This is a genomic window from Pseudomonas sp. GOM6 (assembly GCF_029537485.1).
GTDB lineage: Bacteria > Pseudomonadota > Gammaproteobacteria > Pseudomonadales > Pseudomonadaceae > Aquipseudomonas.
In genome coordinates this window covers 1-113864 of record NZ_JARPUS010000010.1, presented here as the reverse complement: position 1 = coordinate 113864, position 113864 = coordinate 1, and the positions used below count along the sequence as shown (strand labels likewise).

103 protein-coding genes and 1 pseudogene (1 of these 104 running past the window's edge) are annotated in these 113864 nt (G+C 63.1%); 53 read left to right on the top strand and 51 right to left on the bottom strand.

What is annotated here, in order from left to right; all coding sequences use genetic code 11:
• A protein-coding gene (locus P7A97_RS13430; RefSeq protein WP_277690458.1) for a TatD family hydrolase crosses the window boundary here: on the top strand, nucleotides 1-769 show its 3' portion. The gene continues 41 nt to the left of window position 1, outside the view; only the last 769 of its 810 coding nucleotides appear in the window; the start codon falls outside the window, past its left edge; its stop codon occupies nucleotides 767-769.
• Here P7A97_RS13430 and P7A97_RS13425 read toward each other — a convergent pair.
• The 5 genes from P7A97_RS13425 to P7A97_RS13405 all read right to left on the bottom strand — a co-directional run bounded on the left by P7A97_RS13425 (nucleotide 766) and on the right by P7A97_RS13405 (nucleotide 6286).
• The gene (locus P7A97_RS13425) at nucleotides 766-1563 is read right to left on the bottom strand and encodes a thioesterase family protein (RefSeq protein ID WP_277690457.1); all 798 of its coding nucleotides are present in this window, start codon (nucleotides 1561-1563) and stop codon (nucleotides 766-768) included. The two genes, P7A97_RS13430 and P7A97_RS13425, sit on opposite strands and share 4 nt — an antisense overlap.
• Before the next feature lie 100 nt (nucleotides 1564-1663).
• Nucleotides 1664-2431, bottom strand: coding sequence for a CHAD domain-containing protein (locus P7A97_RS13420; protein ID WP_277690456.1), 768 nt, complete (start codon nucleotides 2429-2431; stop codon nucleotides 1664-1666).
• A complete protein-coding gene (locus tag P7A97_RS13415) occupies nucleotides 2428-4422 on the bottom strand; it encodes a DUF3488 and transglutaminase-like domain-containing protein (protein WP_277690455.1) in 1995 nt (664 codons plus the stop codon). Before P7A97_RS13415 ends, P7A97_RS13420 begins: the two co-directional genes overlap by 4 nt.
• On the bottom strand, nucleotides 4419-5369 hold the full coding sequence (locus tag P7A97_RS13410; RefSeq protein ID WP_277690454.1) for a DUF58 domain-containing protein: 951 nt from the start codon (nucleotides 5367-5369) through the stop codon (nucleotides 4419-4421). Before P7A97_RS13410 ends, P7A97_RS13415 begins: the two co-directional genes overlap by 4 nt.
• Nucleotides 5369-6286, bottom strand: a complete 918-nt coding sequence (locus P7A97_RS13405; RefSeq protein WP_277690453.1) for an AAA family ATPase — start codon at nucleotides 6284-6286, stop codon at nucleotides 5369-5371. The genes P7A97_RS13410 and P7A97_RS13405 overlap by 1 nt, the downstream gene beginning before the upstream one ends.
• A gap of 163 nt (nucleotides 6287-6449) precedes the next feature.
• Here P7A97_RS13405 and P7A97_RS13400 point away from each other — a divergent pair, with 163 nt between their 5' ends.
• Nucleotides 6450-9131, top strand: coding sequence for a cation-transporting P-type ATPase (locus P7A97_RS13400; RefSeq protein WP_277690452.1), 2682 nt, complete (start codon nucleotides 6450-6452; stop codon nucleotides 9129-9131).
• Here the strand turns inward: P7A97_RS13400 and P7A97_RS13395 are convergent.
• Entirely contained in the window at nucleotides 9121-9726 is a 606-nt protein-coding gene (locus tag P7A97_RS13395; protein WP_277690451.1) for a flavin reductase family protein, read from the bottom strand. The genes P7A97_RS13400 and P7A97_RS13395 overlap by 11 nt on opposite strands.
• Before the next feature lie 5 nt (nucleotides 9727-9731).
• Complete coding sequence (locus tag P7A97_RS13390; protein WP_277690450.1) at nucleotides 9732-10010, bottom strand: hypothetical protein; 279 nt, start codon at nucleotides 10008-10010, stop codon at nucleotides 9732-9734.
• Nucleotides 10011-10146: 136 nt separating this feature from the next.
• Here P7A97_RS13390 and P7A97_RS13385 point away from each other — a divergent pair, with 136 nt between their 5' ends.
• A complete protein-coding gene (locus P7A97_RS13385; protein ID WP_277690449.1) occupies nucleotides 10147-11154 on the top strand; it encodes a patatin-like phospholipase family protein in 1008 nt (335 codons plus the stop codon).
• Between the two features lie 99 nt (nucleotides 11155-11253).
• On the opposite strand, the gene P7A97_RS13380 is transcribed toward P7A97_RS13385, so the two are convergent.
• The 16 genes from P7A97_RS13380 to sdhC all read right to left on the bottom strand — a co-directional run bounded on the left by P7A97_RS13380 (nucleotide 11254) and on the right by sdhC (nucleotide 30342).
• Complete coding sequence (locus P7A97_RS13380; RefSeq protein ID WP_277690448.1) at nucleotides 11254-12786, bottom strand: YdgA family protein; 1533 nt, start codon at nucleotides 12784-12786, stop codon at nucleotides 11254-11256.
• Between the two features lie 174 nt (nucleotides 12787-12960).
• Nucleotides 12961-14013 carry an AI-2E family transporter gene (locus tag P7A97_RS13375; protein WP_277690447.1) on the bottom strand — a complete coding sequence of 351 codons (1053 nt, stop codon included), beginning with the start codon at nucleotides 14011-14013 and terminating at the stop codon, nucleotides 12961-12963.
• Between the two features lie 51 nt (nucleotides 14014-14064).
• Nucleotides 14065-14868, bottom strand: a complete 804-nt coding sequence (locus P7A97_RS13370; RefSeq protein WP_277690446.1) for a DUF4892 domain-containing protein — start codon at nucleotides 14866-14868, stop codon at nucleotides 14065-14067.
• A gap of 8 nt (nucleotides 14869-14876) precedes the next feature.
• A complete protein-coding gene (locus P7A97_RS13365; protein ID WP_277690445.1) occupies nucleotides 14877-15530 on the bottom strand; it encodes a glutathione S-transferase N-terminal domain-containing protein in 654 nt (217 codons plus the stop codon).
• Nucleotides 15531-15580: 50 nt separating this feature from the next.
• Nucleotides 15581-16444 (bottom strand): alpha/beta fold hydrolase, encoded by an 864-nt coding sequence (locus P7A97_RS13360; protein ID WP_277690444.1) that lies wholly within the window; start codon nucleotides 16442-16444, stop codon nucleotides 15581-15583.
• The gene (locus tag P7A97_RS13355; RefSeq protein WP_277690443.1) at nucleotides 16441-17247 is read right to left on the bottom strand and encodes an alpha/beta hydrolase; all 807 of its coding nucleotides are present in this window, start codon (nucleotides 17245-17247) and stop codon (nucleotides 16441-16443) included. Before P7A97_RS13355 ends, P7A97_RS13360 begins: the two co-directional genes overlap by 4 nt.
• A 125-nt stretch (nucleotides 17248-17372) precedes the next feature.
• Nucleotides 17373-18686, bottom strand: a complete 1314-nt coding sequence (brnQ, locus tag P7A97_RS13350) for a branched-chain amino acid transport system II carrier protein (protein WP_277690442.1) — start codon at nucleotides 18684-18686, stop codon at nucleotides 17373-17375.
• Nucleotides 18687-18963: 277 nt separating this feature from the next.
• Complete coding sequence (sucD, locus tag P7A97_RS13345) at nucleotides 18964-19851, bottom strand: succinate--CoA ligase subunit alpha (protein ID WP_277690441.1); 888 nt, start codon at nucleotides 19849-19851, stop codon at nucleotides 18964-18966.
• On the bottom strand, nucleotides 19851-21017 hold the full coding sequence (gene sucC / locus P7A97_RS13340; protein ID WP_277690440.1) for an ADP-forming succinate--CoA ligase subunit beta: 1167 nt from the start codon (nucleotides 21015-21017) through the stop codon (nucleotides 19851-19853). The genes sucD and sucC overlap by 1 nt, the downstream gene beginning before the upstream one ends.
• A 188-nt stretch (nucleotides 21018-21205) precedes the next feature.
• Nucleotides 21206-22642, bottom strand: a complete 1437-nt coding sequence (gene lpdA / locus P7A97_RS13335; protein WP_277690439.1) for a dihydrolipoyl dehydrogenase — start codon at nucleotides 22640-22642, stop codon at nucleotides 21206-21208.
• A 66-nt stretch (nucleotides 22643-22708) separates the two neighbouring features.
• The gene (gene odhB, locus P7A97_RS13330) at nucleotides 22709-23935 is read right to left on the bottom strand and encodes a 2-oxoglutarate dehydrogenase complex dihydrolipoyllysine-residue succinyltransferase (protein WP_277690438.1); all 1227 of its coding nucleotides are present in this window, start codon (nucleotides 23933-23935) and stop codon (nucleotides 22709-22711) included.
• Between the two features lie 71 nt (nucleotides 23936-24006).
• Nucleotides 24007-26838: a 2-oxoglutarate dehydrogenase E1 component gene (locus tag P7A97_RS13325; RefSeq protein ID WP_277690437.1), complete on the bottom strand. Its 2832-nt coding sequence runs from the start codon at nucleotides 26836-26838 to the stop codon at nucleotides 24007-24009.
• Between the two features lie 248 nt (nucleotides 26839-27086).
• The gene (locus P7A97_RS13320; protein ID WP_277690436.1) at nucleotides 27087-27806 is read right to left on the bottom strand and encodes a succinate dehydrogenase iron-sulfur subunit; all 720 of its coding nucleotides are present in this window, start codon (nucleotides 27804-27806) and stop codon (nucleotides 27087-27089) included.
• A gap of 11 nt (nucleotides 27807-27817) precedes the next feature.
• A complete protein-coding gene (gene sdhA, locus P7A97_RS13315; RefSeq protein WP_277690435.1) occupies nucleotides 27818-29590 on the bottom strand; it encodes a succinate dehydrogenase flavoprotein subunit in 1773 nt (590 codons plus the stop codon).
• Nucleotides 29591-29593: 3 nt separating this feature from the next.
• Nucleotides 29594-29962 carry a succinate dehydrogenase, hydrophobic membrane anchor protein gene (sdhD, locus tag P7A97_RS13310; protein ID WP_277690434.1) on the bottom strand — a complete coding sequence of 123 codons (369 nt, stop codon included), beginning with the start codon at nucleotides 29960-29962 and terminating at the stop codon, nucleotides 29594-29596.
• Nucleotides 29956-30342, bottom strand: coding sequence for a succinate dehydrogenase, cytochrome b556 subunit (gene sdhC, locus P7A97_RS13305; protein ID WP_277690433.1), 387 nt, complete (start codon nucleotides 30340-30342; stop codon nucleotides 29956-29958). The genes sdhD and sdhC overlap by 7 nt, the downstream gene beginning before the upstream one ends.
• A 350-nt stretch (nucleotides 30343-30692) precedes the next feature.
• Here sdhC and gltA point away from each other — a divergent pair, with 350 nt between their 5' ends.
• Nucleotides 30693-31979: a citrate synthase gene (gene gltA, locus P7A97_RS13300; RefSeq protein ID WP_277690432.1), complete on the top strand. Its 1287-nt coding sequence runs from the start codon at nucleotides 30693-30695 to the stop codon at nucleotides 31977-31979.
• A 56-nt stretch (nucleotides 31980-32035) separates the two neighbouring features.
• On the opposite strand, the gene P7A97_RS13295 is transcribed toward gltA, so the two are convergent.
• From P7A97_RS13295 to P7A97_RS13285, 3 genes are all read right to left on the bottom strand, one after another.
• A complete protein-coding gene (locus P7A97_RS13295; protein ID WP_277690431.1) occupies nucleotides 32036-32644 on the bottom strand; it encodes an START domain-containing protein in 609 nt (202 codons plus the stop codon).
• A gap of 42 nt (nucleotides 32645-32686) precedes the next feature.
• Nucleotides 32687-32938: a YkgJ family cysteine cluster protein gene (locus tag P7A97_RS13290; protein ID WP_277690430.1), complete on the bottom strand. Its 252-nt coding sequence runs from the start codon at nucleotides 32936-32938 to the stop codon at nucleotides 32687-32689.
• A 97-nt stretch (nucleotides 32939-33035) separates the two neighbouring features.
• On the bottom strand, nucleotides 33036-33917 hold the full coding sequence (locus P7A97_RS13285) for an NAD(P)-dependent oxidoreductase (RefSeq protein ID WP_277690429.1): 882 nt from the start codon (nucleotides 33915-33917) through the stop codon (nucleotides 33036-33038).
• Between the two features lie 141 nt (nucleotides 33918-34058).
• On the opposite strand from P7A97_RS13285, the gene P7A97_RS13280 reads away from it, so the two are divergent.
• The 3 genes from P7A97_RS13280 (at nucleotide 34059) to rhtA (ending at nucleotide 35902) form a co-directional block, all read left to right on the top strand.
• Complete coding sequence (locus tag P7A97_RS13280) at nucleotides 34059-34601, top strand: exonuclease domain-containing protein (protein ID WP_277690428.1); 543 nt, start codon at nucleotides 34059-34061, stop codon at nucleotides 34599-34601.
• Nucleotides 34602-34671: 70 nt separating this feature from the next.
• Nucleotides 34672-34953, top strand: a complete 282-nt coding sequence (locus P7A97_RS13275; protein ID WP_277690427.1) for a pyrimidine/purine nucleoside phosphorylase — start codon at nucleotides 34672-34674, stop codon at nucleotides 34951-34953.
• Nucleotides 34954-35026: 73 nt separating this feature from the next.
• The gene (rhtA, locus tag P7A97_RS13270) at nucleotides 35027-35902 is read left to right on the top strand and encodes a threonine/homoserine exporter RhtA (RefSeq protein ID WP_277690426.1); all 876 of its coding nucleotides are present in this window, start codon (nucleotides 35027-35029) and stop codon (nucleotides 35900-35902) included.
• On the opposite strand, the gene P7A97_RS13265 is transcribed toward rhtA, so the two are convergent.
• The 4 genes from P7A97_RS13265 to P7A97_RS13250 are packed head-to-tail and all read right to left on the bottom strand — an operon-like array spanning nucleotide 35903 to nucleotide 40402.
• Nucleotides 35903-37006 (bottom strand): saccharopine dehydrogenase NADP-binding domain-containing protein, encoded by a 1104-nt coding sequence (locus P7A97_RS13265; RefSeq protein WP_277690425.1) that lies wholly within the window; start codon nucleotides 37004-37006, stop codon nucleotides 35903-35905.
• Nucleotides 37007-37015: 9 nt separating this feature from the next.
• On the bottom strand, nucleotides 37016-38791 hold the full coding sequence (locus P7A97_RS13260) for an ABC transporter transmembrane domain-containing protein (RefSeq protein WP_277690424.1): 1776 nt from the start codon (nucleotides 38789-38791) through the stop codon (nucleotides 37016-37018).
• Nucleotides 38788-39234: a thiol-disulfide oxidoreductase DCC family protein gene (locus P7A97_RS13255; protein WP_277690423.1), complete on the bottom strand. Its 447-nt coding sequence runs from the start codon at nucleotides 39232-39234 to the stop codon at nucleotides 38788-38790. The genes P7A97_RS13260 and P7A97_RS13255 overlap by 4 nt, the downstream gene beginning before the upstream one ends.
• Nucleotides 39235-39283: 49 nt before the next feature.
• On the bottom strand, nucleotides 39284-40402 hold the full coding sequence (locus P7A97_RS13250) for an ATP-NAD kinase family protein (protein WP_277690422.1): 1119 nt from the start codon (nucleotides 40400-40402) through the stop codon (nucleotides 39284-39286).
• Between the two features lie 115 nt (nucleotides 40403-40517).
• Here P7A97_RS13250 and P7A97_RS13245 point away from each other — a divergent pair, with 115 nt between their 5' ends.
• A complete protein-coding gene (locus tag P7A97_RS13245) occupies nucleotides 40518-40691 on the top strand; it encodes a PA1571 family protein (protein ID WP_277690421.1) in 174 nt (57 codons plus the stop codon).
• Nucleotides 40692-40706: 15 nt separating this feature from the next.
• On the opposite strand, the gene pdxB is transcribed toward P7A97_RS13245, so the two are convergent.
• Complete coding sequence (gene pdxB, locus P7A97_RS13240; protein WP_277690420.1) at nucleotides 40707-41837, bottom strand: 4-phosphoerythronate dehydrogenase PdxB; 1131 nt, start codon at nucleotides 41835-41837, stop codon at nucleotides 40707-40709.
• 127 nt (nucleotides 41838-41964) lie between these two features.
• On the opposite strand from pdxB, the gene P7A97_RS13235 reads away from it, so the two are divergent.
• Entirely contained in the window at nucleotides 41965-43371 is a 1407-nt protein-coding gene (locus P7A97_RS13235; RefSeq protein ID WP_277690419.1) for an MATE family efflux transporter, read from the top strand.
• Here the strand turns inward: P7A97_RS13235 and P7A97_RS13230 are convergent.
• The 3 genes from P7A97_RS13230 to rlmM are packed head-to-tail and all read right to left on the bottom strand — an operon-like array spanning nucleotide 43329 to nucleotide 45116.
• Nucleotides 43329-43781, bottom strand: a complete 453-nt coding sequence (locus tag P7A97_RS13230; protein ID WP_277690418.1) for a gamma-glutamylcyclotransferase family protein — start codon at nucleotides 43779-43781, stop codon at nucleotides 43329-43331. The genes P7A97_RS13235 and P7A97_RS13230 overlap by 43 nt on opposite strands.
• Nucleotides 43781-44020, bottom strand: a complete 240-nt coding sequence (tusA, locus tag P7A97_RS13225) for a sulfurtransferase TusA (protein WP_277690417.1) — start codon at nucleotides 44018-44020, stop codon at nucleotides 43781-43783. The genes P7A97_RS13230 and tusA overlap by 1 nt, the downstream gene beginning before the upstream one ends.
• A 46-nt stretch (nucleotides 44021-44066) precedes the next feature.
• Nucleotides 44067-45116 (bottom strand): 23S rRNA (cytidine(2498)-2'-O)-methyltransferase RlmM, encoded by a 1050-nt coding sequence (gene rlmM, locus P7A97_RS13220; protein WP_277690416.1) that lies wholly within the window; start codon nucleotides 45114-45116, stop codon nucleotides 44067-44069.
• A 135-nt stretch (nucleotides 45117-45251) separates the two neighbouring features.
• On the opposite strand from rlmM, the gene acnA reads away from it, so the two are divergent.
• Nucleotides 45252-47993, top strand: a complete 2742-nt coding sequence (gene acnA / locus P7A97_RS13215; RefSeq protein ID WP_277690415.1) for an aconitate hydratase AcnA — start codon at nucleotides 45252-45254, stop codon at nucleotides 47991-47993.
• 141 nt (nucleotides 47994-48134) lie between these two features.
• Here acnA and pyrF read toward each other — a convergent pair whose 3' ends face one another.
• The gene (pyrF, locus tag P7A97_RS13210) at nucleotides 48135-48830 is read right to left on the bottom strand and encodes an orotidine-5'-phosphate decarboxylase (RefSeq protein ID WP_277690414.1); all 696 of its coding nucleotides are present in this window, start codon (nucleotides 48828-48830) and stop codon (nucleotides 48135-48137) included.
• 59 nt (nucleotides 48831-48889) lie between these two features.
• The gene (locus P7A97_RS13205; protein WP_277690413.1) at nucleotides 48890-49600 is read right to left on the bottom strand and encodes a hypothetical protein; all 711 of its coding nucleotides are present in this window, start codon (nucleotides 49598-49600) and stop codon (nucleotides 48890-48892) included.
• Nucleotides 49601-49701: 101 nt separating this feature from the next.
• Here P7A97_RS13205 and P7A97_RS13200 point away from each other — a divergent pair, with 101 nt between their 5' ends.
• From P7A97_RS13200 to cobA, 10 genes and pseudogenes are all read left to right on the top strand, one after another.
• Nucleotides 49702-50139, top strand: a complete 438-nt coding sequence (locus tag P7A97_RS13200) for a thioesterase family protein (protein WP_277690412.1) — start codon at nucleotides 49702-49704, stop codon at nucleotides 50137-50139.
• A 399-nt stretch (nucleotides 50140-50538) separates the two neighbouring features.
• Nucleotides 50539-51750, top strand: a complete 1212-nt coding sequence (locus tag P7A97_RS13195) for a nitrate/nitrite transporter (protein ID WP_277690411.1) — start codon at nucleotides 50539-50541, stop codon at nucleotides 51748-51750.
• A 188-nt stretch (nucleotides 51751-51938) separates the two neighbouring features.
• Nucleotides 51939-53606 carry a bifunctional protein-serine/threonine kinase/phosphatase gene (locus P7A97_RS13190; RefSeq protein ID WP_277690410.1) on the top strand — a complete coding sequence of 556 codons (1668 nt, stop codon included), beginning with the start codon at nucleotides 51939-51941 and terminating at the stop codon, nucleotides 53604-53606.
• A gap of 63 nt (nucleotides 53607-53669) precedes the next feature.
• A complete protein-coding gene (locus P7A97_RS13185) occupies nucleotides 53670-54800 on the top strand; it encodes an MlaE family lipid ABC transporter permease subunit (RefSeq protein ID WP_277690409.1) in 1131 nt (376 codons plus the stop codon).
• Nucleotides 54794-55579 carry an ATP-binding cassette domain-containing protein gene (locus P7A97_RS13180; protein WP_277690515.1) on the top strand — a complete coding sequence of 262 codons (786 nt, stop codon included), beginning with the start codon at nucleotides 54794-54796 and terminating at the stop codon, nucleotides 55577-55579. The genes P7A97_RS13185 and P7A97_RS13180 overlap by 7 nt, the downstream gene beginning before the upstream one ends.
• Nucleotides 55579-56517 (top strand): MlaD family protein, encoded by a 939-nt coding sequence (locus P7A97_RS13175; RefSeq protein ID WP_277690408.1) that lies wholly within the window; start codon nucleotides 55579-55581, stop codon nucleotides 56515-56517. The genes P7A97_RS13180 and P7A97_RS13175 overlap by 1 nt, the downstream gene beginning before the upstream one ends.
• Nucleotides 56514-57122 carry an ABC-type transport auxiliary lipoprotein family protein gene (locus tag P7A97_RS13170; RefSeq protein ID WP_277690407.1) on the top strand — a complete coding sequence of 203 codons (609 nt, stop codon included), beginning with the start codon at nucleotides 56514-56516 and terminating at the stop codon, nucleotides 57120-57122. Before P7A97_RS13175 ends, P7A97_RS13170 begins: the two co-directional genes overlap by 4 nt.
• 275 nt (nucleotides 57123-57397) lie before the next feature.
• Nucleotides 57398-58597 (top strand): annotated as a pseudogene (locus P7A97_RS13165) (FAD-dependent oxidoreductase); the annotation flags it as partial.
• A 25-nt stretch (nucleotides 58598-58622) separates the two neighbouring features.
• On the top strand, nucleotides 58623-61358 hold the full coding sequence (locus P7A97_RS13160) for a nitrate reductase (protein WP_277690406.1): 2736 nt from the start codon (nucleotides 58623-58625) through the stop codon (nucleotides 61356-61358).
• 10 nt (nucleotides 61359-61368) lie between these two features.
• The gene (gene cobA / locus P7A97_RS13155) at nucleotides 61369-62106 is read left to right on the top strand and encodes a uroporphyrinogen-III C-methyltransferase (protein ID WP_277690405.1); all 738 of its coding nucleotides are present in this window, start codon (nucleotides 61369-61371) and stop codon (nucleotides 62104-62106) included.
• A gap of 784 nt (nucleotides 62107-62890) precedes the next feature.
• Here cobA and P7A97_RS13150 read toward each other — a convergent pair.
• From P7A97_RS13150 to P7A97_RS13135, 4 genes are all read right to left on the bottom strand, one after another.
• Nucleotides 62891-64555 (bottom strand): AMP-binding protein, encoded by a 1665-nt coding sequence (locus P7A97_RS13150; RefSeq protein WP_277690404.1) that lies wholly within the window; start codon nucleotides 64553-64555, stop codon nucleotides 62891-62893.
• A gap of 117 nt (nucleotides 64556-64672) precedes the next feature.
• Nucleotides 64673-65125, bottom strand: coding sequence for a phosphohistidine phosphatase SixA (gene sixA, locus P7A97_RS13145; protein ID WP_277690403.1), 453 nt, complete (start codon nucleotides 65123-65125; stop codon nucleotides 64673-64675).
• Complete coding sequence (locus P7A97_RS13140) at nucleotides 65122-65469, bottom strand: DUF4389 domain-containing protein (protein ID WP_277690402.1); 348 nt, start codon at nucleotides 65467-65469, stop codon at nucleotides 65122-65124. Before P7A97_RS13140 ends, sixA begins: the two co-directional genes overlap by 4 nt.
• Nucleotides 65470-65483: 14 nt before the next feature.
• The gene (locus P7A97_RS13135) at nucleotides 65484-66506 is read right to left on the bottom strand and encodes an NAD(P)H-dependent glycerol-3-phosphate dehydrogenase (RefSeq protein ID WP_277690401.1); all 1023 of its coding nucleotides are present in this window, start codon (nucleotides 66504-66506) and stop codon (nucleotides 65484-65486) included.
• A gap of 223 nt (nucleotides 66507-66729) precedes the next feature.
• Between P7A97_RS13135 and P7A97_RS13130 the strand changes: the two genes are divergently transcribed.
• The 3 genes from P7A97_RS13130 (at nucleotide 66730) to fabB (ending at nucleotide 70556) form a co-directional block, all read left to right on the top strand.
• Nucleotides 66730-68664 carry an ATP-binding protein gene (locus tag P7A97_RS13130; RefSeq protein WP_277690400.1) on the top strand — a complete coding sequence of 645 codons (1935 nt, stop codon included), beginning with the start codon at nucleotides 66730-66732 and terminating at the stop codon, nucleotides 68662-68664.
• A gap of 147 nt (nucleotides 68665-68811) precedes the next feature.
• Complete coding sequence (gene fabA, locus P7A97_RS13125; protein WP_277690399.1) at nucleotides 68812-69327, top strand: 3-hydroxyacyl-[acyl-carrier-protein] dehydratase FabA; 516 nt, start codon at nucleotides 68812-68814, stop codon at nucleotides 69325-69327.
• A gap of 11 nt (nucleotides 69328-69338) precedes the next feature.
• On the top strand, nucleotides 69339-70556 hold the full coding sequence (fabB, locus tag P7A97_RS13120) for a beta-ketoacyl-ACP synthase I (protein WP_277690398.1): 1218 nt from the start codon (nucleotides 69339-69341) through the stop codon (nucleotides 70554-70556).
• 176 nt (nucleotides 70557-70732) lie between these two features.
• Here fabB and P7A97_RS13115 read toward each other — a convergent pair whose 3' ends face one another.
• Together P7A97_RS13115 and P7A97_RS13110 are read right to left on the bottom strand one after the other, a co-directional pair.
• Nucleotides 70733-71194: a DUF3859 domain-containing protein gene (locus P7A97_RS13115; protein WP_277690397.1), complete on the bottom strand. Its 462-nt coding sequence runs from the start codon at nucleotides 71192-71194 to the stop codon at nucleotides 70733-70735.
• 62 nt (nucleotides 71195-71256) lie between these two features.
• Nucleotides 71257-72279 carry an amidohydrolase family protein gene (locus P7A97_RS13110; RefSeq protein WP_277690396.1) on the bottom strand — a complete coding sequence of 341 codons (1023 nt, stop codon included), beginning with the start codon at nucleotides 72277-72279 and terminating at the stop codon, nucleotides 71257-71259.
• 87 nt (nucleotides 72280-72366) lie between these two features.
• Between P7A97_RS13110 and P7A97_RS13105 the strand changes: the two genes are divergently transcribed.
• The 3 genes from P7A97_RS13105 to P7A97_RS13095 all read left to right on the top strand — a co-directional run bounded on the left by P7A97_RS13105 (nucleotide 72367) and on the right by P7A97_RS13095 (nucleotide 74598).
• A complete protein-coding gene (locus tag P7A97_RS13105) occupies nucleotides 72367-73257 on the top strand; it encodes a transporter substrate-binding domain-containing protein (RefSeq protein ID WP_277690395.1) in 891 nt (296 codons plus the stop codon).
• A gap of 85 nt (nucleotides 73258-73342) precedes the next feature.
• Nucleotides 73343-73741 (top strand): OsmC family protein, encoded by a 399-nt coding sequence (locus tag P7A97_RS13100; protein ID WP_277690394.1) that lies wholly within the window; start codon nucleotides 73343-73345, stop codon nucleotides 73739-73741.
• On the top strand, nucleotides 73738-74598 hold the full coding sequence (locus tag P7A97_RS13095; protein ID WP_277690393.1) for a pirin family protein: 861 nt from the start codon (nucleotides 73738-73740) through the stop codon (nucleotides 74596-74598). Before P7A97_RS13100 ends, P7A97_RS13095 begins: the two co-directional genes overlap by 4 nt.
• Here the strand turns inward: P7A97_RS13095 and cysG are convergent.
• From cysG to ftsK, 6 genes are all read right to left on the bottom strand, one after another.
• A complete protein-coding gene (gene cysG, locus P7A97_RS13090; protein WP_277690392.1) occupies nucleotides 74595-75980 on the bottom strand; it encodes a siroheme synthase CysG in 1386 nt (461 codons plus the stop codon). The two genes, P7A97_RS13095 and cysG, sit on opposite strands and share 4 nt — an antisense overlap.
• Nucleotides 75981-76050: 70 nt before the next feature.
• Nucleotides 76051-77331, bottom strand: a complete 1281-nt coding sequence (serS, locus tag P7A97_RS13085; protein WP_277690391.1) for a serine--tRNA ligase — start codon at nucleotides 77329-77331, stop codon at nucleotides 76051-76053.
• An 88-nt stretch (nucleotides 77332-77419) separates the two neighbouring features.
• A complete protein-coding gene (gene crcB / locus P7A97_RS13080; protein WP_277690390.1) occupies nucleotides 77420-77794 on the bottom strand; it encodes a fluoride efflux transporter CrcB in 375 nt (124 codons plus the stop codon).
• Complete coding sequence (locus P7A97_RS13075) at nucleotides 77791-79113, bottom strand: replication-associated recombination protein A (protein ID WP_277690389.1); 1323 nt, start codon at nucleotides 79111-79113, stop codon at nucleotides 77791-77793. Before P7A97_RS13075 ends, crcB begins: the two co-directional genes overlap by 4 nt.
• Nucleotides 79114-79122: 9 nt before the next feature.
• Complete coding sequence (gene lolA, locus P7A97_RS13070; RefSeq protein ID WP_277690388.1) at nucleotides 79123-79749, bottom strand: outer membrane lipoprotein chaperone LolA; 627 nt, start codon at nucleotides 79747-79749, stop codon at nucleotides 79123-79125.
• A 15-nt stretch (nucleotides 79750-79764) separates the two neighbouring features.
• On the bottom strand, nucleotides 79765-82170 hold the full coding sequence (gene ftsK / locus P7A97_RS13065; protein WP_277690387.1) for a DNA translocase FtsK: 2406 nt from the start codon (nucleotides 82168-82170) through the stop codon (nucleotides 79765-79767).
• A gap of 209 nt (nucleotides 82171-82379) precedes the next feature.
• Here ftsK and trxB point away from each other — a divergent pair, with 209 nt between their 5' ends.
• The 4 genes from trxB (at nucleotide 82380) to infA (ending at nucleotide 85206) form a co-directional block, all read left to right on the top strand.
• Entirely contained in the window at nucleotides 82380-83327 is a 948-nt protein-coding gene (trxB, locus tag P7A97_RS13060; protein WP_277690386.1) for a thioredoxin-disulfide reductase, read from the top strand.
• 38 nt (nucleotides 83328-83365) lie between these two features.
• Nucleotides 83366-84046 (top strand): leucyl/phenylalanyl-tRNA--protein transferase, encoded by a 681-nt coding sequence (gene aat, locus P7A97_RS13055; RefSeq protein WP_277690385.1) that lies wholly within the window; start codon nucleotides 83366-83368, stop codon nucleotides 84044-84046.
• A gap of 67 nt (nucleotides 84047-84113) precedes the next feature.
• The gene (locus P7A97_RS13050; RefSeq protein ID WP_277690384.1) at nucleotides 84114-84821 is read left to right on the top strand and encodes an arginyltransferase; all 708 of its coding nucleotides are present in this window, start codon (nucleotides 84114-84116) and stop codon (nucleotides 84819-84821) included.
• 166 nt (nucleotides 84822-84987) lie between these two features.
• Entirely contained in the window at nucleotides 84988-85206 is a 219-nt protein-coding gene (infA, locus tag P7A97_RS13045; RefSeq protein ID WP_002553999.1) for a translation initiation factor IF-1, read from the top strand.
• A gap of 70 nt (nucleotides 85207-85276) precedes the next feature.
• Here the strand turns inward: infA and clpA are convergent, their stop codons facing one another.
• Both clpA and clpS read right to left on the bottom strand, forming a co-directional pair.
• Nucleotides 85277-87547 carry an ATP-dependent Clp protease ATP-binding subunit ClpA gene (gene clpA / locus P7A97_RS13040; protein ID WP_277690383.1) on the bottom strand — a complete coding sequence of 757 codons (2271 nt, stop codon included), beginning with the start codon at nucleotides 87545-87547 and terminating at the stop codon, nucleotides 85277-85279.
• 30 nt (nucleotides 87548-87577) lie between these two features.
• Entirely contained in the window at nucleotides 87578-87940 is a 363-nt protein-coding gene (gene clpS / locus P7A97_RS13035) for an ATP-dependent Clp protease adapter ClpS (protein WP_277690382.1), read from the bottom strand.
• 230 nt (nucleotides 87941-88170) lie between these two features.
• Here clpS and cspD point away from each other — a divergent pair, with 230 nt between their 5' ends.
• Nucleotides 88171-88434 carry a cold shock domain-containing protein CspD gene (gene cspD / locus P7A97_RS13030; RefSeq protein ID WP_277690381.1) on the top strand — a complete coding sequence of 88 codons (264 nt, stop codon included), beginning with the start codon at nucleotides 88171-88173 and terminating at the stop codon, nucleotides 88432-88434.
• A gap of 60 nt (nucleotides 88435-88494) precedes the next feature.
• Here the strand turns inward: cspD and icd are convergent, their stop codons facing one another.
• A complete protein-coding gene (gene icd, locus P7A97_RS13025; protein ID WP_277690380.1) occupies nucleotides 88495-89751 on the bottom strand; it encodes an NADP-dependent isocitrate dehydrogenase in 1257 nt (418 codons plus the stop codon).
• 344 nt (nucleotides 89752-90095) lie between these two features.
• On the opposite strand from icd, the gene P7A97_RS13020 reads away from it, so the two are divergent.
• The 22 genes from P7A97_RS13020 to nuoL all read left to right on the top strand — a co-directional run.
• Nucleotides 90096-92321, top strand: a complete 2226-nt coding sequence (locus tag P7A97_RS13020) for an NADP-dependent isocitrate dehydrogenase (protein ID WP_277690379.1) — start codon at nucleotides 90096-90098, stop codon at nucleotides 92319-92321.
• A gap of 83 nt (nucleotides 92322-92404) precedes the next feature.
• Nucleotides 92405-92851, top strand: a complete 447-nt coding sequence (locus P7A97_RS13015; RefSeq protein ID WP_277690378.1) for an NUDIX hydrolase — start codon at nucleotides 92405-92407, stop codon at nucleotides 92849-92851.
• Between the two features lie 80 nt (nucleotides 92852-92931).
• Nucleotides 92932-94050 carry a tRNA 2-thiouridine(34) synthase MnmA gene (mnmA, locus tag P7A97_RS13010; RefSeq protein WP_277690377.1) on the top strand — a complete coding sequence of 373 codons (1119 nt, stop codon included), beginning with the start codon at nucleotides 92932-92934 and terminating at the stop codon, nucleotides 94048-94050.
• Nucleotides 94047-94667: a high frequency lysogenization protein HflD gene (hflD, locus tag P7A97_RS13005; RefSeq protein WP_277690376.1), complete on the top strand. Its 621-nt coding sequence runs from the start codon at nucleotides 94047-94049 to the stop codon at nucleotides 94665-94667. Before mnmA ends, hflD begins: the two co-directional genes overlap by 4 nt.
• Nucleotide 94668: 1 nt before the next feature.
• Entirely contained in the window at nucleotides 94669-95535 is an 867-nt protein-coding gene (locus P7A97_RS13000) for a DMT family transporter (protein WP_277690375.1), read from the top strand.
• Between the two features lie 76 nt (nucleotides 95536-95611).
• On the top strand, nucleotides 95612-96982 hold the full coding sequence (gene purB, locus P7A97_RS12995) for an adenylosuccinate lyase (RefSeq protein ID WP_277690374.1): 1371 nt from the start codon (nucleotides 95612-95614) through the stop codon (nucleotides 96980-96982).
• Between the two features lie 78 nt (nucleotides 96983-97060).
• Nucleotides 97061-98227, top strand: a complete 1167-nt coding sequence (locus tag P7A97_RS12990; RefSeq protein ID WP_277690373.1) for a cupin domain-containing protein — start codon at nucleotides 97061-97063, stop codon at nucleotides 98225-98227.
• Nucleotides 98214-98645 carry a GNAT family N-acetyltransferase gene (locus P7A97_RS12985; RefSeq protein WP_277690372.1) on the top strand — a complete coding sequence of 144 codons (432 nt, stop codon included), beginning with the start codon at nucleotides 98214-98216 and terminating at the stop codon, nucleotides 98643-98645. Before P7A97_RS12990 ends, P7A97_RS12985 begins: the two co-directional genes overlap by 14 nt.
• A 9-nt stretch (nucleotides 98646-98654) precedes the next feature.
• On the top strand, nucleotides 98655-99287 hold the full coding sequence (locus tag P7A97_RS12980; protein ID WP_277690371.1) for a histone acetyltransferase HPA2: 633 nt from the start codon (nucleotides 98655-98657) through the stop codon (nucleotides 99285-99287).
• Nucleotides 99284-100093 (top strand): secretin N-terminal domain-containing protein, encoded by an 810-nt coding sequence (locus P7A97_RS12975; RefSeq protein ID WP_277690370.1) that lies wholly within the window; start codon nucleotides 99284-99286, stop codon nucleotides 100091-100093. Before P7A97_RS12980 ends, P7A97_RS12975 begins: the two co-directional genes overlap by 4 nt.
• A gap of 463 nt (nucleotides 100094-100556) precedes the next feature.
• Nucleotides 100557-102152 (top strand): isocitrate lyase, encoded by a 1596-nt coding sequence (locus P7A97_RS12970; RefSeq protein ID WP_277690369.1) that lies wholly within the window; start codon nucleotides 100557-100559, stop codon nucleotides 102150-102152.
• 435 nt (nucleotides 102153-102587) lie between these two features.
• On the top strand, nucleotides 102588-103001 hold the full coding sequence (locus P7A97_RS12965) for an NADH-quinone oxidoreductase subunit A (protein WP_021700254.1): 414 nt from the start codon (nucleotides 102588-102590) through the stop codon (nucleotides 102999-103001).
• Between the two features lie 10 nt (nucleotides 103002-103011).
• On the top strand, nucleotides 103012-103689 hold the full coding sequence (locus P7A97_RS12960) for an NADH-quinone oxidoreductase subunit B (protein ID WP_277690368.1): 678 nt from the start codon (nucleotides 103012-103014) through the stop codon (nucleotides 103687-103689).
• A 56-nt stretch (nucleotides 103690-103745) separates the two neighbouring features.
• Nucleotides 103746-105527 carry an NADH-quinone oxidoreductase subunit C/D gene (nuoC, locus tag P7A97_RS12955; protein ID WP_277690367.1) on the top strand — a complete coding sequence of 594 codons (1782 nt, stop codon included), beginning with the start codon at nucleotides 103746-103748 and terminating at the stop codon, nucleotides 105525-105527.
• 4 nt (nucleotides 105528-105531) lie between these two features.
• On the top strand, nucleotides 105532-106047 hold the full coding sequence (nuoE, locus tag P7A97_RS12950; RefSeq protein WP_277690366.1) for an NADH-quinone oxidoreductase subunit NuoE: 516 nt from the start codon (nucleotides 105532-105534) through the stop codon (nucleotides 106045-106047).
• Nucleotides 106044-107393, top strand: a complete 1350-nt coding sequence (gene nuoF, locus P7A97_RS12945; protein ID WP_277690365.1) for an NADH-quinone oxidoreductase subunit NuoF — start codon at nucleotides 106044-106046, stop codon at nucleotides 107391-107393. The genes nuoE and nuoF overlap by 4 nt, the downstream gene beginning before the upstream one ends.
• Before the next feature lie 89 nt (nucleotides 107394-107482).
• On the top strand, nucleotides 107483-110221 hold the full coding sequence (nuoG, locus tag P7A97_RS12940) for an NADH-quinone oxidoreductase subunit NuoG (protein ID WP_277690364.1): 2739 nt from the start codon (nucleotides 107483-107485) through the stop codon (nucleotides 110219-110221).
• Nucleotides 110218-111210 carry an NADH-quinone oxidoreductase subunit NuoH gene (gene nuoH, locus P7A97_RS12935; protein ID WP_277690363.1) on the top strand — a complete coding sequence of 331 codons (993 nt, stop codon included), beginning with the start codon at nucleotides 110218-110220 and terminating at the stop codon, nucleotides 111208-111210. Before nuoG ends, nuoH begins: the two co-directional genes overlap by 4 nt.
• A gap of 12 nt (nucleotides 111211-111222) precedes the next feature.
• Nucleotides 111223-111771 carry an NADH-quinone oxidoreductase subunit NuoI gene (gene nuoI, locus P7A97_RS12930; protein ID WP_277690362.1) on the top strand — a complete coding sequence of 183 codons (549 nt, stop codon included), beginning with the start codon at nucleotides 111223-111225 and terminating at the stop codon, nucleotides 111769-111771.
• 10 nt (nucleotides 111772-111781) lie between these two features.
• Entirely contained in the window at nucleotides 111782-112291 is a 510-nt protein-coding gene (nuoJ, locus tag P7A97_RS12925; protein WP_277690361.1) for an NADH-quinone oxidoreductase subunit J, read from the top strand.
• Nucleotides 112288-112596, top strand: coding sequence for an NADH-quinone oxidoreductase subunit NuoK (gene nuoK, locus P7A97_RS12920; RefSeq protein ID WP_076429156.1), 309 nt, complete (start codon nucleotides 112288-112290; stop codon nucleotides 112594-112596). The genes nuoJ and nuoK overlap by 4 nt, the downstream gene beginning before the upstream one ends.
• Nucleotides 112593-113864: NADH-quinone oxidoreductase subunit L (gene nuoL, locus P7A97_RS12915; RefSeq protein WP_277690360.1), on the top strand; the 1272-nt coding region annotated here is incomplete at its 3' end. The genes nuoK and nuoL, both read left to right, overlap by 4 nt.

The following is a 113864-nucleotide window of genomic DNA, read 5'->3' as shown; positions in this document are numbered from 1 at the left end:
CCTGGCTCGGGAGCGTGATGCGGTGCTCGCCCGCGCTTACGAGGCCGGCGTCTGCCAACTGGTGCTGACTGGAACCAGCCTGGAGGAAAGCGAGCAGGCGCTGCATTTCTGCCAGGAACTGGATGAAACCGGCAGCCGATTGTTCAGTACCGCCGGGGTTCATCCGCACGACGCTAGCCAGTGGAATACAGAGAGTGCCCGGCAGCTGCGCGACCTGCTCAGTGAAGCGCCAGTACGTGCCGTGGGTGAATGCGGGCTGGATTTCAATCGCGACTTCTCGCCGCGACCGCAGCAGGAAAAGGCCCTGGAGGAACAGCTGGCTCTGGCTGTGGAGCTTCAGTTACCGGTGTTCCTGCATGAGCGTGATGCCAGTGAGCGCCTGGTGGCCATCCTCCGCCAGTTCCGCGACCAGTTGCCGGCCGCCGTGGTGCACTGTTTCACCGCCGGCAAGGACAGCCTGTATGCCTATCTCGATCTCGACCTGCATATCGGCATTACTGGCTGGATCTGCGATGAGCGCCGCGGCACCCACCTGCATCCGCTGATGCGCGACATCCCCGCGGGGCGCCTGATGCTGGAGAGCGACGCGCCCTACCTGCTCCCCCGCAGCCTGCGACCCAAACCGAAAAGCGGGCATAACGAGCCGGCCTTTCTCGGTGAGGTATTGCGCGAGGTCGCACTGCACCGCGGCGAAAGCCAGGAGAGCCTGGCCGCGCACAGTACGGCTACGGCCCGGGCCTTCTTCGACCTGCCACAGATCGAGACTTAATCGAACACCGTGGTGGTCTGCCGGCTCAGCGCCAGCAACTGGCCATCTTTGGTCCACAGCCGCGCCGCGATGTGGCCATAACCATCGAGGGCGTGCTCGATCTCGGCCTGGTACAGGCACCAGTCGTGGGTGGTGAGGCTGGGTAACGGATGGACGAACTCGATGGTCCAGGTCAGCGAGCTGCCCGGTGCATGGGACTTCAGGTGGGACAACACCGCCGGCGGCCAGGCATCCACCAGTGCCAACAGATGTGCTTCGCTGACCCGGTCATGGCTCACGTCACTGCGCAGGCGCACCCAGCCGCCCATATGGCGCGATGGCGTGTTGCTGAACGGCATGCCGCCCTGCCCCCAGCGCATGGCCAGAAAGCGTGTGAACTCTGGGGTGACACCAGCCAGATAAGGCAACTCCTGGCACTCTTCCACGGCCTTCATCGCCGGCGCCGGTTCGGCCTCGACCTGGACCGCGGAACGACGAGACGCACCGAAACTGCCCTGGGCGATGGCCACCACCTCGCCGTTTTGTACCGCACGACCGAGCATCTGGCTGACGGATTTGCCTTCGCGCAGCACTTCAACCTCGAAGGCTACCGCCTCCCCCATCAGCATGGGGCCGACAAAGGTGATGGACAACGAGCGTACCGGGCGACCGGCCGGCACCTTGAGCCGCATGGCTTCATACAGCATCGCCGCCACCAGGCCGCCGAAGGTCGCTCGCCCCTGCCCCCACAAGGGCGGGACGACGACATGCTGAGGGCGGGTATGTACGGCGTGGATCAGTTCAGCGAAGGTCATGCGCAATCTCCTTTCAGGCAGCTGCAAGCTTAGTGAAAAGCAGTCGCACACGGGAGGGACTATGCGGCCAAATCAGCGCCGGAAATGCTCTGTAATGAGCTCAGGACGCGGAAAGTTTCAGGGCCAATTCGGCCAGGCACTCATCCGCCTGTCGTTCCGCAGCGAGCAATTCGACCTGCCAGTGTTGGACGCACGGCAATAGATCCGCCTCACTCTGAACGCGAAGCAGCCATTGCAGATGGTCGTGCCAGTCACCCAGCGCACCCTGAGCCTGGCGCAAGGCCCGCAGGGTCGATGCGCTCAGCTCGCTGTAGGCCGGCCAAGCCTCGGCACAGTAGCGCAGGCGCTTGATCAGCAGGCGCAGGCGATGCCGGTCATGGCTCGGATCACGCAAGGCGGCAGTCAATTTGCGTACCTGCCTGGCCAGATTGCGGCGTACCTGCTTGGCACCGGCTTGCCATTGGCCATCACGGTGGGCATCGCGGCAATCCTGAGGCCAGTCGTCGAGACGGATCTGCAGGCGCTGCAGCGGCACACCGGCGAGCAGTTGCGCATAGCCGTCGTCACGTTCAGCCAGACGCCGCTGCGCCGCCTCGCTCTGGCCCAGGCGGCGCAGCTCGGCCGCCAGGACTTCCAGATCACGCAGTGGGCCGCTGGCCTTGCCCAACGCGCCTGCGCTCTGCTCCAGCGCGGCACAGAGCGGCTCCTGGCGCAATGGACGCAACAAGCTACGCAAGCGGCGGACGGCGATGCGCAGCTCATGCAGGGCCTCGTCATCCGTACGCGCCTGCATGCGGGCACAACAGGCGTACAGACGCATCTGCAACTCGATGATGCGCCTGTTGAGTCGAATGTCGAATGCATTCATGCCTTTCTCCCTCCTGATGACCGCCAGGGTAATTCACTGCGCAGGCGTTTCAGGCTGGCCGCAAGCCTCTCTGGCTCGGCCTGTGCGCCGGCATAGCGCTGTGCCTCGAAGGCCCTGGCAAATTCATCCAGTGCCTGCGCCTGGCGTGGCAACAGCGTCGCCGCCCGCGCGCTAAAGTCACGCACGCCTTCGCCCTTGCCGCGATGCAGGCCATAACGGGCCAGCAGCGACTCGAAACGGCGTAGCTGTCGCTGCAACGGGTCGCGCTCCCGCCGCCAGGGCTTGAACAGCCACAAGGCTACCAGCCCCAGTGCCGCCGCTCCGCAGCCCAGGAGTACCAGTGCCAGGCGTTGCCAGTCCAGCGTGCCGAACCAGCGTTTCAGCAACCCCAGCTGCTGCTCGCTGCGATAACCGAGCACCCAGCGCTGCCAGTTGTAGTTGACGCTATCCCAGGTCAGACGCAACTCGTTGAGCCACTCCAGATGGCGGTAGCGCAGCGGTGAAAAGGGAGAGTCATCGAGAAAGCCATCCTCTTCGGCCAGGGCTTCTTCCAACCCCATCTCGATACGCTCCGGCGCCACCTGGAACGTCGGGTCGACGCTGACCCAGCCGCGCCCTGCCAGCCAGTACTCGACCCAGGCGTGGGCATCGTACTGGCGCACCGCCAGGTAATTGGCTGACGAGTTGAACTCGCCACCCTGGTAGCCCGCCACAACCCGCGCCGGAATGCCCGCGGCGCGCAGCACGAAGGTCATGGCGCCGGCATAGTGGGCGCAAAAGCCGCGCCGGGTGCGGAAGAGAAACTCATCGATACTGTCGAGTCCCACGGGCGGTGGCCTGAGGGTGTAGACGTAGGGTTGCTGGTTGAAGTGCTGCAGCAGCGCCCGTACCAGCGCCTCGTCGTCGCCATGCTCACGGCGCAGCTGTGCGGCCCATTGCCGCGCGCGCGGATCGCCGTCCTTGGGCAACTGCAGGCTGCTGCGCATGACGCCCCTGGGCAGCTGTTCCTCGCGCACGGCCGCCGGCCAGGACTGCACTTCGTACATCAGGCTCTGCAGCACCGGACGCGACTGTTGCAGACGAAAGTCGCTCATCTGCCGGGTATTGGCCAGGTTGGTCTGCCCCACATCGAGGGCGAACAGCCAGGGCTTGCCACTGGGCTGCATGATGATGCTGTAGGACAACGCCTCACCCTGCTTGCGCCACTGCGGCGCGGCCGATTGCTGCGCGCCCCAGCCTTGCGACCAGCGCCGACCATCGAAGTGATCCAGGGTCAGGGCACGCCAATACAGCTCGCTGCGCGGCGGTGGCGCACCCTCGAAGCTGGCGCGGAAGGCCAATTCCGGCGAGCGACTGAGCTCGGCCACATCGGCCGGCGCCATGCTGTCCGACAGGCCTGTGATGCCCCGCTGCGGTGTCGGCAGGCTCCATAGCGGGCCCAGGCGCGGAAAGAACAGGAACAGCACCAGCATCAGCGGTACTGCCTGCAGCATCAGGGTGCCAGCCAGCCTCAGCGTCGCCAGCGGACGCGTGGCCAGGCTGCTCTGCTGCAGTCCGATCAGTGCCGCCAGCAGCGCGGTAATCGGCAGCAGGCTATACAGCGCCGCCAACAGGCCGTCATCGAACAGATAGCCGACCACCACGACGAAGAAGCCGAGGAAGATCAGCACCAGCGCATCGCGGCGGTTACGCAGTTCCACCAGTTTGAGGATGAAGGCCGCGACCAGCAGCACCGCCCCGGCATCCAGACCGATCAGGCTGCCACGGGACAGGAACACCCCTGCGGCCGTGGCCAGCATCAAGCCCGCGCGTGCCAGACCGTTGGGGAAACCGGCGCGCATGCGAAACACCTGCACGCGCCAGCCGGCACAGAACAGCCAAAGTACGGCAAGCCAGGGCGGCAGGTGCAACAGCAACGGCAAAATCACCAGCACCTGGGCCACCAGCAGCCAGGTCAGGGCTATGCGAGGAATACCCGGCGCAACGCTCATGGCCGTTCTCCATAGAGTGCCAGGGCTCGCAGGCAGGCCTCGCGATGGGTGTCGCCATAGTCCGGCGAACGCTCGAAACCGGGCAGGCGCAGGCCATAAGCCTGCTGGCGGGCATCCAGTTGCAGCACCCAGTGACACAGCAGCGACAGGCGCGCCTCGATGTCGCCGCCCAGCGCCTGGAAATCCAGCCACAGATCGCGCCCGCTCAATGCGGCGAAATCCTTGACCAGCAGGCCCTGGCCGCGAGAAAAGGCCTTCCAGTGCAAACGCCGGCGCGAGTCGCCCGGCTGATAGCTGCGCAAACCCTGGTAGTCATCAGCGCCCTGCCCGCTGGCGCGAAGTCCCTCTTCCTCGTCATCGTCGCCGCCTCCCGCAGCCAGGGGCAGATCACCCTCCAGCGGGCGCGGGTAGACCAGTACGGCCTGATCCAGGTCGACCCAGCTCCAGGCCACCAGAATGCCCAGCGGAAAGCGGCTCTCCACCCGCATGCGCTGCGGGCGAAGCCAGCCACGACGCAGGGTCGGCAGGCCGAGCTCGCATTCGCTCTCGCCACCTGCCGGGACATCCTGAACCTGTAGAGGCTGCTCCGGCCAGCCCAGGGCGATGGCCTGGTGCGGGTGCCCGGCACTCTCCAGGCGCACCCGAAAACGCGCCGGCTCGCCGAGAAATACCGCACCGCTGGCGCCGGCCTTGAGGATCAGGCCGCTGAAGTTGCGATAGGTGTGCAGGATGGCGATCACGAAAATCGCCGCCAGCAGAAAGGTCAGGCCGTAGGCCAGGCTGTTTTCGTAGTTGATCCCGGCCAGCAGCATCAGTACCAGCAGCACGGTAAAGGCCGCCCCGACCCGATCCGGCATGATGAAGATGCGCCGCTGGTTCAGCTGAACCTGCGACGCTGCCGGAATGCGTCGGGCGATCCAGTTGCGCCAACGAGCCTTGAGCGTCATCAGACTGCCGCCACCTCGCGCAGCAGCCATTGCACCAGCGTGCCGCCGCCATGCCCGGCCGGGTCGGCCCGCTCGCGCAGACGGTGCCCCACCACCGCCGGCAACACGGCCTGCACATCCTCGGGAATCACATAGTCGCGATGGGCCAGGAAGGCCCAGGCCCGCGCGGCTGCCAACAACGCCAGGCTGGCGCGTGGTGACAGGCCCCAGGCGAACTGCGGCTCGCTGCGCGTCGCCTCGACCAGGCGCAAGACGTAATCCACCAGCGCATCACTGGCGCGCACCTGGGGGATCAGCGCCTGGATGGCGGCCAGTTCGGCATGATTGAGCAACGGCTCCAGGCGCGGCAGCAGATCTCGCCTCGCCTCGCCCAGCAGCAGCGACTTTTCCGCCGCCCGCGCCGGGTAGCCCAACGACAAACGCATGAGGAAGCGATCCAGCTGCGACTCCGGCAACGAAAAGGTGCCGCCGGAGCTGACCGGGTTCTGCGTGGCGATGACGAAGAAGGGTTCCGGCAGCGGCCGCGTGGCCCCCTCGATGGTCACCTGGCCCTCCTCCATGGCTTCCAGCAGCGCGCTCTGGCTCTTCGGTGTGGCGCGGTTGATTTCGTCCGCCAACACCAGTTCGGCGAAGATCGGCCCAGGATGGAAGACGAATTGCCCACTGTCCTTATCGAACACCGAAGTGCCGAGAATGTCGCCCGGGAGCAGGTCCGAGGTGAACTGGATGCGCTGGTAGGAAAGCCCCAGCACTCGCGCCAAGGCCTGGCTCAGGGTGGTTTTGCCCATGCCGGGCAGGTCCTCGATCAGCAGATGACCACGCGCCAGCAGACAGGTCAGCGCCAGGCGCACCTGATGATCCTTGCCCAGCACTACCTGGTTGATCGCATCCAGACAGGCATCCATCTTCGGCCGCATCACAGCTCTCCAGCGGGTAAAAGTCCGATCCTACTGATAGCCGGAGCATCGGCAAAGCCATCGCAATCTTTGCTGACGAATCTGTCGCAGAGCTGACGGGAGTCAAGATGGCTTCTCGTCCAGGCCTTACTGTTGATACCGAGACTTCAGCTGGGAGGCCACCATGAACGCTCCACCGCGCACTCACTGGCACGCCTTGCCCGCCGCCGAAAGCCTGGAGCGCCTGTCCAGTCATCCTGCCGGCCTGGACAGCGGCGAAGCGGCCAGACGCCTGGCAGAGCATGGCCAGAACCGCCTGCCGCAACGCCCCGGCAAAGGTCCGCTGCTGCGTTTTGCGCTGCAGTTCCACAACCTGCTGATCTATGTGCTGCTCATCGCGGGCGTGGCGACCATGCTGCTGGGCGAGTGGGTCGACAGCAGCGTGATCTTCGCCGTGGTGTTGATCAACGCCGCAGTAGGCTTCGTTCAGGAAGGCAAGGCCGAACAGGCCATGCACGCAATCCAGAACATGCTCACGCTGAAGGCGCGGGTACGCCGCGACGGCCAGGTGCTGCACATCCCCGCTGAGGAACTGGTACCGGGCGACCTGGTTCTGCTCGAGGCCGGCGATCGGGTTCCTGCGGACCTGCGGCTTCTCGAAGCCCGCGACCTGCGCATCGAGGAGGCGGCACTGACCGGCGAATCGGTTCCGGCAGACAAATTCACCGCCGCCGTCCACATCGAAGCCAGCCTGGGCGACCGCGGTAGCATGGCCTACTCCGGCACTCTGGTCAGCGCCGGCAGCGGCACGGGCCTGGTGGTGGCCACCGGAGCGCATACCGAACTTGGTCGCATCAATCACCTGCTGGGCCATGTAGAAAGCCTACAGACACCTCTGCTCGCCGACATGGCGCGTTTTGCCCGACAACTGACGCTGATCATCCTGGCCCTGGCAGCCGTAACGTTCATATTCGGCACCCTGGTACGCGACTATTCCAGTGAAGACATGCTGTTGGCCGCCGTTGGCCTGGCCGTGGCGGCGATTCCGGAAGGCCTGCCGGCGGTGCTGACCATCATCCTCGCCCTCGGCGTGCGCCGCATGGCCGGCCGCAGCGCGATCATCCGCCGCCTGCCAGCAGTGGAAAGCCTCGGCGCGGTCACCACCATCTGCTCGGACAAGACCGGCACCCTGACCCGTAACGAAATGACCATACAGCAGGTATTCACCGGCGAGCATCGTTATCAGGTCGACGGCATCGGCTATGCCCCACTGGGCAGCGTGTACTGCGATGACGGCCAACTCTGCGCACTGGACAGCGCCGATGATCTGCGTGAATTGACCCGCGCCGGTCTGCTGGCCAACAGCGCCAGCCTGCATCTGTGCGACGAACAGTGGTGCATCACCGGTGACCCGACCGAAGCGGCACTGCTGACGCTGGCCGGCAAGCTGGCGCTGAACCCGGAGCGAGAGGCCGCCAATCTACCCCGCGTCGATAGCATTCCGTTCAGTTCCGAACGGCGTTGCCTGGCCAGCCTGCACCACGATCATGGGGGGCACGGCCTGATCTACATGATCGGTGCGCCCGAGCGTCTGCTGGAGGTGTGCAATCGCCAGTGGCAGGGCGGTAGCGCCAAACCGCTCGATCCAGGCCTGTGGCAACGACACTTGGATGAAGGTGCCAGCCAGGGTTTGCGCATGATCGGCCTGGCCATGCGCCCGCTGGGGCGGCCACAAAGCCAGCTGGAATATGCCGACCTGGACGGCGACTTCATCCTGCTCGGCCTGGTGGGCATGATTGACCCTCCGCGCGAGGAAGCCATCCGCGCCATTGCCGAGTGCCACCGCGCCGGTATCGGGGTAAAGATGATCACCGGTGACCATGCCGCCACCGCCGCTGCCATTGCACGGCGTCTGGGGCTGGGCGGCGCCGCGCCGCTGACGGGCGCCGAGATTGACCAGCTCGACGATGCGGCGCTGGAGGCACGGCTGGCCGACACCCATGTGTTTGCCCGCACTGACCCAGGCCACAAGTTGCGTCTGGTCGAACGGCTGCAGGCCAGCGGCCAACGCGTTGCCATGACCGGCGATGGCGTCAACGATGCTCCCGCGCTGAAACGTGCCGATATCGGCATCGCCATGGGCATCAAGGGCACCGAAGCAGCTCAGGAGGCTTCGCAGATGGTGCTGGCTGACGACAACTTCGCCACCATCGCTCATGCGGTGGAGGAAGGCCGTACTGTCTACGACAACCTGAAGAAGTCGATCCTGTTCATCCTGCCCACCAACGGCGGCCAGGCACTGGTGCTGCTGATGGCCATCGGGCTGGGCTTGACGCTGCCAATCACGCCGTTGCAGATCCTCTGGGTGAACATGGTCACCGCGGTGACACTCGCCCTCGCCCTGGCCTTCGAGCCTGCGGAAAACCAGCTGATGCAACGCCCACCGCGCGATCCCAGAGCGCCGCTGCTGTCCGCCAGGCTGCTGTGGAAAATCAGCTACGTATCGCTGCTGCTGACCATCGCCAGCCTCAGCCTGTTTCTCCTGGCGCAACGCTGGGGCTGGTCTGTGGAAATGTCCCGCACCCTGGCCGTCAATGCGCTGGTCGCCGGTGAAGTCGGCTTTCTCTTCACCACCCGCCGCCTGCACGGCCCAGCGCGCTTCGACCACGCCAGCAATCCGATGGTGTGGGCCATGGTGAGCTGCATACTCCTGCTGCAGGCAGCCTTTACCTATTGGCCGCCACTGCAAAAGCTGTTCGGCACCGTACCGCTGGCGTTTTCGGCCTGGGGCCTATGCCTGGGTGTGGCGCTGCTCGTCTGCGGGCTGACTGAGTTGGAAAAGCGCCTGAGTGGATTCAGGGCCTGAGCAGCGCAAACGTCTCGGTGGTGCGACAGTAGTGGCTGCCACCGAGACGCCCGACCAGGTCGAGACGCTGTGGATCGAGACGGCCCTGCTCATTCAGCACCGCATCGTCGATATGCGCCAGCAGCACCTCGGCGAAGATCAGATGGCAATTGGGCTGTTGTGCCGGATAGGGCTGTATCTGCGCCACTCGGCACTCGAAAACCACCGGGGCACCGCTGACGCGCAAGGCGCTCACCCGCTCGGCCGGCACCCCGGCAATGGCGCAGTGCTCGAACTCGCTGACGCCGTGGGCCAGCACTGCCGCCGACGCATTCATCGCCTCTGCCTGAGCGTGACTGACCAACTGAATGACCAGTTCGCCACTGTCCTGGGCATTGCGCAGGGTGTCTTTCAGACTGCCATCATCACGGCTGCCGACGTTCACCATCAGCGTCGGCGGCTCATCGCTGATCACCTGAAAAAAACTGAAAGGTGCAAGGTTGTCCCGGCCTGAGGCTGAGCGCGTCGATACCCAGGCGATCGGTCGCGGAGTAACACTGGAGGCCAGCCAGCGGTAAGCCTCCAAGGGCGACAAGGTGGTGAAATCCAGTTGCATGGTATTTAGCGCCCGGCGCGGGATTCGCGAATGTAAAAACGCGCTTTCTCCGCGTTTTCGGTGCAGCTCTGATAACCCTCGAACTGCTGCGAGGTCTTGGCCGTCGTCAGCAAAGCCAGCGCCTTGGAGTAACTCACGGTGCCGGCGAAACCTTCGGCCTTGGCGATGTCCAGTTCGCGCCAGGCCGCATCCAGTTGATTGGCACAGCTGTCGCGGTAAGCCGTTTTCCCGGCACAACCGGCCAGGGCAAAAGCCGAAAACATCAGAGCGGCGATTCTTGTCATGGTGTTCTCCAGAGATGGGGTGGCGACTTTGATTGGCGATCCGCAGCAAAGTGCCCTGCGCGCCGCAGTCTAACAGCCAAGGTTGGCGCAGTGGCTCTAGGCGGGTATGTTCGAGAGGTTTTTCCGGGGGATTTATATGAGCAAGCGAGTAGCACTGGTATTGGGCTCCGGCGGAGCGCGCGGGTATGCGCACATCGGCGTGATCGAGGAACTGGAAGCCCGCGGCTATGAGATCGGCTGCATTGCTGGTTGCTCCATGGGCGCCGTGGTTGGCGGCATCTACGCCGCCGGCAAGCTGGGCGAGTACCGCGAGTGGACGGAAAGCCTGGACTACCTGGACGTGCTGCGCCTGCTCGACGTCAGCTTCCGCCTGGGTGCCATTCGCGGCGAGAAGGTGTTCGGCAAGATCCACGAGATCGTCGGCGAGATCGATATCGAAAGCCTGGCGATTCCCTATACAGCGGTCGCCACCGACCTGACCAACCAGCAGGAAATCTGGTTCCAGGAAGGCTGTCTGCACAAGGCCATGCGCGCCTCCGCGGCCATCCCCAGCCTGTTTACTCCGGTAACCCAGGGCTCGCGCATGCTGGTCGATGGCGGCCTGCTCAACCCGCTGCCCATCGTGCCGGTGGTATCCAGCCACTGCGACTTGATCGTCGCGGTCAACCTCAACGCCCTCAACCAGAAGCACTACCAGCTGCCGGTGATCGAACGGCCGGCGGCGATCAAGGGCAAGATCGACCATCTGATGGGCTCGCTCAGCGCCCGCCTACCCTTCCTGCGCCGCGAAACCGATGAGGAGGAAGAAGGTGAAGCCATGCTGGCACTGGAAAATCCCTGGGTCGAAACCAGCCAGCCAAAGCCTGCCCCCAAGGAGGAAAGCGCGCCCAAATCCGCCAGCGACTCGCAGGTGGTGGGTGCGGTCGGTCCGGCTTCGCTGCTGGAACTGGTCAACCAAAGCTTCGAGGTCATGCAGACGTCTCTGGCTCAGTACAAGATCGCCGGCTACCCGCCGGATATCCTGATCAACGTACCCAAGCGGGTATGCCGCTTCTTCGAGTTCCACAAGGCGCCGGAGTTGATCCAGCTCGGTCGACAGATTGCTGCCGACACGCTGGACAAGTACGAGCAGGAGCATGGTTAAGCGCGGCTTCTGCCCACCTCTCACGCTTCAACCTGAAACAAAAAGGCCCGCGACTCTGACGAGAGGCGGGCCTTGTTCAGCCGTGGGCGAGCGAATCGGTTACCGCTCGATCACATCCAGTTCCGACTGCTCTTCATGCATGTCACCAGCGCCAAGTCCACCCAGGCCTGAGCCTGTGGTGAATGCCATCGCGACAAACTCCTCGACCGTCATCGACTTGCCGTTGAAATCCACCTTGTCATCGGCGTAGTGCAGTGTCGAAACGATGCTGTCGCCCTCCAGCCTGGCCAACTCGGTGGCCTGTGCCATGCCGCCGGCCATGTCACCCATCATCGAGGCCTGTTGGGCGATCGCCTGCAGGTCGGTCTCGCCGGCGATAGCCGCCTGCAGCCCCACCATGTCACCGATCATCGCCTTGGACACAGCCACCTTGGCATCCAGTTGGGTAATCAACTGCTTGGCCAGCTCCGCTGGCGGCAACTCGAAGGATTCCGGTTTATTCAGTTCCAGCGACAGGCTCAGGCTGCTTTCGCCGCTGGCAGTCTTGAACGCCAACCGCTCCAGGGCGATGCCCGGGTTGCCGGCCAGCAGCTTGTCGACATCGACCATCAGCTGTGCCTGCTGCGCTTCAGACAGCGATGGGACGGTACTGTCGCCGCTGGTTTCCAGGTGTTGCCCGCCGCCCTGCATCAGCTCGCCATACAGGCCGACCAGTGACTGCAGTGCCGCACCATCAAGGCTCTTCAGGCTCCATTGCATCTGCGCAGCCCCGAGGTCGTGGCCCTGGTAGCTGATCATGCCGACGTCATAGCTGTAACGCGCGGCCAGTTTGCCATCGGTTTCGCTGGTTTCATCGCGCTGCACCAGGTCGCGCAACACCACCGTAGCGCCCTCGTCGGCCAGCACTTCGATACGCTGTAAACGCACTTCGTTGCGGCCCAGGTAGAAGTCGCTGGCGCCCTTCTCGGTCTGACTGTCCAGGCTCAGCCCCTTGAGCTCGACGGTCAGCGGCTGGTCGGTGGACGCCAGCCTGGAGTTGATACGCAGGTTGCCCATCGCGCCAGACGCCTTGATTGCCTTGGCATCGGCGGTGCTGTCGAAGTCGACGTCGAGGCCGCTGAAACTCACCGAGGTACGCTCATCGAGCGCCGCCTCAAGCGGGCTGACCTGCAGAGTGCCTGTCACCGTGCGGTCATAGCCCAGACTCACCTGACCGCTGAGCGGCGACTTGCCAGCGCTGGCGGCGAACCACTTGGCGATGGCTTCGTTCTGTTCCAGCCCGTAGTTGCTGGTAGCCATGACTGGCAACAGTTTGGCCTGCTTGAGGCGGGACAGCGGGAATGGGCCGTGCTCGATATGGTCGGTGACGATCAGTTCGACCGGCTCACCCTCCACCGTGAAAACCATGCGATAGCGTGCTTCGCTGCTGAAGAACTGACGGTCAAGGGACAACAATTCGAGCGAAGCGCTGAGACCAAGGACCGGAAGGCTGCTGGCCATTTCGGCGTTGGCCTGTTTGATCGATGCGTCGAGCACGCCGGGTAGCTGTTGGCCGGTATACCAGGCGCCTGCGGTGCCGATGGCCGCAATGGCCAGCACGGCCCCTGCAGCGATACCTGCAATCTTTTTCATCAGATGCTCCATGTTTGTGTTGGTCTTTCTTCCCTGAACCGTAAGGCACCTCTGCGGGCACCGTGGCGGTCAAGATATAGCCGCGCCTGCACTGTCGCTTGGGCGGCGCAGCAGGCTAGCACTCGCAGACCAAGGCTCCAAGGCTGGTCTGGCGTGTATGCCAACCTGCTCCCGTTATGCCTGGGCTGGCGGTTCCTGCTCGTTCTTCACCCAGTCGTCGAGCAGGTTGAAGGCCACCGCGAGCAAGGTCGGTCCGAGGAACAGGCCCATGAAACCGAAGGCGAGGATGCCGCCGAACACCCCGAGCAGCACCACCACCAGCGGCAGGTTGCCGCCACGGCTGATCAGGTACGGCTTGAGCACGTTGTCCACGCCGCTGACCACGAAGGCGCCCCAGATGCCGAGGAAGATCGCCATACCGTACTCGCCCTGGCTCACCAGCCAGGCCGTGGCTGGCGCCCAGATCAGCGGCGGCCCCATAGGGATTAGGCTCAGAACGAACGTCAGCAGGCCTAGCACCAGGGCACCGGGTATGCCGGCGATATAGAAGCCGATCAATGCCAGCAGGGCCTGGGCCACGGCGGTACCGATCACCCCGTTGACCACCCGTTGCACAGTGCCGGCTACCAGTTCCAGGTAGTGCTCGGCGCGGCCACCGATCAGGCGTTGCAGCATGCTCTGGGCAAATGCCGCCAGACGCGGGCCATCCCGGTAGAAGAAGAACACCAGCACAAGGCTCAGCGCCAGTTCCAACATGCCACCGCCAATCTGGGCACTGCGCGCCAGTACCCAGTTGCCTACCTCGCCGAGGTAAGGACGAACAGTCGCGAACAGTTCCGACCCTTCACGATCCACGCGCTGCCACAACTCCACCAGGTTCTGCCCCACCAGCGGCAGACTGCCGAGCCACGAGGGCGGGTCAGGCAGACCGTCGACCTGGAAGTTCTTGAACATCTCGTTGGCGTCGCGAATATGATCGGCCAGATTGAACCCCAGCCAGACCAACGGCACCGCCACCAGGACCATCCAGCCCGCGGTCAGGATGCCGGCGGCGGCAGCGGCGCGGCCATCCAGCGCCCGGCTGAGCAGGCGCATCAGCGGCCAGCTGGCGAACGCCAGCACGGCGGCCCAGAACAGCGCGGAAAAGAAGGGCGCCAGCACCCAGGCGCATGCGCCCAGTAGAGCCAGCAGGAGAATCTGCACCAACAGGCGGTCGTTGTTCAGCATGGTTTCCACTTCCGGATACCGGGCGCTGATCGCCCGGCCCGCCATCATGCGTCAGCGCAGCATTCGTAACAACAGGCCAGAGCCCTCTGTCTCGCCGGTTTCCAGTCGGCTGGCGCGTACCCCTCGCTGCTCCAGCGTCGCACGCCAGGCCTCGGCACTGGCGCCGTTGAGGCTGACCCGCAGCGTGCGGTCGAGCAGCAGCGTGTTGGCCAGCAGCTCCGCCCAGGTGTCATCCGGCTCGCCCAGTTTGGGTAGCGCCAGTTGCCCACTCTGGCGCAGCTTTTTGCGCAGCGTGGCGGCAGCGGGAAGAATGTCCGCCAGGGGGGCGGCAGCATCCAGCTGTTCGGCATGCAGGTAGGAGCGGCGGTTACCGCGGGTGATGCCGTACAAGGCCAGCAAGCTGTTGTCCTGGGGTTCAGCCAGACGCAGCAGCAGGTAGCTCTGCCGCTCCTCGGGACCGTAGAGCTTGGCGTTGCCGAAGATGGCATTGGCCAGCAGGCTGCTGGAGCCGCAGTCACGGCCCTCACACCAGTACAGCAACTGCGCGCCAGCCTGGTCCAGGTGCTCACGGGCCTGTTCCAGCACCTCGTCTGGGGAGTGTTCGTCAGGCAGGCGGTAGGTCAAGGCGCGCACGCGGCCTTCGACCAGCACTTCGCGCGACATGCGTATCTGGCCACTGATGCGGCGCACCCCATCGAGTGGATAGCGACGTTCCTCGACGGCGGCATCGCGGTAGTCGACGATCTCGGCACGGGGAAAGCGCGGCAGGATGTCCAGGTCCTGGCTGCCGGCAACGTCGGCGGCCAGGACGGGAGTGCAGCAGAGGGTCAGGCAGAGCAAGAGATGACGGGGCATGCGCAACCTCAGCGTGTCAGCATGCTTTGGGCGGTTTTTACCAGGCTGCTTTCGTCGTCGGGACGACGCGGCACCTGCAGCCCGCGTTGCACTGCCGGGCGCTCGCCGATTGTACTCAGCCAGCGCTGCAGATGCTCCAGGCCCTCGACCGAGACGCCCGCCCAGTCGTGTACTCGCACCCAGGGGAACGTGGCGATATCGGCGATGCTGTAGTCACCGGCCAGGTATTCGGCCTCGCTCAAACGGCGGTCGAGCACTTCATAGAGGCGGCGGGTTTCGTGCTGGTAACGGTCGATGGCACCCTGCAGCTTTTCCGGGAAATAGCGGAAGAACACGTTGGCCTGGCCCTGCATCGGCCCTACTCCACCCATCTGAAACATCAGCCACTGCAGCACCAGAGAGCGGCCCTGAGCATCGCTGGGCATCAGTCGACCAGTCTTCTCAGCCAGGTAGATGAGGATGGCGCCGGACTCGAACACGGCGAAACCGTCATCGACAATGGCCGGGATACGCCCATTGGGGTTGATGCGGAGGAACTCCGGGGTTTTCTGCTCTTTCTTGTCGAACGACAAGGCGTGCACCTGATAAGGCAGCCCTAGCTCCTCGAGCGCGATAGAAACCTTGTGGCCGTTGGGGGTGGCAGCTGTATAAAGCTCAATCATGCAATTCTCCCGTTGCGTTCCTGCAAGCCTCGGCAGTTGCCGAGGCTGCGTCAAGGCCGCAGGAAGAAAGGATTGAAACAGTCTGCGACCTGCTGGGCTCCGACCTCGTCATTCAGATGTAGATGATGGCCGCCCGGCAGCACATGTACCTCGAACCCCGTACCCTCGATCAGGGACTTGAGCCGCGGCTCGACGCTCATCTGCCCGCCCTCGGCGAGAATCAGACTGACCGGGCACTGCACCGCCTGCACGAAGTGCTCGACATGGGCGAAGGTCAGGCGCATGACCGAAGGCAGGGTCAGGCGGATATCCGTACGCCAGGTATAGCCACCGGGTACCGGTTCCAGACCGCGCTGGGCCAGCAGTTCGGCAGCCTCGCGACTGACCGCGACCACGCCCTTCATGCGCGCCTGTACGGCTTTTTCCAGATCCGGATAAACCGGTTTCTGCTTGTTACGCACGGCCAGGCGTGCGCGCAGCGCATCGCCAAGGCGCTTGGGCGCGCTATCGGCCTCGGCGGTATAGGGCACCAGACCATCGATCAGCGCCAGGCGCTCGATGCGTTCCGGCACGGCTGCAGCCAATAGAGTCGAAATGATCCCGCCCAGAGAATGCCCGAGCAGGGAGAAGCGCTCCCAGCCCAGTTGCTCGGCCACCAGCAGCACATCCTCCAGGTATTCCCACATGCTGTAGCTGGAGTTGCTGGCGTAATGGCCGGAATGGCCATGGCCGGGGAAATCCAGGGCAACGATGCGCAGCCCTCGGAGCTTCGGCGCCAGGCGTGCATAGGTCATGGCGTTGTCCAGCCAGCCATGCAGAGCGATCACCGGAAGACCGTCCTCGGGACCGAACAAATGAGCCGCCAGCTCGACATGCGGCAGGCTGAAACGGGTTTCCTCGACGCTGAAACTCATGCAGAACGCTCCCTATCCTGATCCTGCCAGCGGCTGAACAGCTCACGCAGCAGCCGCGCCGTGTCCTGCGGCCGCTCCAGCGGAAACATATGCCCGCCGGGCAGGCTGTGGTATTCGCCACGGGGCACTCGTGCCACCTGGCGGGCATGGTGCGGCATCACCACACGGCTATGCCGACCGCGCACGACGGCCAACGGCACCGGCAGCTGCTGCGGGCGCCCCGGTACGGTGTGGGGCACGCTGCGGTAAATACTGATCTCGGTGGCCGGATCGAAACGCAAGCGCAGGCCCTGCCCTTCCGCGCGCAGGCCATGGCGTATGTAGGCATCCAGGCACTCGGGGTCGAAGCGACGGAACAGGGTCTTGGCGGCGAAATAATCGCGGGCCTCCGCGAAGTCGCTGAAGGCTTCACGTCGGCCGACCGTACGCCCGGCAGGTGTGATCCGGTCAATGAAGCCAAAGCGCTTGGCGGCACGAATCACCAGCCGGTCGACCCCCGTCAGCAAGGGCGAGTCGAGCATCACTACACCGCGGTACAGCTCCGGATGGCGCAACGCCGCATGGTAGTGCAGTACGCCGCCGAGAGAATGACCAACGCCCCACACTGGCTGGTCAGCCTGCTGCAGATGCAGGATCAGCTCGTCGACCAGATTGTCCCAGTTGTCGTTGACCGGAAAACGCGGATCATGCCCGTGCTGCGCCAGGTGCTGGACATTGAAGTCCGGCGCCAGGGCGGCGAAGAGTTTGGCGTAGGTCGCCGACGGGAAACCGTTGGCGTGAGCGAAGAAGACAGATTGCGACATGGCGGCAAGCTACGAATGAGTTGCCGAGGATTGTCCGGCACACCCAGGCAGGCGGCAATCGCCAGAAAGTGCCAGATATGCCAAACAAGCGGTTGGGCGCGCCAAAAGGCGCGCCCTAGAGGGATTTAACAGGCTTGCGCGTGCGGCTCGCCACGCAAACGGTCGAACACCGCAGCGCAGAACAGGGTCAGCGCCACCGGCAACAGCCAGCCCAGCCCCTGCGCAGCCAGCGGCAAGTGGCTGAAGAAGCCTGGAACCATGCCGTTCAGGCCAGCGGCATTGAGACCGTCGACCAGACCAAACAACAGTGCAACCAGCATAACCGGCACAAACACCCGCGACTGCGAACGCCACAGACCATTGAGCAGGCTGAGACCGACCAGCACGATAGCCAGAGGATAGAGGCCGACCAGTACCGGGATGGAGAAGCTGATCAGCTGGGTCAGCCCCTGATTGGCCACCACCAGGCTGAACAGGCCACAGATCAACACCACGCTGCGGTAGGACAGTGGCACGAGCTTGCTGAAGTACTCACCACACGCGGTCAACAAGCCCACAGCGGTAGTCAGACAGGCCAGGGTAATCACGACCGCCAGCAACAGGCTGCCATACAAACCAAACGTGTGCTGCACATAGGTGGTCAGGACTTGAACACCATTCTGCGCATCGCCGGCAATGCCCTGGCTGGTCGCGCCGAGGTAGAACAGTGCCAGGTAGACCAGCGACAGGCCGACTGCCGCGATGACACCGGCAATCACCGAGTAACGGGTGACCAGGCCCTGATCGTCCACGCCGCGATCACGAATGGCCGTGGCGATAACGATACCGAACACCAGCGCGCCCAGGGTATCCATGGTCAGGTAACCTTCGAGGAAACCCTTGATGAACGGCATGGCCTGGTAGGCCTCGCTGCTCTGGCCGATCTCGCCAGCCGGCACGGTCAGTGCAGCGCCGCCGAGGACCAGCAGCGACGCCAGTAGCACGGGGGTGATGAACTTGCCGATGCTGTCCACCAGCTTGCCGGGGTTAAGGGCCAGGAACAGCACTGCGGCGAAGTAAGCCAGGGTGTAGATCAAAAGTGGCGTGCCGTCATTGCCAGTAAAGGGCGCGATGCCCATTTCGAAAGACACGACGGCCGTACGCGGAGTGGCGAACAGCGGGCCAATGGCCAGGTACACGGCAACAGCCAGCAGCGTACCGGCCTTGCGTCCCAGGGGAGCGGTCAGCTCGTCCATGCCCCCGCCGACGCGCGCCAACGCGACCACGGTCAGCAGCGGCAAACCGACGCCGGTGATCAGAAAGCCGAACGCGGCGGACCAGACATGTTCACCCGCCGCCATACCGGCGCTGGGTGGGAAGATGATGTTGCCTGCCCCGAGGAACAGGGCGAAGGTCATGAAGCCCAAGGCCAGAAGGTCGAGGCTTTTCAAACGAGTCATAGCAGGAAGTACCACAGGCAGAAATTCATGGAATACGGCAGGGTTTCCGCTGGATTGGGAAACGTCACCATCCCGGTTGGAGGATGGCCACTGGCTTTCCCTGCCCTACCCTTGTGGGGCCTGGCGGGAAAATAGTTGCAATACTAACGATTCGGGCGACAAACCGCGGCAGATGCCGGTCGGGCTGTCGATGGCACGCAACAAAGTGTCGCCAGAGCGCAAGTTGCGGCCATGAAAAAGGCCGCCCGCAGGCGGCCTCTTCCCAGTCACGAAAGCCTTAGGCCTTCTTGACTTCCCAGCCAGTCAGCTCGGCCAGGGCCTTGCCGATGTCAGCCAGGGAACGCACGGTTTTCACACCCGCGTCCTGCAGAGCAGCGAACTTCTCGTCCGCAGTACCCTTGCCACCGGAGATGATGGCGCCAGCGTGGCCCATGCGCTTGCCGGGCGGCGCGGTCACACCAGCGATGTAGGACACCACCGGCTTGGTGACGTTGGCCTTGATGTAGGCTGCCGCCTCTTCTTCAGCGGAACCGCCGATCTCACCGATCATCACGATCGCTTCGGTCTTCGGGTCTTCCTGGAACAGCTTCAGGATGTCGATGAAGTTGGAGCCCGGGATCGGGTCACCGCCGATGCCCACACAGGTGGACTGGCCGAAGCCGGCGTCGGTGGTCTGCTTCACGGCTTCATAGGTCAGGGTGCCGGAACGCGACACGATGCCTACCTTGCCCGGCAGGTGGATGTGACCTGGCATGATGCCGATCTTGCACTCGCCGGGAGTGATCACGCCCGGGCAGTTCGGGCCGATCAGGCGTACGCCCAGCTCGTCACACTTGACCTTGGCGTCCAGCATGTCGAGGGTCGGGATGCCTTCGGTGATGCACACGATCAGCTTGATGCCGCCGTTGGCCGCTTCCAGGATCGAGTCCTTGCAGAACGGAGCCGGAACGTAGATCACCGAGGCTTCAGCGCCGGTGGCTTCTACAGCTTCCTTGACGGTGTTGAACACCGGCAGGCCCAGGTGGGTGGTGCCGCCCTTACCGGGGGTCACGCCGCCAACCATCTTGGTGCCGTAGGCGATGGCTTGTTCGCTGTGGAAAGTACCCTGCGAGCCGGTGAAGCCTTGGCAGATGACTTTGGTGTCTTTATTGATCAGGACGCTCATTACTTGCCCTCCGCGGCTTTAACGACCTGCTGGGCAGCGTCGGTGAGGCTGGTAGCCGCGATGATGTTCAGACCGCTGTCGGCCAGGACCTTGGCGCCCAGCTCGGCATTGTTACCTTCCAGACGCACGACAACTGGCACTTTCACGCCGACTTCCTTCACCGCGCCAATGATGCCTTCGGCAATCATGTCGCAACGAACGATACCGCCGAAGATGTTCACCAGAACGGCAGCTACGTTGCTGTCGGACAGGATGATCTTGAAGGCTTCGGTCACGCGCTCTTTGGTCGCGCCACCACCTACGTCGAGGAAGTTGGCCGGCTTGCCGCCGTGCAGGTTGACGATGTCCATGGTGCCCATGGCCAGGCCAGCACCGTTGACCATGCAACCGATGTTGCCTTCCAGCGCAACGTAGTTCAGTTCCCACTTCTGCGCATGAGCTTCACGAGCGTCGTCCTGGGACGGGTCGTGCATGGCGCGCAGCTTGGGCTGACGGTACATGGCGTTGGAGTCGATGTTGATCTTGGCGTCCAGGCAGTGCAGGTTGCCGTCCTTCTTGATCACCAGCGGGTTCACCTCCAGCAGCGCCAGGTCGTAGTCCTGGAACAGCTTGGCCAGGCCAACAAAGATGTTGGTGAACTGCTTGATCTGGTCGCCTTGCAGGCCCAGCTGGAAAGCCAGCTCGCGGCCCTGGTACGGCTGAGCGCCGACCAACGGGTCGATGGTGGCCTTGAGAATCTTCTCAGGGGTGTCGTGAGCGACTTTCTCGATGTCCACGCCACCTTCGGTGGAAGCCATGAACACGATACGGCGGCTGGAACGGTCGACAACGGCGCCGAGGTACAGCTCCTTGTCGATATCGGTGCAGGATTCAACCAGAATCTTGCTGACCGGCTGGCCATTGGCGTCGGTCTGGTAGGTCACCAGGTTCTTGCCCAGCCAGTTGGCGGCGAACGCCTTGGCGTCTTCCTTGTTCTTGACCAGCTTGACGCCGCCCGCTTTACCGCGGCCACCGGCGTGCACCTGGGCTTTGACAACCCACTCGCTGCCACCGATCTTTTCGCAGGCCGCAGCCGCTTCTTCCGGGGTGTCTACAGCGTAGCCAGTGGATACCGGCAGGCCGTATTCAGCGAACAGCTGCTTACCCTGATACTCGTGAAGATTCATGCTTATCTACCGTTCTTCGTTTAGGTATTGCGCATTCGGCGCTGCGCTCATGGCACCGCGCCACCTGTGACTGCTCTGGTTAGCAGTCCGACGGACATTCCTGCGACCGACTCTAGCGAATCGCCGCGGGCCGCCCGCCGTGGTTGTGCCGCTGCATGAGCGCCCCGTTATACGAGGCGCTCGCTGCATCAACGCTTCTTGCGATTGGCGATGTGGATGGCGTGGCCATTCACCGCCAGGGCTGCTTCGTGCAGTGCCTCGGACAGAGTCGGGTGCGAGAACACCATCATGCCCAGGTCTTCGGCGCTGGTGCCGAACTCCATGCCGATGGCGCCCTGCTGGACCAGCTCGGCCGCGCTCGGACCAATTACATGCACACCCAGCACGCGGTCGGTGTTGGCATCAGCGATGACCTTGACCAGACCAGCGGTGTCATTGGCAGCCATGGCACGGCCACTGGCGGCAAACGGGAAGGTACCGACGTTGATCGCTACGCCTTCGGCCTTGAGCTGCTGCTCGGTCTTGCCGACCCATGCTATTTCCGGGTGGGTGTAGATCACCGACGGAATCAGGTCGTAGTTCATCTGCGCCTTGTGACCGGCGATACGCTCGGCAACCATCACGCCCTCTTCGGAGGCCTTGTGCGCCAGCATGGCGCCGCGTACCACGTCACCAATGGCGTAAACGCCCGGCACGCTGGTCTCGCACTGATCGTTGACGTAAATGAAGCCGCGCTCGTCCAGCGTAACTTCGCTGTCGGCAGCCAGCAGGTCAGTCGTCACGGGACGGCGACCGACGGCGACGATCAGCTTGTCGAAGGTCATCTTCTGCTCGCCAGTGGCGTCGGTGAAGGTCACGGTGACCTGCTTTTTCTTCACTTCACTGCCGGTGACGCGAGCGCCCAGGCGGATGTCCAGGCCCTGTTTGCTGAAAATCTTCAGCGCTTCCTTGGAGATCTGCTCGTCGGCGCTGGCGAGGAACTTGTCCATTGCTTCCAGCACAGTGACTTCGGCGCCCAGACGGGCCCACACCGAGCCAAGCTCCAGACCAATAACGCCGGCGCCGATCACACCCAGCTTCTTCGGTACGGCCTGGAATTCCAGAGCTCCGGTGGAGTCGACGATCACGTCCTGATCAACCGGAGCCGGCGGGATATCGACCGGACGGGAACCGGAAGCGAGGATCACGTTTTCGGCTTCGACGATCTGAGTCTTGCCGTCCAGACCGGTGACTTCCACTTTCTTGCCGGCCAGCAGCTTGCCGTGGCCTTCCAGCAGGGTGACGCCGTTGGACTTGAACAGGCCGGCGACCCCGCCAGTCAGGTTCTTGATGATGGTGTTCTTGCGCGCGACCATCTGCGGCACGTCGATGGTGACGCCCTTGGCCTCGATGCCGTGCACTTTGAAGCCTTCATGGGCCTCGTGGTACTTGTAGGAGCTGTCCAGCAGCGCCTTCGACGGGATGCAGCCGACGTTCAGACAGGTGCCACCCAGGGCCACCTTGCCATCCTTGTCCTGGTACTTCTCGATGCAGGCGGTCTTCAGACCGAGTTGAGCTGCTTTGATGGCGGCTACATAGCCGCCGGGGCCGGCACCGATGACTACCACGTCGAATTTCTGGGTCATAACGTATTCCTTCTCAAATAAACCGGACGGCCCTGCTTATAGGGCCGCCGTTGGAGAAACTGGCTTTTAGATATCCAGCAGCAGGCGCGCCGGGTCTTCCAGCAAGTTCTTGATGGTTACCAGGAAGGTCACGGCTTCCTTACCATCGATCAGGCGGTGGTCGTAAGACAGCGCCAGGTACATCATCGGGCGAATCACCACCTGGCCATTGATGGCCATCGGGCGTTGAATGATGTTGTGCATGCCCAGAATGGCGGCTTGCGGCGGGTTGACGATCGGGGTCGACATCATCGAACCGAAGGTACCACCGTTGGTGATGGTGAAGGTGCCGCCGGTCATCTCGTCGATCGACAGTTTGCCTTCACGCGCCTTCTTACCGAAGGTGGCAATGCCGTTTTCGATCTCGGCCAGGCTCATCAGCTCGGCGTTGCGCAGTACCGGCACTACCAGGCCACGGTCGCTGGACACGGCCACGCCGATGTCCTGGTAGCCGTGGTAGACGATGTCGTTGCCGTCGATCGAAGCATTGACCGCCGGCAGACGCTTCAGCGCCTCGACAGCGGCCTTGACGAAGAAGGACATGAAGCCCAGGCGCACGCCGTTGTGGGTCTTCTCGAACAGATCTTTGTACTTCGAACGCAGGGCCATGACCTCGGTCATGTCGACTTCGTTGAAGGTGGTCAGCTGAGCCATGGTGGATTGGGCTTCAACCAGACGCTCGGCAACCTTGGCACGCAGACGGGTCATCGGCACGCGCTTCTCGACGCGGTCGCCTGCGGCAAACAGCGGTGCATCGGCAGCCGGAGCAGCCGGCTTGGCGGCCGGGGCAGCAGCCGGAGCGGCTTTCTTGGCGGCGACAGCAGCGACGGCGTCTTCCTTGGTCACGCGACCACCTTTGCCGGTACCGGTAATGGAGTTCGGGTCGATACCGCCCTCCTCCGCAATTTTGCGCGCAGCCGGAGACAGGATGGCGTCATCGGCGGCAGCCGGAGCGGCAGCAGCGGCAGGTGCCGCGGCTGGAGCGGCAGCAGCCGGAGCAGCGGCGACCGCAGAGCCGGCATCACCCAGCTTGCCCAGCAGTTCGCCGGACAACACGGTGTCACCCTCGTTCTTGACGATCTCGGCGAGAACGCCGTCGGCTTCGGCGAGTACTTCCATCACCACCTTGTCGGTTTCGATGTCGACGATAAGCTCATCGCGCTTGACCGCATCGCCCGGCTTCTTGTGCCAGGTAGCCACGGTGCCGTCGGCAACCGATTCCGGGAAGGTTGGGGCTTTGATCTCGATAGCCATTGTGTGTGTTTCCTTAAATTCGTTTCTTCAGGGGGCGACGACCCATGCCGTCGCCCCAATGCGCGAAGGCGTTAAACAGTAAAGGCGTCGTTCAGCAGTTTTTCCTGCTGCTCAGCGTGCATCGAAGCGTAGCCACAGGCCGGCGCGGCCGAGGCATCGCGACCGGCATACTCAAGGAACAGGCCCTTTTTGTGCGCAGTAGCAACGCGACGCATGTGGTGCTGACTGCAGTACCAGGCGCCCTGGTTCATCGGCTCTTCCTGGCACCAGACGATGTGCTTGACGTTCTTGTACGGGGCCAGGGCCTCGGTCAGGTCGTCTTCCGGGAACGGATAGAGCTGCTCGATACGGACGATGGCGATGTCTTCGCGACCTTCTGCACGACGTTTGGCCAGCAGGTCGTAGTAGACCTTGCCGCTGCACAGCACGACGCGATCGACCTTCTTCGGATCGATCGGATCGATCTCGCCGATCACAGTCTGGAACGAGCCTTCGGCCAGTTCTTCCAGGGTCGAGATGGCCAGCGGGTGGCGCAGCAGCGACTTCGGTGTCAGCACGACCAGCGGCTTGCGCAGCGGTCGAATCACCTGGCGGCGCAGCATGTGGTAGACCTGCGCCGGCGTGGTCGGCACGCAAACCTGCATGTTGTGCTCGGCACACAACTGCAGATAGCGCTCCAGGCGTGCGGAGCTGTGCTCCGGGCCCTGCCCTTCATAACCATGCGGCAGCAGCATGGTCAGGCCGCACAGACGCCCCCACTTGTGCTCGCCACTGGAGATGAACTGGTCGAACACCACCTGGGCACCGTTGGCGAAGTCACCGAACTGGGCTTCCCAGATCACCAGCGCGTTCGGCATGGTGGTGGCATAGCCGTATTCGAACGCCAGTACCGCTTCTTCCGAGAGGAAGGAGTCGTACAGCTGGAAGCGCGGCTGACCTTCGTACAGGTTCTGCAGCGGCAAATAGGTGGTGGCGTCTTTTTGGTTGTGCAGCGCCGCATGGCGGTGCGAGAAGGTGCCGCGCCCCACGTCCTGACCGGTCATGCGCACCGGGTGGCCTTCGAACAGCAGGGTCGCGTAGGCCAGGTTCTCGGCGTAGCCCCAGTTGATCGGCATGGCACCGGCGGTCATCTTGGCGCGGTCTTCCAGCACTTTGGCGACCTGACGCTGCAGCACGAAACCTTCTGGGATTTCCAGCAGCTTGCTAGCCAGATCCTGCAGCGTCTTCAGCTCGAAGCGTGTGTCGTGACGCGCGGTCCAGGCATGCCCCAGGTAGGGTTTCCAGTCGACGAACAGTTCCTTGTTCGGCTCCTTGACCAGGCTCTTGACCACATGCTGGCCATTGTCCAGTGCGCTGCGGTATTCCTCGACCTTGGCCTTGACCGCCTCTTCATCGATGCGACCGCTCTGTACCAGGCTCTCAGCATACTGCTCACGCGTGGTGCGCTGCTTGGCAATCTGCTGGTACATCAGCGGCTGGGTGCCGCTCGGCTCGTCGGCCTCGTTATGACCGCGACGACGGTAGCAGACCAGGTCGATGACCACGTCGCGCTTGAACTGCATACGGTAGTCAACGGCCAGCTGGGTGACGAACAGCACAGCTTCCGGGTCGTCGCCATTCACGTGCAGGATCGGCGCCTGGATCATCTTGGCGACGTCGGTGGCGTACTCGGTGGAACGCGCATCGTCGGCACGACTGGTGGTGAAGCCCACCTGGTTGTTGATGACGATGTGGATGGTGCCACCGGTCTTGTAGGCACGGGTCTGCGACATCTGGAAGGTTTCCATGACCACGCCCTGACCGGCGAATGCCGCGTCACCGTGAATGGAAATCGGCAGTACCTTGTCGCCGGTCGCATCCTGACGGCGATCCTGGCGCGCACGCACGGAACCCTCGACCACCGGAGAGACGATCTCCAGGTGCGACGGGTTGAATGCCAGCGCCAGGTGCACTTCACCGCCCGGAGTCATGACGTTGGAGGAGAAGCCCTGGTGGTACTTCACGTCGCCAGAGGACAGGCCTTCGACCTGCTTGCCTTCGAACTCGTCGAACAGATCGCGCGGGTTCTTGCCGAAGGTGTTGACCAGTACGTTCAGACGGCCGCGGTGGGCCATGCCGATGACGATTTCCTGGGTGCCGTAGGAGCCAGAACGCTGGATGATCTCGTCCAGCATCGGAATCAGGCTCTCGCCGCCTTCCAGACCGAAACGCTTGGTCCCCGGATACTTGGTGCCCAGGTATTTTTCCAGGCCTTCGGCAGCAGTCAGGCGCTCAAGCACATGGCCTTGCACGTCGGCGGAGTACGCCGGGCGGCCACGCACGCTTTCCAGACGCTGCTGGAACCACTTGCGCTGATCGGAGTCGACGATATGGGTGAACTCGGCACCGATGGTGCGACAATATGTCTGCTGCAGGGACTCGTGGATTTCTCGTAGAGTCGCCTCCTCCTTGCCGATGTAAAGCTCACCGGTGCGGAAGGTAGTGTCGAGGTCAGCGTCGGTCAGTCCGTAATGGTTGACCGCCAGGTCGGCCGGCACAGGACGCTGCCACAGACCCAGCGGGTCGAGCGACGAAGCCTGGTGGCCGCGCATGCGGTACGCCTGGATCAGACGCAGTACTTCCACCTGCTTCTTCTCGTGCTCGCTGCTCACGCTCCCGGCGGATACCGGTTGAGCGCGGCGCTGGTTCTTGGCCAGCAGCACGAACTGATCGCGCACCGTGGAGTGCGAGACATCAGTGGCGGAATTGCCATCAGTCGGCAATTTCTGGAAGTAAGTGCGCCATTCTTCTGGCACAGCGTTGGGATCGTGCAGGTAGAGCTCGTAGAGCTCTTCCACGTAGGCTGCGTTGCCACCTGATAGGTGGGCGCTTTCCCACATGCGCTGCATCACGCTTTCTTGCATGCTTGGTCACCCTCGGTAAGGGGACACCACCGGCGTGGAAGCCGTAACTTGGCCATTCAAAGTCCTGAAGCAGCGACTCGGTAAGCCACTACGGATCCCGCAGATAGTCCGGGCACCAGCCCGGATGCCCCTGCTGGTCGTCATTTCTTTTCAAATAAGAACCCTGGCTTTGTGAGCTGGGGTTCTGGGTTTTACTGCCCGACGAATCGCTCCGCCGGGCAGGTGTTACAGGTGAAACAGTGGCGCTATCAGGTACCGCTCTGCAGCAGCATGTTGCGTACGTGACCGATAGCCTTGGTTGGGTTCAGACCCTTCGGGCACACATTCACGCAGTTCATGATGCCGCGGCAGCGGAACACGCTGAACGGGTCATCCAGGGACGCCAGACGCTCGTTGGTCTTGGTGTCGCGGCTGTCGGCCAGGAAACGATAGGCCTGCAGCAGCGCAGCGGGACCGAGGAATTTGTCCGGGTTCCACCAGAAGGACGGGCAGCTGGTGGAGCAGCACGCGCACAGGATGCACTCGTACAGACCGTCCAGCTTCTCGCGCTCTTCCGGGCTCTGCAGACGCTCGATAGCCGGGGCCGGAGTATCGTTCTGCAGAAACGGCTGCACCTTCTCGTACTGCTTGTAGAAGATGCTCATATCAACAACCAGGTCACGAATGACCGGCAGGCCCGGCAGCGGGCGAATCACCAGCTTGTCACCCTTCACCACGGTGGAGATCGGAGTGATGCAGGCCAGGCCATTCTTGCCGCTGATGTTCATGCCATCGGAGCCGCAGACGCCTTCACGGCAGGAGCGACGGTAAGAGAAGCCTTCGTCCTGTTCTTTGATCAGGGCGAGAACGTCCAACACCATCAGATCCTTGCCGTCGATCTCAACGGTAAAGTCCTGCATGAACGGTGCAGCATCTTTTTCCGGGTTGTAGCGATAAACGCTGACTTGCAAAGTTTTACCAAGAGACATACTGGCCATCCTCAATAAGTACGCACTTTCGGTTCGAATGCGGGAACGGTCTTAGGCGCGAAGTTTACATCGCGCTTGGCAACACGTTTCTCACCCGGGAAGTACAGGGAGTGGCACAGCCAATTGGTGTCGTCGCGATCCTCGAAGTCTTCGCGGGCATGTGCGCCACGGGACTCGGTACGGGTATCAGCGGCGATGGCAGTGGCTTCGGCCACTTCCAGCAGGTTCTGCAACTCCAGCGCTTCGATACGCGCCGTGTTGAAGGCCTGACTCTTGTCGGCGATCTTAACGTTGCCGATGCGCTCGCGCAGGTCAGCAAGCTGAGCGATGCCCTTCTTCATGTATTCACCAGTACGGAATACACCGAAGTAGTTCTGCATGCACTGCTGCAGCTCTTTACGCAGCGGAGCCACGTCTTCGCCGTTGCTGCGCTCGTTGACGCCGGACAGGCGCTTGAGCGAAGCCTCGATGTCGGTCTCGCTGGCACTGCGGGTTTCGACACCTTCTTTCAGTGCCTTCTCCAGGTGCAGACCGGCAGCGCGACCGAATACCACCAAATCGAGCAGCGAGTTGCCGCCCAGACGATTCGCGCCGTGTACCGATACGCAAGCCACTTCACCTACAGCGAACAGACCTTCGATGATCTTGTCGTTGCCGTTGGCGTCCTGAGTGATGGCCTGACCATGAATGTTGGTGGCTACGCCGCCCATCATGTAGTGGCAGGTCGGGATAACCGGAACCGGAGCAACCACCGGATCAACGTGAGCAAAGGTCTTCGACAGCTCACAGATGCCCGGCAGGCGGCTGTGCAGCACGTCCTCACCGAGGTGATCAAGTTTCAGAAGCACGTGATCCTTGTCCGGACCACAGCCGTTACCGGCAATCACTTCCTTGACCATGGAGCGGGCAACCACGTCGCGGCCAGCCAAGTCTTTGGCGTTCGGCGCATAGCGCTCCATGAAGCGCTCGCCGTGGGCGTTGATCAGATAGCCACCCTCACCACGGCAGCCTTCAGTAACCAACACACCAGCGCCGGCAATACCGGTCGGGTGGAACTGCCACATCTCGATGTCCTGCACCGGCACGCCAGCACGCAGGGCCATGCCCACGCCATCACCGGTATTGATCAGGGCGTTGGTGGTGGAGGCGTAGATACGACCAGCACCGCCAGTGGCCAGGACCACGGCCTTGGAGCGGATGTAGACGGTTTCGCCGGTCTCAATGCAGATGGCGATGATGCCGACAATGGCACCGTCCTGGTTCTTCACCAGGTCGACGGCGTACCACTCGTTGAGGAACGAGGTGCCAGCTTTCAGGTTGGCCTGATACAGGGTGTGCAACAGCGCATGACCGGTACGGTCGGCCGCAGCGCAAGTACGAGCAGCCTGGCCACCTTTGCCAAAGTCCTTGGACTGGCCACCGAACGGACGCTGGTAGATACGACCCTGCTCGGTACGGGAGAACGGCAGACCCATGTGCTCAAGCTCGAACACAGCTTCCGGGCCTACAGAGCACATGTATTCGATCGCGTCTTGGTCGCCGATGTAGTCGGAGCCCTTGACGGTGTCGTACATGTGCCAGCGCCAATCGTCGTTCGGGTCGGCCGACGCGATGGCGCAGGTGATGCCGCCTTGAGCGGACACAGTGTGCGAACGGGTCGGGAAGACCTTGGTTACTACCGCGGTCTTGTGGCCACCCTGGGCCAGTTGCAGCGCGGCACGCATGCCTGCGCCACCGCCACCGACGATGATGGCGTCATAGGAAAGAGTACGAATGCTAGACATGGATCAGAAACTCCACAGGATCTGCACACCCCAAACAAATACGACGAACTGAAGCACGCCGCACAATGCCTGGATGAGAAAACGCACAGCAGTCGCCCAACGGCCGATAGCCATAGGGGTCAGGTAGTCGGTAGTGATGGTCCACATGCCGACCCAGGCGTGCACGATGAGCGCAACCAGAGCCAGCAGGCTGAAGATGCGCATTGCAGTGTGAGAGAACAGAGCATGCCACTCGGCATAACCGAGGCCTGGATGAGCTACCAGGTAGCCAATCAGGAAGATGAAATAAGCCGCGAGAACAACCGCAGAAACACGCTGAGCCATCCAGTCATAGAGACCCGAGCGAGAGAAGTTGGTGACGTTGGTTACCATATCCAGATCCCCGCCAGAACGATGACCACCGCCGATACGGCGATGACGATCTTCGAGCCCAGCTTGCCGCCTTCCAGCGACTCGCCGACACCCATGTCCATGATCAGATGGCGCACACCGGCCACCAGGTGATACAGCAGAGCGGACAGCAGCCCCCACACAATCAGCTTGGCCAGCGGACTGGTCAGACACGCCTTGACTTCTGCAAAGCCTTCCTCGGAAGCCAGGGATTTATCGAGCGCATAGAGCATCACGATGATTCCCAAGAAGAGGATGACACCGGAAACACGGTGCAGAATGGACGTATAAGCTGTGACTGGGAGTTTTATGGTCCTGAGATCTAGGTTTACAGGTCGTTGGCTATTCACGGCTTTTTTCACACTAGAGGCCCCTAACAAACAGGGCAAGTTGTCGGGAAGTGCACTGGTCAGGTACCCCTCACCAAGGGAGTGCCAGCCGCCTGCTTGCAGGCTTTCAAGCCATTGGCGGCCGGGCGCAGAGTATAGACAGTTAGGTCACTAATGACAACGCAGAGACCCTCGCTTAAAAGCGGATTGCGCCTGCCTATATAAATGTCGTATTAGGCCCCGACAGTCGCCCTAAAACAGGGCTGAAACCCCTCTGCTGCCTGGGTTTTCGCAAATTGACTTTCAGATTTATGGCTCTATAGTGTCCCGGGCCCTGCGTGGGGGGCTGTCTGATGATTCCAAGCATAAACAGGAGGCCGCACATGGCTGACAAAAAAGCGCAGTTGATCATCGAGGGCAATGCCCCCGTAGAGCTGCCCGTACTGACCGGCACCGTCGGTCCCGATGTTGTCGACGTGAGGGGCTTGACCGCCACGGGTCGCTTCACTTTTGATCCTGGCTTTATGTCGACCGCCTCTTGCGAGTCGAAGATCACCTACATCGACGGCGACGCCGGTGTCCTGCTGCACCGCGGCTACCCCATCGAACAGCTGGCCGAAAAATCCGACTATCTGGAAACCTGCTACCTGCTGCTGAACGGCGAACTGCCCAACGCAGAAGAAAAGGCCAAGTTCGTCAGCACCATCAAGAACCACACCATGGTTCACGAGCAGCTGAAGAACTTCTTCAACGGTTTCCGCCGCGATGCCCACCCGATGGCCATCATGTGCGGTGTCGTCGGCGCCCTCTCCGCCTTCTACCACGACTCGCTGGACATCAATAATCCGCACCATCGTGAAGTCTCGGCCATGCGCCTGGTCGCCAAAATGCCGACCATCGCCGCCATGACCTACAAGTACTCCATGGGCCAGCCCATGATGTACCCGCGTAACGACCTGAACTACGCGGAAAACTTCCTGCACATGATGTTCAACACCCCGTGCGAGATCAAACCGATCAGCCCGGTACTGGCCAAGGCAATGGACCGCATCTTCGTCCTGCATGCCGATCATGAGCAGAACGCCTCCACCTCCACCGTGCGTCTGGCCGGCTCTTCCGGTGCCAACCCGTTCGCCTGTATCGCCGCCGGTATCGCTGCGCTGTGGGGCCCGGCTCACGGCGGCGCCAACGAGGCCGTCCTGAGCATGCTGGACGAAATCGGCAGCGTCGAGAACATCGATAAGTACATCGCCAAGGCCAAGGACAAGAACGATCCGTTCAAGCTCATGGGCTTCGGTCACCGCGTGTACAAGAACTTCGACCCGCGCGCCAAGGTCATGAAACAGACCTGCGACGAAGTACTGGCTGAGCTGGGTATCAATGACCCGCAGCTGGAGCTGGCCATGAAGCTCGACGAGATTGCCCGTAACGATCCGTACTTCAAGGAACGCAACCTGTACCCGAACGTGGACTTCTACTCGGGCATCATCCTGAAAGCGATCGGCATTCCGACCAGCATGTTCACCGTGATCTTTGCCCTGGCTCGTACCGTCGGCTGGATCTCGCACTGGAAGGAAATGCTCTCCAGCCCTTACAAGATTGGCCGTCCGCGCCAGCTGTACACCGGCTATGATCGTCGCGATCTGGTACCGCTGGAAGAGCGCGGCTAAGCTCGCCTCCTCCAACCAAAAGGGCTGCCCATTGGCAGCCCTTTTTCATTTCAGCCTCAGCGCTTTTCGGCCATGGCCCGCAGTTGTTCCAGGGTATTGAACGGCGCATCCACCACGAAACTGTTGGCCAGCCAGGAAGGCACACTACCACCCGGCTCGGTATGCACCTGATAGGTTACCTCGACCTTGCCCGCGCCCTTCGGCACCAGACGCCAGTAGCCTTCCAGGCTGGCGACCCGCACATTGCCGTCTTTCTCCGGCATAAACCGCGGCTGGCCTTCGAGCGTGCGCAGCAGGCTGCCATCGGCGCTCTCTTCCGTTACCACATGCAGCACCGAATCGCGCGCAGTCACCGGCCAAGGCATATCGAAACGGGTATAGACCCAGCTTTCCGCGCCTTCGTGCTTGAGCAGACGCTGCTCGGCACAGGCATGAATCCAACTGCAGGAACCTGTGACATCCTCCTGCAGGGCGCGTAGCGTGGCCATATCGCTGGCAATGGTGGTAACCCCGCGGTAAGCCTTGTATTTCGAACCCTGCACGTCGCTCAGGTAGATCTGGATACCGGCTTCATCCTTGGCCAGCTTCCAGTCTTCGGCTTGCGCCATGGCGCTGCCCAGCAATGCAAAGGCGAACAGAGCCGCCGCTCTAGACGAAATCATCATCGATCCTCAGGAGAATTAAGCCCGCCTGCGCAGGCATGAAAATCAGGCCGTGGCGAGTTCCAGCCAGCCGATCAGGCGAATGGCTTCTTCGCGGCTATCGCCACAGACCTCGATATCAGCGGCAAAGCCCGAACACACCGCAGGGCGCTCGGGCTGACCAAAAATAGTACAGAGCGACTCAGCCGACAGATGCAGGCAGCGCACCCCGGCCGGCTTGCCATTGGGCATGCCGGGTATGGGAGAACTGATGGATGGCGCGATACAGCAAGCACCGCACCCGGGACGACATTGCATCAAGCAACCCGTGAAAGCTGAAAGGCGGCGATTCTAACGCTTCGCCCAGTAAAGCGCGCTACCGGCAGGCAGGCGCTTTACCACCAGGCGCCCTACCTCAGGCCTTGCCCGGCACCTGCTTGAGCCGGGCGATCAGGCTGGAGGTATCCCAGCGCCCCCCTCCCATGGCCTGCACATCGGCATAGAACTGATCGACCAGCGCGGTCACCGGCAGCTGGGCGCCGTTGTGACGAGCCTCGTCCAACAGGATCGACAGATCCTTGCGCATCCAGTCGACGGCGAAGCCGTAGTCGAACTTGCCCGCCAGCATGTTCTGATGACGATTCTCCAACTGCCAGGACTGCGCCGCGCCCTTGCTGATCACCTCCATGGCCGCATGCCCATCGAGGCCCGCACACTGGGCGAAGTGCAGGGCCTCGGACAGCCCCTGCACCAGGCCGGCGATGCAGATCTGGTTGACCATCTTGGTCAACTGACCACTGCCCACCGGGCCCATGCACTTGATCATCCGCGCATAGCTGTCGATAACCGGTTCGGCGCGCTCGTAAAAAATAGCGTCACCGCCCACCATCACCGTCAGCACGCCATTCTCGGCCCCCGCCTGGCCACCGGAAACCGGGGCATCAAGAAAACCCAGCTCACGCTCGGCAGCCTGGACGGCGAGCTCGCGGGCGACATCTGCAGAGGCCGTGGTGTGGTCAACCAGCACACTGCCGGGCGCCATCCCGGCCAGGGCTCCGTCAGCCCCCAACACCACACTGCGCAGGTCGTTGTCATTACCCACGCAGACCATCACGAACTCGGAACCTAGTGCCGCTTCACGAGGAGTCGGCGCACTGCGCCCGCCATGCTCGGCACACCAGCGCTCGGCTTTTTCCGCAGAGCGGTTGTACACACAAACCTCGTGGCCATTGCGAACCAGATGGCCGGCCATCGGGTAGCCCATCACACCCAGGCCGATAAAGGTCACTTTCGCCATGCTGCATCTCCTTGAACACCAGGCAGCAAGCATATCCCGGATACAGCCTCGAATCCCGGCACAGTTGCCGGCCAAATCTGCTCGGGCTTTGCTCAGCGGCACCAGCCCGACCATACTGGCGCAACGCCATGGAGAGCCGTTATGCCGCACTGGTTGATCATCGACCTGGAAGCCACGACCGAAGAAGGTGGCTGGCCAGTGGAAGACATGGAAATCATCGAGATTGGCGCCAGCCTGGTCACCACCCTCGGCCATGAGGTGGCGCATTTCCAGCGGTTCGTGCGCCCCCTGCGCCGTCCTTGCCTCACGGCCTTCTGCAGCGAGCTGACACGCATCAGCCAGGCCCAGATCGACAGCGCCGCCTCGCTGTCGCACGTCTGGCCGCAGTTCGAACAGTGGCTAGCGCCACACCAACCGAGACTGGCTGGCTGGGGCAGCTGGGGGGAGTACGACCGCCGCCAGCTGCAGCAGGAATGGCGGCAGCACGGATTGTCCAGCCTCCTGGCCAACCTACCCCATCACAACCTCAAGCAACTGTTCGCCGAAAAGCGTCAGCTCAGGCGTGCCGTCGGCCTGAACAGCGCTCTGCAGCTGGCCGGTCTGCACTTCCAGGGCCAGCAGCACAGAGCGCTGGAAGACGCACGCAATACCGCGCGCCTGCTGCCACTGATTTTCCCTGATTGAGCCGGATGACTGCGCTGCCGTGCTTGGGCATACTGGCGAGCCTTTTTTAACCCCTCCCTAGGAGCCCAGCATGTTCAAGGTCAACGAGTACTTCGACGGCACCGTCAAATCCATTGGCTTCGCCATGAGCGAAGGTCCGGCCACTATCGGCGTCATGGCTCCTGGTGAATACGAGTTCGGTACGGCTCAACTGGAAGTGATGCACGTGATCGCCGGCGCCCTGACCGTCAAGCTGCCGGGCAGCGAGAACTGGGAAACCTTTGCTGCGGGTAGCCATTTCACCGTGCAGGCCAACAGCAAGTTCCAGCTCAAAGTTGCGGTCGACACTGCCTACCTCTGCGAATACCGCTAAGTTGCAAGCGCCCTAAAAACCGGCCTGCGGGCCGGTTTTTGTTTTTCTGACTTCCTTGCTTTCGGAACAGCTCATGTCGCGCTCGACTGCAGTGTTTCTGCCCATCGCCCTGCTGGTCATAGCCATGACCTCGATTCAGAGTGGCGCCTCCGTGGCCAAGGGGCTGTTTCCCCTGGTCGGGCCGGAGGGCACCACGGCCCTGCGTTTGAGCCTGGCGGCCTTGATCCTCGGCGTGATCATGCGTCCCTGGCGCACCCGCCCGAACTTCGCGGCCTGGCGTTCGCTGGTAGGCTATGGCCTGTCGCTGGGTGGCATGAACCTGCTGTTCTACATGTCGCTGAAAACCATTCCGCTAGGCATTGCCGTCGCCCTGGAGTTCACCGGGCCGCTGGCCCTGGCGCTGCTCTCCTCGCGCCGCCTGCTGGACTTCGTCTGGGTCGTCCTGGCGGTATTTGGCCTGTGGCTGCTGCTACCGGATACCCGCTCTACCGACCACCTCGACCCGCTGGGCATGGCCCTGGCGCTGGGCGCGGGCCTGTGCTGGGCGCTGTACATCCTCTTCGGGCAGAAGGCCGGCGCGGCCCACGGCTCGCAGACCGTAGTGTTCGGCACCCTGGTCGCGGCACTGCTGGTATTTCCCATCGGCCTGAGCCAGGCCGGCAGCACGCTGTTCTCCCTCGATCTGCTGCCGATTGCCCTGGCCGTCGCGGTGATGTCGTCTGCCCTGCCCTACAGCCTGGAGATGTTCGCCCTCACCCGCATGCCGGCACGCACCTTCAGCATTCTGATGAGCATGGAGCCGGCAATTGCCGCGCTGTCAGGCCTGCTCTTTCTCAGCGAGCGCCTGGCGGCCAGTCAGTGGCTGGCTATCGGCGCCATCATCCTTGCCTCAGCCGGTGCCGCCGCGACCATTCGCCCGCAAGGCAAGCCCCCAGTAGGCGAGCCCTGATCAGCACTCGCGCAGCGCCTGGCTGATGGACAATCCCTGTAGTTCGGCCAGGTAATCGGCCTGGCTGAGCAGACCGACACTGGGCATGGCGCCGCGCTCGTGCAGCGTGTCTGCCGCCAATTTACGCGCCAGCGCCACGGCGGCCATACAGGGAATATTCGGGCCGTCGTTATGCGCTGCCAGCAACTCCCAGCACAGCGTCTGCCCCCGGCCTACCTGATCCAGCCCCTGCAGGCGTACGAACATGCCACTGCGGCCATCGCCGAAACGCTCAACCGAAACCGCCCGGCGATGCAGGAAGTCGGTCAACGGCACCGCGCTGCGCAACAAACCGCTGCGCACCAGCCAGGACAGGGCCCAGGTGCCGAACTGGGGCAGGCGCAAACCGACCCCGGCCGAAAAACGCACGTCACGCACACCGGGATAACGGGCCGCAAACAGCTGCAGATCGGGAATATCGCAATTGGCCACCCAACGCGAACCCAGCGGCTCCGGGAAATCATGCCGCGCCAGATCCTGCCAGCCATAGACGTTCTGCCAGCGACCATCGCGCCATTGCTGGAACGGTTTACCGCAGTAATCCAGCACCGCCGCCAGGGTCGACGCGCCCGGCGTTTTCTCCGAAGAGCTGATGCCATGCCAGATGCTGTCCAGCCGGGAAAACCGTGGCAACAACTCGTCGATTACCGCCGCAGCCAGCGCCGGCACCGAGCTGGCGCCGCTGCACACCAGCACATCGGCGGCCCGGGCCCTGGCGTCGAGTTCACCGATACCGCAGACGAAGCTCCTGGCATCGGCCAGGTCGATGTAGTGCATGCCTGCGGCGATGACTGCCTCGGGCACCCGATAATCCTGGCGCTGGAAGGGGCCGGCGGTGGAAATCAGCAGCTGCGCGCCAAGCTCGCGCAGGCGTTCTGCCAGGTCACCGGCGTTCATATCCAGTTGCAGCGCCTGGCTGCCAGTCTGCCGCGCCAACGCTTCGGCCTTGGCCAGGTCACGCCCGGCCACCCATACTCGCATGTTGCTGGCGGCCAGCTTGCGCACTATGACCTGACCGAAATTGCCGTAGCCACCCAGCACCACCACGCCAAAATCCTTTTCCACTTTCCTTCCTTAGGCGCGCTCTCCGCGCTCGGTATTGAACTGCAGTTCGGCCAGGCGGGCGTACAGCGGATTGCTCAGCACCAGCTCGCCATGGGTTCCAATAGCCTGCAACCGCCCCTTATCGATCACCGCGATGCGGTCGGCGTTCTTTACCGTGGCCAAACGGTGGGCGATGACCAGGGTGGTGCGCCCGCTCATCAGCGCCGGTAGCGCCTGCTGGATCAGGTGCTCGCTCTCGGCGTCCAGCGCGCTGGTGGCCTCGTCCAGCAGCAGGATCGGCGCATCCACCAGCAACGCACGGGCAATCGCCAGACGCTGGCGCTGGCCGCCCGACAAGCCCACCCCAGCCTCCCCCAGATGGGTCTGATACCCCTGAGGCAAACGTTCGATGAACTCATGGGCATGCGCCGCCCGCGCGGCCGCCTCGATGTCCGCATCACTGGCGGCGGGCCGGCCATAGCGCAGGTTGTCCGCCACGCTGCCGAAGAACAGCGCCGGATTCTGCGACACCAGGGCGAAGCAGCGGCGCAGATCGGCCGGATCGAGCCTGCTGATCGGCACGCCATCGACCCGAATCTCACCCTGCTGCGGGTCGAAGAAGCGCAACAGCAGATCGAACAGGGTCGACTTGCCGGCACCAGAAGGGCCGACCAGCGCCAGGGTTTCCCCGGCCTGGACCTGCAGGTCGATACCGGCAATGGCCGGATGATCGAGTCGTGTCGGGTAGGCGAAGTGCACATCACGCAGTTCCAGCGCACCACTGACCCGACTCGGCAGCTGCAACAGTCCATCGCCTGGCGGCGTGATGGCATTGCGCGTGCGCAGCAGCTCGGCGATACGCTCGGCCGCGCCTGCGGCACTCTGCAGCTCACCGATCACTTCACTGATGGCGCCGAAGGCCATGCCGACGATCAGGCTGTAGAACACGAAAGCGGCCAGATCACCGCCACTGATGCGCCCGGCGATCACGTCCATGCCGCCGACCCAGAGCATCACGCCCACCGCGCCCAACACCAGCACGATCACCACGGTAATCAGCCAGGCGCGCTGGCGAATGCGCTTGCCGGCCGTGGCGAAGGCCGCCTCTACGGTGCCAGCGAAATGCTGGCGATCCTGCTCTTGGTGGTTATAGGCCTGTACCGTTTTGATCTGGCCCAGGGTCTCACCGATATAGCTGCCCACATCCGCCACCCGATCCTGGCTCTGCCGCGCCAGGTTGCGCACCCGGCGACCGAAGATCAGGATCGGCGCCACCACCAGCGGCAGCGCTGCCATGACGATGGCGGTGAGTTTGGCGTTGGTGACGAACAGCAGGCCGATGCCACCGATCAGCATGATCAGGTTGCGCAGGGCCATGGACAGCGACGAGCCAATCACCGTCTGCAGCAAGGTGGTGTCGGCGGTCAGGCGCGACTGGATCTCCGAGGCCCGGTTGCTCTCGTAGAAGCCCGGATGCAGTTCGATCAGGTGGTCGAACACGCGCTTGCGGATATCGGCGACGAAACGCTCACCAATCCAGCTCACCAGATAAAAGCGGGTGAAGGTGCCCACCGCCAGAGCCAGCACAAGCACGAAGAACAGGCCAATGGAATGACGCAGCGCCTCAGGCGACTGGGTGGCCAGGCCCTGATCCACCAGCAGACGGATGCCCTGGCCCATGGACAGGGTAATGGCCGCGGTAAACAGCAACGCAGCCAGCGCGCCCGCCAGGCGCCAGCGATAGGGCCGGATGAAGCGCCAGGCCATGCCCAGCGCCTGGCGCCGACTACCAGAAATCAGGCTCATGAGTGCGACTCGCCATCGATGAAACGAGCCTGGTGATCGGCACTGGGCAGCAAGCAGCTGTCATAGCGACCGAACAGGCGGTAGCGGTTCAGCGCGATACGGTCATAACACCAGTCGCGCAATGACCGCGGCAGGACGCGTAAGCCGCTCAGCAAGCGCCAGCCGCCCGACAACTGACTGAGCACACGCAGCACCGCATCGGAGCGAACAAACAGCTGGGAGCCCTCGATATAGGCCATCGTCTCGAAGCTATCGGTCGGCAGACCGAACCAGGCCAGAATCGCCTGGCCTTCCTGCGACTGTACCGAGCAGAGGCGGAATCGCCGCTCAGCATCATGACGAATCAGAAACTTCGCCCAGCCATTACACAGGCGGCACACCCCGTCGAACAGCACGACGCGCTCATGGGCCTGGATATGCGGCGGTAATCCGGTGTCTGGCATGGGGACGTCCTTGTTGGTCATGATGCGAAGCGCTAACGCCTGTCATCGTTCAGTGATGCCCCACGGGGTAGAGCAGTTCTTCCCGGTAACCAGCCCAGACGCGAATCGCATCGGGGAAGGCTGCATCCAGCGCCGGGTCGCCGCTGTCGACCAACAGTGGCCGGCCTTCCAGCGTACCGAGCTTGCGCTTGGTGGCGACCACCCGCAGTTGCTCCAGGCCGATGCTTCTGAGCACACGAGGGCTGATCTGCTGATTGCCGCGCCCGATGATATGGCCCTGGCCGCCGATGGCGGTCACCAGCAGGCGTGCCGGCTGGCCGTCGATCAGCTCGAACAGTTGGGTTTCGGTGACATCCCGGGCGATCACCTGGCCATTCTCGATCACGTCCACACCCAGCAGCGTGGTTTCCAGGCCCAGGTTCTCGGCCAGCCCGTGCAGTGTGGAACCGGGGCCGAACACGTAGCGCACGCCCTCCTCCCAGCTTTCGGCCAGCCAATCGGCCAGATCCACCAGTACCAGTTCCTCGGATTCCATGCCGCCCTGCTTGACGTGCTGCATGTACTCCCCCTCGACCGGCACGCACAGTTCGCCGTAGTGCTTGGCATTGACCCGCCCCTCGCGCAAGGCCGTCTCGTCGATGTCACGCACCTCGCCGCTGGCAAGACGCACCAGGCCGCCTTCGACCAGGCGCAGGGCCATCAATCCCGCCGCACGCGGGCTGATGGCGTAGACCGCCGAATGAATCTTCACCCCGGCCGGAATACCCAGCACGGGCTGATCCTCGCGCGCCGCCGCGCAAACGTCCCGCGCCGTACCATCACCGCCGGCAAACAGGATCAGCGCGCAGCCGGCTTCCTGCAGCGCTTTAACGGCCTGCTGGGTATCCGCTGCCGTGGTCGGCCTCTCACCCAGACTGCCCAGTACACGATGCGGATAGCCCAGCTCGGCCAGCAGATCGGCGCCCATGGGGCCAGGAAAGGTGACGAACTGCAGGCGCTCGGCCACCGACCGCAAACACTCCAGGGCAATACGCGTGCGCGCCGCGGCGCGTGGCTCGGCGCCCAGAGCCAACGCCTCGGCGGCCACTCCGTCGCTACCCTTGAGCGCCGCCGGTCCGCCGAGTCCGGCCAGCGGGTTGATGATCAGGCCAAGATGGAAAACACTCATAACTACTCCACATCACGGCGCACCGTTCGGTGCCCCGAATAAACCTCTCGCGCCAGCTGTCACGGCGCTTTCATATGCCCTGCCTAGACTGTTTCCACAGCCAGGAGATTCGGCCATGAAAGCGCAGCAACAGCCCCAACAACCTCGCGTCACCCCGTTCAATCCGCAACAGCCCGTCGGTGGTTCGATCATCGATGCCGAAGGCCGGGAAATACCCATCACCGAACAGATGATCCAGCAAGCCTGCCGCGAACTCGACAAAGCCTGGCAAACCCCACGCCACGTCTGACCCGCACTCGACCGACTACAGCAGGCGACAGCCCAACGCCGTGGCCAGCTGTGCCAGGTGCGGGGCTTCGCCACTAAGGATCACTGGCAAGCCCTCGATCTCGCGACGATAGGGATAGTGCTTGCGCAAGGCATCGAAAGCCGCCTTGCGCTGCTTTTCCTCGCCCACCAGGGCACGACGGAAATCCGCATCGTCCCGCCGCGGGTCATAGACTGCCCGGCACAGGCTGGCCAGCGCCCAGTCGATGGCGGCCGACTCGTGCAACTCCAAAGCGCCCAGCCAGGGTGCCGGCAGCAGGTCACTCAACTGCACCGTTTCCTTCAGTCCCATCGCCCGGCAATAGGCCTGGTAGATCTGCGCCGTGCCGCGCAGCTTGCCATCCAGGCTGTAGCCGGCGATATGCGGTGTGGCGATTTGACATAGCGCGGCCAGTGCAGGGTCGGCCAGCGGCTCACCTTCCCACACATCCAGCGCCACCTGCAGATCAGCGCCGCCGTGCAGGTGCGCCTTCAGGGCCTGGTTGTCGATTACCGCGCCGCGGCTGGCATTGATCAGCCAGGCACCAGGCTTGAGCTGCGGCAGCTCGGCCGCTCCGATCAGGTGACGTGTGCTGGCATCCAGCGGCGTATGCAGGCTGATGACATCGCACTCGCGCAGGATGCTCGGCAGGTCGACGAAGTCGCCGCCTTCCGCCGCCTGCCGCGGGGGATCGCATACGCGCACATCCCAGCCCATGCCGCGCAGCACCTCGACCAGGCGTCCGCCCACCTGGCCGGCACCCACCACGCCATAACGCAGCTCGGGTAGTTGGGCGCCGGTTCGTTCGGCCAGCGTCAGCAGGCAGCCCAGCACATAGTCCACCACGCCACGGGCATTGCAGCCGGGAGCGCTGGACCAGGCGATACCGGCTTCGGCGAAGTAATCCAGATCGAGGTGGTCGGTGCCGATAGTGCAGGTGCCGACAAAACGCACCTTGCTGCCTTCCAGCAGCGCCCGGTCGACGCGCGTCACCGAGCGCACCAGCAGCACCTCGGCATCGCCCAGCGCCGTGCGGTCGATCGCCCGCCCGGGGTGGCGCTGAATGGCGCCGAAACCGGCAAAGAATTCGTCGAGCAGCGGGATGTTTTCGTCGGCCACGATCAGCATGGTGCACTCCTGTAAGCTGCGGGCATTCTAGGCCCTTCGGCGCCCCGCGATAAGCGCGCCGTCATGACGCTTTCCTGACCACAGCGTCAGGGCTAGACTAGCGCCCCGCACAAGCCTGGTTCTGTCGATGTCCACCCTCTCCCGCCCCGCCCGCGTGCGCGCTGAATTGAGCGCCCTGTTGAAGCTGGCTCTGCCAATCATCATTGCGCAGCTGGCCAACACCGCCATGGGCTTCGTCGATACCGTGATGGCTGGCCGCGTTGGCGCCCACGACCTGGCCGCCGTAGCCCTGGGCAACTCGCTGTGGATCCCTGTGTTCCTGCTGATGACCGGCATCCTCCTGGCTACCACGGCCAAGGTGGCGCAGCGCTTTGGCGCCGGCAAACAGGAAGAAACTGGCCCGCTGGTACGCCAGGCCTTGTGGCTGGGTCTGTTCGTCGGCTGCAGTTGCGCGGTGCTGCTATGGAATGCCACGCCAGTACTGCAGGTGATGAAAGTCGACCCAACGCTGATCGAGCCAGCCATGGGTTACCTGCGCGGCGTGGCCTGTGGCTTCCCGGCCGTGGCCCTGTACTACGTGCTGCGCTGCTTCAGCGATGGCCTGGGCCACACCCGACCGAGCATGGTGCTGAGCCTGCTCGGCCTGCTGCTGAACATCCCGCTCAACTACGTGCTGATCTACGGCAAGCTGGGCCTGCCAGCCCTGGGTGGTGTCGGTTGCGGCTGGGCCACGGGCATCGTCATGTGGTGCATGTTGCTGGGCATGCTGGCCTGGGTCAGCTGGGCGCCGTACTACAAGCCGAGTCAACTGTTTGCCCGTTTCGAGCGGCCGCAGTGGACGGTGATTCGTCGCCTGCTGTCGATCGGCGTGCCCATTGGCGTGGCGGTCTTCGCCGAGTCAAGCATCTTCGCCGTGATCGCCCTACTGATCGGCGGCCTTGGTGCCAACGTCGTGGCCGGCCACCAGATCGCCCTGAATTTCAGTTCGATGATCTTCATGATCCCCTACTCGCTGGGCATGGCCGCCACCGTGCGGGTAGGCCAATCACTGGGGCGCAGCGCCCCCCGGGATGCGCGCTTCGCTGCCGGCGTGGCGATGGGTACGGCGCTGGCCTATGCCTGCCTGTCCGCCAGTCTGGCCTTGCTGCTGCGCGAGCAGATTGCAGCGATCTACACCCCCGACCCGACGGTGATCGCCATCGCCGCCTCACTGATCGTCTACTCGGCGCTGTTCCAGTTCTCCGACGCCGTGCAGGTCACCGCCGCCGGCGCCTTACGCGGTTATCAGGACACCCGCGTGACCATGCTGTTCACCCTGCTTGCCTACTGGGGCATCGGCCTGCCGATCGGCTATGGGTTGGGCCTGGCCGACTGGTTCGGCGAGCCCTCGGGGCCGCAAGGACTCTGGCAGGGCTTGGTGGTGGGGCTGACCTGCGCGGCAGTGCTGCTGGGGATTCGCCTGGCACGCAGTGCGCGGCGGCATATCCGCAATCAGTCCGCCAGGGCCGACGTGGCCGCGAGCGCCGCCCAGTAATCGGCAGACAACCACTCGCGCCCGGCCAGCAGGTGACTCAGGTAGCTGACGCTGGGCGACAGCCCTTCCTGACGCCAGGCAGGGTTCGCGACATACAACCAGGCGGCGATAGTACCCTGCGCAGTTTCAACCCACATGCGCTCACGGCTGTAGTAGATCGGCGTGCCTTCAAAGGGGTCCATCTTGAGGATCTCATCGCCGCTCGTCAGGCGATACAGCACACCCTCGACAACGCCTCCCGGCTGATGGCGGATGTTGGCGTAAGCCCGCCCCGGATGATCATGGGCTCGCTTGTTGAAGCACAAGGCATAGCCCGGCAGCCTTGCAGCCATGGCCTCCTCAACCCGTAATCCGCGCGCCTGCATGCGCAGCGGATTCATGTTGGAGCCATAGGCAAAGTAGTACGACATCAGTCTGCCTTCTTGCGTATCCAGTACAGGTAGCTGCCGCTTTCCTCGCCCTGCTCCAGCAGCTCGTGGCCGAGGAACATGCAGAACTTGGGAATGTCACGCTTGGTCGAGGGGTCGGTAGCGATCACCTTGAGCAGGCCGCCGGCCGGCAGGTCGCGCACCTTGTTGTGCAGCATCATCACCGGCTCGGGGCAGTTGAGGCCGGTGGCGTCGAGAATGGCGTCGGGTTGCAGGGACATGGACTACTCCGTAAATCAGGCGGCTATTGTGGCGTAAACGGTGGACTCATAGCCGGCGCAGATGACAGGTGACCTCTTCGCGGTCGTGATACAGCTGCTTGCAGGCAATGGAGACTCTCAGACGCTCGGCCTTGAAGGCCTCATCCAGGCGCTGCAGCAGCTTGCGCACTTCGGCATAGCGCTGCTTCATCGGCAGCTTGAGGTTGACGACCGCCTCGCGGCAGTGACCGCCGCTGATCCATTCCTCGACCATGGCCGCCGTGCGCGCCGGCTTCTCGACGATGTCGCAGACCATCCAGTCCACCGGCTGTTTCGGCTTCCAGGTGAAGCCGTCGACCATCAGATGAGTGACCAGACCGGTATCCATCAGGCTCTGCGCCATCGGTCCGTTGTCGATTGCCGTCACCAGCATGCCGCGACGCACCAGCTGATAGGTCCAGCCGCCGGGGGCCGCGCCCAGGTCAACACCGGTCATATCCTCGGACAGACGTGTGTCCCACTGCTCGCGGGGGATGAAGGTATGCCAGGCCTCTTCCAGCTTGAGCGTGGAGCGGCTGGGCGCTTCACGCGGGAACTTCAGGCGCGGAATGCCCATGGGCCACAGCGCCGAATTGCTCGTTTCGGCGATACCGAGAAATACCTCGCGGCCGCTCTTGAAGGTCAGCAGCAAACGCGGCTTGCTGGGGTCTTCGACCAGACGCCCAGCCTTCTCCAGCGCTTTGCGCAGGGGAGCCTCGAACTTCTTGCAGAAATTGGACAGCTCCTTGCCCTCGTTGGTATCGAACACTTCCAACCACAGGCTACCGCACTGGGGGTAATCGGCCAGGGCCTGCAGCAGCACGCTGATGCGGTCGGTTTCCGGCAGGGCCAGATAGTCGCCACGGGCCCACTGGCGGGGGAATATCAGCTGATTGAAGCGCGCCCCCTGCATCAGGCGCTCGGCACCACCGGTCTCACTGCAGACGAACTCGGCATGGGCACCGCCGGCCTTGCCCTTGGCGTAGCCTGCCACGCCCAGGTTGGCGGCCAGCTCAGACAGTTCGGCGCAGACCTCTCCCTCGAAACCAGGGCGGCAGTGCAGTAGCAAGGTATTCATCAGGGCTCTCCTCAAGGCCGCGCATGATAGCCGAGTCGGGAACCCGAAGCGCACCTGCCCTGTCCAGTGAAGTGGCGAGAGCTGACCTACGGGTCTAGTTTCTCAGTGCTCTGGCCCAATGAGCAGGAGACTCAGATGCCTTCTTTGGATAGCTTAAATTGCCGCCGCGAGCTGCAGATCGCCGGCAAGACCTACCATTACTACAGCCTGCAACATGCCGCCGAAAACCTTGGCGACATCAGCCATTTGCCCAAGTCGCTCAAGGTGCTGCTGGAGAACCTGCTGCGCTTCGAAGACAACGCCACGGTCAGCGCCTACGACATCAAGGCCATGATCGACTGGCTGAAAGATCGCTCCAGCGATCACGAGATCCAGTTCCGCCCGGCACGGGTACTGATGCAGGACTTCACTGGCGTGCCGGCAGTCGTCGATCTGGCAGCCATGCGCGCCGCCATGGCCGCAGCTGGCGGTGACGCCCAGCGCATCAACCCGCTGTCGCCGGTCGACCTGGTGATCGACCACTCCGTGATGGTCGACAAGTACGCCTCGCCGTCCGCCTTCGAACAGAACGTCGACATCGAAATGCAGCGCAACGGCGAGCGCTACGCCTTCCTGCGCTGGGGCCAGAGCGCCTTCGACAACTTCCGCGTGGTGCCGCCGGGCACCGGCATCTGCCACCAGGTCAACCTGGAATACCTGGCCCGCAGCGTGTGGACCAAGGAGGAAGATGGCGCCACCTTCGCCTTCCCCGACACCCTGGTCGGCACTGACTCGCACACCACCATGATCAACGGCCTCGGCGTACTGGGTTGGGGCGTGGGCGGCATCGAGGCGGAGGCCGCCATGCTCGGCCAGCCGGTGTCGATGCTGATTCCCGAGGTGATCGGCTTCAAGCTCAGCGGCAAGCTCAAGCAAGGCATCACCGCCACCGACCTGGTGCTGACGGTGACGCAGATGCTGCGCAAGAAGGGCGTGGTGGGCAAATTCGTCGAATTCTACGGCGATGGCCTGGCCGACCTGCCCCTGGCCGACCGCGCCACCATCGCCAACATGGCCCCGGAATACGGCGCCACCTGCGGCTTCTTCCCGGTCGATGACATCACCCTGGGCTACCTGCGCCTGTCCGGGCGCCCGGAAGACAGCGTGCAGTTGGTGGAGGCCTACTGCAAAACCCAGGGTCTGTGGCGCGAGCCGGGTGACGAGCCATTATTCACCGACAGCCTGAGCCTCGACCTGGGCGATGTGGAAGCCAGCCTGGCCGGCCCCAAACGTCCACAGGATCGAGTAGCCCTGAGCCAGGTCAGCCAAGCCTTCGACGACTTCGTCGGCCTGCAGCTCAAACCGTCCGCCAAGGAAGAAGGTCGCCTGCTCAGCGAGGGTGGTGGCGGCACCGCTGTCGGCAGCGAGACACTGGTGGGCGAAGCCGAGTATGAGCACGAGGGCCAGCGCTATTGCCTGAAGAATGGCGCCGTAGTGATCGCCGCCATTACCTCCTGCACCAACACCTCCAACCCCAGCGTAATGATGGCTGCCGGCCTGCTGGCCAAGAAGGCCGTGGAAAAGGGGCTGCAGCGCAAACCCTGGGTGAAGAGCTCGCTGGCGCCCGGCTCCAAGGTGGTCACCGAATACTTTGCCGCTGCCGGGCTGACCCGTTACCTGGACGAACTGGGCTTCGATCTGGTCGGCTATGGCTGCACCACCTGCATCGGCAACTCCGGGCCGCTGCTCGACCCCATCGAGGCAGCCATTCAGTCTGCCGATCTCACCGTAGCCTCGGTGCTGTCCGGCAACCGCAACTTCGAAGGTCGCGTCCACCCTCTGGTGAAAACCAACTGGCTGGCTTCGCCACCACTGGTGGTGGCCTATGCCCTGGCCGGCAGCGTGCGAACCGACCTGGCCAATGAACCACTGGGCACGGGCAAGGACGGTCAATCGGTCTACCTCAAGGACATCTGGCCCAGCCAGGCGGAAATCGCAGAAGCCATCACCAAGGTCGATACCGCCATGTTCCGCAAGGAGTACGCCGAGGTGTTCGCCGGTGACGCCCAGTGGCAGGCCATCGCCGTGCCGCAGGCAGCCACCTACCAGTGGCAGGCGGATTCCACCTATATCCAGCATCCGCCCTTCTTTGAGGGCATTGCCGGCGAGCCACCGCAGATCGCTGATATCCAGGGCGCCCGCATCCTCGCTCTGCTGGGTGATTCGGTAACCACCGATCACATTTCACCCGCCGGCAATATCAAAAAGGACAGCCCTGCCGGCCGCTACCTGAGCGAGCACGGCGTGGCGCCGGTGGACTTCAACTCCTACGGTTCGCGCCGCGGTAACCATGAAGTGATGATGCGCGGCACCTTCGCCAATATCCGCATCAAGAACGAAATGCTCGACGGCGAGGAAGGCGGCAACACCCTGCACCAGCCCAGTGGCGAAAAGCTGGCGATCTACGATGCAGCCATGCGCTACCAGCAGGATGGCGTACCGCTGGTGATTTTCGCCGGCAAGGAGTACGGCACCGGCTCATCCCGCGACTGGGCCGCCAAGGGCACCAACCTGCTGGGTGTGAAAGCGGTAATCGCCGAGAGCTTCGAGCGCATCCACCGCTCCAACCTCGTGGGCATGGGCGTGCTGCCGCTGCAGTTCGCGAGTGGGCAGACGCGTCAGAGCCTGGGCCTGACGGGGCGGGAAAAAGTCACCATTGCCGGTCTGGACGAAGCAAGCCTGCGTCCCCAGATGAGCCTGAAGCTGAACATTCAGCGCGAAGACGGCAGCCAGGAAGAAGCCGAAGTGCTGTGCCGCATCGACACGCAGAATGAGGTGGAGTACTTCAAGGCCGGCGGCATCCTGCACTACGTATTGCGGCAGATGCTCAAGGAATAGAAACCGAGGTGCGCCTTGGGCGGGCGCTGGACGTAGGCTGGGTAGAGTGCAGCGAAACCCAGCAACTCCCCTACGGTAACGTTGCCGGGTTTCGGCGCCAAAGCGCCTCGCCTACGCGACCCGCTCCAGCCTACGTCAGGTTCAGGCCAGTTCGGCGACGACGGCTGCCAGGGCCTGGGCCGGGTCGGCAGCCTGGCTGATCGGGCGACCGATCACCAGGAAGTCGGAGCCGGCCTTGATCGCATCGGCCGGGGTCAGGATGCGGCGCTGGTCGTCGGCAGCGCTGCCGGCCGGGCGGATGCCCGGAGTCACCAGCTGCAGGGCCGGCTGCGCGGCTTTCAGCGCCGGGGCCTCCTGGGCCGAGCAAACCAGACCGTCCATACCCGCCTGTGCGGCCAATCCGGCCAGGCGCAGCACCTGCTCCTGCGGGGCGATATCCAGGCCGATGCCGGCCAGATCGCTCTGCTCCATGCTAGTCAGCACGGTCACACCAATCAGCAGCGGCTTGGCGCCGGAGAGCTTGTCCAGCTCCTCGCGGCAGGCCGCCATCATGCGCAGGCCGCCGGAGCAGTGCACGTTGACCATCCACACGCCCAACTCGGCTGCGGCCTTGACTGCCATCGCCGTGGTGTTGGGGATGTCGTGGAATTTCAAGTCGAGGAACACCTCGAAGCCCTTGGCCTGCAGGGTTTCCACCACGGTCGGGCCGCTACGGGTGAACAGCTCCTTGCCCACCTTGACCCGGCACAGCTTCGGGTCGAGACGATCCGCCAGCGCCAGGGCGGCGTCACGGGAAGGAAAGTCGAGGGCAACGATGATGGGGCTCTGGCAGGACATGGCGGGCTCACAGGCAGGTCGAAAACGCCGCGCATTGTAGCGGAAGCGGCGAGCGCTGGTCAGAGCACCTTGTCCAGCGCCAGCGCGGTCATGAAGCCGGATAGAGTGATCAGCCCTGTCAACGCATGGGTTTCGGCGAAGGCCTCGGGAATCATGCTGTCGACCAACATGCACAGCACAGCGCCTGCGGAAAAGCCCAGCACGAAGGCCAGCCAACTGTCGGGCAAGCCGGCGAACAGCCCTGGCCCGGCCATTGCCGCCAGCCCCGACAGCGCCACGATGACCGCCCACAAGCCGAAGACCCAGGCCTTGCTGCGCCCTTCCTCTCGCAAGCTGGCGGCGCTGGCCAGACCTTCCGGCAGATTGGAAAGAAAGATCGCCACCAGCATCACCAGGCTTACCGAGCCGCCATCGAGCAAGCCCAAACCCAAGCCCAGCGACTCGGGAATACCGTCGAGAAACGCCCCGGCGGCGATCAGCAGGCCCAGCAATGCGCCCTGCCCGCCACCTTGCAGGCCATCCAGCCAGCGACTGGCCAGCACGAACAACACGCCACCACAGAACATCCCCGCCAAAGTCGGCAGATGGCCGCCCAGGCGCAGCGCATCCGGCAACTGCTCGAAACAGACCGCGGCGATCAGCACCCCGCTGCCATAGGCCATCACGGAGGCCACCACCTTGCGCGACAGCCTGGCGTACATGCCGATCATCGCCCCCAGCAACAGGCTGCTGGCCGCCAGCCAGCCCCACAGCCCGGCCTGCACTGTCATCCCCCACTCCATGCACACTCCTTATTCAGCAGCGCAATGCTGCTTCCGTAACCGAGCCCCCAGGGTAGACTGGGCCCCCGCGTTTTCATCAGGCAGCAGTAATGGCCCGTCTCCAACTCGACTTCTCGCAACAAGAGTTCTGCTACAGCACCCACATGACTGTACGCAGCACCGATATCAACGCCAGTAACCACCTGGGCAACGACGCCATGATCTCGATGATCTCCGAGGCCCGGGCACGCTTCCTCTATGACTTCGGCATCCGCGAAGCGGATCAGCAGCACGGCATCATCGTCACCGACCTGGCCACCATGTACCGAGCCGAGTCGCATTCGCGCGACCAACTGCTGTTCGAAGTCGGGGTGATGGACTTCAACCGCTATGGTGGCGACATCATCTTCCGCATCACCCGCCCGGCCGACAGCACGCTGATCGCCCTGGCCAAGTCCGGTTTTGTCTTTTTCGACTACATCGCCGGCAAGGTAACCCAGATGCCAGATAGCTTCCGCGACAAGTTCCCCGAGGTGAACTGGCTGTAAATCGCCTCAATAAAGTGCGCAGACGGCAGTGATCGCACCATTGCGAAACAGACTACCACCCTCACCTGCCCTCATCCCGGCCATTTCCTTGCCCCCTGCATGCTGGCCCAAGTATTGCTTTGCTAGTGACATCGGCATCCAACGGCGGCTGCCCCACATACGACAAAGGCGTCGCGACACCCTCAGGGTGGCGCGGCGCTTTTTGCGTTTCGGCCCCAGCGATCGGGGCGGGTGGACGAGCCGTGATCCGGGCGTCGACCAGGACTCTCTTCATAACGATTGTGGCTTCGGCCACTCGGTTGCGGCCACAAGCCGAAACCACCCCGGCAGGCGGCCGGCGACGTGCCCACGAACGCGGCGCCGTCCGTCCACCGGGACTCTTTCCTGACGAGGTGTTGGATGAATACAAGTTTCTGGAAAGCCGGCCATGCACCGACGCTGTTCGCCGCCTTTCTCTATTTCGACCTGAGTTTCATGGTCTGGTACGTACTCGGCCCGCTGGGCGTGCAGATCGCCACCGACCTGGGGCTGAGTACCCAGCAACGCGCCATGATGGTCGCGACGCCCATCCTGGCCGGCGCCGTGCTGCGCCTGTTCATGGGTGCCCTGGCGGATCGCACATCGCCCAAGACCGCCGGCCTGCTAGGCCAGATCATTGTCATCGTAGCCTTGGCCATCGCCTGGCTGCTCGGCATTCATACCTATACGCAAGCCTTGCTGCTCGGCCTGTTCCTCGGTTTTGCCGGTGCTTCCTTCGCCGTGGCTCTGCCACTGGCGTCGCAGTGGTATCCGCCGCAGCACCAGGGCAAGGCCATGGGCATCGCCGGCGCCGGCAACTCCGGCACCGTGCTGGCCGCACTGTTCGCGCCGGCACTGGCCGCACTGTTCGGCTGGGGCAACGTGTTCGGCCTGGCACTGATCCCGCTGGTGCTGACCCTGATCATTTTCGCCAGCGTGGCCAAGAACGCCCCCGAGCGCCCGGCGCCCAAGTCGATGGCTGACTATTTCAAAGCCCTGGGTGATCGCGACAGCTGGTGGTTCATGTTCTTCTACAGCATCACTTTTGGCGGCTTCCTCGGCCTGGCCAGCACCCTGCCCGGCTACTTCCACGACCAGTACGGCTTCGATCCGGTCAAGGCCGGCCTTTACACCGCCGCCTGCGTGTTTGCCGGCAGCATGATGCGCCCGCTCGGCGGTGCCCTGGCCGACCGCATCGGCGGCATCCGCTCGCTACTGATGATGTACACCTGTGCCTCCATCTGCATCGCCGCCGTGGGCTTCAACCTGCCCAGCGCCTATGCCGCCCTGGCCCTGTTCGTCGCCGCCATGCTCAGCCTGGGCGCCGGCAACGGCGCGGTATTCCAGCTGGTACCGCAGCGTTTCCGTAAAGAGATCGGCGTGATGACCGGTCTGGTCGGCATGGCGGGAGGCATCGGCGGTTTCTGCCTGACGGCCGGCCTGGGTGCGATCAAGCAGGCCACCGGCGACTATCAGATCGGCCTCTGGCTGTTCGCCAGCCTCGGTGTGTTGGCCTGGGTCGGTCTGCACGGGGTCAAGCTGCGCTGGCGCACTACCTGGGGTAGCGCCGCCATCACGGCAGCTCGCGTATAACCTGCTGCAGGCGCCGCTCATGCTGGCGGCGCCTGCTCAGGTCGGTTGCGACAAAGGCTGCGCCGGGCAAGGCTCATCGCACTGGTCAGGTAGCAACGCTCCTTGGGCACCCACGGCCCGGCCTTTGTCTCAACCGACTTAACTTGCTTCGGGCGCCGATGGGCGCCTTTCGCCTATCGAGAAGCCTTATGGCCCTGCAACTGAGTTTTGGCGAAGCCTCCGCCACCGGCCCACGCGCGGAAAACCAGGATGCCGTTCGCGTTGTCACGCCGGCGCCGGGCCTGGCCGCCAGCAAGGGTTTCCTGCTGGCCCTGGCCGATGGCGTCAGTCAATGTGCCGACGGTGGCCTGGCCGCGCGCGCCACCCTGCAGGCGCTGGCCCTGGACTACTATGCCACCCCGGAAACCTGGGCCGTGGCGCAATCGCTCGACCGCCTGCTGGTAGCCCACAATCGCTGGTTGCAGGCCAATGGTGGCGGCCAGCCGTTGCTCACCACCCTCTCCGCCCTGGTGCTGCGCGGGCGCCGCTTCACCCTCGCGCACGTGGGTGACTGCCGCGTGTACCGCTGGTACGACGGGCAACTGGAACGACTCAGCGAAGACCATGTCTGGGAGCAGCCCGGTATGCAGCACGTGCTCAAGCGTGCCATGGGCCTGGATCAGCACCTGGTGGTCGATTACCTGGAGGGCGAGCTGCGCCAAGGCGAGCGCTATCTGCTGGTCAGCGATGGTGTGTGGTCGGTACTCGGTGACAGCACCATCCGTAACCTGCTCAGCGACGAAGCGGAGCCCAACGCCGCGTGCCGCGCGCTGGTCGGAGCCGCCCATCTGGCCGGCAGCCAGGATAATGCCAGCGCTGTACTGGTCAGCGTCGAGAACCTGCCCGACAACAACCTGGCCGATACCCTTGCTCAGCTCAGCCACTGGCCACTGCCGCCACGCCTGCGCGAGGGCCAGGACTTCGAAGGCTGGCAAGTCGAGCGCCTGCTGGCCGAGTCGCGCCAGTCGCTGGTGTACCGGGTGCGTGATACGCAATCGCGCCGCTGGATACTCAAGACCCTGCCGGAAACTCGCCGTGACGAAGAGCAGGCCGGCCCCGCGCTGCTGCTGGAAGAGTGGTTCCTGCGTCGTGTGGCCGGCCGCCACTTCCCCGAACTGCACCCGCTGCCGCAGCGTCAGCACCTGTACTACGTGCAGCGCGAGTACGCCGGACAGACGCTGGAGGAACACCTGCGCCTGAGCGGCCAGCTGGGTCTGACGGAATGGCTGGACCTCGCCCCGCGCCTGCTCAAGGCCGTGGGTATGTTGCACCGGCGCAATATCCTGCACCGCGACATCAAGCCGGAAAACCTGTTGTGGGGCGACGACGGCGAACTGCGCCTGCTTGACTTCGGCCTGGCCTACTGTCCCGGTTTGTCGCGCGATGAACAGCACAGCCTGCCCGGCACGCCCAGCTATATTGCCCCCGAGGCCTTTGCCGGCGCCGAACCGGAGCAAAGGCAGGATCTGTATGCCGCTGGCGTCACCTTGTATCGCCTGCTCACCGGCCACTATCCCTACGGCGAGATCGAAGCCTTCCAGCACCCGCGTTTCGGCAAGGTCACACCGCCCAGCCGCTATCGCCCTGACTTGCCCGCCTGGCTCGATGAGTGCCTGCTGCGCGCCGTGGCCAGCAACCCGCAGGAGCGTTTCGAAACCGCCGAAGAATGGCTGCTGCAACTCGAACAGGGGGAGCGCGCGGCCCTGGCCAGTCGCCCGCGCCCGCTGCTGGAACGCGAGCCACTGAAGGTTTGGCGCGGAGTTGCGCTGGCTTCGCTCCTGCTCAACCTGATGTTATTGGTGCTGATGCTCGGCTGAGACTTGCGTTACAGAGGCTTTTCGCCCAGTTTTATCCGAGCCCAAGCCCACAGCAGGACGCCCATGTCGGAAGCTGGCAGCATCATCCAGAGCAGCAGTGAAAAGCCCGCCCGCCTGCAACTGAGAGGGGACTGGACGCTTCAGCACTACGCCCATCTCCAAGCCCAACTGACCCGTCAGCCCGGCTCAGCCGACGGATACTCGCTGGACCTCAGCCAACTGGGGCGCCTGGACACCGCTGGCGCCGCACTGCTCGGCCGCTGGATCGGCCACGAGCGCCTGCAACAACTGACCCACAGCCAGGATCTACCCGCCGAACGTCTGGCGCTTCTGCGCACCGTCGCCGAAGCCCTGCCGCACATCCCCGCCAACGCCCGCCCAGCCAAACACGCTGCCGCGCTGGAGTTGCTGGAAAAAATCGGCGGCGCCGTCGAAGGCTACTGGAAACAACTGCGCGCCCTGCTCGGCTTCATCGGGCTGGCGCTGGAAAGCCTGTTTCTCTGCCTGTTCCAACCTCGTCGCTGGCGTATCACCTCGCTGGCGGCCCATGTCGAGCAGACCGGCCTGAATGCCATCCCCATCATCGTGCTGCTGACCTTCATGGTTGGCGCCGTCGTCGCCTTCCTCGGTGCCACGGTGCTCGCCAACTTCGGCGCCACGATCTACACCGTCCATCTGGTGGCCTTCTCCTTTTTGCGTGAGTTCGGCGTACTGCTCACCGCCATTCTCATGGCCGGCCGCACGGCCAGCGCCTTCACCGCACAGATCGGCTCGATGAAGGCCAATGAAGAGATCGATGCCATCCGCGTGCTCGGCCTCAATCCGATAGAGCTTCTGGTACTGCCACGCATCCTGGCTATGATGATCAGCCTGCCGATCCTCACCTTTATCGCCATGTTGTCCGGCATCCTCGGTGGCGCCATGGTCAGTACCCTGCTGCTGGATATTTCTCCTACCCTGTTTCTCGGCATTTTGCAGACGGATGTCGCCGTCAAACACTTCTACATCGGCCTGGCCAAAGCGCCCTTCTTCGCCTTCATCATCGCCATCATCGGCTGCCTGGAGGGCTTCAAATCCGGCGGTAGCGCCAAATCGGTCGGCGACCACACCACCTCCGCCGTGGTGCAGTCGATCTTCATGGTCATCCTGCTCGACGCAGTCGCCGCTATGTTCTTCATGGAGATGGGCTGGTGAACAACGACGCCCTGGTACAGGTTCGCGGCCTGCGCAATCAGTTCGGCACGCAAGTGGTGCATCAGGATCTCGACCTGGACATCCGCCGCGGCGAAGTGCTCGGCGTGGTCGGCGGCTCCGGCACCGGCAAATCGGTATTGCTGCGCAGTATCGTCGGCCTGCTGAGGCCGGCTGCCGGCAAGATTCAGGTATTCGGGGAAAGTCTGCTGGAAGCACCACCCAAACGCCGCTCCGAGCTGGAGCGACGCTTTGGCGTGCTGTTCCAGCGCGGCGCCCTGTTTTCCTCGCTGACCGTGGTCGAGAACATCGCCCTGCCGCTGATCGAGCATGCCGGTCTGCCGCGCCCCGAGGCCGAACGCCTGGCCAGGGTCAAGGTGGGCCTGGCGGGCCTGCCGGCCGATGCGGGCGACAAGTATCCGGACTCGCTGTCCGGTGGCATGGTCAAGCGCGCCGCGCTGGCCAGGGCCATCGCCCTGGACCCGGAAATCCTCTTTCTCGACGAACCCACGGCGGGCCTCGACCCGATTGGTGCCGCGGCCTTCGACCAGCTGATCCTGACCCTGCGCGATGCCTTGGGCCTGAGCGTATTTCTGGTCACCCACGACCTCGACACGCTCTATACCATCTGCGATCGCGTGGCCGTGCTGTCGCAGAAGCGCGTACTGGTCGCAGGTCCGCTGGCAGAAGTCGAAGCCACCGACGACGCCTGGATTCGCGATTACTTTCACGGCCCACGAGGCCGAGCAGCGCAACGCGCTGCCAACCAGGAGTGCCGCTGATGGAAACCCGTGCCCATCACATTCTCATCGGGCTGTTCACCGTGATTGCCGTCGGCAGTGCCCTGCTCTTCGCCCTGTGGTTGGGTAAATCCCAGGTGGACCGTGAGTTCAAACTGTACGACGTGATCTTCAACGAGCCGGTCAGCGGCCTGTCCGTGGGCAGCCCCGTGCAATACAGCGGTATTGCCGTGGGCGACGTCACCGACCTGAGCCTGGATCCGCAGGACCCACGCCGGGTCAGGGCGCGTATTCGGGTGGCCGGTGCTACCCCGATCAAACAGGACACCCATGTCCGCCTGGCGCTGACCAGCATCACCGGCAGCGCCGCCATCCAGCTCTACGGCGGAACCCCGGACAGCCCGCCACTGCTCTCCAACAATGACCAGCCCACCCGGATCACCGCCGAGCCTTCACCTCTGGCTCGTCTGCTCGATAACGGCGAGGATCTGGTCAGTAACATCAACAAGCTGCTGCTCAATGCCAACCGCATGTTCTCCGACGAAAACATCGAACGCATGGGGCAAACCATGGCGCACCTGGAGCAGATGACCGGCAGTGTGGCCGAGCGTCGTGACGAGATCCGTGAGGCCCTGAGCAACCTGGCTGCCGCCAGCCGGCTAGCCAATGACATGCTGACCCAGGGCGCCAGCACCCTGCGCAATGCCAACAGCCTGGTCGATCAGCAAGGCCGCAGCGCCATGAACTCGGCGGCCAGGGCCATGGCCAGCCTGGAAGACAGCAGCCGCGATATTGAACAGCTCATCGAGCGTAACCAGGATGCCCTCAGCGGCGGCATGCAGGGCCTGGCTGAGCTCGGCCCGGCCATTGGTGAGCTGCGCAGCACCCTCGCGGCGCTGCGGCAGATGACCCGGCAACTCTCCGAAAACCCCGGCGCCTTGCTGCTGGATCACCAACAGAACAAGGAATTTCAGCCATGATCCCATTGCCGTTGCGTCACAGCTGCCTGGTCGCCCTGCTGCTGCTTGCTGGCTGCTCGGTGCTGCCCAAGGCCGAACCGGTGCAGACCTACCTGCTCCCCAGCTCGCAGATCAAGGCCAGCAACCAGAGCCTGAGCACATCGCTCAGCATCAGCCGGCCGCAGGCCAGCCTGACGCTCGACAGCACCCGCATCGCGGTCGTGCCGCAGGGCAGTGAAATCACCAACTACCAAGGCGCGCGCTGGAGCGACCCAGCCCCGGCCCTGCTGCGCGACCAGCTGCTGGAAGCCTTCCAGAACGACGGCCGCTTTGCCGCGCTGAGCAGCGACATGCAGCACCTGCACAGCGATTACAAGCTGATCGGCAACCTGCTGGCCTTCCAGAGCGAGTACCAGGATGGGCGCCCCGAGGCCAGCATCCGCTTCGATGCCCGCCTGGTACGCAGCCGGGATCAGAGCGTGCTGGCCAGCCGCAGCTTCGTCATACGCCAGCCCACTCAGGATGCTCAGGTGCCCGCCGTAGTACAGGCTTTCGGGCAGGCCAGCGACCGGCTGGCCGAGCAGTTGCTTGAATGGACGACGAGCCAGATTCGCAAGGCGCCCTGAGCCATTTCGCACCACGACGAGGCGACCCGGCCTCAATCGAGTGCACCCGTACCCGCAGCACCGCCCTGGCTCTCCCGCAAACCCGCCATTCGCGGGCTTGCGGGTCTTGGCACGCCGCATGCTTAGTGGATAACGACATGACATAAAGTCAGCGCCTTCAACGTAGAAGGGGCTGCCTCCCGACAGATCGGGACCAGGACAAAGGCGTCCTCGCTAGTGAGCTAGCGGGACGCCTTTTTTGTTTTTCGCGAATCGAGATGCAGGAGATGACCGGCATGAAAAAACTCAAGCTGGTACTGGTAGGCAATGGTATGGCCGGGGTACGCACCCTGGAAGAGCTGCTCAAGCTCGCCCCGGATCTCTACGACATCACCGTGTTCGGTGCCGAGCCGCACCCCAACTACAACCGCATCCTGCTGTCGCCGGTACTGGCCGGTGAACAGCACTTCGACGACATCGTGCTCAACGACCTGGCCTGGTACCGCGACAACCACATCGACCTGCGCCTGGGCCGCAAGGTGGTGCACATCGATCGCAAGAAGCGCATCGTCACCGCCGACGACGGCAGCACCGCCGAATACGACCGCCTGCTCCTGGCCACCGGCTCCACCCCGTTCATCCTGCCGGTACCGGGCAATCGCCTGCCGGGGGTGATCGCCTACCGCGATATCGCCGATACCCAGCGCATGATCGAAACAGCCGCCAGCCACAGCCACGCCGTGGTCATCGGCGGCGGCCTGCTCGGCCTGGAAGCTGCCAACGGCCTGCGCCAGCGCGGTATGCACGTGACCGTGGTGCACCTGGCTAACTGGCTGCTGGAGCGCCAACTGGACAAGGCCGCCGGCAAGCTGCTGCAGAGTGCCCTGGAGGCCCGCGGCATCCGCTTCCGCCTCAACGAGCAGACCGAGGAACTGCTGGACTACGGCAGCGGCCGCGTCTGTGCCGTGCAGTTCAAGAGCGGCGACGTGATTCCCGCCGACCTGGTGGTGATGGCCGCCGGTATTCGCCCCTGCACCGAACTGGCGGAAAAGGCCGGCATTCCCTGCAACCGCGGCATCCTGGTCGATGACTGCCTGCAGACCTACGATCCGCGCGTCTACGCCATCGGCGAATGCGCCAACCACCGTGGCATCGCCTACGGCCTGGTCGCTCCGCTGTTCGAGCAGGCGCAGGTCTGCGCCAACCACCTGGCTATGCTCGGCACTGCTCGCTACAAGGGTTCGGTGGTGTCCACCAAACTCAAGGTCACCGGCATCGAGCTGTTCTCGGCCGGCGACTTCATGGGCGGCGAAGGCACAGAAACCATCACCCTCAACGACCCCATCAGCAACATCTACAAGAAGCTGGTGATCAAGGACGACGTGCTGGTCGGCGGTTGTCTGTACGGCGACACCCTCGACGGCGGCTGGTATTTCCAGCAGATCCGCAACAACGCCAACATCAGCCAGGTGCGTGACCACCTGATGTTCGGTGAAACCCGCGGTATGGGTGCCTGAACCGATGACCCTGCCCGCCCCCAACCCCGCCCTGCGCACCACCGCCGCGACCTGCTGCTACTGCGGTGTCGGTTGCGGCGTATTGATCGACCACGATGACGAACGCATCAGCGGCGTACGCGGCGACCCCGCGCACCCGGCCAACTTCGGCAAACTGTGCAGCAAGGGCTCGACCCTGCACCTGACCGGCGACCTCAATGCCCGCGCCCTTTACCCCGAGCTGCGCCTGGGCAAGGCCCTGGCCCGTAGCCGCAGCAGCTGGGACAACGCCCTGGACCATGCCGCCAGCGTATTTGCCGAAACCATCCGCGAGCACGGCCCGGACAGCGTCGCCTTCTACATCTCCGGCCAGCTGCTGACCGAGGATTACTACGCCTTCAACAAGCTGGCACGCGCCCTGGTCGGTACCAACAACATCGACTCCAACTCGCGCCTGTGCATGAGTTCGGCCGTGGTCGGCTACAAGCGCAGCCTGGGCGCCGACGCCCCGCCGTGCAGCTACGAGGACATCGAGCAGGCCGACTGCCTGCTGATCGCCGGTAGCAACATGGCCTACGCCCACCCGATCCTGTTCCGCCGCCTGGAAGCCGCCAAGGCCGCGCGGCCCGAGATGAAAATCATCGTGGTCGACCCACGGCGCACCGACACCTGCGAGCTTGCCGACCTGCATCTGGCTATCGCACCGGGCACCGATGTGGCGCTGTTTCACGGCCTGCTGCACCTGCTGCTGGCGAATGGCGACTACGACCCGGCCTATATCGAGCACCACACCGAAGGTTTCGAAGCGCTGCGCAGCCTGGCGGCCGACTACCCGCCGCGCGAAGTGGCGCGCCTGTGCGGCCTCGACGAAGCCGATCTGCGCCAAGCAGCCGAGCTGATCGGCCGGTCGCCGGCCTTTCTCTCGCTGTGGTGCATGGGCCTCAACCAGTCCAGCTCCGGCAGCGCCAAGAACAGCGCACTGATCAACCTGCATCTGGCCACCGGGCAAATCGGCAAGGTCGGTGCAGGCCCCTTCTCGCTGACCGGCCAGCCCAACGCCATGGGCGGCCGGGAAACCGGCAGCCTGAGCAACCTGCTGCCCGGCCACCGCGAGGCCGGCAATGCCGAGCACCGCGCCGAGGTCGCTCGTTACTGGGGTGTCGATGAGCTGCCGAGCAACCCCGGCCTAAGCGCCGTGGAGCTGTTCGAGGCGGTGCGCGCCGGCAAGATCAAGGCCCTGTGGATCGCCTGCACCAACCCGGCCCAGTCCCTGCCGGATCAGCAGAAGATCCACGAGGCCCTGACCCTGTGCCCCTTCGTGGTGGTGCAGGAAGCCTTCTTCACCACCGAAACCTGCCAATACGCCGACCTGCTGCTCCCAGCCGCCAGCTGGGGTGAAAAGGAAGGCAGCGTGACCAACTCCGAGCGGCGCGTGACCCACGTACGCCGCGCCGTGCCAGCGCCCGCAGAGGCGCGGCCGGACTGGGCGATCACCTGTGATTTCGCCCGTCGCCTCGAACAACTGCTCCGCCCCGGCCTGCCAAGCCTGTTCAACTTCCTCAGCGTCGAAATGCTGTTCGAGGAATACAAGCACCTCACCCGCGGTCGCGACCTGGACCTGTCCGGTCTCAGCTACGCGATTCTGGACAACCAAGGTCCGCAACAATGGCCGTTCCCCAACGGCGCCCAACAGGGCACCGCGCGTCTGTACGGAGATGGTCGCTTTCCCACCACCAGTGGTCGTGCACAATTCGTTGCCGATGCCTACGTGCCAGCCCAGGAGCGCCAGGAAAAGGACTTCCCGCTGCTGCTCAACACCGGTCGCCTACGTGACCAGTGGCATGGCATGAGTCGCACCGGCACCGCCGCGCGCCTGTTCGGCCATGTGCCGGAAGCGGTACTCGGCCTGCATCCAATCGAGTTGAGCCAGCGCGGCCTGCAAAGCGGTGAGCTGGTCGAACTGCGCAGCCGTCGTGGCCGTCTGACCCTGCCGGTACAGGCCGACGACAGCCTACAGGCGGGCCATGCCTACCTGCCGATGCACTGGGGTGATCGTTTTCTCAAGGGGTTGGGCACCAATGTGCTGACCCAACCAGCCTTCGACCCGCTGTCCAAGCAGCCGGAGCTGAAGCTCAGCGGCGTGCAGGTGACCCAGGCCGCAGTACCCTGGCAACTGTTCGCCCTGGTCGAAGGCGATGTACAGCGCCGTTTCAACGCCCTGCGCCCGCTGTTCGACGGTTTCGACTACGCCAGCCTCACCCCGACTGGCCGCGAAGAGCGCCCGGCACTGCTGATCCGTGCCGCCAGCGCCACAGCGCCCGATGGCGAGTTATTGGCGCAGATCGATGCCCTGCTGGACGTCGACCAAGGCCCGGTGCTGACCTATGACGATCCGCAGCGCGGCGTGGGCAAGCGCATTCGCATCGAAGACGGGCGCATCGTCGCCATGCGCCTGGCCGGTGAAACCGCTGCCCGCGACTGGCTCAAAGGGATGTGGCAGGAAGGCAAGGCCGACACTGACCTGCGCCGCTGGCTGCTGGCCCCGCTGGCCACGCCCCCCGGAGGCGGCGTCAAAACCAGCAAAACCCTGTGCAACTGCATGAACGTCAGCCAGGACGCCGTCTGCGCCGGTATTGCCCGTGGCCTGGATCTGAATGGACTGAAGAACGAACTGAAGTGCGGCACCAGCTGTGGCTCGTGCGTACCGGAAATCAAACGACTGCTGAACAGCCATACGGCGGCCGTCGCCGTGGAAGCCTGAGGAGAACAACATGAGCGCAAAAGTCTGGCTGGTAGGCGCAGGCCCCGGCGACCCGGAACTGCTGACCCTCAAGGCGGTTAAGGCCCTCAACCAGGCCGAGATCGTGATGATCGACGATCTGGTCAACCTCGCCGTGCTGGAGCATTGCCCCACTGCGCGAGTGATCCCGGTGGGCAAGCGCGGCGGCTGCCGCTCGACGCCGCAGGCCTTCATCCACCGCCTGATGCTGCGCTACGCCCGCCAGGGCAAATGTGTGGTGCGTCTGAAAGGTGGTGACCCGTGCATCTTCGGACGTGGCAGCGAGGAAGCCGACTGGCTGGCCGAGCACGGCATTGAGGTGGAAATGGTCAACGGCATCACCGCTGGCCTGGCCGGCGCCACCCACTGCGGCATCCCGCTGACCCTGCGTGGCGTAGCCCGAGGCGTGACCCTGGTCACCGCCCACACCCAGGACGACAGCAGCCTCAACTGGCAGGCCCTGGCTCAGGGCGGCACCACGCTGGTGGTGTACATGGGCGTGGCCAAGCTGCCGGAAATTCGTGAAAGCCTGCTGGCCGGCGGCATGCGCGCCGACATGCCGGTGGCGATGATCGAAAACGCCTCGCTACCCCATCAGCGCGAGTGCCGCAGCACCCTGGCCGGCATGCAGCAGGCGGCCAGCGACTTTGCACTGAAGAGCCCAGCGATCCTGGTGATCGGCGAGGTGGCGGCGCAGCAGCAGATTCAAGCTTTGGCAGAGATTGCCTGATCCCCTTCGCTCCTGCGGAGTAGTGCCTCGCCCGGCCGTATGGCCGGGCTTTTTTTGCCTTTTAAAGAAGGAACGAGGCATTGATGCCGGACTGGCAAGATTGTGTGCGGGGCATATTGGTTCGAGAGAAGCGCTCAAGGCTGCTTATCGAGTTGACTGACACTTCTGGTTTCGCCCTTCCCAGGCGACCTACTTTTCCAGTCGCGGAAAAGTAGGCAAAACGCTTGCCCCTGCATACGGCCCTACGCTTCGCTCCGGGTTCGTTCGCTCCATCGTCGTTCCGAGGGTCGGCTTACAAGGACAATCCATGGCCCTTTAAGCCTTTCGCCGCATCCATGCGGCTCAACCCTCTACACAACGACTCCGCTCACCCTCCTGAAGGGGCGCCTTGTGCTGCCTGATGGCTCGTATGAGAAAACCAAGAGCGAAAGAAAACCTTCAACAACTCGGAGCCATTCCCCGTCAGAAGGCCGAGTGGAGGTGTTGTGCAGGGGGGGGGCGCGAGGCAGGACGCCGAGCGAGTAACGAAGGGACAGGGACGTCCCTTCGTTACGGCCCCCGGAGCGACACAGGAAGGAGGGAACCCCGCCGCAGGCGGGGCCGGATGTCGGGGGGCGCTTTCTTTTGCTTACTTTTCTTTGCGCAAACAAAGAAAAGTGAGTCGCCCGGCGGGGCGAAACGGGAAGTATCGGTAGGCTCAATAATCGGCTTGAAAGCAAATCCCTCCAGACTCACACAATCTTGCCAGTTCATTATCAAAACGACCCAACTCATTCCAAGACGCTCACCCGGCCTGCTGGTGCCAAACCACGCCCTCGCGCCGCTCGCCCCAAGCCCCGAAGTGCGGACCATAGGCACTCTCCACCGAGGCCCGCTTGATCTTCAGCGTCGGCGTCAGGAAGCCGTTTTCCACCGCCCACACCTCGGACACCAGCACCAGACCATTGAGCTGCTCATGCCTGTCCAGCACCTGATTGGTCTCCTCCAGCAAACGCTTGAGGCTGCCCTCGAGCTGCTCGCGCGGCTCCTTGCGCCCGGCCTCGGAGAGCACGCACAGGGCCAGCGGCTGGGGCAGGCCGTCGCCAACCACGCAAACCTGTTCGATATGGCTGTGCACCGCCAGGCGGTTCTCGATCGGCGCCGGGGCCACGTACTTGCCCTTGCTGGTCTTGAAGATTTCCTTGATCCGCCCGGTCAGGCGCAGGTTACCCTCGGCGTCTTGTTCGCCCTTGTCGCCGGTACGCAGGAAGCCGTCCTCGGTCATCGCTTCGGCGGTCTTTCCCAGCTCCTTGTAGTAGCCCTGCATGGTCGAGCCGCTGCGCACCAGCACCTCACCCAGATCGCTGATACGGACCTCGACGCCCGGGTTGTTCTGACCAATCCAGCCAGACTTGAATTTGCCCGGTCGACATACATGCGAGTAACCACAGTTCTCGGTCATGCCGTAGACCTCCTGCAACTCCAGGCCCAGGCGTCGATACCAGGCCAGCAGCGCATCCGGTACAGGCGCGGCACCAGACAGGCCATAGCGCACAGCATCCAGTCCCAGGCCGCGCAGCACCTTGCGCCCGACCAGACGACCAACCAGCGGCAGGGATAGCAGGAAATCGAGTTTCTTGGCCGGCATTTTGGCGTATACGCCCATCTGGAACTTGGTCCAGATGCGCGGCACGCCAAAGAATACCGTCGGCCGCGCCCGGCGCAGATCTTCGAGGAAGGTATCGAGACTCTCGGCAAAGAACACGGTAAGCCCGCTGTACAGCGAGTTCAGCTCGACGAACATGCGTTCGGCCACATGGCACAGCGGCAGATAGGACAGCACGCGGTCATCCTCGCCCACACCGAACAGCCCCGTGGCGTGGCTGGCGGTAAAGCCGAAGTTGCCGAAGCTGTGCATCACGCCTTTGGGCATCCCGGTGGTGCCGGAGGTGTAGATGATAGTGGCGAGCTGCTCAGGCGGGGGCGCGGGGCGATCCTGAATTGGCGCGCACGCCTGCAGGTCACTCCACTGTTTATCGAAGTTACCGGGCGCATGCAGCGGCAGTGCCACGGTCAGCACTCCCGCCGGCAGCCCTGGCGCCATCGCTGGCCAGTCGTCGAGCTTACCGATGAAGGCCACCTTCGCCTCTGCATGCTCCAGTACCTGGCGCATCGATTCGGCGGTGAGATTGGGATAAAGGGGCACGGAGACGTGGCCAGCCATCCAGATCGCCAGGTCGGTGACAATCCAGTGTGCGCAGTTTTTCGAGATGATTGCGATCTTGCTGCCCTGCTCCAGCTCCAGGCTGCGCAGCCAGGCGGCAGCTCGTCGGGCTTGGTCACCCACCTCGGCCCAGCTCAGCTGTTCGACCTGGCCACCCGCCTGCGGTTGGATCAGGTAGGTTTTGTTGGGGTGACGCGACTCACGTTCGAAGAACAGGTCAAGCGGTAAACGAACTGCACTGGCCACGGGGCCTCCTTGTTTATTGTTTTTGTCACAGGGAGCAACCAAGCACTTGCTTGGTTGAATATTCCATGCGTCAGGAGGCGTCGCAAGTGAAGAAATGTTACAGCGGACTCCAGGCCTCTAGCCCGGATGGTACAAGCCCGCCAGATGCATCAGACCGGGAATGGCCTGACCATCGAGTGACACCAGGCTGGCCGTGCTCAAACCCAGCGGCTGTTGCAGATGGCCATGCACCAGCAGCCCGGCAAGGCTGCCTAGCAAGGGGTTGTGGCTGACCAGCAGGCACTCTCCGGGGTATGCATCAAGTTGATTGGCGGCTGCGCGCGGGGAGTCATCGGGCGTGGCCCAGTCCACCGTGGTCAACGGCAGCTTCAGGCCCAGACTCTCACGCACCAACTCGGCGGTTTGCTGGGCACGCAGATAGGGGCTGACCAGAATATGCGCCAGCTCGCGGCCACGCAGACGTTCCGCAGCCTTGCGAACCTCTCTGCGGCCGCGCTCGGTCAGCGGCCGCTCGGCATCGCTGCGTGCGCGCGGCTCAGCTTCGCCGTGACGCAACAGCCAGAGAGTCACAACTTGGGTTCTTCATCGCGCACTGGGTGTGGCGCGGGCGGGATGCTGTGCGGCTCGTTGTCCTCGGGAGCGCGCGGCGCCGGCCAATCGGCGAAGGGCCAGGGTTTCTCCTCGCTGTTGAAGGTACCGAAGCGGCCAATTTGCTGCAGGTACTGGCTGAGGCTGTCGCCAAAACCCTGCAGGCTGCCGCTGGGCGCACCATAGAACAAGCGATAACCGAGTTGCACGATCACCACTACGGCCAGGACGATTTCCGCCAGCTGCCAGACGATGGCGAAGATCACCATCCACAGAACGCGCAAACCGATCGATTCGCGCTCCAGCACCTTGTTCTCTTCAGTCATGCCAATTTCCTCTTTCAGAATCCGCTGGGAGAAATGAAGTCTACGTCGGTCTTCGGGTCGCCACTCATCAGCACCTCGATTACCTGAGCCAGGGTCCGCCCCTCGAACAGGATGGCATGCAGACCTGCCACCAGCGGCATGTAGACCTGCAACTCTTCGGCCTTGGTCTTCAACACCTTGAGGGTATTGACTCCCTCGGCGACCTCGCCGAGGCGCTCCACGGCCTCCTCCAGCGAAAGCCCCTCGCCCAGAGCGTGGCCAACCTGGAAATTGCGGCTCTTCGGCGAGGAGCAGGTGACGATCAAATCCCCCACCCCAGCCAAGCCAAGGAAGGTCATGGGATTGGCACCCAGGGTGACGGCGAAACGGGTCATCTCGGCCAGGGCCCGTGTGATCAGCATGCTTTTGGTGTTCTCACCCATGCCCAGCGCGGCGGCCATGCCGGCGATGATCGCATAGACATTCTTCAGGGCACCGCCCAGTTCGACACCAAAGCTGTCGTTGCTGGCATAGACGCGGAAAGTGCCGCCATGTAGGGCCTGCTGCACTCGCTGGCAGAGTTCCTCATCTTCGCTGGCGATCACCGTGGCCGTCAGCGCATGTTCGGCAATTTCGCGCGCCAGATTCGGCCCGGACAGCACACCGATACGGGCCAGCGGCGCGACATCGGCAATGATCTGGCTCATCAATTTGAAGCTCTTGGGTTCGATGCCCTTGGTCAGGCTCACCAACAGCTTACCCGCCAGGGCGTCGGCCACCGGTTGCAGCGCCTGACGCAGTCCCGAAGAGGGAATGGCGACGAAGATCAATTCACAGGCCGCCAGCGTCGACTCCAGGTCAGCGACAGGCTCAACGCCGTCGTGAAGTTTGATGCCTTTGAGGTAGCGCGGGTTTTCCCGTTGGGTGCGCATCGCCGCAGCCTGCTCGGGATCACGCATCCACTGCAGGACGCGCTGGCCATTCTCGGCCAGAAGGTTTGCAATCGCGGTGCCGAAGCTGCCACCGCCCAGCACTGCAACGGGTTGTTGCTCGGTCATAGGACTTCCATAACGGGCCATCACTGGCGAATGCCGGCATTATCACGAAGCCTTGGCTGAGCGGCCAGCCCGAATTCACCGTAACAGCCAAAGGCATATCGCGGCACAGAAGCCTAGGATGCGCACTGGCAAACACAGGCGCCTCAGTTAACATGCGACGCTTATACAGAACCACTCGCCTGAACCAGAAAAGGCCCTACCGGCTCAAGGAGAACGAGCGTCAATGACTTTCGGGCGCAACTGGGACATCCACACCCGCACCCAACTGATCAGCGTCGGCCCTGCCCTGCTGTTGACTCTATTGCTAACAGGCTTCTTCACCTACTCACGCCTGCAGGATTTGCGCCAAGAGCTGAATCACACCGGCCAGCTGATAGCCGACCAACTGGCCCCCGCCGCAGAACACGGCGTACTTGCCGACAATCCACAGGCGATCGAAGGCCTGCTGCGCGCCACGCTGAAAAACCCACATGTGCGTTTCCTGGAAGTACGTGACCGTAACGAGAATATTCTTGTCTACGTCGAACAGGGCGGGAGTGCGCCGACCGCGCATGTGGAAATCTTCCATGCCCCCATTCGGCTACAACGCCCGTTGCAGGATGATGACCTCAGCGAACCAGCCAGCACGGCGCTGAAGACAGACGGCGAGTATCTGGGGCGAGTCGTCGTGGGCATGTCCGACGAGGCTTTCAGTAGCCGCCAGCAGGCCATTCTGCTGAAAGCCACCATCCTCGCCCTCGGCGCCCTGCTGCTGACCTTCCTGCTCGCACGCCAGCTTGCCCGAAGACTGGCGCAACCCCTGAGCACCATGGGCAAGGCCCTACAAGGCATCAAAGCCGGGCGTTATGACACTCACCTGGCAGAAAACGACAGTGGCGAGCTTGGCGATCTGGCACGCCACATCAACAGTTTGGCCGCCGCCCTCCAGCACGCCAGCCGCGAGCAGCAGGAGGCCATGCAGCAACTGATCCAGACCCGCGAACAGGCCGAACAGGCCAGCCGTGCCAAATCCGACTTCCTGGCGATGATGAGCCATGAACTGCGCACGCCGATGAATGGCGTGTTGGGCATGCTGCAGCTGCTGGAAACCACCGAAATGAGCCAGGAACAGGCCGAATATGCAGCGCTGGCCACCGAGTCCACCGAGCACCTGCTCAAGGTGATCAACGACATTCTCGACTTCTCCCGCATCGAGCGCGGCGCCCTGGAGCTGGAGCTAATCCCCTTCAATCTGCAGGATCTGCTGCAGGGGTCCATCCAGGTGTTCCAGCACAGCGCCCAACAGCGCGGCCTGCGCCTGCGCCTGGACGCCCAGGAAGGCCTGGAGCATCTGGAAGTGCAAGGCGACCCGACCCGCATCCGGCAGATTCTGGTCAACCTGCTAGGTAACGCCCTGAAATTTACCGAGGAAGGAGGTATCCGCATCGAGGTGCGCTGGCAGCCGCTGGACAACGAGGTGCTCTGGCTAACCTGCGCCGTGCACGACAGTGGCATTGGTATCGCACCGCAGCGTCTGGAGCGCATGTTCGATGCCTTCCAGCAGGCCGACACCTCGATTTCCCGCCGCTATGGCGGCACCGGTCTCGGTCTGTCCATTGCTCGCACTCTGGCAGAACGTATGGGCGGTACCCTGCATGCCGATAGCGAGGAAGGCATAGGCTCGGTATTTACCCTGGAAATCCCTCTGCCCTTCAGCGCCCAGCGGCCTGATGAAATGTTGCATGAAATGTCGGACGGCCCCTCAGGAGCAGGCCAGGAGGTACTGTTAGTCGAAGACAACCCGGTGAATCAGACCGTGATCGAAGCCATGCTGCGCAGCCTCGGCTATCGCGTCGTACTGGTCAGCGATGGCGCCCAGGCTGTGCAGCAGTTCGATGCCCGGCGCTTCGCTGCAGTGCTCATGGACTGCCGCCTGCCATTGCTCGACGGCTATGAGGCGACTCGGCAGATTCGGCATAACTCGCCGCATTGCGGCACGCCGATCATAGCCCTGACCGCCAATGCCCTGCAGGGAGATCGTGAAGCCTGCCTACAGGCCGGCATGAACGATTACCTGGCCAAGCCGTTCAAACGCGCAGACCTCGAGCGCATGTTGCTGCGCTGGCTGGGCAAACAAAGCTCGAAGAGTGCGGGAGTGCTAGAGTCGGGCGAAGGATGAACTGACGCATGGCATCGGGTTTACAAGTGTTCACAAAACCCTGTGACTTTCACCAAGGCGCAACAGTCTACGACTAGTCTGCCGCAGCACAAGAACATACGCGGTACAGCTTAAGCCCCCAGCAAAGGGGATCATTGAGGAGTTCGCATGACCCAGCAAAACGCCTATTCCCGGGAAGAATTGCTCGCCTGCAGCCGCGGCGAACTGTTTGGCCCAGGTAATGCGCAATTGCCCGCCCCCAACATGCTGATGATGGATCGCATCGTTCATATCAGTGACACCGGCGGTAAATACGGCAAGGGCGAAATCGTCGCCGAACTCGATATCACCCCTGATCTGTGGTTTTTCGGCTGTCACTTCGAAGGTGACCCTGTAATGCCGGGCTGCCTGGGCCTCGATGCCATGTGGCAGCTGGTCGGCTTCTACCTCGGCTGGCAGGGCAACCCGGGCCGTGGCCGCGCGCTGGGCTCTGGCGAAGTGAAGTTCTTCGGCCAGGTGTTGCCGACCGCCAAGAAAGTCACCTACAACATCCACATCAAGCGCACCATCAACCGCTCCCTGATCCTCGGCATCGCCGACGGCAGCGTCGCCGTCGATGGCCGCGAGATCTACAGTGCCGAAGGCCTGCGCGTGGGTCTGTTCACCTCTACCGACAGTTTCTGAAGGACATCCGTATGCGTCGCGTCGTGATCACCGGTCTGGGTATCGTTTCCTGCCTGGGCAATGACAAAGACACCGTCTCCGCCAACCTGCGCGCCAGCAAGGCGGGCATTCGCGCCAACCCCAGCTATGCCGAGATGGGCCTGCGCAGCCAGGTCAGCGGCACCGTCGATTTGAACCTCGAAGAGCTGATCGACCGCAAGACCCTGCGTTTCATGGGTGATGCAGCGGCTTATGCCTACCTGTCCATGGAGCAGGCCATCGCCGATGCCGGCCTGACGCCCGAGCAGGTCTCCAACCCACGCACCGGCCTGATCGCCGGCTCCGGCGGCGCTTCCACGCTGAACATCATGGAGGCTGTCGACACCCTGCGCGAAAAGGGCGTCAAACGCATCGGCCCATACCGCGTGACCCGCACCATGGGCAGCACCGTGTCGGCCTGCCTGGCCACGCCGTTCCAGATCAAGGGTGTGAACTACTCGATCTCGTCCGCCTGCGCCACCAGCGCACACTGCATCGGCCACGCCATGGAGCAGATCCAGCTGGGCAAGCAGGACATCGTCTTCGCCGGCGGCGGCGAAGAAGAGCACTGGAGCCAGAGCTGCCTGTTCGACGCCATGGGCGCCCTCTCCACCCAGTACAACGAAACCCCGGAAAAAGCCTCGCGTGCCTACGATGCCCAGCGTGACGGCTTCGTTATCGCCGGCGGCGGCGGTATGGTGGTGGTCGAGGAGCTGGAACACGCCCTCAAGCGCGGCGCCAAGATCTACGCGGAAATCGTCGGCTACGGTGCCACTTCCGATGGCTACGACATGGTCGCCCCGAGCGGCGAAGGCGCCATCCGCTGCATGCAGCAGGCCCTGGCCACCGTCAACGCACCGATCGACTACCTGAACACCCACGGCACCTCGACCCCGGTTGGCGACGTCGCGGAGATCAAAGGTGTGCGCGCGGTATTCGGCGACAAGGCCCCGGCCATCAGCTCCACCAAGAGCCTATCCGGTCACTCCCTGGGTGCCGCTGGCGTGCAGGAAGCGATCTACTGCATGCTGATGATGGAAGGCAACTTCATCGCCGGCTCGGCCAACATCGACGAGCTGGCCCCGGAAGTCGCCGATCTACCGATCCTGCGCCAGACCCGCGAGAACGCGGAGATCAACACCGTGATGAGCAACAGCTTCGGCTTCGGCGGCACGAATGCCACCCTGGTGTTACAGCGCTACAAGGGCTGATCCTGCTGGAAATGTAAACGGCGCCTACGGGCGCCGTTTTCGTTTTGCCAATGCTCTGCTTTGCACGCGAGCACGACTCAAACCTGCTACGTCGAGCACCGGAGTAATTGCCCGCTTGGACCATGTGACAGGGCCAAACGCACCGGTTTGGATGCTTCGAGCGTGAGTCTTGGCACTCAGCGCACGTTGAAGCGCTGCTCCACCAGCTTGCGGTCACCCTGGAAGACCATGAACTGCCACTCGCCCGGCACCACTTCATAGTGCTCGGTGAACTCGAAGGCCATCACGTCCAGCGGTGCGCCTGGCACCAGTTTCTGCTGCAGCTCGATCTTGTCCTGGCGCTTGCCGTCGGGGCCGATCAGGCCGGGAGTGAAATACAGCAGGGTCAGCGGGATATCGGTTTCCTGCTTGCCGGTCAGCTGGTAGCGCACGCCGAACTTGGTGCCCAGACGTGCCGGCACCTCGGTGGTTTGCTCGATCGGCTGGTTGGCGCGCGCCAGGATGCGCTCACCCGGTTGCGGGTCTTTGATCTGAGCGGTAAAGACCCCGTACTCCACGGGCCCTTGCACCTGTACATCGGCCATGGCCAAACCCGACGCCAGGGTCAGTACCGCCATAGACAGACTCGAAAATTTCATCTCGCGCTCCTTGTTTGGGATGGCGCGAAGGCTATGACGTCACGGTTACAGACTGATGACAATCAGTCGCGCAACTCGGCCTGACGCTTGCGCGGCAACACAGCGAGAAAATTGTCGCGAGCCACCTGGCGTGCCACCTCTTCCGGCAGCGCATCGAGGAACGGCCGGAAATCGTCGAGATACTGGCCGAGCCCATCGAAACGCCCTACCACGTCGGAACCGATCATGAATCGTGCTGGATAGCTACGCACCAGCTGCAGCCAGGCTTCATCGGGGTGGCCTTCGGCATCCAGCAGGTAGGGCCGCAACACGGTCCAGGACAGATCGATGTACAGGTTCGGATACTCGTCGAGCATGCGAGTGAGGGTCGGCAGAAGAAAATCCAGCTTCTGCTGGTGACGATGGATTTCCATGCTGGTACCGGCATGAGCCCAGATGAAGCGTACATGCGGATGATTGCGCAGCGGTTCCTCGACCTCTGCCAGGTACAGCGGGTTGCGCTCGCGCTTGGAGGTGATGTTGCTGTGCAGCATCACCGGCAGGTCATACTCGGCCGCCAGGTGGTAGATGCGTGCCATTGCTTCGTTATTGGCCCGCGGCGTATCGCCGTAGATAAGCGCCGTGAGGTCGTCATGCCGGGTGAACACCTCGCCGATGCCCTGCCAGAGCCCCGGGTCCAGCTCCAGCATGCGCCGTACATGGGCATCGGCGTTCTTGTCCGTAGGGTTGAAACCGGTCAGGAAGGGATGGAAACGCTCGCGCTGCTCGGCAGGCAGTCGCTTGAGCGCAGCGGCAATCTGCACATCCGTGGCGCTATACCAGTACGCACCCGCATCATCGCCGGCATAGTAGCGCGGGCGCTTGGGCTCATCCTCGTGCCATTTCTTGGCCACGGAAATGCCGCTGATCATGACGTGATCGATATTGCCGGCCGCCATGGCTTCCAGCAACGGCGTCATGCCTTCGGACTCCTGAAAGAAGTCCACGTAGTGCAGATGGGCATCGCTGAAACGGTACTCGCGGGCCTCGGCCAGGGGGGCAAGCAGGCCGACCAAAGCAACGAACGGTAGATGACGGATGGGCAACGGTGTCTCTCCTTGGCGTGTTGAGCAAGAGTAGACCGCCAACGCCTCGTTACCGTTCACTGGCCATGTGCCCGCACAGAGGCCATCATGAGGGTCATCGTCCGACGAACCCTGCACATGCCCACCTGCCGCCTAGCCCTGTTGCTCGCCCTGTTCTACATAACCCCCAGTGCAGCCGAGTCACTGACCTATCCCCTGCATTCCGACGGAGTCGACCCCGAGGCTTATGTGGTGGAGCTGCTACAAATGGCTCTGGACAAGAGCGGTACCGAATATCTTCTGCAGCCCTCGCCCAGGAGCATGCCCCAAAGTCGTGCAGAACAGTCACTGGAGCAGAACGACGGCCGAGTGCAGGTGATGTGGGCCATGACCAGCAAGGCCCGTGAGGAGATCCTGCTGCCCATCCGTATTCCGATCTATCGCGGCCTGATTGGCTGGCGCATCCCTTTGGTGCGCGCCGAGGATCGAAACTGGCTCAGCCGCACACGCGGCCTGGCCGATCTCAAACCACTGCGCATAGGTCAGCGCGCCGACTGGCCCGATACGCGCATCCTGCGCAGCAACGGCCTGCAGGTACTCACCAGCCAGAGCTATGACAGCCTGTTTCGCATGCTCGACGCGGGGCGTTTCGACCTCTTCCCTCGTGAGGTAGTCGTCGTATGGGATGAGCAGGCGCGCGCCGAAAGTGCCGGACTCAAACTCGCCGTCGACGAACATATCGTCCTTCACTACCCCACCGCCTTCTACTTCTTTACCTCACGCGCCCGAGCCGACTTGGCCGAGACCATTGAGCGCGGCCTGGAAAGCATGCTCACCGATGGCAGCTTCGAGCGGCTGTTCCAGCAGTATCATGGTGCCACGCTGGAGCGCGCCCGACTGGCGAAACGACGGGTAATCAAACTGGACAATCCGGACCTGCCGGCACAAACCCCTTTCAACCGCACTGAACTCTGGTATCAGCCTGCCGGCGCGCCTTAGCCGCAGCCAACAGCGTCAGGCGGCGATGGTAGAGCGATGCATGGGCTAGGATTGAGCAATCGCCTAGCATCTTTTGGGAGCCAGCATGATCCGCATCAGTACCGAGTCCGGCCTGCGTCACAGCATCGCAATCGGCGAGCATCAGCTACTCACCGATGTCCCCGAATCCTTTGGCGGCACTGATTCCGGCCCCGAGCCCCACGACCTCTTCGATGCCGCCCTGGGAGCCTGCAAGGCCCTGACTTTGATGCTCTATGCCAAGCAGAAGGGCATACCGCTGGAAAGCCTCGACGTACGCGTCGCTCGCGACGCCAGCCAGGAGCGCCAGGGCCTGTACCGACTCAACGTCGAACTGGACCTGTATGGCGCCCTGGACGACAGCCAGCGCCAGCAGTTGCTGCGCATCGCCGACAAATGCCCGATACACAAACTGATGACCAGCACCGAGGTTCAGGTGGACACTCGCCTGAGCGACAACGTATGAATGCGCTGCTGCTGATTCAACCCAAAGCCGAGGATATTTCCGGCCAGCCCATCCTGCGTCCGCTGCCCAACGCCAAGTGCCGCAGCATCGGTCCCTTCGTGTTCTTCGACCATATCCTGGACAAGGCCTATGCCCCAGGCAGCGGCATGAACATCAACCAGCATCCGCATATCGGCCTGTCTACCCTCACCTATCTGTTCGAGGGCGAGCTACAGCACAAGGACAGCCTCGGCTCCGACCAGGTGGTGAAGCCCGGCGACGTCAGCTGGATGACCGCCGGCCGTGCCGTCGCCCATGTCGAGCGCACACCGCAGCACTTATGGCAGAGCGGCTCGCGACTGCATGGCCTGCAGGTCTGGCTGGCCCTGCCGCAGGCGCTCGAGCAAGGCGAGCCGAGCTACAGCCACCACCCAGCAGCCAGTCTGCCGCGCAGCGAATCCATGGGTGTGCAGATCACCCTGATCGCCGGCTCCGGCTTCTGCCTGGAATCACCCGTGCCCATGCACTCGCCCACCCTGTATGCCGAGCTGAAGCTGCAAGCGGGCGCCAGCCTGCTGATCCCTGCCGAGCACCGCGAACGGGCACTGTATCTGATCGAGGGTGAGGCCAGGCTGGAGGAGTCCGACCTGCCACTGCACAGCCTGGCCGTGCTACCGGAAGGCGAAGAACTGCTGCTCAGCGCCTGCGGCGAGTGCCACCTGGCGCTGATCGGCGGCGAGCCGCTGGGGCCACGACGCATGTACTGGAATTTTGTCGCCACTGACGCAGCCCTGCTCGAGCGTGCCAAGCAGAACTGGGCCAACGGTGATTGGCCCGCGGTACCCGGCGAAACCGCGCGCATAGAACTGCCGAACTAGAGCGCCTGCGCGCCCTCGAACCAGGCCAGCTTGTCACGTAGCTGCACGACTTCGCCGACGATCACCAGCGTCGGCGCATGCACTTCATGCTCGGCCACCAGCTGCGGCAGGCTGGCCAGGGTGCCAGTGAATACCCGCTGATTCTGCGTGGTGCCCTGCTGCACCAGCGCCGCTGGCGTATCGCCGCCGCGCCCGTGGGCAATCAGCTGGCTGCAGATCTGCGGCAGCCCGACCAGGCCCATGTAGAACACCAGGGTCTGCCCCGGCGCCACCAGATCGGCCCAGGGCAGATCGCAGCTGCCATCCTTGAGATGGCCGGTGACGAAGCGTACCGACTGGGCATGGTCGCGGTGGGTCAGGGGGATGCCCGCATAGGCCGCGCAACCCGACGCCGCCGTGATCCCCGGCACCACCTGGAAAGGAATACCTTCGGCGGCCAGTTCCTCGATTTCCTCGCCGCCACGGCCGAAGATGAACGGATCGCCGCCCTTCAGGCGCAGCACGCGCTTGCCGGCCTTGGCCAGATCCACCAGACGACGGTTGATCTGCTCCTGCGGCACGGCATGTTCGGCGCGCTGTTTGCCTACGTAGATGCGTTCGGCATCACGCCGGCACAGTTCGATGATGGCCGGTGCCACCAGGCGGTCGTAGAGCACCACGTCGGCCTGCTGCATCAGACGCAGGGCGCGGAAGGTCAGCAGATCGGGATCGCCCGGGCCGGCCCCCACCAGATAGACCTCGCCAAGGAACTGTTGCCGGCCCCCGGCGATCTTTTCCTCCAGCAGACGCTGCGCCTCCGCCGGCTTGCCGGCGAACATGCTTTCGGCAATCTGCCCCTGGAACACCTCTTCCCAGAACACCCGACGGCGCTGCACATCGGGCAACAGTGCCTTGACCTGGGCGCGGAAACGCTTGGCCAGCCCGGCCAGGTGACCATAGGTGGCCGGGATCCAGGTTTCGATCTTGGCGCGGATCAGCCGTGCCAGTACCGGCGCATCACCGCCGCTGGTGACCGCCACGATCAGCGGCGAGCGATCGACAATGGCCGGAAAAATCACACTGCACAGTGCCGGCGCATCCACCACGTTGACCGGCACACCCCGCGCCTGGGCCTCAGCCGAGATGCGCGCGTTGAGCGGTTCGTCATCCGTCGCGGCGATCACCAAGACCACATCCTGCAGATCGTCACTCTGGTAGCCGCGCAGCAGACAATTGCCTGCCCCCGCCATGGCTTGCAGCTCGTCACGAATGGCCGGCGCCACCACCCGCAGGCGGGCACCGGCATCGGCCAGCAGCCGCGCCTTGCGCAGCGCCACCTCACCGCCGCCGACTACCAGCACCAGGCGGTCTTGAAGCTTATGGAACAGCGGTAGGAAATCCATGACTCACTCTCGTCGCAGGTAAAAAAACGGGGCGGCCCTCGCCACCCCGCATTGTGCATCCGCTATCGGCTTAGCCGATCACGTCCAGCCCGCCCATGTAGGGCTTCAGCACCTCCGGCACGCGGATACTGCCGTCGGCCTGCTGGTAATTCTCCAGCACCGCCACCAGGGTACGGCCCACCGCCAGGCCTGAGCCGTTGAGGGTGTGCACCAGCTCCGGCTTGCCGGTTTCCGGGTTGCGGTAGCGCGCCTGCATACGGCGAGCCTGGAAGTCGCCGCAGTTGGAGCAGGAGGAAATCTCGCGGTATTTGTCCTGGCTCGGCACCCAGACTTCCAGGTCGTAGGTCTTCGCTGCACTGAAGCCCATGTCACCGGTGCACAACGCCAGCTTGCGGTAAGGCAGTTCGAGCAGCTGCAGCACGCGTTCGGCGTTGGCGGTCATGCCTTCCAGCGCCTCGAAGGATTTGCTCGGCTCGACGATCTGCACCATCTCGACCTTGTCGAACTGGTGCTGGCGGATCATGCCGCGGGTGTCGCGACCGGAAGCACCGGCCTCGCTGCGGAAGCAGGGGGTATGGGCAACGAACTTCAGTGGCAGCTGCTTGGCGTCGAGGATCTCGCCGGAGACGATGTTGGTCAGCGACACTTCGGCGGTCGGGATCAGGTAGAAGTCCGCCTCGCCCTCGCGGCTGATCTTGAACAGATCCTCCTCGAACTTGGGCAACTGGCCGGTGCCCTGCAGCGCCGGAGCCTGCACCAGGTACGGGGTGTAGGCCTCTTCGTAGCCGTGCTCGCCGGTGTGCAGGTTGATCATGAACTGGGCCAGGGCACGGTGCAGGCGGGCAATGGGGCCGCGCAGCAGGGCGAAACGCGCACCGGACAGCTTGGCGGCAGTTTCGAAGTCCAGCCAGCCGTGCTGTTCGCCAAGAGCGACGTGGTCCTTGACCTCGAAATCAAAGCTGCGCGGCGTGCCCCAGCGCGCCACCTCGACGTTGCCGTCCTCGTCCTCGCCCACCGGCACCGACTCGTGCGGCAGGTTGGGGATGTTCAGCAGCAGGTTGTCGAGTTCGGTCTGGATGGCGTCCAGCTCGCGCTTGCCCTCTTCCAGCTCGCTGCCCATCTTGTCGACTTCTGCCAGCAGCGGTGCGATGTCCTCGCCACGCGCCTTGGCCTGGCCGATGGACTTGGAGCGGGCATTGCGCTCGGCCTGCAGCTGTTCGGTACGGGTCTGTACCGACTTGCGCTGGCTTTCGAGCGCCTCGAAGCGCGCAACATCCAGTTGAAAACCACGAGTAGCCAGACGGGCGGCCACTTCTTCGAGCTGGCCACGGACGAGTTTGGAATCGAGCATGTAACTCTCTCAACGAATCAAATGAGACGACGCAGGGTCGGTTGACGATGCTGCGCAGTTTACGGACTTAGCGCCGGCAAGCCGAGCCTTAATTGCGCGCCAGGCTCATGCCGAGCCAGGCCGCCAGCAGGCCACCCACCACACTGGTGAGCAGATATCCCAGCGCCATGCCCCAGCGCCCCTGCTCCAGCAGGCGCAGCACTTCCAGGCTGAAACTGGAGAAGGTGGTGAGGCCGCCCAGCACCCCGGTCAGGATGCCGGTGCGCAGGGCCAGCGGCAGATCGGTACGAGTCAGGAACCAGGTAGCCAGAAAGCCGATGGCCAGACAACCGATCAGGTTTACCGCCAGGGTCGCCAGATAGAAATGACGCGGGGCCTGGGCAGCCACCCAATGGGAAACCCAGAAACGCAGGCATGAGCCCAGGGCGCCTCCGGCCGCAACCGCCAGCACGACCTTGATCATGTGCGCCGTTTCCTCGTGCTCTGCCGGTCAAGCTCGGCCAGACGTTGCAGCTTCTCGCGAATTTTCAGCTCCAGCCCACGCGGCACCGGGTCGTAGTAGCGCTGCGGCTGCAACTCTTCCGGGAAGTAGTCCTCCCCCGCGGCGTAAGCCTCCGGTTCGTCATGGGCATAACGATACTCTTCGCCATAGCCAAGCTGCTTCATCAACTTGGTCGGCGCATTGCGCAAGTGCAACGGCACCTCCAGCGAGCCGTGCTCGGCGGCATCGCGCAGGGCGGCCTTGAACCCCATGTACACCGCGTTGCTCTTGGGGGCGCAGGCCAGGTACACCACGGCCTGGGCCACCGCCAGCTCACCTTCCGGGCTGCCCAGGCGCTCCTGCACATCCCAGGCATTCAGGCATAGTGTCAGGGCCCGCGGGTCGGCATTGCCAATATCCTCGCTGGCCATGCGCACCACCCGCCGCGCCAGGTACAGCGGATCGCAGCCGCCGTCGATCATTCGGGCATACCAGTACAGGGCCGCATCCGGATTGGAGCCGCGCACCGACTTGTGCAACGCGGAAATCTGGTCGTAGAAAGCTTCGCCGCCCTTGTCGAAGCGTCGGCGACTGTCGCCCAGCAGGTTGTGCAGCAGCTCGGGCCCAATGTCGTCACCGTCCTCGGCCAGGTCGGCTGCGTTCTCCAGCAGGTTGAGCAAACGCCGACCGTCGCCGTCGGCAGCAGCATGAAGGATCTGGAAGCTCTCTTCCGGCAACGTGAGGCCACGCTTGCCTAGCCCCTTGTCCTCACCTAGCGCACGCGCCACCAGCTTGCGCATGGCCGTCTCGTCGAGGCTTTTCAGTACATAGACGCGAGCCCTTGAGAGCAGCGCATTATTCAGCTCGAACGAGGGATTCTCGGTGGTGGCGCCGATGAAGATCAGCGTGCCGTCTTCGACATAGGGCAGGAAGGCATCCTGCTGGCTTTTGTTGAAGCGGTGCACTTCGTCGACGAAAAGAATGGTGCGCCGACCGTACTGGGCAGCCTGCTGCTTGGCCACCTCCACCGCCTGGCGAATCTCCTTGACTCCGGAGAGCACGGCGGAAATCGTCTCGAAGTGCGCATCGGAGACCTGGGCCAGCAACTTGGCCAGGGTCGTTTTGCCGACCCCGGGCGGGCCCCAGAAGATCATCGAGTGCAGCGCGCCCTGCTCCAGGGCCTCGCGCAGCGGCTTGCCCTGGCCCAGCACATGTTCCTGGCCAACGTATTCGTCCAGGCTGGTGGCGCGCAGGCGCGCGGCCAGCGGCTGAGCGACGGGCGTGGCGCGGAACAGATCCACCGCGACCTCTTATTCCTGGATGACGTCGGCGCCTTCCGGCACCTGGAAGTCAAACAGGCCGGCGTCCAGCTTCTCGTTCATCTTCACGCCGAGGAACAGGATATTGGTGCGCTGGCCGATGCTGTCGATCAGCTGCATGTCGTTGATCACGCCTTTGCGGAAAGACAGGCGCAGGTTATCGAACAGACTGTCCTTGGCCTTGGGTTTGAGGATGAAGTCGACCACATCGCCGCCTTCCTTGTAGGTGATTTCGAAGTGCTCGCGAATCTTCGACACGTCACCGGAAAGCAGTAGCGCCGGGGTATGGGTCAGACGCTGATCCAGGGTCTGGATGGTCACCTGCATCAGATCCGGGTCATACAGCCAGACTTTCTGGCCGTTGGACACCAACAGCTGCTCCTGCGGCGCATCGGTATGCCAGCGGAACAGGCCAGGACGCTTGAGCGCCATCTGCCCGGAGGTTTCCTGCAACTGGGTGCCGGAGCCATCGAGGGTCAGCTGGGAGAAGCGTCCGCTCAGGGTCTGCGCCTGGTCGAGCAGACCGGTCAGGCGCTTGACCGCGGCCTCGTCGTCGGCATGGGCAAATACGGGGCTGCAGGCCAGCGCGGCCAGCAGCAGCATGCGGATCAGGCGCATGGAAATCCTCTTTCGTCAGTCTCGGGAAGGCCCTGGCGCTATGACCTCGCGCGAGCCATTGGTGTTCATTGGCGTGACTACGCCCGCCATTTCCATCGCTTCGATCATGCGCGCGGCGCGGTTGTAGCCGATCTTCAGCTTGCGCTGCACGGCGGAAATGGAGGCGCGACGGCTTTCCAGCACGAAGTTGACGGCCTCGTCGTACAGTGGGTCCTCCTCGCTGCCCTCACTGCCCTCTCCGCTGCCACCGCCCTCAAAGCCGCTACCAGCTTCTTCGACACCCGCCAGGATGTCTTCGATGTAATCCGGCGCGCCACGCTGCTTCCAGGCCTCGACCACGCGGTGCACTTCGTCGTCGGAGACGAAGGCGCCGTGCACGCGAATCGGCAAGCCAGTGCCGGGCGGTAGGTAGAGCATGTCACCGTGGCCCAGCAGTTGCTCAGCGCCACCCTGGTCGAGAATGGTGCGCGAGTCGATCTTGCTGGACACCTGGAACGCCATGCGGGTCGGGATGTTGGCCTTGATCAGACCAGTGATCACGTCCACCGAGGGACGCTGGGTAGCGAGAATCAGGTGGATGCCCGCGGCACGCGCCTTCTGCGCAATACGGGCGATCAATTCTTCAACCTTCTTGCCGACGATCATCATCATGTCGGCGAATTCGTCGACCACCACCACGATGGTCGGCAGGGTCTTCAGCAGCGGCGCCTCGTCTTCCATCGACTGACGCTTGTACAGCGGATCGGACAACGGCGTGCCGGCTTCTTCGGCATCTTTCACCTTGCGGTTGAAGCCCGCCAGGTTACGCACGCCCATGGCAGCCATCAGCTTGTAGCGGCGCTCCATCTCGGCCACCGACCAGCGCAGAGCATTGGCAGCCTCCTTCATGTCGGTCACTACCGGACACAGCAGGTGCGGAATGCCCTCGTAGATCGACAGTTCGAGCATCTTCGGGTCGATCATGATCATCCGCGCCTCTTCCGGCGTGGACTTGAACAGGATCGACAGAATCATGGCGTTGACACCCACCGACTTACCGGAGCCAGTGGTACCAGCTACCAGCAGGTGCGGCATCTTCGCCAGATCGGTGATGATCGGCTTGCCGCCAATATCGTGACCGAGCGCCAGGGTGACCGGCGACTTGGCGTCGTCGTACTCGTTGGACGACAGCACCTCGGAGAAGCGCACGATCTGGCGGTCCTCGTTGGGAATCTCGATACCGACCGTGGTCTTGCCCGGGATCACCTCGACCACCCGCACGCTGATCACCGCCAGCGAACGCGCCAGGTCCTTGGCCAGGTTGGAAATCCGGCTGACCTTGACGCCCACGCCTGGCTGGATCTCGAAACGGGTGATCACCGGGCCCGGATGCACGGACTCCACCACCACCTCAACGCCGAACTCCTTGAGTTTGATCTCCAGCAGGCGCGACATGGCCTCCAGGGACTCGGGGGAGAAACTCTTCTGTTTTTTCTCGGCCACATCGAGGATGGAAATTGGCGGCAACGTACCAGCTACCGCAGCATCTTCGAACAACGGAACCTGCTTTTCCTTGAGCACACGCTTGCTCGGCTCCGCTGCCTTAGGCGGCGGCGGTGGTGCAATCGTCGGCGCAGGGCGGCTCTCGCGCTCGCTCATGTGCTTATTCAACGACTCTTCCCGGGCGATCAGGCGCTCCTTAACCTTGGCCTGTTCGCGCCGGTCGGACACGATGGGAGCGGCAACCTCGATGACCCGCTCGTCGACTTCGCGCAGCTGGGCGACCAACTGCTTGCGCTGCACACGGGCTTCCCACCAGCGAGTGATCAGGCTCTGCACCAGCTCGATCAGATCGAGAGTGATCTTGCCAGTCAGGTCCATCACCTTGAACCACGACAGGTCGGTGAACGCCGTCAGGCCGAACAGGAACAGTGACAGGAACAGCAAGGTGCTGCCTTGAATATTCAATGCGCCGACAGCCAGAGCGCTGAGACTCTCGCCCAGGGCACCGCCGGCGGATGCCGGCAGACCACTGTTGTCTTGGAAGTGAATATCGGCCAGCGCAGCACCGGAAAGAATCAGAAAAACCAGACCGATCAGACGCCAGGAAAACATCCAGCCATTCCACTGCCACGGCTGATGACGGGCACGGAAAACCTGCCAGGTCCTGACGGCCAACAGCAGCGGAAAAATGTAGGCGAAGTAGCCGAGCGCCATAAACAGGATATCGGCGAACCAAGCGCCGGCACGGCCCGCAGCGTTATGCACCTGTGCGGAGCTGCTGGTGTGGCTCCAGCCCGGATCGTTCTGATTGTAGGTCAGCAGAGCCATCCACAGGATCAGGCAGAGCGCCCCCAGGGCGATCAGCGCACCCTCTTTGAGACGATACTGCAAGTGCTGGCGCCAGGCCGGGACCTGAGCAGTTGTGCTGGAATTCTTCAAAACGCGGTCATTCCTGCGCCCGGGGCGCGATTGGCGATAGGCGGAACACGAAAAGGCGCAACCATTGTACAAATTTACAGGTATCGCGCTAGGCGCGGCGTCGTTTTGCCGGCCCTCCCTGCATCGGGTAGGATACTCGGCAATCCCTTACGTGCGGCTCAATTGGAGCATGCATTCTCTTTTGTGACAAAGGCTTATGAGGTCTTTTTATGAGCGAAGTCAAGCATTCACGCCTGATCATTCTGGGCTCCGGCCCGGCCGGTTACACCGCCGCCGTCTACGCCGCCCGCGCCAACCTCAAGCCCGTTGTCATCACCGGCATCCAGCCCGGGGGCCAGCTGACCACCACCACCGAAGTCGACAACTGGCCGGGGGACGTCCATGGCTTGACTGGCCCAGTGCTTATGCAACGCATGCAGGAACACGCCGAGCGCTTCGATACCGAGATCGTTTACGACCACATCCATACTGCCGAGTTGCAGAGCAAGCCCTTCACCCTCAAGGGCGATAGCGGCACCTACACCTGCGATGCGCTGATCATCGCTACCGGCGCCAGCGCTCAGTATCTCGGCCTGCCCTCCGAAGAAGCCTTCGCCGGCAAGGGCGTTTCCGCTTGTGCCACCTGCGACGGCTTCTTCTATCGCAACCAAGTAGTCTGCGTCGTCGGCGGCGGCAACACCGCCGTCGAGGAAGCCCTGTATCTGTCGAACATCGCCAAGGAAGTGCACCTGATCCACCGCCGCGACAAGCTGCGCTCGGAGAAGATTCTGCAGGACAAGCTGTTCGACAAGGCCGCCAACGGCAATGTGCGCCTGCACTGGAACCACACCCTAGATGAAGTGCTGGGCGACAACACTGGCGTCACCGGCGTGCGCCTGAAGAGCACTGCAGACGGCAGCACTCAGGAGCTGCAACTGGCGGGCGTTTTTATTGCCATCGGCCACAAGCCAAACACCGACCTGTTCAAAGGGCAGTTGGAGATGCGCGACGGCTACCTGGTGGTGCAAGGCGGTGGCGAGGGCAATGCCACCGCCACCAGCATCGAAGGCGTCTTCGCCGCTGGCGATGTGGCCGACCACGTCTATCGCCAGGCCATCACCTCGGCTGGCGCCGGCTGCATGGCCGCGCTGGACGCCGAGAAATACCTCGACGCCTGAGGACCGAGGGCGGGTCATTGCACCCGCCCTACCCTGCCATGCTGACCTGGCTGCAACGCGATTCACTCGAATTCCCACCGCTAAACAAGGCGCTGAGGGAACCCGAAGGCCTGCTGGCAGCCGGCGGAGATCTCTCGGCCGCACGCCTCATCGCGGCGTATCGGCATGGCTGTTTTCCCTGGTTTGCCGACGGGCAGCCGCTGCTCTGGTGGTCGCCCGACCCGCGCACAGTGCTGTTTCCGGATGAATTCCACCTGTCGCGCAGCTTGGCCAAACTGCTGCGCCAGCAATGCTTTCAGGTCACTTTCGACAGGGATTTCGCCGGCGTCATCCAAGGCTGCGCCGAGCCTCGCGATTACGCCGACGGCACCTGGATCACCCGCAACATGCAGGAAGCCTATATCGAACTGCACCGACTCGGACACGCACACTCTGTTGAGGTCTGGGATGGCGAGCAACTGGTCGGAGGCCTTTACGGCCTGGCCATGGGTAAACTGTTTTTCGGCGAGTCCATGTTCAGCCGCGTCGACAACGCCTCCAAAGTCGGCTTTGCCACACTGGTTGGCAAGCTTCACGAATGGGGTTTCGCCATGATCGACTGCCAGATGCCGACCAACCACCTGCACAGCTTCGGCGCCCGCCCGATTCCGCGCGGCGAGTTTGTCGACTATCTGCGCCAATTCCTGGACCAACCCAGCACAGCCGACTGGCGAGCCTAAGACGCCCCGGTGGTCGCCACCGGAATGCTGTCATACACTTGCCCAAGGGGTTTCCCGAGGGTTGATCATGACCGAGCTGGCTCGTCTCAAGTTCTACGCCACTCAGCCACATCCATGCAGCTATCTGCCCGAAGAGCAGGCGACTACCCTGTTCCTCGATCCCAGCCAGCCTATGGATGTGCAGGTCTATGCTGAGCTTTCAGAGATGGGCTTTCGCCGCAGCGGCGACCACCTCTACCGCCCCCACTGTCAGCGCTGCACGGCCTGCATTCCGGCGCGCATCCCTGCCGATCAGTTCATCCCCGACCGCCAACAAAAGCGCATTCTCAAACGCAACGCCGACATTCAAGTGACCTCGGTAAGGCCGGCGTTCAGCGAGGAATACTACGACCTCTATGTGCGCTACATAGAGCAGCGCCACGCCGATGGCGACATGTACCCACCGAGCCGCGAGCAGTTCAGCACCTTTCTGGTACGTGACCTCCCCTTCGCCCGCTTTTACGAGTTCCGCCTGTCAGGTCGCCTGGTGGCCATCGCTGTGACCGATCTCTTGCCGAACGGCCTTTCGGCCGTATACACCTTCTACGACCCGCTCGAAGAAAGGCGCAGCCTCGGTCGGTTTGCCATTCTCTGGCAGATAGGCGAAACCGCACGCCTTGGCCTGCAGGCTGTCTACCTAGGCTATTGGATCAAGAACTGCCGCAAGATGAGCTACAAGACCCAGTACCGCCCCATTGAGCTTTTCGTCAACCAGCGCTGGACCATCCTGACTTGAGCGCTGGGCAACTCCGCCCCTCAAACGACCTTTGAGCTATAGCCAGGCGTTTTCCCGACCCGCCAGCCACTTGGCGTTACATATCGTTTTCGGGCACAATGCACGCCGCTTTTGCTCGGGCACCCACGCACCGGGCCAATCTTTTGGATACCGAGGGCTTTACTGCATGTCGAAAGAAGACAGCTTCGAAATGGAAGGTACTGTCGTCGACACCCTGCCCAACACCATGTTCCGTGTGGAGTTGGAAAACGGGCACGTCGTTACCGCGCACATCTCCGGCAAGATGCGCAAGAATTACATCCGCATTCTGACTGGCGACAAGGTCCGCGTCGAACTGACGCCGTACGACCTGAGCAAGGGCCGCATCACCTACCGCGCCCGCTGATTCCCGCAACGCGGAATCCGAATACAAAAACGCCCGGCAATACCGGGCGTTTTCGTTATCGCTCTCCCCATCAAGCAGGCTCTGCCGTGGTTTCGAACTCGAAATGCAATTCGCCATTTTCGAGATCGACATGCACCACACCACCATGCTCAGCCAGCTCCCCGAACAGAATCTCCTCGGCCAACGGCCGCTTGATCTTGTCCTGAATCAACCGCGCCATGGGGCGGGCGCCCATCTGCACATCGTAGCCACGCTCGGCCAGCCAGCCACGCGCCGCATCACTGACTTCCAGCTGTACCCGCTTGTCCTCCAGTTGCGCCTGCAGCTCGGTCAGGAACTTATCGACGATGCTCTTGATGGTCTCGTGGCTCAACCGGCCGAACTGGATGATGGTATCCAGGCGGTTACGGAACTCCGGAGTGAAGCTCTTCTTGATCACTTCCATGGCATCGGTGGAATGATCCTGCTGAGTGAAACCGATTGAGGCACGAGCTGCCGTTTCAGCACCGGCATTGGTGGTCATGACCAGGATCACGTTGCGGAAGTCCGCCTTGCGCCCGTTGTTGTCGGTCAGCGTGCCGTGATCCATCACCTGCAACAGCAGATTGAAGACCTCCGGGTGAGCTTTCTCGATCTCATCCAGCAGCAAGACACAATGCGGCTGCTTGGTGATGGCCTCGGTGAGTAGACCGCCCTGATCAAACCCAACATAACCAGGCGGCGCACCGATCAGCCGAGAGACCGTGTGACGCTCCATGTACTCCGACATGTCGAAGCGCACCAGTTCGATGCCCATGGCCTTGGCCAGCTGCCGAGCCACCTCGGTTTTACCGACCCCGGTAGGTCCGGCAAAGAGGAACGAGCCCACCGGCTTGTCCGGCGCCTTGAGGCCGGCGCGAGACAGTTTGATAGCCGTGGACAGCGAATCGATCGCCGCATCCTGACCGAACACGGTCAGCTTGAGATCACGCTCCAGGTTGCGCAGCAGCTCCTTGTCGGAACTGCTGACATGCTTAGGCGGAATGCGCGCGATCTTCGCCACGATGTCCTCAACCTGAGCAACCTCGATGCGCTTGGCGCGCTTCTCCTCCGGCTGCAGGCGCTGATACGCGCCTGCCTCATCGATCACGTCGATGGCCTTGTCCGGCATATGTCGATCATTGATGTAGCGCGCGGCCAGCTCCGCCGCCGCACGCAGCGCTTCGTCGCTGTACTCGATATGGTGATGCTGCTCGAAACGCGCCTTGAGTCCTTTGAGAATACCGACGGTATCCTCCACCGAAGGCTCGGTAACATCGACCTTCTGGAAACGGCGCGCCAAAGCACGATCTTTCTCGAAGATGCCGCGGAATTCCTGGAACGTGGTCGAGCCGATGCAGCGAATCTCGCCCGACGATAGCAGCGGCTTGAGCAGGTTGGATGCATCCATCACGCCGCCAGATGCAGCGCCCGCACCAATGATGGTGTGAATTTCGTCGATGAACAGGATGGCATGCGGACGCTTGCGCAGCTCGTTGAGCAGCGCCTTAAAACGCTTCTCGAAGTCGCCGCGGTACTTGGTTCCGGCCAGCAATGCACCCAGATCGAGGGAGTAAACCACGCTTTCCGACAGCAGGTCGGGCACCTGGCCATCGACGATACGCTTGGCCAGACCCTCGGCAATTGCAGTCTTACCAACACCCGCTTCACCCACCAACAAGGGGTTGTTCTTGCGTCGACGGGCCAGAATCTGCGCGACGCGCTCAACCTCATGCTCACGACCGACCAGCGGGTCGATACGGCCTTGCCGCGATAGCTCATTCAGGTTGCTGGCATAGGCATCCAGTGGATTGCCGGAAGTAGAAGACTCGCCGCCCTCCTCATCCTGCATTTCCTGCTCGCTCTCGCTGTGATCGACATGACCGGGCACCTTGGAAATGCCATGGGCGATGTAGTTGACCACGTCGATACGCGCAACGCTTTGCTGCTTCAACAGGAATACGGCCTGGCTTTCCTGCTCACTGAAGATTGCCACCAGCACGTTGGCGCCAGTGACTTCGCGCTTGCCGGAGCTTTGCACATGGAAGACCGCACGCTGCAGGACGCGCTGAAAGCCGAGCGTAGGCTGTGTTTCACGCTCTTCATCGTGCTGAGGAATCAGCGGCGTGGTGGAGTCGATGAACTCCTGAAGATCGTGCCGCAGCTTGTCGAGGTTCGCACCGCAGGCGCGCAACACGGTTGCTGCGGCCTCGTTATCCAGCAAGGCCAGCAGCAGGTGCTCGACCGTCATGAATTCATGGCGCTTGGCACGTGCCTCCTTGAAGGCCAGATTGAGGGTGACTTCCAGCTCTCGATTCAACATAGCTTCACCTCTTGCCCAAGCGGGACGACTTCAGTCGTCCTTTTCTATCTCACAGAGTAGCGGATGCTGGCTATCCCGGGCGTACTGGTTGACCTGCATTGCTTTGGTCTCTGCGATATCACGGGTAAACAGTCCACACACTGCCTTTCCTTCGGTATGGACCGTCAACATGACCTTGGTAGCCTGCTCACGGTTCATTCCGAAAAACACCTCCAGCACTTCGACCACGAAATCCATGGGGGTGTAATCATCGTTAAACATCAGAACCTTATACATCGGCGGAGCCTGCAACTCCGGCTTCGCCTCCTGCACCGCCAATCCAGAGGAATCATCCTCATGGGCATCCGGTCGATCCTGATTGAATGTTAGTCGAATCTGGCTACATGAATGCATGCTGAACTGAATGCGTCTTGGTCGGTCGGAAGGTGATGCTAGACGTATTTTGACAGGCTTCGCAGCCGCCCGTCCTAGCACCTTGACTAAAGATGAAACGGTGTTACAAACAGTGAATACCCACCTTGGGTATCGGGGCTCCGCGGCTCGTGCCATCAAGGCCGAAGTCGGGCGTGGGGCTGAAGTGGATGATACTCCAGTGATGGAGTCCTTTGCAGAGGGATGTCAGCATGCTTAGCGGTAAGGTCAAGTGGTTCAACAACGCCAAGGGCTACGGTTTCATCGTGGCCGACGGCCGAGATGAGGACCTGTTCGCCCATTACTCGGCTATCCAGATGGACGGCTATAAGACTCTCAAGGCCGGCCAAGCGGTCAAGTTCGATATTGTGCAGGGCCCGAAAGGCTTGCATGCAGTCAATATCAGCTCGGCTCTGGCAACCAGTGAATCCCCGGCAGCCACCAGTATGCCGCAAAGCACTCCGATAGAAGCCTGAAAAGAGCAACCAATAAAAAGGCCGGTCAATTGACCGGCCTTTTTTGTTCCCACTGGTCGCTTACATGTGGGCGATCAGAGCATCGCCGAACTGCGAGCAGGACAGCAACTTGGCGCCATCCATCAGACGCTCGAAGTCATAGGTCACGGTCTTGGCACCGATGGCGCCATTGGTGCCCTTGATGATCAGATCCGCAGCCTCGGTCCAGCCCATGTGACGCAGCATCATCTCGGCAGAGAGGATCACGGAGCCCGGATTCACCTTGTCCTGACCTGCATACTTCGGCGCGGTGCCGTGAGTCGCTTCGAACATGGCGATGGTGTCGGACAGGTTGGCACCCGGAGCGATACCGATGCCGCCCACTTCCGCCGCCAGGGCGTCGGACAGGTAGTCACCGTTCAGGTTCAGGGTGGCGATCACGTCGTACTCGGCCGGACGCAGCAAAATCTGCTGCAGCATGGCGTCGGCAATGGCGTCCTTGACCACGATGGTCTTGCCGGTTTTCGGGTTCTTGAACTGCATCCAAGGGCCGCCATCCAGCAACTCGGCACCGAACTCGTCGCGCGCGACTTCATAGCCCCAATCTTTGAAGGCACCTTCGGTGAACTTCATGATGTTGCCTTTGTGCACGATGGTCATGGAGCTACGATCATTGTCGACCGCGTACTGCAGAGCCTTGCGCACCAGGCGCTTGGTACCCTCTTTCGAGACCGGCTTGACGCCGATACCGCAGTCCTGATCGAAGCGAATCTTGGTGACGCCCATTTCTTCCTTCAGGAACTTGATGACCTTTTCGGCCTCAGGGGAGCCGGCTTTCCACTCGATGCCGGCATAGATGTCTTCGGAGTTCTCGCGGAAGATGGTCATATCGACGTCGCCAGGCTTCTTCACCGGGCTCGGTACGCCTTCGAACCAGCGCACCGGGCGCAGGCAGACATAAAGGTCGAGCTCCTGACGCAGCGCCACGTTCAGCGAGCGGATACCACCGCCAACCGGAGTGGTGAGCGGGCCCTTGATGGAAACGACGTAGTCACGCACGGCTTCCAGGGTTTCTTTCGGCAGCCAGGTGTCCTGATCGTATACCTGAGTGGCTTTCTCGCCGGCGTAGACTTCCATCCAGGCGATCTTGCGCTCGCCGCCATAGGCTTTTTCGACGGCCGCATCGACGACCTTGATCATGACCGGACTGATGTCGACACCAATGCCATCGCCCTCAATGAAAGGGATGATCGGGTTGTTCGGCACGTTCAGGGACATGTCTGCGTTGACAGTAATCTTGCTGCCGTTCGCAGGCACCTGGATCTTCTGGTATCCCATGTTGGGCTCCTTGTGAGTGACTCGCTCGTGACCATCTAGACTAGCCTAGCTGGCAGGGCTCAACCACCTCTGCCATGGTCTAAAAAGACTGACCGCGCTACCCGGACTTGAGTAATGGTATACTTCTCGGATGACCTAACAGTCATCGAGGTCCGAGCAGTCTGGGACCAGACTCTCCCCTCGCTGCCTCCTGGCCATCACCCTGGTCTGGAGGCACATCGCTCTACTGGCGCCCCAATATCCCCGCGGCAAATCTCGATGCTGGCTCGCCGAGCCGGACGAAAGCGCTCACCAAGGCGTATCGAGACTCTGTGCGCGCCCAGCAAAGAAGAGAGTCATAGTAGATGTCCAATCGTTCGAAGATTACCTACACCTTCACCGACGAAGCCCCCGCCCTCGCCACCTACTCCTTACTGCCCATCGTCAAAGCCTTTGCCGCCTCTGCCGATATCGACGTCGAAACCCGCGACATCTCTCTTTCAGGCCGCATCCTCGCCGCCTTCACCGACAAACTCGGTGACAAAGCCATCGAAGACGATCTGGCCTACCTGGCCCGTCTGGCAACCGCTCCCGAAGCCAACATCATCAAACTGCCGAACATCAGTGCCTCCGTGCCCCAACTGAAAGGCGCCATCGCCGAGCTGCAGGCCCAGGGCTACGACATTCCGAACTACCCGGAAGACCCGCAGAGCGAAGAAGAGAAAGACACCCGCGCCCGCTACGCCAAGGTGCTCGGCAGCGCCGTCAACCCGGTACTGCGCGAAGGTAACTCCGACCGCCGCGCCCCTGCCGCCGTCAAAGCGTACGCCCGCAAGCACCCACACAGCATGGGCCAGTGGAACATGGCTTCGCGCTCGCACGCCGACTACATGCGCGGCGGCGATTTCTTCTCCAGCGAGCAGTCCATCACCATGGCCAAGGCCGGTGATGTGCGCATCGAATTCGTCGGCAAGGATGGCAAGGTCGAAGTCAAGAAGACCCTGTCCCTGCAAGCAGGCGAAGTCCTCGACAGCATGTTCATGAGCTGCCACGCGCTACGCGCCTTCTTCGAAAAGACCCTGCAGGACTGCAAGGAAACCGGCGTCATGTGGTCCCTGCACGTCAAGGCGACCATGATGAAGATCTCCCACCCGATCGTTTTCGGCCACGCTGTGACCGTTTACTACAAGGATGTCTTCGATAAGTACGGCGAGCTGTTCAAGGAACTGGGCGTTAACCCGAACAACGGCATCAGCAGCGTCTACGACAAGATCAAGTCGCTGCCGGCCTCGCAGCAGGAAGAAATCCTTCACGACATCCATGAGGTGTACAGCCACCGCCCGGAAATGGCGATGGTTGACTCGGTCAAAGGCATCACCAACCTGCACATCCCGAGCGACGTGATCGTCGACGCCTCTATGCCGGCGATGATCCGCAACTCCGGCCAGATGTGGGGCAAGGACGGCAAACAGAAAGACACCAAAGCGGTAATGCCGGAAAGCACCTATGCCCGCATCTACCAGGAAATGATCAACTTCTGCAAAACCAACGGTGCCTTCGATCCGACCACCATGGGCAGCGTGTCGAACGTCGGCCTGATGGCGCAGAAAGCCGAGGAATACGGCTCTCACGACAAGACCTTCGAACTGACTGCCAGCGGCAGTATGCGCGTCGTCGCCGACGACGGCAGCGTGCTGATGCAGCACGAAGTGGAAGCCGGCGACATCTGGCGCGCCTGCCAGACCAAGGACGCCCCGATCCGCGACTGGGTCAAGCTGGCCGTTACCCGCGCCCGCCAGTCCAACACCCCGGCCATTTTCTGGCTGGACCCGGAGCGCGCCCACGACAATGAGCTGCGCAAGAAGGTCGAGCTGTACCTCAAGGATCACGACCTGACTGGCCTGGACATCAGCATCAAGGGTTACAACGAAGCCATTCGCACCAGCATGGAGCGCCAGCTGCGCGGCCTGGACACCATCTCGGTGACCGGCAACGTGCTGCGCGACTACCTGACCGACCTGTTCCCGATCATGGAACTGGGCACCTCGGCCAAGATGCTGTCCATCGTTCCGCTGATGGCGGGTGGCGGCATGTACGAGACCGGCGCCGGCGGCTCCGCGCCCAAGCACGTGCAGCAGCTGATCGAAGAGAACTACCTGCGCTGGGATTCGCTGGGCGAGTTCCTGGCCCTGGCCGTTTCCTTCGAAGAGGAAGGCATCAAGACCAACAACGCCAAGGCTAAAGTCCTCGGCAAGTGCCTGGACGAAGCGACCGGCAAACTGCTGGACAACAACAAGTCCCCGGCGCGCAAGGTCGGCGATATCGACAACCGTGGCAGCCACTTCTACCTGGCCATGTACTGGGCCCAGGCCCTGGCCGCGCAAAACGATGACGCCGAGCTCAAGGCGCACTTCGCCCCGCTGGCCAAGACCCTGACCGAACAGGAGGCGACCATCGTTGCCGAACTGAACGGCGCACAGGGCAAGGCCGTCGATATTGGCGGCTACTACCGCTCCAACCCGGAGCTGACCAGCCAGGTCATGCGTCCCAGCACCACTTTCAATGCGGCAATCGACTCGCTGAGCCACTAAGCTCAGCTGTTTCGACGAAACCCCGGCCTTGCGCCGGGGTTTTCGTTTCTACAGCATGGCGCCATATAACGAAGGAGCCCTACATGAGTTGGAACCCACACATCACCGTCGCAACCGTCGTCGAAGATCACGGCCGCTTCCTGCTGGTCGAAGAACTGAGCGAGGGCAGAGCCGTCTTCAATCAGCCCGCCGGTCACCTGGAAGCCGACGAGAGCCTGCTGCAGGCTGCGCTTCGCGAAACCCTCGAAGAAACCGGCTGGGAAGTGGAGCTGACCGCCGTCACCGGCATTTACCTCTACACCGCGCCGAGCAACGGTGTGACCTACCAGCGCGTGTGCTTCGCCGCCAAACCACTGCGCCACCTGCCGGAATCCCCCCTGGATGAAGGCATCATCGGCCCGCAATGGCTGACCCGCGAAGAGCTGGCCGCCCAACCCGAGCGCTGGCGTAGCGAGCTGGTTTTGCGCTGCATCGACGACTACCTGGCAGGCGAGCGCCATAGCCTCAGCCTCATCCGCGATCCGGCCTAGTGCGGCTCAGCCTGATTCGCCGCACGGCATCCGCTCCTGATAGAATCGCCAGCTTTCCGCAGTCAGCCATCACCATTCCCATGCGCGAACCAGCCAATACCCGAGTGATCGTCGGCATGTCCGGCGGTGTCGACTCCTCCGTCTCCGCCCTTCTCCTGCTCGAACAGGGCTACCAGGTGGAAGGCCTGTTCATGAAGAACTGGGAAGAGGATGACGGCACCGAATACTGCACCGCCATGGACGACCTGGCCGACGCCCAGGCCGTGTGCGACCGTATCGGCATCAAGCTGCACACCGCCAACTTCGCCGCAGAATACTGGGACAACGTGTTCGAGCATTTCCTCGCCGAGTACAAGGCTGGACGTACGCCGAACCCGGACATCCTATGCAACCGCGAAATCAAGTTCAAAGCCTTCCTCGACTACGCCATCTCCCTGGGCGCCGACCTGATCGCCACCGGTCACTATGTGCGCCGCCGCGATGTCGACAGCCGTAGTGAGCTGCTCAAGGGTCTCGACCCGAACAAGGACCAGAGCTATTTCCTGCATGCCGTCGGCGGCGAGCAGATCGGCCGCACCCTGTTCCCGGTTGGAGAGCTGGAAAAGCCGCAGGTGCGCGCCATTGCCGAGAAATACGAGCTGGCCACCGCCAAGAAGAAGGACTCGACCGGCATCTGCTTCATCGGCGAGCGCCGCTTCAGCGATTTCCTCAAGCAGTACCTGCCGGCCCAGCCGGGCGACATCGAGACCACCGAAGGCCAGGTGATCGGCCGTCATGTCGGTCTGATGTACCACACCATCGGCCAGCGCCAGGGCCTGGGTATCGGCGGCATGAAAAACGCCGGCGACGAGCCCTGGTATGTGCTGCACAAGGACCTGAAGCGCAATGTACTGATCGTCGGCCAGGGCAATGATCATCCCTGGTTGTTCTCCCGCGCCCTGCTGGCCTCGGACATCTACTGGGTCAATCCTGTCGACCTATCCAGCCCGCGCCGCCTTACGGCCAAGGTACGCTATCGCCAGGCCGACCAGGCCTGCACCCTGGAGAAGACCGAGCACGGCTACCGCGCGACGTTCGACGAGCCGCAACGCGCCGTCACGCCCGGCCAGTCCGTGGTGTTCTACGACGGTGAAATCTGCCTGGGAGGCGGTGTGATCGAAGTTGCCGAACCGTGCGCCGAGGGAGCTCCGCAGGCATGAACCCGACCCAGGAACAGTTGATCGCTCTTTCCGCCGTCTTCGAGGCGGCCACCCTGGTGGACAAACTGGCCCGCACCGGGCAGGCGCCAGAAGCCCAAGTCGGCTGCCTGCTCGGCAGCCTGCTCGTGCGCGACCCGAAAAGTACGCTGGACGTCTACGGCGGCGACGATCTCAACCTGCGCGAGGGTTACAAGGCCCTGGTCGGTGCGCTGGAGCGCAGCCCGGCCAGCCTGCAGCGCGAGCCGCTGCGTTATGCCCTGGCGCTGCTTGGTCTGGAGCGTCAACTGGCCAAGCGCGACGACCTGCTGCAGGTAATCGCCACTCGCCTGGACCAGATCCATAACCAGGTTGAGCATTTCGGCATCACCCACGACAACGTGGTAGCGGCCTGCGGCGGCCTTTATCAGGACACCATCAGTACGTTCCGCCAGCGTATCCAGGTGCAGGGCGACATGCGCTTTCTCCAGCAGCCCGCCGTAGCCGCCAAGGTGCGTGCCCTGCTGCTGACCGGCATTCGCTCGGCCCGCCTGTGGCGTCAGCTCGGCGGCCATCGCTGGCAACTGGTGTTCAGTCGCAGCAAGCTGCTCAAGGAACTCTACCCGCTGCTACGGGGCTGATATGAGCTTGCCCAGCCGCAGCATGAAGCCCATGCAGGGCGCCCTGTTGCTGGCGCTCTCTGCCCTGCTGTTCTCGCTGATGGGCGTGGGAATCCGCGAGGTCTCCAGCGGGGTTAATAACGAATCGGTGGTGTTCTTCCGCAACCTGGTCGGCGTGCTGTTCTTCCTGCCACTGGTGCTGCTCAAGGGCACCGGCCCACTGAAGACCAGGCGCATCAAATCGCACCTGTGGCGTACCACCTATGGCCTGGCGGCGATGTACTGCTTCTTCTACGCCCTCGCCCACCTGCCACTGGCCGACGCCATGCTCTTCACCTATTCAGCCCCCGTATTCACCCCGGTGCTGGCCTGGTGGCTGCTCAAGGAACCACTGACCAAGCGCATGCTGATGACCACCGTTATTGGTCTGGCGGGCGTGCTAATGGTGGCCAAGCCCAGCGAGGCGCTACTCGACACTCAGGCCCTCATTGGTCTCGCCGCCAGCATCCTGGCCGCACTGGCATTCGTCTCCATCCGTGAGATGAGCGACAGCGAGCCGGCTTTTCGCATCGTCTTCTACTTCTCGCTCTTCAGCGCTCTGATCTCCGCCGTGCCACTGACCTGGGCCTGGCAACCGCTGAGTCAGCACCAACTAGGCCTGCTGCTGGCCATCGGCCTGCTCGCCACCGTGAGCCAGATCGTCATGTCCAAGGCCTATGGCCTGGCCCCGCCAGGGCTGATCGGCCCTTTTGCGTACCTCGCTATCGTCTTTGGCGGTGTAATCGCTTGGCTACGCTGGGGTGAGACACCAGACCTCCTGTCCCTGACGGGCGCCGCCCTGATCTTTGCCGCCAGCCTGCTCTCGATCACTCGCACACCTTCGCGCTAAGCGGACGGGCCACCCTCAGCGACATCGTGTATGATGTGCGCCCTTTTCGTTGACCGACCTGTCCGAGAACGCCTCCATGCAGCTCTCCTCGCTCACCGCGGTTTCCCCCGTCGATGGCCGCTACGCCGGCAAAACCAGCTCCCTGCGCCCGATTTTCAGCGAATACGGCCTGATCCGCTTTCGCGTGATGGTCGAAGTCCGCTGGCTGCAGCGCCTGGCCGCCCATGAAGGCGTCGCCGAGGTCGCCCCCTTCTCCGCCGAGGCCAATGCCCTGCTCAACGAGCTGGCCGAGAACTTCGCCATCGAACACGCCGAGCGCGTGAAAGAGATCGAGCGCACCACCAACCACGACGTCAAAGCCGTGGAATACCTGCTCAAAGAGCAGGCCGCCAAGCTGCCGGAACTGGCCGCAGTCAGCGAGTTCATTCACTTCGCCTGCACCAGCGAGGACATCAACAACCTGTCCCACGCCCTGATGCTGCGCGAAGGCCGCGACACCGTCCTGCTGCCGCTGATGAAGCAGATCGCCGGTGCCATCCGCGAGCTGGCCGTCAAGTTCGCTGGCGTACCAATGCTGTCGCGCACCCACGGCCAGCCGGCTTCGCCGACCACCCTCGGCAAGGAACTGGCCAACGTCGTCTACCGCCTGGAGCGGCAGATCGCCCAGGTGGCCGCCGTGCCGCTGCTGGGCAAGATCAACGGTGCCGTGGGCAACTACAACGCCCACCTGTCCGCCTACCCACAGATCGACTGGGAGGCCAACGCCAAGCAGTTCATCGAAGGCGACCTGGGCCTACAGTGGAACCCCTACACCACCCAGATCGAGCCGCACGACTACATCGCCGAGCTGTTCGACGCCATCGCCCGTTTCAACACCATCCTCATCGACTTCGACCGCGATGTGTGGGGCTACATCTCCCTCGGCTACTTCAAGCAGAAGACCGTGGCCGGCGAGATCGGCTCCTCGACCATGCCGCACAAGGTCAACCCGATCGACTTCGAGAACTCCGAAGGCAACCTGGGCATCGCCAACGCGATCTTCCAGCACCTGGCCAGCAAGTTGCCGATCTCCCGCTGGCAGCGCGACCTGACCGACTCCACCGTACTGCGCAACCTCGGCGTCGGCTTCGCCCACAGCGTCATCGCTTACGAAGCCAGCCTCAAGGGCATCGGCAAGCTGGAGCTGAACGAAGCGCGCATCGCCGAAGACCTGGATGCCTGCTGGGAAGTCCTGGCCGAGCCGATCCAGACCGTGATGCGCCGCTACGCCATCGAGAACCCCTACGAGAAGCTCAAGGAACTGACCCGCGGCAAGGGCATCAGCCCAGAAGCGCTGCTTGCGTTCATCGATGGCCTGGACATGCCGGCAGCCGCCAAGGAGGAGCTCAAGCAGCTCACCCCGGCCCGCTACATCGGCAACGCCGTCGCCCAGGCCCAGCGCGTCTGAGCGCCACCAGCCTCTCCAACGCCCGGCTGAGCCGGGCGTTTTTGTTTTAGCCATTTCATCTCTTTCAAGGGCTTAGCCATGAATCCTGATACTCCTCTGCAGCTGCTGGGCGGCCTCACCCCTCGCGAGTTCCTGCGCGACTACTGGCAACAGAAGCCCCTGCTGGTACGCCAGGCCATCCCCGGCTTCGAAAGCCCGATTACCGCCGACGAACTGGCCGGTCTGGCCCTGGAAGAGGAAGTCGAATCGCGTCTGGTACTGGAGCACGGCGCCCATCCCTGGGAGCTGCGCCGCGGCCCCTTCGCCGAGGACACCTTTAGCCAGCTGCCGGAGCGGGACTGGACCCTGCTGGTGCAGGCCGTTGACCAATTCGTGCCTGAAGTGGCCGACGTGCTCAAGGATTTCGGCTTCCTGCCCAGCTGGCGCATCGATGATCTGATGATCAGCTTCGCCGCGCCGGGCGGCAGTGTCGGCCCGCATTTCGACAACTACGACGTGTTCCTCCTGCAGGCCGAAGGCCAGCGCCGCTGGAAGATCGGCCAGATGTGCGATGCCGACAGCAAACTGCTGCAGCACGCCGACCTGCGCATCCTGGCCGACTTCGAGCAGACCGACGAATGGGTGCTGGAACCGGGCGACATGCTTTACCTGCCGCCGCGCCTGGCCCACTACGGCATCGCCGAAGACGACTGCATGACCTACTCGGTGGGCTTCCGCGCCCCCAGCGCCGCCGAGGTACTGACCCACTTCACCGACTTCCTTGCCCAGTTCCTACCGGACGAGGAGCGCTACAGCGACGCCGGCATGGCGCCGAGCAGCGACCCGCATCAGATCCAGCAAGACGCCCTCGACCGCCTCAAGGCACTGCTGACCGAGCACATGAGCGACGAGCGCCTGCTGCTGACCTGGTTCGGCCAGTTCATGACCGAACCGCGCTACCCGGAACTGGTCAACGGCCCCGAGATCGAGGAAGAAGACTTCCTCGGCGCCCTGCAAGACGGCGCCGTACTGGTGCGCAACCCCAGCGCCCGTCTGGCCTGGAGCGAAGTGGACGTCGGTCTGGTGCTGTTCGCCAGCGGCCAGAGCCGCCTGCTGCCCGCGCACCTCAAGGAACTGCTGCGCCTGATCTGCGCCGCCGAGGCCCTGCACGGCGAAAACCTGGCGCCTTGGTTGGCCGACGAAGACGGGCGTACACTGGTGCGTGAACTGGTCCAGCAAGGAAGTTTGGAGTTTGCTGATGAGTGAGATTCATGTCCGCCTGGCCCACTGGCAGAAGGACAACGCCGACCTGCGACGCATCCGCGAAGCAGTCTTCATCGCGGAACAAGCCGTTCCGGCAGAGCTCGAATGGGATGACGAAGACAGCGAGGCCGTCCACTTCCTCGCCTGTGAGGGCGATTACCCGATCGGTACCGCGCGCCTGTTGGCTGACGGGCAAATCGGCCGGGTTTCTGTACTCAAGGACTGGCGTGGCCTCAAGGTCGGCGATGCCCTGATGCAGGCCGCCATTGAGTTCGCCGAAGCACGCGGCCAGCATGTACAGAAGCTCAGCGCACAAGTACACGCTGCCGCCTTCTACGAACGCCTGGGCTTTCACATCGAGGGCGACGAGTACCTCGAAGCCGGCATCCCCCATGTGATGATGGTGCGCCATAGCCACTAGGAAAGCAGCATGAGCGAAACGAACGCCCCGCCCGACGAGAACGAACCGGAATTACCGGCCATCGAGTTCCAGTCGCCGGGGCGTTTTGCTGTGCACAACCCGCAGAACCAGCCAGGCATCGCCAACGAGCCCCGTGAACCTGCACCCTTCCTGCTTGGCACCCATGCCAATCTGGAGCGTTTTAGTCGCCCGGAACAAGTTCAGGCCCACGCACTGGCCTTGCTGCAGCAAGCCCGCTTCAACCTGTGCATCCATAGTCCGGACCTTGAGGCCTGGCTGTATAGCCATAGCAGCGTGCAAGAAGCCTGCACTCAGTTTCTCCTGGCCAGCCCGAAGAACCGTCTGCGCATCCTGCTCAGAGACGTCGCCAAGCCCGTAAAGCTGGGGCATCGTCTACTCAATCTGGCTCAGCGCATTACCAGCAACCTGCAGATCCGCAAGATCAACCCGGACCACCCCGGCGACGAAAGCGCCTATCTGTTGGCAGATGATCGTGGCCTGTTGCTGCGCGAGGCGCCCGAGCACTACGCAGGCTACGCCCTGTATAACGATCCCGGCCGCGTGCGCCAACGCCAAGCGCAGTTCGACCAAGCCTGGGATGCCAGTCTTTCCGATCCAGACCTGCGGAGCTTCCTGCTATGAAACTGCGCGCCTGCCTGCTCGCTTACTTGCTCGCCTTCAGCCTGCCCCTACCCGCCGCCACCGAGCTGATTCAGCTCAACTACCGCATGGCCGACGAAGTGCTGCCGCTGGTGCAAGCAGCCCTGGACGGCCAGGGTAAAGCCAGTGCCTACGGCAACCAGCTGATGGTGAATGCCTCGCCCGGCAAGATCGCCGAGATCCGCGACCTACTCGGCCAACTGGACCAGGCCCCACGTCGCCTGCTGATCAGTGTCGACACCAGCGAGCAGACCCTGGACAGTGGTAGCGGCTACCGCGTGGACGGCAGCATCAGTGCAAGCGATGCCGAAGTCATCGTCGGCCGAGGTGAGGTACAGGGCCGCGACCAGGCTCGCATCATTCGCCGTTCCACAAACAGCCGCAGCGGCGGCACCCAGCAGATCCAGGCCACCGAAGGTTATCCGGCACTGATCCAGGTCGGTCAGAGCGTGCCACTGACCAGCACCAGTGTCGGCCCTTACGGCCAGGTCTACCAGAACACTCAGTACCGCAACGTCAACCAGGGCTTCTACGTCACCGCCAACCTGAGCGGCGACATCGTTCACATCAGCATCAACAGCAACAATGATCGGGTTAACCGCTACCAGCCGGGCGTGATCGACACGCAAAGTACCGATACCCGAGTGAGTGGTCGCCTGGGCGAGTGGATCAACCTGGGCGGCGTCAGCCAGCAGAGCCAAGGCAACGACAGCGATGTACTGCGCCGTTACTCCACCCAGGGCAGCAATGACATGAGCATGCGCATCAAGGTGGAGGCCGTGGACTGACAATGCGCGCACCCAAATTATGTAGTTGCGACGAAAAGACACTACAAAACGTTTGACGAACGCCCGTTTGAAAGCGCATCATGGCCCCGCTCCCGCTAGCCAGGGGCTCTGAAAAGAGCCTCCAGACTGCGTCCGTAACACCATTCGGACCGGTCCGTGTTCTAACAGCCCACAAGGCGTTTCAACGAGGTTGCGACTGGAACGAAAGTTGTCCTGAGGGACGGGGAAGCCAAGCGTTATCAGCCAAACCGCAGACCAGCACCTGCAGCGCCTACCGGCATCCACGAGCCGACAAGCACCGCACCAACTGATCTACGAGCGGCTGTCTCCCCTCCTCCGCTGCACTCTCGTCCCGTCAATATCTCGAAGTTTCGCCGTGTGTCGCCCGCAACACTGCAAGAGTTCTTGCACGGTGGTTCTGGGTGGGAAGTCGGTACCACACTCATACTTTGAAGGATTGACCATGTCCGCATATCAAAACGACATCAAGGCTGTAGCCGCCCTGAAAGAGCAGTACGGCAGCAGCTGGAGCGCGATCAACCCCGAGTCCGTCGCTCGTATGCGCGCCCAGAACCGCTTCAAGACCGGTCTGGAAATCGCTCAGTACACCGCTGACATCATGCGCAAGGACATGGCCGAGTACGACGCCGACTCGTCCGTCTACACCCAGTCCCTGGGCTGCTGGCACGGCTTCATCGGTCAGCAGAAGCTGATCTCGATCAAGAAGCACCTGAAGACCACCAACAAGCGCTACCTCTACCTGTCCGGCTGGATGGTTGCCGCCCTGCGCTCCGACTTCGGCCCGCTGCCGGACCAGTCGATGCACGAGAAGACAGCCGTCTCCGACCTGATCGAAGAGCTGTACACCTTCCTGCGTCAGGCCGACAGCCGTGAACTGGACCTGCTGTTCACCGCCCTGGACGCCGCTCGCGAAGCCGGCGACAGCGCCAAGGCAGCTGAAATCCAGTCGCAGATCGACAACTACGAGACCCACATCGTACCGATCATCGCCGACATCGACGCTGGCTTCGGTAACCCGGAAGCCACCTACCTGCTGGCCAAGCGCATGATCGAAGCGGGTGCTTGCTGCATCCAGATCGAAAACCAGGTATCCGACGAGAAGCAGTGTGGCCACCAGGACGGCAAAGTGACCGTTCCGCACGCCGACTTCCTCGCCAAGATTGCTGCCGTTCGCTACGCCTTCCTGGAACTGGGTATCGACAACGGCGTGATCGTTGCTCGTACCGACTCCCTGGGTGCCGGCCTGACCAAGCAGATCGCCGTGACCAAAGAGCCGGGCGACCTGGGCGACCTGTACAACTCCTTCCTGGATTGCGAAGAAGTCTCCGAAGACGCACTGGGCAACGGCGACGTTGTGATCAAGCGTGAAGGCAAGCTGCTGCGTCCCAAGCGTCTGCCGTCCAACCTGTTCCAGTTCCGCGCTGGCACAGGCGAAGACCGCTGCGTACTGGACTGCATCACCAGCCTGCAGAACGGCGCTGACCTGCTGTGGATCGAAACCGAGAAGCCGCACGTTGGCCAGATCAAGGGCATGGTTGACCGCATCCGCCAGGTCATCCCGAATGCCAAGCTGGTGTACAACAACAGCCCGTCCTTCAACTGGACCCTGAACTTCCGCCAGCAGGTATTCGACGCGTTCGTAGCCGAAGGCAAAGACGTTTCCGCCTACGACCGCGCCAAGCTGATGAGCGTCGAGTACGACGAGACCGAACTGGCTCAGGTTGCTGACGAGAAGATCCGCACCTTCCAGCGTGACGGTTCTGCCCACGCCGGCATCTTCCACCACCTGATCACCCTGCCGACCTACCACACCGCCGCTCTGTCGACCGACAACCTGGCCAAAGGCTACTTCGCCGACCAGGGCATGCTGGCCTACGTGAAAGGTGTTCAGCGTCAGGAACTGCGTCAGGGTATCGCCTGCGTCAAGCACCAGAACATGGCTGGCTCCGACATCGGCGACAACCACAAAGAGTACTTCGCTGGCGAAGCGGCTCTGAAGGCCAGCGGTAAAGACAACACCATGAACCAGTTCCACTAATAGGAACAGGCTCTGCGGCTCGCCGCAGGTGTAATCAAGCAAAGCCCCGGCAGCAATGCCGGGGCTTTGTCATTCCAGGGCAATTAAGCAGCTACTGGATCGCCACTCGCCCCCCCCCACTCACTTGCCGGCACTAACGAAGCGGCTGTAAACAATTTTCGACGACAACTTCTCTGGAAAATACTCAAGAGCCAGATGTATCTGCGGTGCTGACAGCTGTTCCGGCTTTGCCGGGCGCTAATTAGGCAGTACTAACTCGCCGCAGTTGTTTATATCGAAAACAAAATGACGCATTCGCGTTCATTTTTTTATTCGGAAAAATTTACTTACATGGGCGCAGGGGCATAAAATCGCGTCCACACTACTCCTCGATGCAGTCGCTACAGGCTGCAGCGAACATTAAAAGAAGCCGTCCCTTCCCCAAGGAGAACCGGCATGCCTGATGCGGTAACGACCATGTCCCATAACTGGGCTTTCGCTGTATTCCTGCTCGGAGTCTTCGGACTCATAGCCTTCATGCTTGGCCTGTCCAGCCTTCTGGGTAGCAAGGCCTGGGGCCGCAGCAAGAATGACCCCTTCGAATCCGGCATGCTGCCCGTAGGCAGTGCCCGTCTACGCCTTTCGGCAAAGTTCTATCTGGTCGCGATGCTCTTCGTGATCTTCGACGTTGAAGCCCTCTTTCTCTTCGCTTGGGCAGTCTCGGTACGCGAAAGCGGCTGGGCCGGTCTGATCGAAGCTACAGTTTTCATAGCAATTCTGTTGGCAGGTCTTGTCTATCTTTGGCGTATAGGCGCGCTCGACTGGGCGCCCGAAGGCCGTCGCAATCGGCAGGCGAAGCTAAAACAATGAGGCTTTGGCGATGCAATACAAACTTACACGGATCGATCCGGATGCTCCGAACGAGCAGTATCCGATCGGCTCGCGGGAGACCGTAGCCGATCCACTGCTAGAGGATGAGGTCCACAAGAACATCTTCATGGGCAAGCTCGAAGATGTGCTCAACGGTGCGGTGAACTGGGGTCGCAAGAACTCCCTGTGGCCGTACAACTTCGGTCTGTCCTGCTGCTACGTCGAAATGACCACGGCCTTCACCGCTCCGCACGATATCGCGCGTTTCGGTGCGGAAGTCATTCGTGCGTCACCACGCCAGGCCGACTTCATGGTCATCGCCGGCACCTGCTTCATCAAGATGGCTCCCGTGATTCAGCGCCTGTACGAACAGATGCTGGAACCCAAGTGGGTCATCTCCATGGGCTCGTGCGCCAACTCCGGCGGCATGTATGACATCTATTCTGTGGTGCAGGGTGTCGACAAGTTCCTTCCTGTCGACGTTTACATTCCCGGCTGCCCGCCGCGCCCCGAAGCCTTTCTGCAGGGTTTGATGCTGCTCCAGGAGTCGATCGGCCAGGAGCGCCGCCCGCTGTCCTGGGTTGTCGGCGATCAAGGCGTCTACCGCGCCGAAATGCCGTCGCAGAAAGAGCAGCGCCGCGCCGAGCGCATCGCTGTGACCAACCTGCGCAGCCCTGACGAAGTGTGAGCTGGCGCCCCGCGCCTGCTCACTGACGCCGTACACCGCCGATAGCGATCGAGACCATGACTGCAGACAGCATTCTGTCCGTTCCACCCTACAAGGCCGATGACCAGGATGTGGTCGTCGAGCTGAATTCCCGTTTCGGTGCCGAGACCTTTACCGTCCAGAGCACTCGCACCGGCATGCCGGTGCTGTGGGTCGCCCGCGATCGCCTGATCGACGTGCTGAGCTTCCTGCGCAACCTGCCGCGCCCCTACGTCATGCTGTACGACCTGCATGGCGTCGACGAGCGCCTGCGCACCCAGCGCCGCGGCCTGCCGGGCGCCGATTTCACCGTGTTCTACCACCTGATGTCGGTCGAGCGTAACAGCGACATCATGATCAAGGTCGCCCTCAAGGAAGGCGACCTCAACGTCCCCACCGTCACCGGCATCTGGCCCAACGCCAACTGGTACGAGCGTGAGGTCTGGGACCTGTACGGCATCACCTTCCAGGGCCACCCGCACCTGACCCGCATCATGATGCCGCCGACCTGGGAAGGTCACCCGCTGCGCAAGGACTACCCGGCGCGCGCCACCGAATTCGATCCGTTCAGTCTGACCCTGGCCAAACAGCAACTGGAAGAAGAAGCCGCGCGCTTCAAGCCGGAAGACTGGGGCATGAAACGCCACGGCGAGCACGAGGACTACATGTTCCTCAACCTCGGCCCGAACCACCCCTCCGCGCACGGTGCGTTCCGCATCATCCTGCAGCTGGACGGTGAAGAGATCATCGACTGCGTACCGGACATCGGCTACCACCACCGTGGCGCCGAGAAGATGGCCGAGCGCCAGTCCTGGCACAGCTTCATCCCCTACACCGACCGTATCGACTACCTCGGCGGAGTGATGAACAACCTGCCCTACGTGCTGTCGGTCGAGAAGCTGGCCGGCATCAAGGTACCGGACCGCGTCGACTTCATCCGCGTGATGCTCGCCGAGTTCTTCCGCATCACCAGCCACTTGCTGTTCCTGGGCACCTATATCCAGGACGTCGGCGCCATGACCCCGGTGTTCTTCACCTTCACCGACCGCCAGCGCGCCTACAAGGTGATCGAGGCCATCACCGGCTTCCGCCTGCACCCGGCCTGGTACCGTATCGGCGGCGTTGCCCACGACCTGCCGCGCGGCTGGGACAAGCTGGTCAAGGAGTTCGTCGACTGGCTGCCCAAGCGCCTCGACGAGTACACCAAGGCCGCCCTGCAGAACAGCATCCTCAAAGGCCGCACCATCGGCGTTGCCCAGTACAACACCAAGGAAGCGCTGGAATGGGGCGTCACAGGCGCCGGCCTGCGCTCCACCGGCCTGGACTTCGACCTGCGCAAGGCACGCCCGTACTCCGGCTACCAGAACTTCGAGTTCGAAGTGCCGCTGGCCCATAACGGCGACGCCTACGACCGCTGCATGGTCCGCGTCGAGGAGATGCGCCAGAGCATCCGCATCATCGACCAGTGCCTGCGCAACATGCCGGAAGGCCCGTACAAGGCGGATCACCCGCTGACCACGCCGCCGCCGAAAGAGCGCACCCTGCAGCACATCGAGACCCTGATCACCCACTTCCTGCAAGTCTCCTGGGGCCCGGTCATGCCGGCCAACGAGAGCTTCCAGATGATCGAGGCGACCAAGGGCATCAACAGCTATTACCTGACGAGCGACGGCAGCACCATGAGCTACCGCACGCGCATCCGGACGCCCAGCTTCCCGCACCTGCAGCAGATCCCCTCGGTGATCCGCGGCAGCATGATCGCGGACCTGATCGCCTACCTGGGTAGCATCGACTTCGTTATGGCCGACGTGGACCGTTAATCACATGAGCCAGACTACTGTTTCTTCGCAAAGCATGATCCAAACCGACCGCTTCGAACTCAGCCAGGCCGAGTACGACGCCATCGAACACGAAATGCACCACTACGAGGACCCGCGCGCGGCGTCCATCGAAGCCCTGAAGATCGTGCAGAAGCAGCGCGGCTGGGTGCCGGACGGCGCCATCTACGCCATCGCCGACATCCTTGGCATCCCGGCCAGCGACGTCGAGGGCGTGGCCACTTTCTACAGCCAGATCTTCCGCGTGCCGGTCGGTCGCCACGTGATCCGCGTGTGCGACAGCATGACCTGCTTCATCGGCGGCCACGAGAACCTGCTCGGCAGCCTCAAGGACAAGCTCGGCATCGTTCCGGGCCAGACCACCGCCGACGGCCGCTTCACCCTGCTGCCGGTGTGCTGCCTGGGCAACTGCGACAAGGCCCCCGCGGTGATGATCGACGACGACACCTACGGTAACCTCGATGCCAACGGCATCGCCCAGCTGCTGGAGAACTACGCATGAAGACCCTGACTTCCGTAGGTCCGATCAACAGCATCGCTCGTAGCGAAGAGACCCATCCGCTGACCTGGCGCCTGCGTGACGACGCCCAGCCGGTATGGCTGGAGGAATACCAGGCGAAGAACGGCTACACCGCCGCGCGCAAGGCCCTGAGCGAAATGGCTCAGGCCGACATCGTGCAGACGGTCAAGGACTCCGGCCTCAAGGGCCGCGGCGGTGCGGGCTTCCCCACCGGCGTGAAGTGGGGCCTGATGCCGGCCGACGAGTCCATGAACATCCGCTACCTGCTGTGCAACGCGGATGAAATGGAGCCGAACACCTGGAAGGACCGCATGCTCATGGAGCAGCTGCCGCACCTGCTGGTGGAAGGCATGCTGATCTCCGCGCGCGCGCTCAAGGCCTACCGCGGCTACATCTTCCTGCGTGGCGAGTACGTCGACGCAGCAGCCAACCTCAATCGCGCCATCGATGAAGCCAAGGCCGCCGGCCTGCTGGGCAAGAACATCCTCGGCAGCGGCTTCGACTTCGAGCTGTTCGTCCATACCGGCGCCGGTCGCTACATCTGCGGCGAAGAAACCGCACTGATCAACTCCCTCGAAGGCCGCCGCGCCAACCCGCGCTCCAAGCCGCCCTTCCCCGCCGCCGTCGGCGTGTGGGGCAAGCCGACCTGCGTGAACAACGTCGAGACCCTGTGCAACGTGCCAGCGATCGTCGCCAACGGCGTCGACTGGTACAAGACCCTGGCCCGCCCGGGCAGCGAAGACATGGGCACCAAGCTCATGGGTTTCTCCGGCAAGGTGAAGAACCCCGGCCTGTGGGAGCTGCCGTTCGGCATCCCGGCCCGCGAGCTGTTCGAGGACTACGCCGGCGGCATGCGCGACGGCTACAAGCTGAAATGCTGGCAGCCCGGCGGCGCCGGCACCGGCTTCCTGCTGCCCGAGCACCTGGATGCGGCCATGTTCGCCGGCGGTATCGCCAAGGTCGGCACCCGCATGGGCACCGGCCTGGCCCTGGCGGTGGACGACTCGGTCAACATGGTCTCGCTGCTGCGCAACATGGAAGAATTCTTCGCCCGCGAATCCTGCGGCTGGTGCACCCCGTGCCGCGACGGCCTGCCGTGGAGCGTGAAGATCCTACGCGCCCTGGAAAACAAGCAAGGTACCCAGCAGGACATCGACACCCTGCTTGGCCTGGTCAACTTCCTCGGCCCCGGCAAAACCTTCTGCGCCCATGCACCAGGCGCCGTCGAGCCGCTGGGCAGTGCCATCAAGTATTTCCGTCCGGAGTTCGAGGCTGGCGTATCCAGCTCGGCCACCCCGGCACCGTCGGTGCAGTTCGCGCCGGCCTGATGCATTCGCGCGGTGGCCAAGGTCGCAGCGCAACCGTGATTCCATTAGCCAAGCCCGCTTCGGCGGGTGAAAGAAGAAACCAAGAAACCATGGCCACTATCCACGTAGACGGCAAAGATTTCGAAGTCGATGGGGCGGACAACCTGCTACAGGCCTGTCTGTCCCTCGGGCTCGACATCCCCTACTTCTGCTGGCACCCGGCGCTCGGTAGCGTCGGCGCCTGCCGCCAGTGCGCGGTGAAGCAGTACACCGACGAGAACGACACCCGTGGTCGCATCGTCATGTCCTGCATGACGCCGGCGACCGACAACACCTGGATCAGCATCGACGACGAAGAGTCCAAGGCCTTCCGCGCCAGCGTCGTCGAGTGGCTGATGACCAACCACCCGCACGACTGCCCGGTGTGCGAGGAAGGCGGTCACTGCCACCTGCAAGACATGACGGTAATGACCGGCCACAACCAGCGCCGCTACCGTTTCACCAAGCGCACCCACCAGAATCAGCAGCTCGGTCCGTTCATTTCCCACGAGATGAACCGCTGCATCGCCTGCTACCGCTGCGTGCGTTACTACAAGGACTACGCCGGCGGCACCGACCTGGGCGTCTACGGCGCGCACGACAACGTGTACTTCGGCCGCGTCGAAGACGGCGTACTGGAAAGCGAGTTCTCCGGCAACCTCACCGAGGTCTGCCCGACCGGTGTGTTCACCGACAAGACCCACTCCGAGCGCTACAACCGCAAGTGGGACATGCAGTTCGCCCCAAGCATCTGCCATGGCTGCTCCAGCGGCTGCAACATCAGCCCCGGCGAGCGCTACGGCGAGATCCGCCGCATCGAGAACCGCTTCAACGGCTCGGTGAACCACTATTTCCTGTGCGACCGCGGCCGCTTCGGCTACGGCTATACCAACCGCGCAGACCGTCCGCGCCAGCCCCTGCTTCTTGATAAGAGCGGCGGCGAAACCAAGCTGGGCATCGACGCCGCGCTGGACAAGGCCGCCGAGTTGCTCAAGGACAAGCGCGTGATCGGCATCGGTTCGCCGCGCGCCAGCCTGGAAGGCAACTTTGCCCTGCGTGAGCTGGTCGGCGAAGCCAACTTCTACAGCGGCATTGGCGCCGTTGAGCTAGCCAACATCCGCCTGATCCGCGACGTGCTGCAGAACGGCCCGCTGCCGATTCCGTCGCTGCGCGAGATCGAGGATCACGATGCCGTGTTCGTTCTCGGTGAAGACCTGACCCAGACCGCCGCGCGCGTCGCCCTGGCCCTGCGCCAGTCGGTCAAGGGCAAGGCCACCGAAATCGCCGCCTCGATGAAGATCCAGGATTGGCACATGGCCGCGGTGCAGAACGTGGCCCAGGACGCGCTGAACCCGCTGTTCATCGCCAGTGTCGACGCCACCCGCCTGGACGACGTAGCCGAAGCCTGCGTGCACGCCGCGCCGGCCGACCTGGCGCGCATCGGCTTCGCCGTAGCCCACGCCATCGACCCGAGCGCCCCGGCCGTCACCGGCCTGGACGACGAGGCCATGGAACTGGTGCAGCTGATCGCCGACGCCCTGTTGGCCGGCAAGCGCCCGCTGATCGTCAGCGGCGCCTCGCTGGGCGAGAAGAGCATCGTCGAGGCCGCCGCGAACATCGCCCAGGCCCTGAAGAACCGCGAGAAGAATGCCTCCATTAGCCTGGTGGTGCCGGAAGCCAACAGCATGGGCCTGGCCCTGTTTGGCGGTGAATCCGTTGACGCCGCGCTGCAAGCGCTGACCGCAGGCAACGCCGACGCTGTGATCGTGCTGGAAAACGACCTGTACCGCCGCGCCGACGCCGCCAAGGTCGACGCCGCCCTCGCCGCCGCAAAAGCGGTGATCGTCGCCGACCACCAGCAGACCGCCACCACCGCCAAGGCCAACCTGGTGCTGTCCGCCGCCAGCTTTGCCGAAGGCGATGGCACCCTGGTCAGCCAGGAAGGCCGCGCCCAGCGCTTCTTCCAGGTGTTCGAGCCAAGCTACTACGACAGCAACATCCTCGTCCGCGAGGGCTGGCGCTGGATGCACGCGCTGCACAGCACCCTGCAAGGCAAGGCCGTGGACTGGACTCAGCTGGACCAGGTCACCGCCGCCGTCGCTGCCAGCAGCGCCGTGCTGGCTCCGATCACCGATGCCGCGCCGAGCGCTTCGTTCCGCATCAAGGGCATGAAGCTGGCGCGTGAGCCGCTGCGCTACAGCGGCCGTACCGCCATGCGCGCCAACATCAGCGTGCACGAGCCGCGTCAGCCGCAGGATCAGGACTCCGCCTTCGCCTTCTCCATGGAAGGCTATTCGGGCAGCAAGGAAGACCGTCAGCAGATTCCGTTCGCTTGGTCGCCGGGCTGGAACTCGCCACAGGCCTGGAACAAGTTCCAGGACGAAGTCGGTGGCCATCTGCGTGCCGGTGATCCGGGCGTGCGCCTGATCGAGTCGCAGGGCAAGACCCTGGCCTGGTTCGCCGTACCGGGCGCCTTCGCCCCGGCCCAGGGCACCTGGCAGGTCGTGCCGATGCATCACCTGTTCGGCAGCGAGGAGAACTCCTCCCGCGCTGCGCCGGTGCAGGAACGCATCCAGCCCGCCTACGTCGCCCTGGCCAAGGCCGAGGCCGATCGCCTGGGCGTCAATGACGGAGCGCTGATCAGCCTGACCGTCAATGGTGAGGCCCTGCGCCTGCCGGTGAAGGTCAGCGAAGACCTGGCCCTGGGCCTGGTCGGCCTGCCGGCCGGCTTCGCCGGCATTCCGGCGGCCATCGCCGGCGCTAGCGCGACCGCTCTCGGTGTTGCAGGAACCCAGGAGGCCGCGCAATGAGCTGGCTGACGCCCGAACTGATCGACGTCATCGTCGCCGTCCTTAAAGCCATCGTCATCCTGCTGGTGGTGGTGGTCTGTGGCGCACTGCTGAGCTTCGTCGAACGCCGCCTGCTGGGCTGGTGGCAGGACCGCCACGGCCCCAACCGCGTGGGCCCGTTCGGCATGTTTCAGATCGCCGCCGACATGATCAAGATGTTCTTCAAGGAGGACTGGACGCCGCCGTTCGCCGACAAGTTCATCTTCATCATCGCGCCGATGATCGCCTTCGCCGCCATGCTGATGGCCTTCGCCATCATCCCGGTGACCCCGACCTGGGGCGTGGCGGACCTGAACATCGGCATCCTGTTCTTCTTCGCCATGGCCGGTCTGTCGGTGTATGCCGTGCTGTTCGCCGGCTGGGCCAGCGCCAACAAGTTCGCCCTGCTCGGTGCCCTGCGCGCCTCGGCGCAGACCGTGTCCTACGAGGTGTTCCTGGCCCTGGCGCTGATGGGCGTGGTGGCGCAGGTCGGCTCGTTCAACATGCGCGACATTGTCGACTACCAGGCCGAGAACCTGTGGTTCATCATTCCGCAGTTCTTCGGCTTCTGTACCTTCTTCATCGCCGGCGTCGCCGTGACTCACCGTCACCCGTTCGACCAGCCGGAAGCGGAGCAGGAGCTGGCCGACGGTTACCACATCGAATATGCCGGCATGAAATGGGGCATGTTCTTCGTCGGCGAGTACATCGGCATCGTGACTATCTCGGCGCTGCTGGTGACCTTGTTCTTTGGTGGCTGGCACGGCCCGTTCGGCATCCTGCCGCAGATCCCCTTCATCTGGTTCGCCCTGAAGACCTGCTTCTTCATCATGATCTTCATCCTGCTGCGCGCGTCGATCCCGCGCCCGCGGTATGACCAGGTCATGGCGTTCAGCTGGAAGTTCTGTCTGCCGCTGACCCTGATCAACCTGCTGGTGACCGGCGCGCTCGTGCTGGCCGCGGCCCAGTAAGGAGAGAGAAACATGTTCAAGTACATCTGGGACGTGGTGCACGGCACCTGGACCCAATTGCGCAGCCTGGTCATGGTCTTCAGCCATGGCTTCCGCAAGCGCGACACCCTGCAATACCCGGAAGAGCCGGTGTACCTGCCGCCGCGCTACCGCGGCCGCATCGTGCTGACCCGCGACCCCGACGGCGAAGAGCGCTGCGTGGCGTGCAACCTGTGCGCCGTGGCCTGCCCGGTCGGCTGCATCTCGTTGCAGAAGGCCGAGACCGACGACGGTCGTTGGTACCCGGAGTTCTTCCGCATCAACTTCTCGCGCTGCATCTTCTGCGGCCTGTGCGAGGAAGCCTGCCCGACCACCGCGATCCAGCTCACCCCGGACTTCGAGATGGGCGAGTTCAAGCGCCAGGATCTGGTCTACGAGAAGGAAGACCTGCTGATCAGCGGGCCGGGCAAGAACCCGGACTACAACTTCTACCGCGTATCTGGCATGGCCATCGCCGGCAAGCCGAAAGGCGCCGCGCAGAGCGAAGCCGAACCGATCAACGTCAAAGGCCTGCTGCCCTAAGGAGAGGATGATGGAGTTTGCTTTCTACCTCGCCGCGGGTGTCGCCGTGGCATCTACTGTGATGGTCATTACCGGGACCAACCCGGTACATGCCCTGCTCAACCTGATCGTTTCCCTGCTGGCCGTGGCCTGCACTTTCTTTGCCCTGGGTGCGCCGTTTGCCGGCGCCCTGGAAATCATCGTCTACGCCGGCGCTATCATGGTGCTGTTTGTCTTCGTGGTGATGATGCTCAACCTCGGCCAGGAAGCCGTGGAGCAGGAGAGGAAATGGCTGACGCCGGGCATCTGGACCGGCCCCGCCATTCTTTCCGCCCTGCTGCTGGCGCAGCTGCTGTACGGCCTGTTCGCCAGCCCGAGCGGTGCCGCCATCGGCCTGGAAACCGTCGATGCCAAGGCCGTCGGCATCAGCCTGTTCGGCCCCTACCTGCTGGTCGTCGAGCTGGCCTCCATGCTGCTGTTGGCAGCGCTGGTTGCCGCCTACCACCTGGGCCGCCACGACGCCAAGGAGCCCACCGCATGAATGCCATTCCTCTGGAACACGGCCTGGCGCTGGCCGCCGTGCTGTTCAGCCTGGGCCTGATCGGCCTGATGGTGCGTCGCAACATCCTCTTCGTGCTGATGAGCCTGGAAGTGATGATGAACGCCACCGCCCTCGCCTTCGTCGTCGCCGGCAGCCGCTGGGTGCAGCCTGACGGCCAGGTGATGTTCATTCTGGTGATCACCCTGGCAGCCGCCGAGGCCAGTATCGGCCTGGCGATCCTGCTGCAGCTGTATCGCCGCTTCAACACCCTCGATGTCGACGCTGCCAGCGAGATGCGCGGATGAACCTACTATTCCTCACCCTGCTCTTCCCGCTGATTGGCTGGTTCCTACTGGCCTTCTCCCGTGGGCGTATTTCGGAAAACACCGCCGCCGTGATCGGCGTCGGCTCGGTCGGCCTGGCCGCGCTGAGCGCCGCCTGGGTCATCCTGCAGTTTCTCAGCCTGCCGGCCGGCGGCGTCTACAGCCAAACCCTGTGGCAGTGGATGAACGTTGGCGGACTGGCGCCGAACTTCACCCTGCACCTGGACGGTCTGTCGGCCACCATGCTCGGCGTGGTCACCGGCGTGGGCTTTCTGATCCACCTGTTCGCCAGCTGGTACATGCGTGGTGAAGAGGGCTACTCGCGCTTCTTCGCCTACACCAACCTGTTCATCTTCAGCATGTTGCTGCTGGTGCTCGGCGACAACCTGCTGGTGCTGTTCTTCGGCTGGGAAGGCGTGGGCCTGTGCTCGTACCTGCTGATCGGCTTCTACTACAAGCACGTGCCCAACGGTAACGCGGCGCTCAAGGCCTTTATCGTCACCCGTATCGGTGACGTGTTCCTGATGATTGGTCTGTTCATCCTGTTCCTCAACCTCGGCACCCTGAACATCCAAGAACTGATGGTGCTGGCGCCGCAGAAGTACGTGGCCGGTGACAGCTGGCTGTGGATCGCCACCCTGATGCTGCTCGGCGGCGCGGTTGGTAAATCCGCCCAGCTGCCGCTGCAGACCTGGCTGGCCGATGCGATGGCCGGTCCGACCCCGGTGTCGGCGCTGATCCACGCGGCGACCATGGTCACCGCCGGCGTGTACCTGATCGCCCGTACCCACGGCCTGTTCCTGCTGACCCCGGACATCCTCGAACTGGTCGGCATCGTCGGCGCCGTAACCCTGGTGCTGGCCGGTTTCGCCGCCCTGGTGCAGACCGACATCAAGCGCATCCTCGCCTACTCGACCATGAGCCAGATCGGCTACATGTTCCTCGCCCTCGGCGTGCAGGCCTGGGACGCGGCGATCTTCCACCTGATGACCCACGCCTTCTTCAAGGCCCTGCTGTTCCTTGCCTCCGGTGCGGTGATCCATGCCTGCCACCACGAGCAGAACATCTTCAAGATGGGCGGTCTGTGGAAGAAGCTGCCGCTGGCCTACGCCAGCTTCGTGGTCGGTGGTGCCGCCCTGGCGGCGCTGCCGCTGATCACCGCCGGCTTCTACTCCAAGGACGAGATTCTCTGGGAAGCCTTCGCCAGCGGTCACAGCGAGCTGCTCTACGCGGGCCTGGCCGGTGCCTTC

Excerpts from the sequence above, each read along its gene's own strand:
- P7A97_RS13380 (WP_277690448.1), bottom strand. The coding sequence starts at position 12,786 with ATGAAAAAGATTGCAGGTATCGCTGCAGGGGCCGTGCTGGCCATTGCG.
- gltA (WP_277690432.1), top strand. The coding sequence starts at position 30,693 with ATGGCTGACAAAAAAGCGCAGTTGATCATCGAGGGCAATGCCCCCGTA.
- rlmM (WP_277690416.1), bottom strand. The coding sequence starts at position 45,116 with ATGAATACCTTGCTACTGCACTGCCGCCCTGGTTTCGAGGGAGAGGTC.
- P7A97_RS13390 (WP_277690450.1), bottom strand. The coding sequence starts at position 10,010 with ATGACAAGAATCGCCGCTCTGATGTTTTCGGCTTTTGCCCTGGCCGGT.
- P7A97_RS13375 (WP_277690447.1), bottom strand. The coding sequence starts at position 14,013 with ATGCTGAACAACGACCGCCTGTTGGTGCAGATTCTCCTGCTGGCTCTA.
- P7A97_RS13185 (WP_277690409.1), top strand. The coding sequence starts at position 53,670 with ATGTCGGAAGCTGGCAGCATCATCCAGAGCAGCAGTGAAAAGCCCGCC.
- nuoI (WP_277690362.1), top strand. The coding sequence starts at position 111,223 with ATGTTCAAGTACATCTGGGACGTGGTGCACGGCACCTGGACCCAATTG.
- tusA (WP_277690417.1), bottom strand. The coding sequence starts at position 44,020 with ATGTCCCTGCAACCCGACGCCATTCTCGACGCCACCGGCCTCAACTGC.
- P7A97_RS13260 (WP_277690424.1), bottom strand. The coding sequence starts at position 38,791 with ATGAGCCTGATTTCTGGTAGTCGGCGCCAGGCGCTGGGCATGGCCTGG.
- P7A97_RS13420 (WP_277690456.1), bottom strand. The coding sequence starts at position 2,431 with ATGAATGCATTCGACATTCGACTCAACAGGCGCATCATCGAGTTGCAG.
- P7A97_RS13170 (WP_277690407.1), top strand. The coding sequence starts at position 56,514 with ATGATCCCATTGCCGTTGCGTCACAGCTGCCTGGTCGCCCTGCTGCTG.
- sucD (WP_277690441.1), bottom strand. The coding sequence starts at position 19,851 with ATGAGCGTCCTGATCAATAAAGACACCAAAGTCATCTGCCAAGGCTTC.
- clpA (WP_277690383.1), bottom strand. The coding sequence starts at position 87,547 with ATGTTGAATCGAGAGCTGGAAGTCACCCTCAATCTGGCCTTCAAGGAG.
- P7A97_RS13175 (WP_277690408.1), top strand. The coding sequence starts at position 55,579 with ATGGAAACCCGTGCCCATCACATTCTCATCGGGCTGTTCACCGTGATT.
- P7A97_RS13370 (WP_277690446.1), bottom strand. The coding sequence starts at position 14,868 with ATGCCCCGTCATCTCTTGCTCTGCCTGACCCTCTGCTGCACTCCCGTC.
- P7A97_RS13425 (WP_277690457.1), bottom strand. The coding sequence starts at position 1,563 with ATGACCTTCGCTGAACTGATCCACGCCGTACATACCCGCCCTCAGCAT.
- P7A97_RS13195 (WP_277690411.1), top strand. The coding sequence starts at position 50,539 with ATGAATACAAGTTTCTGGAAAGCCGGCCATGCACCGACGCTGTTCGCC.
- P7A97_RS12990 (WP_277690373.1), top strand. The coding sequence starts at position 97,061 with ATGAATCCTGATACTCCTCTGCAGCTGCTGGGCGGCCTCACCCCTCGC.
- P7A97_RS13230 (WP_277690418.1), bottom strand. The coding sequence starts at position 43,781 with ATGTCGTACTACTTTGCCTATGGCTCCAACATGAATCCGCTGCGCATG.
- P7A97_RS13290 (WP_277690430.1), bottom strand. The coding sequence starts at position 32,938 with ATGCAATGTCGTCCCGGGTGCGGTGCTTGCTGTATCGCGCCATCCATC.
- P7A97_RS13415 (WP_277690455.1), bottom strand. The coding sequence starts at position 4,422 with ATGAGCGTTGCGCCGGGTATTCCTCGCATAGCCCTGACCTGGCTGCTG.
- P7A97_RS13320 (WP_277690436.1), bottom strand. The coding sequence starts at position 27,806 with ATGTCTCTTGGTAAAACTTTGCAAGTCAGCGTTTATCGCTACAACCCG.
- fabB (WP_277690398.1), top strand. The coding sequence starts at position 69,339 with ATGCGTCGCGTCGTGATCACCGGTCTGGGTATCGTTTCCTGCCTGGGC.
- sucC (WP_277690440.1), bottom strand. The coding sequence starts at position 21,017 with ATGAATCTTCACGAGTATCAGGGTAAGCAGCTGTTCGCTGAATACGGC.
- P7A97_RS13400 (WP_277690452.1), top strand. The coding sequence starts at position 6,450 with ATGAACGCTCCACCGCGCACTCACTGGCACGCCTTGCCCGCCGCCGAA.
- trxB (WP_277690386.1), top strand. The coding sequence starts at position 82,380 with ATGAGCGAAGTCAAGCATTCACGCCTGATCATTCTGGGCTCCGGCCCG.
- P7A97_RS13360 (WP_277690444.1), bottom strand. The coding sequence starts at position 16,444 with ATGAGTTTCAGCGTCGAGGAAACCCGTTTCAGCCTGCCGCATGTCGAG.
- cspD (WP_277690381.1), top strand. The coding sequence starts at position 88,171 with ATGCTTAGCGGTAAGGTCAAGTGGTTCAACAACGCCAAGGGCTACGGT.
- rhtA (WP_277690426.1), top strand. The coding sequence starts at position 35,027 with ATGTCGCGCTCGACTGCAGTGTTTCTGCCCATCGCCCTGCTGGTCATA.
- P7A97_RS13115 (WP_277690397.1), bottom strand. The coding sequence starts at position 71,194 with ATGAAATTTTCGAGTCTGTCTATGGCGGTACTGACCCTGGCGTCGGGT.
- P7A97_RS13365 (WP_277690445.1), bottom strand. The coding sequence starts at position 15,530 with ATGATTGAGCTTTATACAGCTGCCACCCCCAACGGCCACAAGGTTTCT.
- P7A97_RS13250 (WP_277690422.1), bottom strand. The coding sequence starts at position 40,402 with ATGAGTGTTTTCCATCTTGGCCTGATCATCAACCCGCTGGCCGGACTC.
- P7A97_RS13285 (WP_277690429.1), bottom strand. The coding sequence starts at position 33,917 with ATGGCGAAAGTGACCTTTATCGGCCTGGGTGTGATGGGCTACCCGATG.
- purB (WP_277690374.1), top strand. The coding sequence starts at position 95,612 with ATGCAGCTCTCCTCGCTCACCGCGGTTTCCCCCGTCGATGGCCGCTAC.
- P7A97_RS13000 (WP_277690375.1), top strand. The coding sequence starts at position 94,669 with ATGAGCTTGCCCAGCCGCAGCATGAAGCCCATGCAGGGCGCCCTGTTG.
- P7A97_RS13255 (WP_277690423.1), bottom strand. The coding sequence starts at position 39,234 with ATGCCAGACACCGGATTACCGCCGCATATCCAGGCCCATGAGCGCGTC.
- P7A97_RS13245 (WP_277690421.1), top strand. The coding sequence starts at position 40,518 with ATGAAAGCGCAGCAACAGCCCCAACAACCTCGCGTCACCCCGTTCAAT.
- acnA (WP_277690415.1), top strand. The coding sequence starts at position 45,252 with ATGCCTTCTTTGGATAGCTTAAATTGCCGCCGCGAGCTGCAGATCGCC.
- P7A97_RS12970 (WP_277690369.1), top strand. The coding sequence starts at position 100,557 with ATGTCCGCATATCAAAACGACATCAAGGCTGTAGCCGCCCTGAAAGAG.
- nuoE (WP_277690366.1), top strand. The coding sequence starts at position 105,532 with ATGAGCCAGACTACTGTTTCTTCGCAAAGCATGATCCAAACCGACCGC.
- cysG (WP_277690392.1), bottom strand. The coding sequence starts at position 75,980 with ATGGATTTCCTACCGCTGTTCCATAAGCTTCAAGACCGCCTGGTGCTG.
- nuoJ (WP_277690361.1), top strand. The coding sequence starts at position 111,782 with ATGGAGTTTGCTTTCTACCTCGCCGCGGGTGTCGCCGTGGCATCTACT.
- P7A97_RS12975 (WP_277690370.1), top strand. The coding sequence starts at position 99,284 with ATGAAACTGCGCGCCTGCCTGCTCGCTTACTTGCTCGCCTTCAGCCTG.
- P7A97_RS13275 (WP_277690427.1), top strand. The coding sequence starts at position 34,672 with ATGTTCAAGGTCAACGAGTACTTCGACGGCACCGTCAAATCCATTGGC.
- P7A97_RS13050 (WP_277690384.1), top strand. The coding sequence starts at position 84,114 with ATGACCGAGCTGGCTCGTCTCAAGTTCTACGCCACTCAGCCACATCCA.
- odhB (WP_277690438.1), bottom strand. The coding sequence starts at position 23,935 with ATGGCTATCGAGATCAAAGCCCCAACCTTCCCGGAATCGGTTGCCGAC.
- P7A97_RS13295 (WP_277690431.1), bottom strand. The coding sequence starts at position 32,644 with ATGATGATTTCGTCTAGAGCGGCGGCTCTGTTCGCCTTTGCATTGCTG.
- fabA (WP_277690399.1), top strand. The coding sequence starts at position 68,812 with ATGACCCAGCAAAACGCCTATTCCCGGGAAGAATTGCTCGCCTGCAGC.
- pyrF (WP_277690414.1), bottom strand. The coding sequence starts at position 48,830 with ATGTCCTGCCAGAGCCCCATCATCGTTGCCCTCGACTTTCCTTCCCGT.
- lolA (WP_277690388.1), bottom strand. The coding sequence starts at position 79,749 with ATGCGCCTGATCCGCATGCTGCTGCTGGCCGCGCTGGCCTGCAGCCCC.
- P7A97_RS13135 (WP_277690401.1), bottom strand. The coding sequence starts at position 66,506 with ATGACCGAGCAACAACCCGTTGCAGTGCTGGGCGGTGGCAGCTTCGGC.
- P7A97_RS13015 (WP_277690378.1), top strand. The coding sequence starts at position 92,405 with ATGAGTTGGAACCCACACATCACCGTCGCAACCGTCGTCGAAGATCAC.
- icd (WP_277690380.1), bottom strand. The coding sequence starts at position 89,751 with ATGGGATACCAGAAGATCCAGGTGCCTGCGAACGGCAGCAAGATTACT.
- P7A97_RS13190 (WP_277690410.1), top strand. The coding sequence starts at position 51,939 with ATGGCCCTGCAACTGAGTTTTGGCGAAGCCTCCGCCACCGGCCCACGC.
- pdxB (WP_277690420.1), bottom strand. The coding sequence starts at position 41,837 with ATGCTGATCGTGGCCGACGAAAACATCCCGCTGCTCGACGAATTCTTT.
- nuoK (WP_076429156.1), top strand. The coding sequence starts at position 112,288 with ATGAATGCCATTCCTCTGGAACACGGCCTGGCGCTGGCCGCCGTGCTG.
- P7A97_RS13325 (WP_277690437.1), bottom strand. The coding sequence starts at position 26,838 with ATGCAAGAAAGCGTGATGCAGCGCATGTGGGAAAGCGCCCACCTATCA.
- hflD (WP_277690376.1), top strand. The coding sequence starts at position 94,047 with ATGAACCCGACCCAGGAACAGTTGATCGCTCTTTCCGCCGTCTTCGAG.
- serS (WP_277690391.1), bottom strand. The coding sequence starts at position 77,331 with ATGCTCGATTCCAAACTCGTCCGTGGCCAGCTCGAAGAAGTGGCCGCC.
- P7A97_RS13410 (WP_277690454.1), bottom strand. The coding sequence starts at position 5,369 with ATGACGCTCAAGGCTCGTTGGCGCAACTGGATCGCCCGACGCATTCCG.
- P7A97_RS13130 (WP_277690400.1), top strand. The coding sequence starts at position 66,730 with ATGACTTTCGGGCGCAACTGGGACATCCACACCCGCACCCAACTGATC.
- cobA (WP_277690405.1), top strand. The coding sequence starts at position 61,369 with ATGAGCGCAAAAGTCTGGCTGGTAGGCGCAGGCCCCGGCGACCCGGAA.
- P7A97_RS12980 (WP_277690371.1), top strand. The coding sequence starts at position 98,655 with ATGAGCGAAACGAACGCCCCGCCCGACGAGAACGAACCGGAATTACCG.
- P7A97_RS13235 (WP_277690419.1), top strand. The coding sequence starts at position 41,965 with ATGTCCACCCTCTCCCGCCCCGCCCGCGTGCGCGCTGAATTGAGCGCC.
- aat (WP_277690385.1), top strand. The coding sequence starts at position 83,366 with ATGCTGACCTGGCTGCAACGCGATTCACTCGAATTCCCACCGCTAAAC.
- P7A97_RS13140 (WP_277690402.1), bottom strand. The coding sequence starts at position 65,469 with ATGACTGAAGAGAACAAGGTGCTGGAGCGCGAATCGATCGGTTTGCGC.
- P7A97_RS13355 (WP_277690443.1), bottom strand. The coding sequence starts at position 17,247 with ATGTCGCAATCTGTCTTCTTCGCTCACGCCAACGGTTTCCCGTCGGCG.
- nuoG (WP_277690364.1), top strand. The coding sequence starts at position 107,483 with ATGGCCACTATCCACGTAGACGGCAAAGATTTCGAAGTCGATGGGGCG.
- infA (WP_002553999.1), top strand. The coding sequence starts at position 84,988 with ATGTCGAAAGAAGACAGCTTCGAAATGGAAGGTACTGTCGTCGACACC.
- nuoH (WP_277690363.1), top strand. The coding sequence starts at position 110,218 with ATGAGCTGGCTGACGCCCGAACTGATCGACGTCATCGTCGCCGTCCTT.
- P7A97_RS12965 (WP_021700254.1), top strand. The coding sequence starts at position 102,588 with ATGCCTGATGCGGTAACGACCATGTCCCATAACTGGGCTTTCGCTGTA.
- lpdA (WP_277690439.1), bottom strand. The coding sequence starts at position 22,642 with ATGACCCAGAAATTCGACGTGGTAGTCATCGGTGCCGGCCCCGGCGGC.
- P7A97_RS13385 (WP_277690449.1), top strand. The coding sequence starts at position 10,147 with ATGAGCAAGCGAGTAGCACTGGTATTGGGCTCCGGCGGAGCGCGCGGG.
- nuoC (WP_277690367.1), top strand. The coding sequence starts at position 103,746 with ATGACTGCAGACAGCATTCTGTCCGTTCCACCCTACAAGGCCGATGAC.
- sdhA (WP_277690435.1), bottom strand. The coding sequence starts at position 29,590 with ATGTCTAGCATTCGTACTCTTTCCTATGACGCCATCATCGTCGGTGGC.
- mnmA (WP_277690377.1), top strand. The coding sequence starts at position 92,932 with ATGCGCGAACCAGCCAATACCCGAGTGATCGTCGGCATGTCCGGCGGT.
- sdhD (WP_277690434.1), bottom strand. The coding sequence starts at position 29,962 with ATGGTAACCAACGTCACCAACTTCTCTCGCTCGGGTCTCTATGACTGG.
- P7A97_RS13095 (WP_277690393.1), top strand. The coding sequence starts at position 73,738 with ATGAATGCGCTGCTGCTGATTCAACCCAAAGCCGAGGATATTTCCGGC.
- P7A97_RS13280 (WP_277690428.1), top strand. The coding sequence starts at position 34,059 with ATGCCGCACTGGTTGATCATCGACCTGGAAGCCACGACCGAAGAAGGT.
- P7A97_RS13200 (WP_277690412.1), top strand. The coding sequence starts at position 49,702 with ATGGCCCGTCTCCAACTCGACTTCTCGCAACAAGAGTTCTGCTACAGC.
- P7A97_RS12960 (WP_277690368.1), top strand. The coding sequence starts at position 103,012 with ATGCAATACAAACTTACACGGATCGATCCGGATGCTCCGAACGAGCAG.
- crcB (WP_277690390.1), bottom strand. The coding sequence starts at position 77,794 with ATGATCAAGGTCGTGCTGGCGGTTGCGGCCGGAGGCGCCCTGGGCTCA.
- P7A97_RS13105 (WP_277690395.1), top strand. The coding sequence starts at position 72,367 with ATGAGGGTCATCGTCCGACGAACCCTGCACATGCCCACCTGCCGCCTA.
- P7A97_RS13205 (WP_277690413.1), bottom strand. The coding sequence starts at position 49,600 with ATGACAGTGCAGGCCGGGCTGTGGGGCTGGCTGGCGGCCAGCAGCCTG.
- clpS (WP_277690382.1), bottom strand. The coding sequence starts at position 87,940 with ATGCATTCATGTAGCCAGATTCGACTAACATTCAATCAGGATCGACCG.
- P7A97_RS13395 (WP_277690451.1), bottom strand. The coding sequence starts at position 9,726 with ATGCAACTGGATTTCACCACCTTGTCGCCCTTGGAGGCTTACCGCTGG.
- P7A97_RS13020 (WP_277690379.1), top strand. The coding sequence starts at position 90,096 with ATGTCCAATCGTTCGAAGATTACCTACACCTTCACCGACGAAGCCCCC.
- nuoF (WP_277690365.1), top strand. The coding sequence starts at position 106,044 with ATGAAGACCCTGACTTCCGTAGGTCCGATCAACAGCATCGCTCGTAGC.
- P7A97_RS13100 (WP_277690394.1), top strand. The coding sequence starts at position 73,343 with ATGATCCGCATCAGTACCGAGTCCGGCCTGCGTCACAGCATCGCAATC.
- brnQ (WP_277690442.1), bottom strand. The coding sequence starts at position 18,686 with ATGACTCGTTTGAAAAGCCTCGACCTTCTGGCCTTGGGCTTCATGACC.
- P7A97_RS13160 (WP_277690406.1), top strand. The coding sequence starts at position 58,623 with ATGACCCTGCCCGCCCCCAACCCCGCCCTGCGCACCACCGCCGCGACC.
- P7A97_RS13405 (WP_277690453.1), bottom strand. The coding sequence starts at position 6,286 with ATGCGGCCGAAGATGGATGCCTGTCTGGATGCGATCAACCAGGTAGTG.